Origin of the sequence: Desulfovibrio subterraneus, from assembly GCF_013340285.1 — a bacterium.
Classification (GTDB): Bacteria; Desulfobacterota; Desulfovibrionia; order Desulfovibrionales; family Desulfovibrionaceae; genus Halodesulfovibrio; species Halodesulfovibrio subterraneus.
Genome location: NZ_BLVO01000013.1, coordinates 115,012 through 230,354 on the forward strand (window position 1 = coordinate 115,012; position 115,343 = coordinate 230,354).

96 protein-coding genes and 1 riboswitch (1 of these 97 running past the window's edge) are annotated in these 115,343 nt (G+C 55.4%); of the genes, 53 read left to right on the forward strand and 43 right to left on the reverse strand.

The annotated features are described in order from the left end of the window. The 8 genes in view from HUV30_RS07420 to HUV30_RS07455 are tightly spaced (at most 15 nt apart) and all read left to right on the forward strand, a layout consistent with a single transcriptional unit that may run on beyond the window. Window positions 1–460: the 3' portion of a 4Fe-4S dicluster domain-containing protein gene (locus HUV30_RS07420; protein WP_174404808.1), read on the forward strand. It extends 125 nt beyond the left edge of the window; 460 of the gene's 585 nt are visible here — the last part of the coding sequence; its start codon lies beyond the left edge, outside the window; its stop codon occupies window positions 458–460. Further along, window positions 457–1,332, forward strand: a complete 876-nt coding sequence (locus HUV30_RS07425) for a CoB--CoM heterodisulfide reductase iron-sulfur subunit B family protein (protein ID WP_174404809.1) — start codon at window positions 457–459, stop codon at window positions 1,330–1,332. The genes HUV30_RS07420 and HUV30_RS07425 overlap by 4 nt, the downstream gene beginning before the upstream one ends. 15 nt (window positions 1,333–1,347) lie before the next feature. Then, window positions 1,348–3,321, forward strand: coding sequence for a CoB--CoM heterodisulfide reductase iron-sulfur subunit A family protein (locus tag HUV30_RS07430; protein ID WP_174404810.1), 1,974 nt, complete (start codon window positions 1,348–1,350; stop codon window positions 3,319–3,321). Next, window positions 3,297–3,824 (forward strand): hydrogenase iron-sulfur subunit, encoded by a 528-nt coding sequence (locus HUV30_RS07435; RefSeq protein ID WP_174404811.1) that lies wholly within the window; start codon window positions 3,297–3,299, stop codon window positions 3,822–3,824. Before HUV30_RS07430 ends, HUV30_RS07435 begins: the two co-directional genes overlap by 25 nt. Beyond that, window positions 3,821–4,801 carry a 4Fe-4S dicluster domain-containing protein gene (locus tag HUV30_RS07440; RefSeq protein ID WP_174404812.1) on the forward strand — a complete coding sequence of 327 codons (981 nt, stop codon included), beginning with the start codon at window positions 3,821–3,823 and terminating at the stop codon, window positions 4,799–4,801. Before HUV30_RS07435 ends, HUV30_RS07440 begins: the two co-directional genes overlap by 4 nt. After that, window positions 4,801–5,868: a 4Fe-4S dicluster domain-containing protein gene (locus HUV30_RS07445; RefSeq protein WP_174404813.1), complete on the forward strand. Its 1,068-nt coding sequence runs from the start codon at window positions 4,801–4,803 to the stop codon at window positions 5,866–5,868. The genes HUV30_RS07440 and HUV30_RS07445 overlap by 1 nt, the downstream gene beginning before the upstream one ends. Next, window positions 5,858–6,703: an FAD/NAD(P)-binding protein gene (locus HUV30_RS07450; RefSeq protein WP_174404814.1), complete on the forward strand. Its 846-nt coding sequence runs from the start codon at window positions 5,858–5,860 to the stop codon at window positions 6,701–6,703. Before HUV30_RS07445 ends, HUV30_RS07450 begins: the two co-directional genes overlap by 11 nt. A 14-nt stretch (window positions 6,704–6,717) precedes the next feature. Then, window positions 6,718–7,191, forward strand: coding sequence for a ferritin-like domain-containing protein (locus HUV30_RS07455; protein ID WP_174404815.1), 474 nt, complete (start codon window positions 6,718–6,720; stop codon window positions 7,189–7,191). Window positions 7,192–7,278: 87 nt separating this feature from the next. Here the strand turns inward: HUV30_RS07455 and HUV30_RS07460 are convergent, their stop codons facing one another. After that, the gene (locus tag HUV30_RS07460) at window positions 7,279–7,566 is read right to left on the reverse strand and encodes a YciI family protein (protein WP_174404816.1); all 288 of its coding nucleotides are present in this window, start codon (window positions 7,564–7,566) and stop codon (window positions 7,279–7,281) included. A 204-nt stretch (window positions 7,567–7,770) separates the two neighbouring features. Between HUV30_RS07460 and HUV30_RS07465 the strand changes: the two genes are divergently transcribed. Next, window positions 7,771–8,466, forward strand: a complete 696-nt coding sequence (locus HUV30_RS07465) for a DUF6901 family protein (RefSeq protein WP_174404817.1) — start codon at window positions 7,771–7,773, stop codon at window positions 8,464–8,466. A 105-nt stretch (window positions 8,467–8,571) separates the two neighbouring features. Here the strand turns inward: HUV30_RS07465 and HUV30_RS07470 are convergent, their stop codons facing one another. The 4 genes from HUV30_RS07470 to coaE all read right to left on the reverse strand — a co-directional run bounded on the left by HUV30_RS07470 (window position 8,572) and on the right by coaE (window position 13,094). Beyond that, on the reverse strand, window positions 8,572–9,732 hold the full coding sequence (locus HUV30_RS07470; RefSeq protein ID WP_174404818.1) for a SufB/SufD family protein: 1,161 nt from the start codon (window positions 9,730–9,732) through the stop codon (window positions 8,572–8,574). Window position 9,733: 1 nt separating this feature from the next. Further along, a complete protein-coding gene (locus tag HUV30_RS07475) occupies window positions 9,734–10,534 on the reverse strand; it encodes an ABC transporter ATP-binding protein (protein WP_174404819.1) in 801 nt (266 codons plus the stop codon). A gap of 131 nt (window positions 10,535–10,665) precedes the next feature. Then, window positions 10,666–11,448, reverse strand: a complete 783-nt coding sequence (locus tag HUV30_RS07480) for a rhomboid family intramembrane serine protease (RefSeq protein WP_174404820.1) — start codon at window positions 11,446–11,448, stop codon at window positions 10,666–10,668. A 29-nt stretch (window positions 11,449–11,477) separates the two neighbouring features. Continuing rightward, complete coding sequence (gene coaE, locus HUV30_RS07485) at window positions 11,478–13,094, reverse strand: dephospho-CoA kinase (protein WP_174404821.1); 1,617 nt, start codon at window positions 13,092–13,094, stop codon at window positions 11,478–11,480. 113 nt (window positions 13,095–13,207) lie between these two features. Between coaE and upp the strand changes: the two genes are divergently transcribed. Next, window positions 13,208–13,834, forward strand: coding sequence for a uracil phosphoribosyltransferase (upp, locus tag HUV30_RS07490; protein WP_174404822.1), 627 nt, complete (start codon window positions 13,208–13,210; stop codon window positions 13,832–13,834). A gap of 330 nt (window positions 13,835–14,164) precedes the next feature. Next, window positions 14,165–15,415 carry a uracil-xanthine permease family protein gene (locus HUV30_RS07495; protein WP_174404823.1) on the forward strand — a complete coding sequence of 417 codons (1,251 nt, stop codon included), beginning with the start codon at window positions 14,165–14,167 and terminating at the stop codon, window positions 15,413–15,415. Between the two features lie 154 nt (window positions 15,416–15,569). Here HUV30_RS07495 and cmk read toward each other — a convergent pair whose 3' ends face one another. The 3 genes from cmk to HUV30_RS07510 form a co-directional block, all read right to left on the reverse strand. Then, window positions 15,570–16,238 (reverse strand): (d)CMP kinase, encoded by a 669-nt coding sequence (cmk, locus tag HUV30_RS07500; protein WP_174404824.1) that lies wholly within the window; start codon window positions 16,236–16,238, stop codon window positions 15,570–15,572. After that, window positions 16,228–17,352 carry a histidinol-phosphate transaminase gene (gene hisC, locus HUV30_RS07505; protein WP_174404825.1) on the reverse strand — a complete coding sequence of 375 codons (1,125 nt, stop codon included), beginning with the start codon at window positions 17,350–17,352 and terminating at the stop codon, window positions 16,228–16,230. Before hisC ends, cmk begins: the two co-directional genes overlap by 11 nt. 266 nt (window positions 17,353–17,618) lie before the next feature. Continuing rightward, window positions 17,619–18,065, reverse strand: a complete 447-nt coding sequence (locus tag HUV30_RS07510; RefSeq protein ID WP_174404826.1) for a universal stress protein — start codon at window positions 18,063–18,065, stop codon at window positions 17,619–17,621. Window positions 18,066–18,337: 272 nt separating this feature from the next. On the opposite strand from HUV30_RS07510, the gene HUV30_RS07515 reads away from it, so the two are divergent. Further along, window positions 18,338–18,835, forward strand: a complete 498-nt coding sequence (locus HUV30_RS07515) for a hypothetical protein (protein WP_174404827.1) — start codon at window positions 18,338–18,340, stop codon at window positions 18,833–18,835. Between the two features lie 319 nt (window positions 18,836–19,154). Here HUV30_RS07515 and HUV30_RS07520 read toward each other — a convergent pair whose 3' ends face one another. After that, a complete protein-coding gene (locus tag HUV30_RS07520; protein ID WP_174404828.1) occupies window positions 19,155–19,640 on the reverse strand; it encodes a CinA family protein in 486 nt (161 codons plus the stop codon). A gap of 186 nt (window positions 19,641–19,826) precedes the next feature. Between HUV30_RS07520 and HUV30_RS07525 the strand changes: the two genes are divergently transcribed. The 3 genes from HUV30_RS07525 to HUV30_RS07535 all read left to right on the forward strand — a co-directional run bounded on the left by HUV30_RS07525 (window position 19,827) and on the right by HUV30_RS07535 (window position 22,512). Further along, window positions 19,827–20,726, forward strand: a complete 900-nt coding sequence (locus HUV30_RS07525; protein ID WP_174404829.1) for a hypothetical protein — start codon at window positions 19,827–19,829, stop codon at window positions 20,724–20,726. 127 nt (window positions 20,727–20,853) lie between these two features. Next, complete coding sequence (locus tag HUV30_RS07530) at window positions 20,854–22,032, forward strand: cytidine deaminase (protein ID WP_174404830.1); 1,179 nt, start codon at window positions 20,854–20,856, stop codon at window positions 22,030–22,032. A gap of 129 nt (window positions 22,033–22,161) precedes the next feature. Continuing rightward, window positions 22,162–22,512, forward strand: a complete 351-nt coding sequence (locus tag HUV30_RS07535; protein ID WP_174404831.1) for a PilZ domain-containing protein — start codon at window positions 22,162–22,164, stop codon at window positions 22,510–22,512. Window positions 22,513–22,643: 131 nt separating this feature from the next. Here the strand turns inward: HUV30_RS07535 and HUV30_RS07540 are convergent, their stop codons facing one another. Further along, window positions 22,644–25,736 (reverse strand): efflux RND transporter permease subunit, encoded by a 3,093-nt coding sequence (locus tag HUV30_RS07540; protein WP_174404832.1) that lies wholly within the window; start codon window positions 25,734–25,736, stop codon window positions 22,644–22,646. A 3-nt stretch (window positions 25,737–25,739) separates the two neighbouring features. Further along, the gene (locus tag HUV30_RS07545; protein WP_174404833.1) at window positions 25,740–26,963 is read right to left on the reverse strand and encodes an efflux RND transporter periplasmic adaptor subunit; all 1,224 of its coding nucleotides are present in this window, start codon (window positions 26,961–26,963) and stop codon (window positions 25,740–25,742) included. Between the two features lie 330 nt (window positions 26,964–27,293). On the opposite strand from HUV30_RS07545, the gene HUV30_RS07550 reads away from it, so the two are divergent. Then, on the forward strand, window positions 27,294–27,770 hold the full coding sequence (locus tag HUV30_RS07550; protein WP_174404834.1) for a NanQ anomerase/TabA/YiaL family protein: 477 nt from the start codon (window positions 27,294–27,296) through the stop codon (window positions 27,768–27,770). 189 nt (window positions 27,771–27,959) lie between these two features. On the opposite strand, the gene HUV30_RS07555 is transcribed toward HUV30_RS07550, so the two are convergent. The 8 genes from HUV30_RS07555 to HUV30_RS07590 all read right to left on the reverse strand — a co-directional run bounded on the left by HUV30_RS07555 (window position 27,960) and on the right by HUV30_RS07590 (window position 35,860). After that, on the reverse strand, window positions 27,960–29,921 hold the full coding sequence (locus tag HUV30_RS07555) for a PAS domain-containing sensor histidine kinase (RefSeq protein ID WP_174404835.1): 1,962 nt from the start codon (window positions 29,919–29,921) through the stop codon (window positions 27,960–27,962). A gap of 96 nt (window positions 29,922–30,017) precedes the next feature. Then, a complete protein-coding gene (locus HUV30_RS07560) occupies window positions 30,018–30,371 on the reverse strand; it encodes a response regulator (RefSeq protein WP_174404836.1) in 354 nt (117 codons plus the stop codon). Window positions 30,372–30,503: 132 nt separating this feature from the next. Continuing rightward, window positions 30,504–31,109 (reverse strand): DUF1641 domain-containing protein, encoded by a 606-nt coding sequence (locus HUV30_RS07565; RefSeq protein ID WP_174404837.1) that lies wholly within the window; start codon window positions 31,107–31,109, stop codon window positions 30,504–30,506. A 10-nt stretch (window positions 31,110–31,119) separates the two neighbouring features. Next, the gene (sqr, locus tag HUV30_RS07570; protein ID WP_174404838.1) at window positions 31,120–32,364 is read right to left on the reverse strand and encodes a type III sulfide quinone reductase, selenoprotein subtype; all 1,245 of its coding nucleotides are present in this window, start codon (window positions 32,362–32,364) and stop codon (window positions 31,120–31,122) included. Between the two features lie 293 nt (window positions 32,365–32,657). After that, on the reverse strand, window positions 32,658–33,077 hold the full coding sequence (locus HUV30_RS07575; protein ID WP_174404839.1) for an RrF2 family transcriptional regulator: 420 nt from the start codon (window positions 33,075–33,077) through the stop codon (window positions 32,658–32,660). 372 nt (window positions 33,078–33,449) lie between these two features. Further along, entirely contained in the window at window positions 33,450–33,878 is a 429-nt protein-coding gene (locus HUV30_RS07580) for an RrF2 family transcriptional regulator (RefSeq protein ID WP_174404840.1), read from the reverse strand. 450 nt (window positions 33,879–34,328) lie between these two features. Continuing rightward, window positions 34,329–34,532, reverse strand: coding sequence for a hypothetical protein (locus HUV30_RS07585; RefSeq protein ID WP_174404841.1), 204 nt, complete (start codon window positions 34,530–34,532; stop codon window positions 34,329–34,331). 413 nt (window positions 34,533–34,945) lie between these two features. After that, window positions 34,946–35,860, reverse strand: a complete 915-nt coding sequence (locus HUV30_RS07590) for a radical SAM/SPASM domain-containing protein (protein WP_174404842.1) — start codon at window positions 35,858–35,860, stop codon at window positions 34,946–34,948. 131 nt (window positions 35,861–35,991) lie between these two features. Between HUV30_RS07590 and HUV30_RS07595 the strand changes: the two genes are divergently transcribed. Together HUV30_RS07595 and HUV30_RS07600 are read left to right on the forward strand one after the other, a co-directional pair. Continuing rightward, complete coding sequence (locus tag HUV30_RS07595; protein WP_174404843.1) at window positions 35,992–36,834, forward strand: sulfotransferase family 2 domain-containing protein; 843 nt, start codon at window positions 35,992–35,994, stop codon at window positions 36,832–36,834. A 204-nt stretch (window positions 36,835–37,038) separates the two neighbouring features. Then, on the forward strand, window positions 37,039–37,503 hold the full coding sequence (locus tag HUV30_RS07600) for a hypothetical protein (protein ID WP_174404844.1): 465 nt from the start codon (window positions 37,039–37,041) through the stop codon (window positions 37,501–37,503). Window positions 37,504–37,736: 233 nt separating this feature from the next. Here the strand turns inward: HUV30_RS07600 and HUV30_RS07605 are convergent, their stop codons facing one another. Both HUV30_RS07605 and HUV30_RS07610 read right to left on the reverse strand, forming a co-directional pair. Continuing rightward, complete coding sequence (locus HUV30_RS07605; protein WP_243452108.1) at window positions 37,737–41,102, reverse strand: efflux RND transporter permease subunit; 3,366 nt, start codon at window positions 41,100–41,102, stop codon at window positions 37,737–37,739. Then, window positions 41,092–42,204 (reverse strand): efflux RND transporter periplasmic adaptor subunit, encoded by a 1,113-nt coding sequence (locus HUV30_RS07610; RefSeq protein WP_174404845.1) that lies wholly within the window; start codon window positions 42,202–42,204, stop codon window positions 41,092–41,094. The genes HUV30_RS07605 and HUV30_RS07610 overlap by 11 nt, the downstream gene beginning before the upstream one ends. Before the next feature lie 279 nt (window positions 42,205–42,483). Here HUV30_RS07610 and HUV30_RS07615 point away from each other — a divergent pair, with 279 nt between their 5' ends. Beyond that, entirely contained in the window at window positions 42,484–43,464 is a 981-nt protein-coding gene (locus HUV30_RS07615; protein ID WP_243452185.1) for a tetratricopeptide repeat protein, read from the forward strand. 148 nt (window positions 43,465–43,612) lie between these two features. Here HUV30_RS07615 and HUV30_RS07620 read toward each other — a convergent pair whose 3' ends face one another. From HUV30_RS07620 to HUV30_RS07640, 5 genes are read right to left on the reverse strand one after another with little or no spacing between them, the layout of a single operon-like run. Further along, complete coding sequence (locus HUV30_RS07620; RefSeq protein WP_174404847.1) at window positions 43,613–44,104, reverse strand: HAD family hydrolase; 492 nt, start codon at window positions 44,102–44,104, stop codon at window positions 43,613–43,615. Then, on the reverse strand, window positions 44,092–44,979 hold the full coding sequence (locus tag HUV30_RS07625) for a phosphate ABC transporter ATP-binding protein (RefSeq protein ID WP_243452109.1): 888 nt from the start codon (window positions 44,977–44,979) through the stop codon (window positions 44,092–44,094). The genes HUV30_RS07620 and HUV30_RS07625 overlap by 13 nt, the downstream gene beginning before the upstream one ends. Continuing rightward, window positions 44,969–45,859, reverse strand: a complete 891-nt coding sequence (locus HUV30_RS07630; protein WP_174404848.1) for an ABC transporter permease subunit — start codon at window positions 45,857–45,859, stop codon at window positions 44,969–44,971. The genes HUV30_RS07625 and HUV30_RS07630 overlap by 11 nt, the downstream gene beginning before the upstream one ends. Then, a complete protein-coding gene (locus HUV30_RS07635) occupies window positions 45,856–46,713 on the reverse strand; it encodes a PstC family ABC transporter permease (protein ID WP_174404849.1) in 858 nt (285 codons plus the stop codon). The genes HUV30_RS07630 and HUV30_RS07635 overlap by 4 nt, the downstream gene beginning before the upstream one ends. 1 nt (window position 46,714) lies before the next feature. Continuing rightward, window positions 46,715–47,554 (reverse strand): phosphate ABC transporter substrate-binding protein, encoded by an 840-nt coding sequence (locus HUV30_RS07640; RefSeq protein WP_174404850.1) that lies wholly within the window; start codon window positions 47,552–47,554, stop codon window positions 46,715–46,717. A gap of 343 nt (window positions 47,555–47,897) precedes the next feature. Between HUV30_RS07640 and HUV30_RS07645 the strand changes: the two genes are divergently transcribed. Then, window positions 47,898–48,344: an META domain-containing protein gene (locus HUV30_RS07645; protein WP_174404851.1), complete on the forward strand. Its 447-nt coding sequence runs from the start codon at window positions 47,898–47,900 to the stop codon at window positions 48,342–48,344. Between the two features lie 130 nt (window positions 48,345–48,474). Here the strand turns inward: HUV30_RS07645 and HUV30_RS07650 are convergent, their stop codons facing one another. From HUV30_RS07650 to HUV30_RS07670, 5 genes are all read right to left on the reverse strand, one after another. Next, entirely contained in the window at window positions 48,475–49,296 is an 822-nt protein-coding gene (locus HUV30_RS07650; protein ID WP_174404852.1) for a glycerophosphodiester phosphodiesterase, read from the reverse strand. 111 nt (window positions 49,297–49,407) lie between these two features. Further along, window positions 49,408–50,184: an amino acid ABC transporter ATP-binding protein gene (locus tag HUV30_RS07655; protein ID WP_174404853.1), complete on the reverse strand. Its 777-nt coding sequence runs from the start codon at window positions 50,182–50,184 to the stop codon at window positions 49,408–49,410. A 9-nt stretch (window positions 50,185–50,193) separates the two neighbouring features. Next, a complete protein-coding gene (locus tag HUV30_RS07660; RefSeq protein ID WP_174404854.1) occupies window positions 50,194–51,282 on the reverse strand; it encodes an amino acid ABC transporter permease in 1,089 nt (362 codons plus the stop codon). Between the two features lie 2 nt (window positions 51,283–51,284). Then, window positions 51,285–52,661 carry an amino acid ABC transporter permease gene (locus HUV30_RS07665; protein WP_174404855.1) on the reverse strand — a complete coding sequence of 459 codons (1,377 nt, stop codon included), beginning with the start codon at window positions 52,659–52,661 and terminating at the stop codon, window positions 51,285–51,287. Window positions 52,662–52,803: 142 nt separating this feature from the next. Continuing rightward, the gene (locus tag HUV30_RS07670) at window positions 52,804–53,814 is read right to left on the reverse strand and encodes an amino acid ABC transporter substrate-binding protein (RefSeq protein WP_174404856.1); all 1,011 of its coding nucleotides are present in this window, start codon (window positions 53,812–53,814) and stop codon (window positions 52,804–52,806) included. A 321-nt stretch (window positions 53,815–54,135) separates the two neighbouring features. On the opposite strand from HUV30_RS07670, the gene HUV30_RS07675 reads away from it, so the two are divergent. The 3 genes from HUV30_RS07675 (at window position 54,136) to HUV30_RS07685 (ending at window position 57,919) form a co-directional block, all read left to right on the forward strand. After that, on the forward strand, window positions 54,136–54,843 hold the full coding sequence (locus HUV30_RS07675; RefSeq protein ID WP_174404857.1) for a UTRA domain-containing protein: 708 nt from the start codon (window positions 54,136–54,138) through the stop codon (window positions 54,841–54,843). Window positions 54,844–55,124: 281 nt separating this feature from the next. After that, on the forward strand, window positions 55,125–56,561 hold the full coding sequence (locus tag HUV30_RS07680; RefSeq protein WP_174404858.1) for a mannose-1-phosphate guanylyltransferase/mannose-6-phosphate isomerase: 1,437 nt from the start codon (window positions 55,125–55,127) through the stop codon (window positions 56,559–56,561). Further along, a complete protein-coding gene (locus HUV30_RS07685; protein ID WP_174404859.1) occupies window positions 56,561–57,919 on the forward strand; it encodes a phosphohexomutase domain-containing protein in 1,359 nt (452 codons plus the stop codon). Before HUV30_RS07680 ends, HUV30_RS07685 begins: the two co-directional genes overlap by 1 nt. Before the next feature lie 74 nt (window positions 57,920–57,993). Here the strand turns inward: HUV30_RS07685 and HUV30_RS07690 are convergent, their stop codons facing one another. Together HUV30_RS07690 and HUV30_RS07695 are read right to left on the reverse strand one after the other, a co-directional pair. Continuing rightward, window positions 57,994–59,067, reverse strand: coding sequence for a glycosyltransferase family 4 protein (locus HUV30_RS07690; protein WP_174404860.1), 1,074 nt, complete (start codon window positions 59,065–59,067; stop codon window positions 57,994–57,996). Between the two features lie 97 nt (window positions 59,068–59,164). Further along, the gene (locus tag HUV30_RS07695; protein ID WP_174404861.1) at window positions 59,165–59,725 is read right to left on the reverse strand and encodes a PilZ domain-containing protein; all 561 of its coding nucleotides are present in this window, start codon (window positions 59,723–59,725) and stop codon (window positions 59,165–59,167) included. 441 nt (window positions 59,726–60,166) lie between these two features. Next, window positions 60,167–60,244, forward strand: a riboswitch (cyclic di-GMP riboswitch). 24 nt (window positions 60,245–60,268) lie between these two features. Here HUV30_RS07695 and HUV30_RS07700 point away from each other — a divergent pair. Next, window positions 60,269–61,792, forward strand: a complete 1,524-nt coding sequence (locus HUV30_RS07700; protein ID WP_243452110.1) for a sigma-54-dependent transcriptional regulator — start codon at window positions 60,269–60,271, stop codon at window positions 61,790–61,792. A 51-nt stretch (window positions 61,793–61,843) separates the two neighbouring features. On the opposite strand, the gene HUV30_RS07705 is transcribed toward HUV30_RS07700, so the two are convergent. The 6 genes from HUV30_RS07705 to HUV30_RS07730 form a co-directional block, all read right to left on the reverse strand. Continuing rightward, on the reverse strand, window positions 61,844–63,112 hold the full coding sequence (locus tag HUV30_RS07705) for a glycosyltransferase (protein ID WP_174404862.1): 1,269 nt from the start codon (window positions 63,110–63,112) through the stop codon (window positions 61,844–61,846). Between the two features lie 214 nt (window positions 63,113–63,326). Beyond that, entirely contained in the window at window positions 63,327–64,280 is a 954-nt protein-coding gene (locus HUV30_RS07710; RefSeq protein WP_174404863.1) for a PEP-CTERM sorting domain-containing protein, read from the reverse strand. Between the two features lie 317 nt (window positions 64,281–64,597). Further along, window positions 64,598–65,287: a CAAX prenyl protease-related protein gene (locus HUV30_RS07715; protein WP_174404864.1), complete on the reverse strand. Its 690-nt coding sequence runs from the start codon at window positions 65,285–65,287 to the stop codon at window positions 64,598–64,600. Between the two features lie 24 nt (window positions 65,288–65,311). Then, complete coding sequence (locus tag HUV30_RS07720; RefSeq protein ID WP_174404865.1) at window positions 65,312–66,361, reverse strand: HlyD family secretion protein; 1,050 nt, start codon at window positions 66,359–66,361, stop codon at window positions 65,312–65,314. Continuing rightward, window positions 66,358–67,107 carry an ABC transporter ATP-binding protein gene (locus HUV30_RS07725; RefSeq protein ID WP_174404866.1) on the reverse strand — a complete coding sequence of 250 codons (750 nt, stop codon included), beginning with the start codon at window positions 67,105–67,107 and terminating at the stop codon, window positions 66,358–66,360. The genes HUV30_RS07720 and HUV30_RS07725 overlap by 4 nt, the downstream gene beginning before the upstream one ends. 2 nt (window positions 67,108–67,109) lie before the next feature. Beyond that, window positions 67,110–68,240 (reverse strand): ABC transporter permease, encoded by a 1,131-nt coding sequence (locus HUV30_RS07730; protein WP_174404867.1) that lies wholly within the window; start codon window positions 68,238–68,240, stop codon window positions 67,110–67,112. 501 nt (window positions 68,241–68,741) lie between these two features. Here HUV30_RS07730 and HUV30_RS07735 point away from each other — a divergent pair. The 25 genes from HUV30_RS07735 to HUV30_RS07855 all read left to right on the forward strand — a co-directional run bounded on the left by HUV30_RS07735 (window position 68,742) and on the right by HUV30_RS07855 (window position 104,352). Further along, a complete protein-coding gene (locus HUV30_RS07735; protein WP_174404868.1) occupies window positions 68,742–71,522 on the forward strand; it encodes a tetratricopeptide repeat protein in 2,781 nt (926 codons plus the stop codon). 31 nt (window positions 71,523–71,553) lie between these two features. Then, window positions 71,554–72,909, forward strand: a complete 1,356-nt coding sequence (locus tag HUV30_RS07740; RefSeq protein WP_243452111.1) for a TIGR03013 family XrtA/PEP-CTERM system glycosyltransferase — start codon at window positions 71,554–71,556, stop codon at window positions 72,907–72,909. Window position 72,910: 1 nt separating this feature from the next. Next, a complete protein-coding gene (locus HUV30_RS07745; protein ID WP_174404869.1) occupies window positions 72,911–73,720 on the forward strand; it encodes a polysaccharide biosynthesis/export family protein in 810 nt (269 codons plus the stop codon). A gap of 16 nt (window positions 73,721–73,736) precedes the next feature. Then, complete coding sequence (locus tag HUV30_RS07750) at window positions 73,737–75,233, forward strand: XrtA system polysaccharide chain length determinant (protein ID WP_174404870.1); 1,497 nt, start codon at window positions 73,737–73,739, stop codon at window positions 75,231–75,233. Window positions 75,234–75,248: 15 nt separating this feature from the next. Next, window positions 75,249–76,205, forward strand: a complete 957-nt coding sequence (locus tag HUV30_RS07755; protein WP_174404871.1) for an XrtA-associated tyrosine autokinase — start codon at window positions 75,249–75,251, stop codon at window positions 76,203–76,205. A gap of 13 nt (window positions 76,206–76,218) precedes the next feature. Then, window positions 76,219–77,451 (forward strand): XrtA/PEP-CTERM system-associated ATPase, encoded by a 1,233-nt coding sequence (locus tag HUV30_RS07760; RefSeq protein WP_174404872.1) that lies wholly within the window; start codon window positions 76,219–76,221, stop codon window positions 77,449–77,451. A 117-nt stretch (window positions 77,452–77,568) separates the two neighbouring features. Continuing rightward, window positions 77,569–78,822 (forward strand): TIGR03016 family PEP-CTERM system-associated outer membrane protein, encoded by a 1,254-nt coding sequence (locus HUV30_RS07765; protein WP_174404873.1) that lies wholly within the window; start codon window positions 77,569–77,571, stop codon window positions 78,820–78,822. A 41-nt stretch (window positions 78,823–78,863) separates the two neighbouring features. Then, window positions 78,864–79,889, forward strand: coding sequence for an XrtA system polysaccharide deacetylase (locus tag HUV30_RS07770; protein WP_174404874.1), 1,026 nt, complete (start codon window positions 78,864–78,866; stop codon window positions 79,887–79,889). A gap of 17 nt (window positions 79,890–79,906) precedes the next feature. After that, on the forward strand, window positions 79,907–80,746 hold the full coding sequence (xrtA, locus tag HUV30_RS07775) for an exosortase A (protein WP_243452112.1): 840 nt from the start codon (window positions 79,907–79,909) through the stop codon (window positions 80,744–80,746). Next, entirely contained in the window at window positions 80,736–81,365 is a 630-nt protein-coding gene (locus HUV30_RS07780) for an exosortase C-terminal domain/associated protein EpsI (RefSeq protein ID WP_174404876.1), read from the forward strand. The genes xrtA and HUV30_RS07780 overlap by 11 nt, the downstream gene beginning before the upstream one ends. Window positions 81,366–81,379: 14 nt before the next feature. Beyond that, the gene (prsK, locus tag HUV30_RS07785) at window positions 81,380–83,422 is read left to right on the forward strand and encodes an XrtA/PEP-CTERM system histidine kinase PrsK (protein WP_174404877.1); all 2,043 of its coding nucleotides are present in this window, start codon (window positions 81,380–81,382) and stop codon (window positions 83,420–83,422) included. Window positions 83,423–83,462: 40 nt separating this feature from the next. Continuing rightward, window positions 83,463–84,836 carry a PEP-CTERM-box response regulator transcription factor gene (gene prsR / locus HUV30_RS07790; RefSeq protein ID WP_174404878.1) on the forward strand — a complete coding sequence of 458 codons (1,374 nt, stop codon included), beginning with the start codon at window positions 83,463–83,465 and terminating at the stop codon, window positions 84,834–84,836. Between the two features lie 67 nt (window positions 84,837–84,903). Then, window positions 84,904–85,992, forward strand: a complete 1,089-nt coding sequence (locus HUV30_RS07795) for an acyltransferase family protein (protein ID WP_174404879.1) — start codon at window positions 84,904–84,906, stop codon at window positions 85,990–85,992. A 215-nt stretch (window positions 85,993–86,207) separates the two neighbouring features. Next, window positions 86,208–87,164: a glycosyltransferase gene (locus HUV30_RS07800; RefSeq protein ID WP_174404880.1), complete on the forward strand. Its 957-nt coding sequence runs from the start codon at window positions 86,208–86,210 to the stop codon at window positions 87,162–87,164. A 1-nt stretch (window position 87,165) separates the two neighbouring features. After that, window positions 87,166–88,515 (forward strand): TIGR03087 family PEP-CTERM/XrtA system glycosyltransferase, encoded by a 1,350-nt coding sequence (locus HUV30_RS07805; RefSeq protein ID WP_174404881.1) that lies wholly within the window; start codon window positions 87,166–87,168, stop codon window positions 88,513–88,515. After that, a complete protein-coding gene (locus tag HUV30_RS07810) occupies window positions 88,505–89,605 on the forward strand; it encodes a GNAT family N-acetyltransferase (RefSeq protein ID WP_174404882.1) in 1,101 nt (366 codons plus the stop codon). Before HUV30_RS07805 ends, HUV30_RS07810 begins: the two co-directional genes overlap by 11 nt. Next, window positions 89,553–91,199: an oligosaccharide flippase family protein gene (locus HUV30_RS07815; RefSeq protein ID WP_174404883.1), complete on the forward strand. Its 1,647-nt coding sequence runs from the start codon at window positions 89,553–89,555 to the stop codon at window positions 91,197–91,199. The genes HUV30_RS07810 and HUV30_RS07815 overlap by 53 nt, the downstream gene beginning before the upstream one ends. A 9-nt stretch (window positions 91,200–91,208) precedes the next feature. Next, window positions 91,209–92,480, forward strand: coding sequence for a glycosyltransferase (locus tag HUV30_RS07820; protein ID WP_174404884.1), 1,272 nt, complete (start codon window positions 91,209–91,211; stop codon window positions 92,478–92,480). After that, window positions 92,480–93,937: a glycosyltransferase family 4 protein gene (locus HUV30_RS07825; RefSeq protein ID WP_174404885.1), complete on the forward strand. Its 1,458-nt coding sequence runs from the start codon at window positions 92,480–92,482 to the stop codon at window positions 93,935–93,937. The genes HUV30_RS07820 and HUV30_RS07825 overlap by 1 nt, the downstream gene beginning before the upstream one ends. Before the next feature lie 317 nt (window positions 93,938–94,254). Then, on the forward strand, window positions 94,255–95,784 hold the full coding sequence (locus HUV30_RS07830) for a glycoside hydrolase family protein (RefSeq protein WP_174404886.1): 1,530 nt from the start codon (window positions 94,255–94,257) through the stop codon (window positions 95,782–95,784). Continuing rightward, window positions 95,781–96,929, forward strand: coding sequence for a glycosyltransferase family 4 protein (locus HUV30_RS07835; protein WP_174404887.1), 1,149 nt, complete (start codon window positions 95,781–95,783; stop codon window positions 96,927–96,929). Before HUV30_RS07830 ends, HUV30_RS07835 begins: the two co-directional genes overlap by 4 nt. Before the next feature lie 517 nt (window positions 96,930–97,446). After that, a complete protein-coding gene (locus HUV30_RS07840; RefSeq protein WP_174404888.1) occupies window positions 97,447–98,715 on the forward strand; it encodes a glycoside hydrolase domain-containing protein in 1,269 nt (422 codons plus the stop codon). A gap of 4 nt (window positions 98,716–98,719) precedes the next feature. After that, complete coding sequence (locus HUV30_RS07845) at window positions 98,720–101,836, forward strand: glycosyltransferase (protein ID WP_174404889.1); 3,117 nt, start codon at window positions 98,720–98,722, stop codon at window positions 101,834–101,836. Beyond that, window positions 101,827–102,984: a glycosyltransferase family 4 protein gene (locus HUV30_RS07850; RefSeq protein WP_174404890.1), complete on the forward strand. Its 1,158-nt coding sequence runs from the start codon at window positions 101,827–101,829 to the stop codon at window positions 102,982–102,984. The genes HUV30_RS07845 and HUV30_RS07850 overlap by 10 nt, the downstream gene beginning before the upstream one ends. A gap of 156 nt (window positions 102,985–103,140) precedes the next feature. Continuing rightward, window positions 103,141–104,352, forward strand: coding sequence for a glycosyltransferase family 4 protein (locus tag HUV30_RS07855; protein WP_174404891.1), 1,212 nt, complete (start codon window positions 103,141–103,143; stop codon window positions 104,350–104,352). Between the two features lie 9 nt (window positions 104,353–104,361). Here the strand turns inward: HUV30_RS07855 and HUV30_RS07860 are convergent, their stop codons facing one another. After that, window positions 104,362–105,519: a glycosyltransferase family 4 protein gene (locus HUV30_RS07860; protein ID WP_174404892.1), complete on the reverse strand. Its 1,158-nt coding sequence runs from the start codon at window positions 105,517–105,519 to the stop codon at window positions 104,362–104,364. 170 nt (window positions 105,520–105,689) lie between these two features. On the opposite strand from HUV30_RS07860, the gene HUV30_RS07865 reads away from it, so the two are divergent. From HUV30_RS07865 to HUV30_RS07875, 4 genes are all read left to right on the forward strand, one after another. Further along, a complete protein-coding gene (locus tag HUV30_RS07865; RefSeq protein ID WP_174404893.1) occupies window positions 105,690–107,207 on the forward strand; it encodes an O-antigen ligase family protein in 1,518 nt (505 codons plus the stop codon). A gap of 14 nt (window positions 107,208–107,221) precedes the next feature. After that, window positions 107,222–108,493 carry a right-handed parallel beta-helix repeat-containing protein gene (locus HUV30_RS07870; RefSeq protein WP_174404894.1) on the forward strand — a complete coding sequence of 424 codons (1,272 nt, stop codon included), beginning with the start codon at window positions 107,222–107,224 and terminating at the stop codon, window positions 108,491–108,493. 295 nt (window positions 108,494–108,788) lie between these two features. Next, entirely contained in the window at window positions 108,789–109,676 is an 888-nt protein-coding gene (locus HUV30_RS18390) for an N-acyl amino acid synthase FeeM domain-containing protein (RefSeq protein ID WP_243452113.1), read from the forward strand. 73 nt (window positions 109,677–109,749) lie between these two features. Further along, a complete protein-coding gene (locus HUV30_RS07875) occupies window positions 109,750–111,744 on the forward strand; it encodes a ThiF family adenylyltransferase (RefSeq protein WP_243452114.1) in 1,995 nt (664 codons plus the stop codon). Window positions 111,745–111,876: 132 nt separating this feature from the next. Here HUV30_RS07875 and HUV30_RS07880 read toward each other — a convergent pair whose 3' ends face one another. From HUV30_RS07880 to HUV30_RS07890, 3 genes are all read right to left on the reverse strand, one after another. Beyond that, window positions 111,877–112,641 carry a PEP-CTERM sorting domain-containing protein gene (locus HUV30_RS07880; protein WP_174404895.1) on the reverse strand — a complete coding sequence of 255 codons (765 nt, stop codon included), beginning with the start codon at window positions 112,639–112,641 and terminating at the stop codon, window positions 111,877–111,879. A gap of 149 nt (window positions 112,642–112,790) precedes the next feature. Beyond that, window positions 112,791–113,531, reverse strand: a complete 741-nt coding sequence (locus HUV30_RS07885; RefSeq protein ID WP_174404896.1) for a diguanylate cyclase domain-containing protein — start codon at window positions 113,529–113,531, stop codon at window positions 112,791–112,793. Window positions 113,532–113,579: 48 nt separating this feature from the next. Then, on the reverse strand, window positions 113,580–115,241 hold the full coding sequence (locus tag HUV30_RS07890) for a diguanylate cyclase domain-containing protein (protein WP_174404897.1): 1,662 nt from the start codon (window positions 115,239–115,241) through the stop codon (window positions 113,580–113,582). Between the last annotated feature and the right edge of the window lie 102 nt (window positions 115,242–115,343).

Consider the following 115,343-nt stretch of genomic DNA (forward strand, 5'->3'; position numbering starts at 1 on the left):
CGCATATGACATTCCGGTGAGCAGGATCATGCGTCTTCTGCAACTCGGAAGACGTGAGGAAGTACTGCAAAGCAAGTCGTTGTGGCTGTGTGCCACCTGTCAGTCCTGCACCACCCGTTGCCCCAACCAGATCGATGTTGCCCGCGTCATGGACGTGTTGCGCCACATGGCGCGTGAGGCCGGTTACGCCACCGAGCGTAATGTGAAGGCTTTCGGCGATGCGTTTCTGGAGTCCGTGGAAAAGCACGGCCGCGTGTACGAGGTGGGTATTCTTGCCAGCTATGTGCTGAAGACCGGACGGTTCTGGACCGATGTGGAGCTTGCTCCCGCCATGCTGCCCAAGGGCAAGCTCGGTCTGCGGCCCCACACCATTCAGGGGGCGGAGCATATCGCCCGCATCTTCCGTCGTTACCGCGGCGAACCTGAACCCGCTGAGAAAAACGGAGGCGAGAAGAAATGAGCCAGCGCATAGGCTACTATCCCGGTTGTTCCGGTTCCGGAACGTCCGTTGAATACGATGCTTCCACCCGCGCGGTATGTGATCGCCTCGGCCTGAGCCTGCAGGATGTTCCGGACTGGAGCTGCTGCGGTTCCACCCCCGCCCATACCGTGGACCACGTGCTTTCTGCGGCGCTTTCTGCCCGCAACCTTGAGCTGGCCGCACAGGCCGGTCTTGACACCGTTACCACTCCCTGTCCCAGCTGCCTCGCCAACCTGCGCGTTGCCGGACACAAGATGGAGAAGGAAGGCTTCCGCAAGCAGGTGAAGAACCTGCTGGATACCGAGTGCGAATCCCTTGCTGAAGTGAAGTCCACCCTGCAGGTGCTGCTGGAAGACGTGGGCCCCGAAGCCGTGCAGGCCAAGGTTGTGCGTCCGCTCTCCAAGCTGCGCGTTGTCTGCTACTACGGCTGCATCATGAACCGCCCGCCGGAAGTCATGCAGTTTGACGATCCTGAGCACCCCATGGCCATGGATACGCTCATGGAAGCCTGCGGAGCAGAGGTGCTTCCCTTCCCCCTCAAGGTGGAATGCTGCGGCGCTGCCGCAGGCATGCCCCGCAAGGACATTGTGACCGAGCTTTCCGGCAGACTGCTGGATGTTGCCGCAGGCATGGGCGCGGACGCCATTGTCACCGCCTGCCCCCTCTGCCAGATGAACCTTGACCTGCGTCAGGGACAGGTGAACTCGGCGCGTGGCAGCAAGCACGCCATTCCGGTGTTCTATTTCACGCAACTTATGGGACTCGCCATGGGCCTTTCTGCCTCCGAGATGGGCATAGCCAAGCTGGCCGTGAACCCCAAGCCCTGCCTTGAACAGGCAGGCGTGCTCTAGCAAGGAGATGAAATCATGCGCATAGGCGTTTTCGTCTGCCACTGCGGGAGCAACATCGCCGCCACCGTGGACTGTCCCAGCGTGGCACAGGCGGCCAAAATGTTCCCCGACGTGGTTTTCGCCACCGATACCATGTACGCCTGTTCGGAACCCGGACAGGATGCCATCATACAGGCCATCAAGGAACACAGGCTGGACGGCGTTGTCGTTGCTTCCTGTTCCCCCCGCATGCATGAGCCCACCTTCCGCCGGGCTCTTGAGCGTGCCGGTCTGAACCGCTACATGCTGGAAATGGCCAACATCCGTGAACATGTTTCGTGGATCGGCAAGAACAAGGAGCTCAACACGGTCAAGGCCGCCGATCTGGTGCGCATTGCCGCTGCCAAGCTGCAGCTGAACAACCCACTCTTTGCCAACAAGTTCGATGTGACCAAGCGCGTGCTGGTTATCGGCGGCGGTGTTGCGGGCATTCAGGCTGCGCTGGACTGTGCGGATGCGGGCATTCAGGTCATCATGGTGGAGCGAGAAACCACCATCGGCGGCAAGATGGCCAAGCTGGACAAGACCTTCCCCACCGTGGACTGTTCTTCCTGCATTCTCGGTCCCAAGATGGTGGACGTGGCCCAGCATCCCAACATCACGCTGTATGCAGCGTCCGAGGTTGAGGAAATCAGCGGTTACGTCGGCAACTTCGACGTGAAAGTGCGCCGCCGTGCCACCTACGTGAACTGGGATGCCTGCACCGGCTGCGGTCTGTGCATGGAAAAGTGTCCCAGCAAGAAGAGCCATGACGCCTTCAACGAAGGTGTGGCCACCACCACGGCCATCGGCATTCCTTTCCCGCAGGCCATTCCCAAGAAGGCTGCCATCAAGCCCGAATTCTGCCTCAAGCTGCAGAAGGGCAAGTGCGGCGTGTGTGCCAAGGTGTGTCCCACCAAGTGCATCGACTTTGAACAGCAGGATACGATTGTCTCCGAAAAGGTGGGCGCCATTGTCGCCGCCACCGGATACGATCTCTTCGACTGGACCGTTTACGGCCAGTACGGCGGCGGTCGCTATCCCGACGTGGTTACCTCGCTGCAGTACGAACGCATGATGAACGCTTCCGGTCCCACCGCAGGCCACATCAAGCGCCCGTCTGACGGAAAGGAACCCAAGCGCGTGGTCTTCATCCAGTGCGTGGGCTCCCGCGACAAGTCGGTGGACCGTCCCTACTGTTCCGGTTTCTGCTGCATGTATACCGCCAAGCAGGCCGTGCTGACTAAGGACCACATTCCGGATTCCGATTCCTACGTGTTCTACATGGACATCCGTTCCCCCGGTAAAGGCTACGACGAGTTCACCCGCCGTGCGCAGGAACAGTATGGCGTGCAGTACGTGCGCGGCCGTGTTTCCATGATCTACCCCAAGGGCGACACGCTCGTGGTTCGCGGTGCGGATACCCTCGCCGGAACACAGGTGGAAGTGGAAGCCGATCTCGTGGTGCTTGCCGTGGGTATAGAATCCTCCAAGGGCGCTCCGCACCTCGCGGAAAAGCTGCGTATTTCCTACGACCATTACGGTTTCTTCATGGAAGCGCACCCCAAGCTCAAGCCCGTGGAAACCAACACCGCCGGTGTGTACCTCGCCGGTTGCTGTCAGGGCCCCAAGGACATTCCCACCTCCGTCGGGCAGGGCAGTGCGACTGCGGCCAAGGTGCTTACCCTGTTCGCCAAGGACAAGCTGGAAAGCGACCCGCAGGTTTCCCGCGTGAACCAGAACCGTTGCGTGGGCTGCCTCAAGTGCACCATGACCTGCCCCTTCGGCGCGGTGAAGGACGTGAAGGACCGCGCAGGCAACACCAAGGCAGAAGTTGTGGAAACCGTCTGTCAGGGCTGCGGTATCTGTACCGTTACCTGCCCGCATGGTGCCATCCAGCTGCAGCACTTTACCGATAACCAGATTCTTGCGGAGGTGAATGCCTTATGTCAGCCCGAAATGGAGTTTTAAGCGATACGCGCGAACTGCGCGTGGTCGGCTTCCTCTGCAACTGGTGCTCGTACGGCGGTGCGGATACGGCAGGCGTGGCGCGCTTTGAGCAGCCTACCGACCTGCGCATCATCCGCGTTCCCTGCTCGGGTCGTATCGACCCGCTGTTCATCATGCGCGCGCTGGTCAGCGGTGCGGACGGCGTGCTGGTTTCCGGCTGCCACCCCCGCGACTGCCACTACGCAGAAGGCAACTACTATGCCCGCCGCCGGCTCGAACTGCTCAAGCAGTTCCTGCCCATTACGGGCATTGATCCGCAACGCTTTGAATATACGTGGGTTTCCGCCTCTGAAGGCGCTCGCTGGCAGGACGTGGTGACCAAGTTCACCAACCGTATCCACGAGCTTGGCCCCGCGCCGCGCATGCAGGGCGGCAGCGGATATGACGAACTCTGCCTCAAGCAGATAGAGGAAGGCGTGAAACAGGGGCCCTCCTGCCCCTGCCACAAGGAGAGGGCGTTATGAGTACGCTTGAGCAACTGAAAGACCAGATCCGCAAGGCCCTGCCGGACCTTGACGTGGTCATAGGCTGGGAGCAGGGCTACGACGCCATGCACGCCACGCCGCTGTATATCCGCAAGGAAGAGGACATTGACCGCCTCATCTGGAGCCCGCTGTGCGTGCACAGCCTCGGCACCTACCTTACCGGTCTGACCCGGACTCCGGGCGCCGGCAAGATCGGTCTTGTGGTCAAGGGCTGCGATTCCCGCGCCATTGTCCAGCTTACGCAGGAACGCATGATCCCGCGCGAGAACATTGTTCTGTTCGGCGTGGGTTGCACCGGCTGTCTGAGCCATGCCCGCCTTGAATACAAGGTGGAGCAGGGCGGTCACTACGTGGAAGACATGCACTCCATCACCTTCAAGGGTGACAAGGTGGAAGTGGCCGTGAACGGCGATGTGGAGACCTTCGACTTCGACACCGTGTGTCTTGAGAAGTGTCTCACCTGCCGCTTCCCCAACGCCATTGCCACCGAGCACTTTGCCGGTGAAGAGGTGCCCGTGGCGCCCAAGTGCGACAAGGCTCCTTCTCTGGAAGCCTTTGAAAAGCTCTCGCTGGATGAGCGTTTCACCTTCTGGCAGGACCAGATGCGCCGCTGCGTGCGTTGTTACGCCTGCCGCAACACCTGCCCCATGTGCGTATGCCGCGACCACTGCATCTCCACCTCGCGTAACCCGCACTGGGTATCGCAGGAGACCAGCTCGGCAGAGAACTTCATGTTCCAGATGATCCACACCATGCACCTTGCAGGCCGCTGCATCGAATGCGGCGAATGCCAGCGTGCATGTCCGGTCGATCTGCCCATCATGCTGTTCCGCCGCACCATGGTGCACGCGGTGAAGAATACCTTCGACTACGTCAGCGGTGCGGACCCCGAAGCCACGCCGCCCCTGCTCACCTTCAAGGTGGAAGAAGACAACATCAAGGAGAGGGGCTGGTAATGGAAGCGAAATTCATCAGCCAAGACGATACCACGCTCTGGCTTGACGAGCTGGCCGAGCGCCATGTTGTGCTGGCCCCCATGTGGGACAACACGGTGGTTACCTTCCGTCCGCATGTGAAGGGCCGTACCCCCGTTCTGGATCGTATGCCCGTTCTTCCGCCCAAGGAAGGCGTGTTCCCCCAGAACGAAGTGCTGCTCAAGTACAAGCATGACAAGGACCCCGAAAACCTTGACCGCACCCGTGTGCAGGTGAAGGAAACCCTGCCGCAGGAAACTGCGGTGGTTGTGGGTGCCCGCCCCTGCGGCACGCGCGGCATGCTGGTTTTCGACCGCGTGTACAACTGTGAGAAGATCCGCGATCCGTACTACGTGTCGCGCCGCGAGAACACCCTGTTTGTGACCGTGGCCTGCACCCGTATCGAATCCACCTGCTTCTGCCATGACGTGGGCAGCCATCCGGCCGATACGGAAGGCTCCGACGTGCTGCTGGTGCCCGTGAAGGGCGGCTATGTGGCCGAAGCTGTGACCGCGCGCGGCGAAGAACTGCTCAAGGCATCCTTCTTCAAGAGTGCCGCGGAAAAGGCGCAGGAAGCAGAAGGCGTGAAGCAGGCCAACCGTGCAAAGCTGCCCGAGCCGCATGATTATGTAGGCTGCGGCGAAAAGCTCATGGCCCGTTTTGACGATATGGAATTCTGGACCGAACAGTCCGCCAAGTGTATCAGCTGCGGCGCATGCACCTACCTGTGCCCCACCTGTTACTGCTTCAACATCACGGACGATTCGGTCGGTCTTTCCGGCAAGCGTCTGCGCACGTGGGACAACTGCATGTCCTTCCAGTTCACGCTGGAAGGCAGCGGCCACAACCCGCGTCCCACCAAGGCACACCGTCTGCGTAACCGCGTGAACCACAAGTTCGCCTACTATCCGGAGCTGCACGGCGTTATCGCCTGCTGCGGCTGCGGCCGGTGCATCAAGAGCTGTCCCGCTTCCGTGGACATTCGCGCCATCGTGAAGGCGGCACAGAACCATACTCCCAAGCAAGAAGAGGGCAGCGATGAGCGCTAACAATCCCATCCTTCCCGATATGGCGACCATCATCGAAGTGGTGGACGAAACGCCTAATATCCGTACCTTCCGCGTCCGTTTCAACGATGAAAAGGTAATGCAGGACTTCTCGTTCATGCCCGGTCAGGTGGGGCAGCTTTCCGCCTTCGGGTTCGGTGAATCCACCTTTGTTATCAACTCTTCCCCCACCCGTATGGACTATCTGCAGTTCAGCGTCATGAAGGTGGGGGAGGTGACCAGCCGCCTGCACACCCTGAAGGAAGGCGATTCCCTCGGCGTGCGCGCTCCCCTTGGCAACTGGTTCCCCGTGGACGAGATGAAGGGCAAGGACATCGTCTTTGTGGCAGGCGGCATCGGCATGGCGCCGCTGCGTACCCTGCTGGTCTACCTGCTGGACAACCGCAAGGATTACGGCAAGATCACTCTGCTGTACGGTGCACGTTCGCCCCGCGACATGGCCTACCAGGAAGACGTGCGCGAATGGCGCGGCCGTGACGATCTTGACGTGGTGCTCACCGTGGACTCCGCAGCCGAAGGCTGGGGCGATGCTCCCGAAGAGCGCGTGGGCCTTATCCCCCACGTGCTGACGGACATCAATCCTTCGCCCGAGAACACCTTTGCGGTTACCTGCGGCCCGCCCATCATGATCAAGTTCACCCTGCAGGCCCTGAAGAAGCTGGGCTTTGCCGATGAGCAGATCATCACCACGCTGGAAAAGCGCATGAAGTGCGGCGTAGGCCTGTGCGGCCGCTGCAACATAGGCACCAAGTACGTGTGTGTGGATGGCCCCGTATTCAAGTACTCTGAACTGAAAGACCTGCCCGACGAACTGTAGGGCGAGGAGGCATTATGGCCGGAATATTCAAGGCTGGCGATATCATCCGTGCGGCAGAGGAAATCGAAACGCGCGGTGAGGCGTTCTATCAGCGGCTTGTTGATGCCATCGGATTCGACGGCGATTCTTCCACCCGCGAGGTGTTTGAATACCTGCGCGACGAGGAAGCAAAGCACCGCGAAGTGTTCCGGGCCATGGGGGAGCGCCTTGCTCCCGTGACTCTGCCTGCATGGGCGACCGAAGACGAGTATGTGGCCTACATGAGCGCCATGCTCGACAACCACGCCCTGTTCAGGGATGGCGAAACCGCCGGAGCCGGTCTGGTCCGCGAAGAAGCCATCCGCATGGCCATGCAGTTCGAGAAGGACACCATGTTCTTCTTCCGCGAAATGCGTGAGCTGGTGCCGAATTCCGAAAAGGCGGCGGTTGACCGCTGTGTTGACGAAGAACGCACGCACCTGATCAGGCTGGTGGCCCTGCTGGCCTAAATGCCTTTGGCGCACGTGGTGCGACAGAAAAAAGATAAAGCCCGGAACCGTATGGTTCCGGGCTTTTTGCGTGGGGCTGGCGGCAGGCTAGTCTTTCAGCGCTTCAAAGCCCGCTGCGGTCATGGTGGGCGAAAATTCCGTAATCTCGTAGGTGGCAGCCTGTTCGCGGTGGAAGGGGTCTTCCGCAAGGTGCGCACGCAGGGTTTCCAGATCACAGCCTCTGGCCATGATCACGCCGCCTGTTCTGGGTACCTTTCTGCCTGAAGCGATGAATATTCCGGCTTCGTATTTGGCGTGCAGAAACTGCACGTGTTCCTCCAGCAGGTTGTCTATCTTCTCAAGCGGGGCCGTGTAGTTAAGTGATACTATATACATGTCGTTTACCTCGTGTCTGTGCTATACGCTTTTGGGAAGGGAAGGCAAGACGTCGCAGGCGTTCATGGCATGGTCTGCTGCGCACGTTTGGCGGATACGCGAATTATCATTTTTCACAGTTGGTGTATTGTTGCAGAATATATTACAATCCGAACATTCCTTATAACAGGCTCGGGTTTGGGTCCGAACACACCAGAGGTCGTTGTGGAAATAACCTACCGCTTTACGCTGGATACGGGGCAGACCGAGCTCTTTGGCCTGCGCTTTACGTCCGATACGCTGGAAGCGGACTGGCCTTTGCCTCCGGAGCTGCCCGACTGGACACGTCTCTCGTATTTCACATGCAGTCACTGTCCCTTTGATGTGGAAACAACGGAGTTCTGCCCGCTTGCGGCGCGCCTTGTGGATGTGATCGACAAGCTTGGGCATCTCATTTCCTACACCCCTTTGCTGGTGGAGGTGGAGACGCCGGAGCGTACCATCAATCAGCGCACAACGGCTCAGCGGGGGGTGAGTTCGCTGCTCGGGCTCATCATTCCCACATCGGGCTGCCCCTATACCGCGTTTTTCAAGCCCATGGCCCGGTTCCACCTGCCGTTTGCATCGTCCGACGAGACTTTTTACCGGGCCGCATCCATGTTCATGCTGGCGCAGTATTTCATGCATGATACGCCGGAGCGCGTGGACCTGCACATGATGGGACTGTCGCGTATCTATGCTGATATGGAGATAGTGAACCTGCAGCTGGTGCAGCGGCTCAAGGCGGCAACACAGGCGGATTCATCCGTCAATGCGGTGATCATTCTCGACCTGTTCGCCAAATCGATGCCCTTTGTGCTGGAGGACAGGCTTGAGGACTTCCGGCATCTGTTTCTGCCGTTTATCAATTTGAAGACGTAGAGGACCCGCTACAGCCCTTTACTGCCTGTAGCGGGCAGCACGCAAAAAAAGCCCGCCGGATTGTTCCGGCGGGCTTTGCATTCATGGGTACTTACTGCAGGCCGGCTACATGGCGTCGCTTGCATCCAGTTCGTTGATCTGCTTGTTGATGGCTTCCTGCAGTTCCTGGGGCAGGCCTTCCATCTCCACGTTCAGGAAGCCGCGCACGATGGTGGCGGTTGCTTCGTCTTCATCAAGGCCGCGGGCCATGAGATATTCGATTTCTTCCTGTGCGATCTTGCCCACTGCGGCTTCGTGCGAGAGTTCCACGCCGTCGATGGTGGCATCCAGTTCAGGAATGGCATGGATGCGGCCGCCGCCGAGGATGAGGCCCTTGCATTCCAGGTGGCCGCGTGCGGGTACGCTGCTTGCGCCGATGAAACCACGGTTGATGATGGTTCCGCCGGTGGTCAGCGTGCGGGCGATGATTTCTGCGCGGGTGTTGGGCGCATTCAGCTCGATGCGGTTGCCGCAGTCCACGTAGGAGCCTTCCGGTGCCACGATAACGGAGTTGAAACGGGCAACGGCACCGGCGCCGTTCAGCGCGATGGAAGGATACATCTGCAGGTCCTTGACCGGCTTGAGCAGCACGTAGTTGCTCAGGAACACGGCGTCTTCTTCCAGCACACCGGCAGAGCGCGGACGCACGGCAGTGTCATCACCCCAGTTGTGAATCATGGTGAAGGTGAGCTTGCCGCCCTTTTTCACGTAGAATTCGGATATGCCCATGTGGGCGCTTTCCTTGGCACCGTGGGCGGTGGCACAGCCGGTGATGATGTGCATTTCTGCACCTTCTTCAACCACCACAACGTTATGCACGTTCTGGGCGAGGCCGGAATCCTTGATGAACAGGCAGGACTGCACGGGATCTTTTACCTTCACACCGGCCTTGGCGCGGATGAAGTAGCCGCCGTGCAGATTCTCATAGGCAGCTCTGGTGAATTCGTCCTTGTCCTTGTCCACCAGCTTCCACCAGTATTCGGGCAGGCCGTCGAACTTTTCCAGTGCGGCCTTGATGTCCATGATCTCAAGGCCTTCCTGCTTGGTCTTGCAGTGCACGCCCGAGTGGTTCATGTGCATGAAGGAACCGGCGCGGTCCTGACGGTCCACGTCTATGCCCGCGTAAAGCAGGCGTTCCTTGTCTTCGGGCGACAGGGAGGAAAGATCTTCGATGGGAGCGGCGGAACCGCCGTCAATTCTGTATTTCTTAAGGTCTATTTTCTGCATGTTAGTATGCCTCACGGAAGTCGGCGAGGTCGATCGTTTCCCCGGATTCGGCGCTCAGGCAGCGCAGGCATTCCTTGTAGCCGTGGCGGGAGATGTGGTCGAGAATGTCGCGGGGACGGGCTTCGCAGCACAGCTTGCCGTTATACATGACCTGACCGCGGTCGGCGTTCACGTATTCGAGAATGTAGCCGGTGTGGGTGATGATGAGGCCGGCGGTCTTGCAGGACTGCTTGGCCTTTTTCATGGTGCACGATGCGGGCTGCATGCCGTCCAGCAGTTCGCGCGCGGTCTTGCCGATCAGCGACATGTTTTCAAGGTCAACGCCGGATTCGGGCTCGTCGAAGAGCACAAGGTCGGGGCGCTGGGCCATGAGCTGCAGCAGTTCGGAACGCTTTATTTCGCCGCCGGAGAAACCGGCGTTGATGTCACGGCCGAGGAAGCGGGTGAAGTTGACCTTCTTTGCCAGCGCGGGAACATCCACATCGCGGCCCTGACCGCACATCTTCACGAGGTCTGCAGTCTTGAGGCCGTGAATGGTGGGGGGGCGCTGGAAGGACATGCCGATACCGAGACGGGCGCGTTCGTACATGGGCGCATGGGTGATGTCCACGCCCTTGAAGAGAATCTGGCCCTCGGTCACGGTGTAGTTACCAAAGCCCATGAGGCTCATGAGCAATGTGGTCTTGCCGGACCCGTTGGGGCCGAACAGAATAAACGTTTCACCTTCGGAGATCGTCAGATCGATGCCCTTGAGCACCTCCACGTCCCCGATGTTCACGTGTAGATTCTTTATTTCAAGCATGAGAAGTCCCCGTCTTACGGTATGGAATTACAGGCGCCTTTGCGTCTGGACGCACCGTTATGCGGCATGAATCCGGCTAAGTCAATGCAGGCACCGCGAGGTGACCGGATTTCCGGAAACGGGCGGATGAATCAGCCGTCATCGCGCCCTGAAGAAGGTGGAACCACGGGATGATGCGGTCTGGTGATGACAGCCCTGTGCGGTGGAGTACCCTCTGGAATGCGGCAGTAGTAGCAACGGCCTTTTTGCCGGAATACCGGCAGGAGCAGTATGCCCGCCATGAATCCGCCTGCGTGCGCCCACCATGCTATGCTTGCGCCGCCGCCCGGTTGCACCATGGAGCCGAGGCCGGAAAGCACCTGCATGGCGAACCATATGCCCAGATACACCACCGCAGGCAGGTCGAAGAACAGCGGAATGATGATTATGGGGATAAGGGTTACGACCTTGGCGTGGGGGTAGAGCAGAAAGTAAGCCCCCATGACGCCTGCAATGGCACCGGACGCGCCGACAATGGGCATTGTGGCGGCGGCGTCCGAGAGCATATGCGTGAGCACGGCCGCAAGGCCGCAGCACAGATAGAAGAGCATGAAGCGCACAGGCCCCATGACATCTTCTATGTTGTCGCCGAATATCCACAGCGTCCACATGTTCAGCAGCAGATGCATCCACCCGCCATGCATGAACTGGTGGGTGATGAGGGCGAACTGGCCGTAGGCGGGATAGCCTACCTGTGTTGCCCAGTCCGGAAAGGCGAAGCGCGCCGGAACCACCCCGTAGGTATGCAGCATGGTGAAGAGTTCGCCGCCGGAAAGACTCTGCTGATACAGGAATACCAGCACGTTGAGCACGATGATGGTATACACCGCGTAGGGCGTGTGCACTCTGGGTATGCTGTCTCGAATGGGAAACATGCGCGCCTCTGTCCTGTCCGGAACGGGGATTATCCCTGAAAGATCGTGGTAAGACGATCCTGCAGGGCCTTGCGTTTGTCTTCGCGTCGCCGCGTCAGTGATTCCAGAAGCTTGTCCGCATTGGCGGACAGTGCTTCGCGTGTGCCGCTGTTGTCCACCACGATGTCGCAGGCACCCATCTTATCCTTTTCCGACCACTGCCATGATTCCATCACGGCCAGCATGTCATCATTCCAGTTGCGGTGCTCGGCAAGACGGGCCGCCCGTATTTCGCGCGGGCAGTTTACGCCCACAAGCAGGTCGGCATCTTCCTGCCAGCCTGCTTCCAGAATGAGCGGAACCTCGGCGGCAGCCACGGGCTTGTCCGCGTGGGTTTTCCAGAATGCCAGCAGGTCGTGGCGGACTATGGGATGGATGCAGGCTTCCACTTCTCTGCGGATGGACACTGATTCGCACATGCCTTCAAAGAGGGCGCTTCTGTCCACGGGGCCGTCAACCGGGGCGAATCTGTCGCCGTAGCGCCCGCGCAGGAAATGCCAGCCGTCGCCGCCCATGGCGTAGAGGCTGTGCACTATGCCGTCGGCAGTCCAGACGGGTATGCCGCGTTCCTCAAGTGTGCTCAGCAGGGCAGATTTACCGCACCCGGGCATGCCGGTGAGCACCACGCGCTGGGTGCGGGCGGAAAGCGCCGTTGCCAGCTGCATGAAGTCGTCCGGCGGGGGGCAGGTGAACTGCATTTCTTCGCCGGTGACCGGATGAGTGAACGCAATCTTCCATGCATGCAGCATCTGGCGGGCTGCCAGCGGAGCGAAGGGAGAGCTTTCGGAAACCCCGCCGCCATAGGTGGAGTCGCCCCACAGGGGATGCCCTATATGGCTCATGTGCACACGGATCTGGTGTGTTCTTCCCGTGTGGATGCGCACAGCCACCAGCGCGTAGTTGGCTGCGCTGTCCGCATGCAGCACGCGGTAGTCGGAATGGGCAGGGCGGCCGCCCTGTTCCGGCTTCACCGGAGCCATCTTTACCTTGATGGAGGGGTGGCGGCCGATGGGTACCTCTATGGTATCGGTTTCGTGCTCCGGAACGCCCATGGTGAGGGCAAGGTATTCCTTGTGCATGGTGCGCAGGGCAAATGCCTCGGAAAGCGCAAGCCTTGCGGTCTCGGTAAGCGCAATCACGATGATGCCGGAGGTATCCTTGTCCAGCCTGTGCACTATGCCGGGGCGGAAGCCTTCCATGGATGCGAGTTCCGGAAAATGGTGGAGCACACGGTGCACCAGCGTTCCCGTGGGGCAGCTGGGGCAGGGGTGTACGGTCAACCCGGGCTGCTTGTTGAGCACCACAAGGTGCTGGTCTTTGTACAGCACCGTGATGGGGGCATCTTCGGGTACCAGCGACGAAGTATCGAAATCTATGTCCACCTCGATCTGCATACCCGTGCTGACCCTGGTGTTAGGCTTGGTGCAGCGGCCTTTGTTTACAAGGACGTTGCCTTCTTTGATGGCCTTCTTGATGCGCTCGCGGCTTATGGAGTGCTCCGTCAGCGCGTCAGAGAGGTACTGGTCAAGGCGGGTGCCGTGCGCATCGCGTGAAACGGTAAGTGTAATGGTGTTTCCGTTTTCAGGATCATCAATATAATTAGTCATTTTGAAAAATTTTTCCTTGCGCTTGACCATCGTGACTGGTTCGGGCTAAATACTCAAAGTTTTGGGCGGCCAAAAGGGCCGTTTTTTTTCAAGCTCTCTTCAAGGAGGCCAGAGTGGCTGTTTACGTGGTTGACCATCCGTTGGTCAAACATAAACTCGGGCGTCTGCGTGAAGTCGACGTCACTGTGTCTGAGTTCCGCGCCCTGTCTAATGAAATCTGCCGTCTTCTCACTTATGAGGCAACCAAAAGCCTCGCAACCGAGAAGAAGACCATACAGGGTTGGGCAGGACCTGTCACTGTTGACCAGATCAAGGGTAAGAAGGCTACCGTTGTCCCGATTCTGCGCGCCGGTCTCGGCATGCTGGATGGTCTGCTGGACATGATTCCCGGTGCCAAGGTCAGCGTTGTGGGCATGTTCCGCAACGAAGAGACCCTCGAACCTGTTGAGTATTACGTAAAGCTCGCCAAGAACATCGACGAGCGTACCGCCATCATTATTGACCCCATGCTCGCCACCGGCGGCACGCTGGTCGCTACCATCGATCTGCTGAAGAAGGCAGGCTGCAAGCACATTGTGGGCCTGTTCCTCGTGGCGGCACCCGAAGGTATCGAACGTGTCACCAAGGCGCACCCCGACGTGGATATTTATACCGCATCCGTTGACGAGCGGCTGAACGAACATGGGTATATTCTTCCCGGCCTGGGCGATGCAGGCGACAAGATTTTCGGGACCAAGTAAGGTTTCGAACCGTTTTCGAACGGACAGGGCATTTGCCTTTGGTTTTTTTGCCTCCGTTTTTCGGAGGCAATAACCAAGGGGCGGATGCTCTTTTTTTGGGCTCGCTGCTGCCGGTTTGCCACCTGCGGCGGCGGGGTTCCGCCCCTTCCCGGGTGTCCGGCTGCCGAGGCAGCAGGTGGGCAGGGCAGCGGATGCATGTGTTAACGAGCATTGAAGAGGGGCTCGTTCTGTCTGGAGCACCGGCCTTTGGTTTCCCGTGAGGGAGTAAGCCGACCGCGATAGGGGGGCGGAAGGCGTAGGGATAATTTGTAACCGTTATTTGAGGAGGGCATGGTGTCCATATCCAACACCGAGTATTCCTTCAGACTGAAAGACAGTCTTGTAGGTGCACAGATGTTGTTTGTCGCGTTCGGCGCACTGGTACTCGTACCGCTGCTGACCGGGCTGAACCCCAACGTGGCACTGTTTACCGCAGGTGCCGGGACCCTGCTGTTCCAGCTGGTGACCAAGCGTAGCGTTCCCGTATTTCTGGCTTCTTCGTTCGCATTTATTGCGCCCATTATTCACGGTGTGCAGACCTGGGGCATTCCCGGCACCATGTGCGGTCTTGCCGCCGCCGGTCTGCTTTACGCGCTGCTCGCACTGCTCATCAAGCTGCAGGGACCGCAGATTCTCGAACGCGTTTTGCCCTCCATCGTGACCGGCCCGGTCATCATGGTCATCGGCCTCATTCTTGCCCCTGTTGCCGTGTTCATGGCACTGGGAAAAACTGGCGACGGTTCCATCCAGCTGATTCCGCAGGGACCGGCCATGTTCATTTCCATGATTTCTCTGGGCACCACCATCTTTGCTTCCCTGATGGGACGCGGCATCGTAAAGCTCATTCCCATTCTGCTGGGTATCGCGGTCGGCTATGTCACCTCGATTCTGTTCGGGTATGTTGATTTTTCGCCCGTTCTGAACGCCCCGTGGATTGCCGTTCCCGCCTTTACCTTCCCCGAGTGGAACCTTGAGGCCATTCTCTTCATCGTTCCCGTGGCCATTGCTCCCGCCATCGAACATGTGGGCGACGTTCTTGCCATAGGCTCCGTTACCAACAAGAACTATCTGGACAAGCCCGGCGTGCACCGCACCCTGCTTGGCGATGGTCTTGCCACCTCGTTTGCCTCCATGCTTGGCGGACCGCCCAACACCACCTACTCTGAAGTAACCGGTGCTGTGGCACTGACCAAGGCCTTCAACCCCGGCATCATGACCTGGGCTGCCATAACCGCCATGGCACTTGCCTTTGTGGGCAAACTGGGTGCTCTGCTGCAGACCATTCCCGTGCCTGTCATGGGCGGCATCATGATTCTGCTCTTCGGCGCCATTGTGGTTGTGGGCATGAACTCTCTGGTTCGTGCCGGCAAGGACCTGATGGACCCCCGCAACATGGCCATTGTCGCCATTATTCTGGTGTTCGGCATCGGCGGCATGGCCTTCCATGCCGGTGAGTTCACCATCAAGGGTATCGGCCTTGCCGGTATCATAGGCGTGGTGCTGAACCTTGTTCTGCCCAAGAGCAAGCCGCATAAGCAGTAGCCCCCGCCGCTCTTTCGTATCCAAAGGCTCCTGACGTATAGTCAGGGGCCTTTTTTGTCAGGATTCGTTGTCTGGCGCGCCGGCAAGAGGACAAAGAAAAGCCCCGGTGGCAACCAGATGGTCGGCACCGGGGCTTTGTTGTCGGAATGGCGTATTACGCGGTGCGCACGTGGCGCATGATCTCTTCGAACACGCCGTCGATATCGAGAGACGTGGTATCCACGATAACGGCATCGTCGGCAGGGCGGAGGGGAGCAATAGCCCTGTTGCGGTCCTGCTCGTCGCGCTGGCGTATCTGTTCGGTCAGTGCTTCAAGGTCGGGAGAATCTCCCATGGAAACGAGCTGGTCAAAGCGTCTGCGGGCGCGTTCCTGCGGGGTGGCATCAAGAAAGATCTTGCAGCGGGCTTCGGGGAAGACCACCGTACCCATGTCGCGACCTTCCGCCACCAGCGGGGTGGCCTCGCCCATTGCCTGCTGCGCCTTTTTCAGCGCGTCGCGCACGGCGGGCAGCTTTGCCACGATGGAGGCGAGCATGCCCACCTCTTCCGTGCGGATTTCATTCCCCACGGGAACGCCGTTAACGGCGAGCACGGTGGCTGCGCCGCTGCCGGAAAGCGAAAAAGTGCACGCGGCAAGGCGCTCGGCAAGAACCGCCTCGTCAAGCGATGCAGCCTGCGCGCCGAGCTTCCAGCCCAGCGTGCGGTACATGGCGCCGGTGTCCATGTAGGCTATGCCCATGGCCTCGGCAACGCGCTTTGCCAGCGTGGTTTTGCCCACACCGGCAGGGCCGTCCAGCGTAACGATGTTCCGCTTAGCGGACATTGAGAATCTCCTTGAAGGCGTTGATGAAAACCTTGTTCTCATGAGCATTGCCCACGGTTACCCGCATGTGGCGGGGCAGCCCGTAGCCTTTGTTCAGCGGGCGCAGGATAATGCCGCGGCGGAGCAGCTGCTCATGCAGTTCCGCACCGTCTATGGGGGCTTCGAACATGATGAAGTTGGCTTTGGATGGGTAGACCGTGCAGCCGAGGGCGGCAAGCTCCCTGTTCAGATAGTCGCGTCCTTCGGCGGTGACCCGCAGTGTTTCGTTGAAGAACACCGTATCGTCCATGGCGGCCATGCCTGCGTGTTCAGCAAGAATGTTCACGCTGAAGGGCGGGCGGATGCGCTTGAGGTAGCCCGCCAGCTCAGGCTGCATGGCACCGAACCCGAGGCGCAGTCCTGCAAGGCCGAAGCTCTTGGAGAAGGTGCGCAGTACACACACATTGGGGAAATCTGCAAGGCGGGGCATCATGGAGTGAGCGTCCCTGTTGCCGGTGAAGTCCATGTAGGCTTCGTCCACCACCAGCAGGCATTGTTCGGGCAGCCGCTTTGCAAGGGCCATGATCTCTTCCACGGGCGGAGTGTAACCGGAAGGGTTATCCGGCGTGGTCACGAAGACAATGGCGGTATTGTCGTCCGTGAGGGAGACAAGGGCATCCCAGTTGAAGGAAAAATCGTCGTTAAGGGGCGTCTGGCGCAGTTCCACACCGCACAGGCGGGCCAGCACGGTGTACATGGAAAAGCAGGGGTTGAACGCCACAATGTTATCTATGCCCGGGCGCGCCTTGGCGCGGATGAGCAGGTCTATCACTTCGTCTGAACCGTTGCCCGTGACGACGCATTCTGTCTGCAGACCGAAGAAGGCGGCAATTTTCTGCGCCAGACGGGGGTTGCCGGACTGGGCGTAACGGAAAACGTGATCGGCATGGGAGCGGATGACCTGCTGAACCAGAGGAGAGGTGCCAAGCGGATTTTCGTTGCTGGCAAGCTTTACGACCGTATCGAGGCCGTAGCGTTCCTTGATTTCCTGAATGGAAAGTCCCGCCGAGTAGGGGGAAAAATCCATCACTTCGGGCCGCACCTGCAATGTTGCGCGGCTACGTGGAGAGGTCATGCGATGCTCCTTTCACTGAAGGTGATATATCGCCGAAGAAAAGGGCGATCCTTTCGGACCGCCCATGAATAGACTACGAGGGGGGCTGAGTGCAAGCGGACAATGGAACTGTACAGCAGAACTGTACATGGGAGCTGGCCGTGAATCGTCCGGTGTTTGATCTGAATGTTTTCAGACCATGCCCACACCTTATCCGGATTGTGTCCGGACCATGATCAGAAAACGGTCTTGCTCCGGAATCCGCATGCTCTCTGTATCGCCCCGGCTTACAGTGCCGGAGGACGAACGGTCAGTACGGGGATATTCGCACCCTTGACCACCTTTTCGGCAACAGAACCGAAGAGGATGCGGTCAATGCCCTTGCGTCCGTGGGTACCCATGACGATCATGTCGGCATTTTCCTGCTCGGCAGTGGCCAGAATTTCTTCTGCCGCGTAGCCGGTGACAACCTTGCCGGTTGTCTGCAGGCCGCTGAAGTTCTCGGCAAGGTAGGTATCCATAGACTTTTCGGCTCCGGATACGATCTCACCCACAAAGCTTTCGATGGAGTTCGGAGGAACGTGGAATCCAACATACTGGCTCAGGGAAGGCGCTGCGTACACAACAACCAGCGCGGCGTCCAGCTTGGTGGCAAGAAGCTTCGCGTAGTCGGCGATGTACTTGCTGTGATCCGAGAAGTCTACGGCGACGAGAATCTTGTTTATGGCAGTCATATTGGCCTCCTGTGGCTATATTGCATGCACAGTCCGCGTTGTGCGGAATGAATCCTAATGTCATTTAATGTATACACATTTTGTCACACATAGACAAGGAAAAGGTTGTGCATTAGTCTCTGGTGGAAGACGGGCAGCTTTTTCCCGATGCGGCAGAAAATGCCTTGTTGATTTTTGTTAATTATGATTGTTATCAATATGTTGCATGTTTTATATAGGGTTGGCAGGCTTCTTGCTCAATCCGGTCAAAACCCTAAAGAAGGGGTGCGCCGATGAAGATTCGTTCAGAACAGGTTGATGCTCTGCAACAGCAGGAAGAAGTCCGCAAGCGGTCCAAAACGGGCGGCGAGGGCTTCGGAGATCTGTTTGCACAGGAGCTGGGGCGTCAGGATGAGGCCTCGAAAACACAGGCAACCGTGCCTCCTGTGGGAGCACGGGCCATGGTTCTGGATCCGTTGCTGATGGCGAACCCGGTGGAAGAGGCCGGAGCGGTTGAAGGTACGGGAACGGAGGCTGCCGGACTTGTCGGGCAGCTCGATGGCATGCTGGACAAGTGGGAATTGTATTCCCGCCAGATAGGTGCCGCCGAATCTCCTGACCTGAAGGGCGCGTATGGAACGCTGGAGAGTATTTCCGGTGATCTTTCGCAGCTCAAGGAGCAGAACCCGGAACTTTCCGCACGCTATCCCGATCTGGGATCCGTGGTTAATGAACTTGAGGTGATGTCGTTCACCGAACGGTTCAAGATCAACAGGGGCGACTACGTGTAGCTGCCCTGCTGTCGGCAGGCTTGTCCTGTCCGGAATGAAAAGGGACGGAAGCAATTCCGTCCCTTTTTTATTTGGCTAATTCCCGAACCCGGTTCACAAACGTGATAGCCTGGCCATATTGCCCAATCATATTGTCCAATCATACTGCCAGACCAGATGGCCAGACCAGATGGCCAGACCAGATGGCCAGACCAGATGGCCAGATCAGATAGCCAGACCAGATAGCCAGGTTGATTCATCGGGCCCAATTATAGGGCTGGCGGATGAGGCCGGCGGATGGGGCAATGTGCGGGATCGGTTTATCAGGGCGCATTGCAGATCAGGCTTCAAGCAGGGCTGTAAGCTCCTGAATGGCGGCCTGAACCGTCTGCAGGCGCACGGCCTCGCGGCTGCCCGTAAAGTGGAAACACCGGACTGAAAGAGCCTCGCCCACGCAGGCGGCAAGCCACACGGTGCCGACAGGCTTTTCCTGCGAGCCGCCCGTGGGGCCCGCAATGCCGGAAACAGCCACGGCGCAGTGTACACCGAGCACGCGGGCGGCACCGCGCACCATTGCCTCAACGGTTTCGCCGCTTACGGCACCGTGGGCCACAAGCGTTTCATGCGGAACGCCGAGCACCTGTTCCTTGATCTCGTTGGCATAGGCCACCACACCGCCGGAGAACCAGGCCGAAGAGCCGGAAACATCGGTGCAGGCGGCGGCAATGAGTCCGCCGGTGCAGGATTCTGCCGTGCCGAGCTGCATGCCCTTGTCCGTGAGCAGGGCTCCCAGCCGGAGGATGGAAGGGTGTAAATCTGCAAACATGCGTATTCTCCTTTCGTGGGGCTACCATCCTTTGTTGAGTCCCGCAAGGCGGTCACGCTGCATGGCCTGTCGCTCCCGCATTCCTGCCTCCTTCTTGCCATGGCCACGGGGGACGTATACTCTCTCTGAATGATGAAACAGTGCAAACAGAACTGCCCCTCAAAGGGGCTTGCGGTGCGATGAGGCATGACGAAACAGACGAATCTTACTTCCCTGCTGCAGGATGAGGTTATGTCGGAAATGGCGGACAGCTTTTTCGGCGCCCGCAGAGCCATTGACGACGAAATAGACCTCTTCGAAGCGAAGGAAGCTGATGTAGCTTTGGCCGGGCAGCGGGCCCTGTGTTGTTGCGCGCTGTTGTATACCCTGTTGCAGGGAGAGAAGGGGGCGCAGGCGTTTTTTGATATGCTGCCGGTTGGTGTTGCTCCGTCCGGTCTGCACGATAAGGTACGCGGAGTGCGCCCCTGCCTGTTTGTGCGCCTGCCCTGGGGACTTACGCGCAAGAGGCGGTTTGCGGGGCTGCTTTGTCAGGTGTACGGACATGTTCAGGATGCTTTTGACAGGTATCTGAACGGAAGTGGCTATACCCGCCGCTACCCCGTGCAGGCGTATGCACCTTCTTCTGAAAACAAGGGAAAGGAGCCCGAGGGGGCATCCTCGTCCAACGCCATGATCGGCACCATGGGGACGATTCAGAGCAGAACCGTGGGCTGGAAACGCTATACCGCGTGGTGCGACGAGATCAACGCGCGCATAGAAGAGGTAAACCGCAACCAGTCTCCTTCACAGGTGCTGGGTATGGCGCGGTCCATGGATGTTGCGATGCTGTCGCAGGAACGGGTTTCCGGCACGGGGGTGGACGGTCTTGTCCCGTCCATGGACAGAAGCCTGTGCCTTAAGCCCGTTGCCTGTCATCTTGCAGGAGTGGGACCCTTGCCCGCGCTGCCTCCCCTTGGCGAAGTGGAGCCAGCTATAAGGGAGTTTGCCAAGCGTTTTTACGAGCGGGAAAAAGACGCCGTGGACAAGACCATTGTCCGGCTTGAGCAGCGGCTGGATTGCACCCTGAATGAACAGACCTGCGCATAACTTGATTATGCCGAGCACGTTTGCTCATAATCCTGTTGTGATGTGCAACCCCGCCCATAACCCTACAGTTATTTGCTTCGCTGCCGATATGTTACGGCAGAACGCCTAATAATTCAGGAGACGGTACATGCATTTTCGCAACGCTCTGCGCAATCCACTCACAGCCGTGTTGCTGTTTTCCGCCGTGCTGGTGCTCTGTGCGGCTGTCCGGCCCGCAGTGGCCGAACCGCCCATGAAGGTTATTTACGGGTTTGACCGTGAATACCCTCCCTACAGCTTTGAAGAGGCGGCGGGAAAGCCTGCCGGGTTTGACGTGGACCTCATTCAGGCCATTCTGCAGGAAGACAACGTGCGGCTCATCATGCGCCCGCTGACGTGGGATCAGGTGCAGGTTGAACTTTCTGCAGGCAATATTCAGGTTTCCTCAGGCCTGGCCGTAACCAAGCAGCGCCAGTTGCTCTACAAATTTGCCGACAAGCCTACCATGCCCATGCAGATAAAACTGTTCACCAAACCTGCCGCGCGGGTGGGTAACGTGACGCTTCTGCGCGGGCAGACCGTTGCGGTTGAAAAGGGTTCGTATCAGCAACGGGTGCTGGAAGAGTTCGGCGGGCTGAACATCAAGCTCTACAGAAGCAAGACAGAGGCGCTCAAGGCGCTGTATAATGACGAAGTGGTTGCCTACGGTGGCCCGACCCAGACCGCATACTACCTGATTGATAAACTGAAGCTGGGTACCATAACGGCAGTGGGGACCCCGCTGGTTGTATCGGATACCTATTTTGCCGTGAACCGTGATCAGGACAAGTTGCTGGCCATGATCAACAGGGGCATGCTGCGTATTATCCAGAACGGTGAGTATGACCGCATCTATCGCAAATGGTTCGTGCCGGACCTGCATCCGGAAGAATACACCGCCCTGTATACCGCGGCGCGCAATGCGGCCATCAATGCCTACGCGCCGTATTCCCGCGTGCCCGTGGGGGCTGCCGTGCTGACTCGTTCGGGCAGGATAGTGACAGGCTGCAATGTCGAGAATTCGCTCATCAGCGAATCACAGACCGCCCTGCGCACTGCCGTGCTGAAGGCAGTGTCGGAAGGGGAATATGAATTCCGCGCCGTGGTATCCGTTGCTCCCGACGGCAGCGTAATGGCTCCCTCTGCCGGAGACAGGCAGTTCCTGTACGAGTTCGGGCGGGGTATTCTGTGCGTTGTACAACCGCAGGCGGGCAAGGTTGAACTGAAGATGGTATCGGAGCTGTTGCCGTATCCCCACGACAGCCGTCCGCAGTCCTACCAGTATTGATTTTTGATTTTACGGTAAGGAAGGGAAACCACCGGTTGCACGCCGGTGGTTTTCTGCGTTATAATTCCCGTGTGGGAAGTCTCGGGCTGTCGGCATTGTCTCCGGCGGACCAGTAGTAAAGGAGTTTTCATGCCGAACAGACGCAAGCGCAGCAGGGTGCGCGGCAGTTATGAAGGTATTCTTGTGCTCCGGGGCAAGGAGTGGCCTGTGCAGACGCGGGACATTTCTCTCAAGGGAGCGCTGATATCCGCTGCCGTGCTGCCGCCGCTCAGAGAGGAGTGCATGCTGCGGATTCCGCTATCCGAAGATATTGAGCTGGAAATGGAAGGGCTCATTGTACGGGTTGGTTCAGACGATGCCGCCATGGATTTTACCGGCATGGACGAAGAAACCTATGCACATCTCTCCACAATGGTGCGCCTGCGCATGGCAAATGCCGATCTTGTGGACCGCGAGGAGCTTGAAGAACCGTTTGACTAGCCGGCTGGTGTGCGGCGGGCTGATCGTCAAAGCTCTCTGCGCCACCTGCCCCCCATGCTCTGAATGAAATACATTAAGCCGCCGGATACGCGTATCCGGCGGCTTTTTTGTGATTCTGGTAGCGTGCCAGCTTAGGCCGATTGCTCGGTCTTGCCGAACAAGGCGCGCAGTTTGCGCTGCGCCGCGTCAAGATACATGTAGTAGACGGGCGTGAAGTACAGGGTGAGCAGCTGGGAAAGCATGAGGCCGCCCACAACGGCAAGGCCGAGCGGTCTGCGGGCCTCTGCACCGGCACCGAAGCCGAGGGCGATGGGCAGCGTACCCATGAGCGCGGCCAGCGTGGTCATCATGATGGGGCGGAAGCGGACAAGCGCGCCTTCGCATATGGCGGTGCGGGCGTCCAGTCCCTGCTTGCGCTGCGCCTCAAGCGCGAAGTCGATCATCATGATGGCGTTTTTCTTCACGATGCCGATGAGCATGATAATACCCACGAACCCGTACAGGTTCAGGTCCGCCTTGAAGATCATGAGGGTGAGCAGGGCGCCCACACCGGCAGAGGGCAGGCCGGAGAGAATGGTCAGCGGGTGGATGAAGCTCTCATACAGAATGCCCAGCACGATGTAGATGACCAGCACCGAGAGAACAAGCAGCACGGCAAGGCCCTTCATGGAATCCTGAAACGCCTGTGCCTCGCCCTGGAAACTGGTGGAAACGCTGGAAGGTACCACCTCCATCGCCGCGCTCTGCACCTTGGCCATGGCGGTTCCCAGCGAAACACCGGGCCGCAGGTTGAAGGATACGGTGGCAGAGGGCAACTGGCCGGAATGGTTGATATACAGCGGGCCGACGCCCATCTTGCGCTCTATGAGGGTGTCTATGGGAACGAGCTTGCCGTCCTTGGAGCGCACATGCAGGAACGAGAGCGAATCAGGATTGGCCTGATACTCCGGCGCAAGTTCCATCAGCACCTTGTAGGTGTCGTTTGCGGCATAAATGCTGGAAACACGGCGCTCGCTGAACGATGCCGCCAGTGCGTCCTCGATCTGGTAGGCGCTTATGCCGAGAGCTGAAGACTTGTCGCGGTTGATGGCAATCTGCAGTTCTGGGCTTTTCAGTTCCATGTCCGAGCTCACGTCCTGCAGGTCGGTGATAGTGGAAAGCCGCTCTTCCATCTCCGCTGCCACACGGTAGAGTTCATCTGTGTTGGGGCTTTGCAGGGTGTACTGATACTGCCCCTTGGAGGAACGCGCACCAATGCGTATGGCGGGCGGGTTCTGCAGGAATATCTTTACGCCCGGAACCTGCGAGAGTTTGCCACGCAGTCTCTGGAGTACTTCGTCGGCCGTTTCCGTACGCTCCGCGTGCGCCTTGAGAGTAATCATCAGGCGACCGGCGTTGTTGGCCGAGTTGGGACCGCCGGAACCGGCAACGGACATGTAGCCTTCCACAGCCTTGTCCTTGCCCAGAATGTCCATCACAGCCTTCTGGCGGCGCACAAGGGTGTCAAAGCTGATGCCTTCTTCATACACAAGCGAGGCCTGCAGGCGGCCCGTGTCTTCCTTGGGCAGAAAGCCCTTGGGAATAATGGTGAACATCCATGCGGTGAGCCCGAGCAGCAGGATGGAAACGCCCATGGTCAGCGCATGGTGGCGTACGCACCAGTGCAGGGTTACGTCGTAGAGACGGTGCCACGCGTTGAACATGCGCTCCATCAGGTTGTAGAACCGTCCGTGGCGCTCGGTCGTATGGGGGCGCAGGATGAGGTTGCAGAGCATGGGCGTGAGCGTGAGCGATACCACGCCGGAAAGCAGAATGGCTGCTGAAATGGTGACGGCAAATTCGTGGAAAAGCCTGCCCACCACGCCGCCCATGAAGAGCACGGGAATGAACACGGCCGCAAGGGAGATGGTCATGGAAATGATGGTGAAGGCGATTTCTTTTGAACCGTCCATAACCGCAGCGCGCACCGTCTTGCCCATTTCCTGATGCCGGACGATGTTTTCGAGCATGACGATGGCGTCGTCCACGACGAAGCCCACCGAAAGTGTGAGCGCCATGAGCGAGATGTTGTCGAGACTGAAGTCCATGAGGTGCATCACGGCAAAGGTGCCGACGATGGACATGGGCAGCGCAAGGCTGGGGATGAGCGTGGCCGAGAATTTGCGCAGGAACAGGAATATGACCATGATGACGAGGCAGATGGTCAGCACGAGGGTGAATTTGACGTCCTCTACTGAATCGCGGATGGACTCTGACCTGTCGTACAGCACCTCAAGGTTGGCAGAGGCGGGCAGCATGGCGCGGAATTCCGGCAGCAGGGCGCGGATGGAGTCTGCCACGGCCACGGTGTTTGTTCCGGGCTGGCGCTGAATGGCCAGCACCATGCCGGGGGTGCCGCTGTACCAGTTGAGCCTGCGGGTGCGTTCCACGCTGTCGAGCACGGTGGCCACTTCGCCAAGGCGAACAGGCGCGCCGTTGCGCCACGCGATGATGAGCGGGCGGTAGCTGGCGGCATCCATGAGCTGGCCGGAAGAGCGCACGGTGTATTCACGGGCAGACCCGCTGATGGTGCCCACCGGCAGGTTCACGTTGCCGTTGCGGATGGCGTTTGCCACTTCGTCAACGCCTATTTCCTTGGCGGCCAGCGTTTCAGGGTCAAGTTGAATGCGCACCGCATATTTCTTGGAGCCGTATACCTGCACCTGCGCAACCCCGTTGATCATGGAGATGCGCTGCGCCATCATGCCTTCTGCGTATTCGTTTACGTCCGAAAGCCGCATGGTGGGGGATGATATGGCCAGATACAGGATGGGGAAGTCCGCAGGGTTCACCTTGCGGAAGGTGGGCGGGGAGTCCATGTCTTCCGGCAGGTTGCGCATGGCCGCTGTAATGGCGGACTGCACATCAAGTGCGGCTGCGTCGATATTCTTGTTCAGATTGAACTGCAGGGTCACACGCGAGGTGCCCATGCCGTTGACCGAGCTCATGGAGTCCAGACCGGCGATGGTGGAAAACTGCTTTTCCAGCGGAGTTGCCACCGAGGATGCCATGGTCTCCGGGCTGGCACCGGAAAGGTTGGCCGTTACCTCAATGGTGGGAAAGTCCACGCTGGGCAGGTCGCTGACAGGCAGCCCCTTGTAGGCCATGATGCCGAAAATGAGCATGGCCAGCATGACCAGCGTGGTCATGACCGGGCGGTTGATGAACAGTGCTGACGGGTTCATGCGCTACTGGGCCTTTGCCGGAGTCTCGCCGGCGGACTTGGACTGTTCCGGAGCGGCGGCCTTGCTTCCGGCTCCCTCGCGCACTTCCACTGCCAGGCCGGGGGCAAGCCGCACCTGTCCGTCAAGGGCGACGCGTTCTCCGGCCTTCAGGCCCGTTGTGATGACGGACCTGTCACCCGCAAGAAAATCCACGGTGACAAGACGGTCTTCCGCCTTGTTCTCAGGCGTGATGACATAGACATAAGAGCCGTTTATGCCGTCCATGATGGCAGCGGTGGGAATGAGCACCGCATCGGGCTTTTCACGCAGCACCAGTCCGGCTCTGACAAACTGGCCGGGCCACAGCTTTTTGTCGGTATTGGCATACTGTGCGCGCAGCTTGATGGTGCCGGTGGTCGTGTCCACGGTGTTGTCCATGGCGGTCAGCGTTGCCTTGATGGGGGGGAATGTATCGGCTCCGTCTTGTTTGGCGCTGTCGGTTCTTCCGGCGGCGGGTGTGACATAAACGGCTACTTCACCGGTCTGCCGCATGGCCATGACATCGGGCAGATATTTTTCCGGCAGGGAGAAGGAGATGGAAATGGGTTCAAGCTGGTTGATGACGCACAGGGTGCGGTCGTCGTTGGCCTTGATCACGTTGCCCTCGTTTACCTGCACAATGCCCACGTTGCCGGATATGGGCGCACGGATGACCGTATAGCTGAGGTCGAGCTGGGCTCGCTCAAGCGTTGCCACGTTCAGCTGTATGTCGCTTTCAAGCGATTTGGCGTCGGCATAGGTTTTATCGTACTGCTCCTGTGCAACAGCGTTGATCTTGTTCAGCTGCGCATAGCGCTTGAGGTCCTTGTTGGCCTTTTCCAGAAGAATGCGGTTGCGGCTGAGCCTTGCCTGCGCTTCACGGATGGTCAGCTCGAAGGGGCGCGGATCTATGCGGAAGAGCAGGTCGCCTTCGCGGACGCTCTGACCGTCACGAACCTTTTGCTCCACGATGGTGCCGCCTACCTGCGTCTTGATTTCCACCGAGGCTTGCGGCTGCACGTTGCCCACGGCAGTAACAATATATTGTGCCGGTTCCTGCACTGCGGTGGCGACAAGAACAGGTACGGCGCGTTTGCCCTTGGCATTTTCCGGCGCATCGCCGGAACAGGCGCCCAGAAGGAGTGAGACGCAGAGCAGCAGGGGCAGCGTGAGAGCAGGGGGAAATACGTGACTTGAGCGATGAACCATGAACATGTCTCCGTGGTGGGGGCGTGGGCGTTGGCGGAACGCCGGCAGGCGTTCCCGTGTGGGAAGGATGTTTGTCAGAACGCGGCTTGCAGTCAATAAGAATTTTAGTCTGTTAATTGAACGGTTGCGCTGATTTTTGAATGGGTTGGCAAAAGAGGTCTGACCAATCAGGATGTTATGATCAAGTCTTCATAATGCCGTTTACAGGGGGAAATAAAAAATCCATAACAGCGGCACGGTCCAATGCGTCTTTTACGTTCCGGCATCATATAGGCACGTTCCGGAGTGTTTTTCCGCTCAGGCCGGATACAGCTCACACGAGGTTAGGCCATGATAGTGGATACCATTGGCAACTGGCGGAATTATCCCCTTGGTCCCGCATGGGAAAAGGCGTTTTGTTTTCTGGAGAGCCTGTCTTCCGATGTGGCCACCGGCAGGCACACCATAGACGGAACCGACATATTTGCCGAGGTGGCGGAATACGAAACCGTTCCGGAAGAGCGCAAGCCCTATGAATCGCACAGGGAATATGCCGATGTGCAGTTCCTTCTGCGCGGCAGCGAGTGGCTGGATTATGCCCCGCTGGGTACGCTTGCCGTGTTGCAGGACTACGACCCCGCACGCGGTGACTACATGTTGCATACCCGTGCGGGAGCACCGGCAACACGCATCACGCTGGGAAACGGCGTGTTCTCGGTGTTGTACCCTGAAGACGCGCATGCACCGGGAGTGGCCAGAGATGGTGTGCCTGAGGCTGTGAAAAAAGTGGTGGTGAAGATTCGCCTGTCTCTGCTGAAGGGGCGCTAGCCCTCTGCACCGGACGTTCGTTTCACTATCCGGAATATAATACGGCGGCATGTCAAAAGGCATGCCGCCGTATTGTTTGTATCGCTTGTCCTGTCAAGATGCAGTAGGTCAAGATGCAGTAGGTCAAGATGCAGTAGGTCAAGATGCAGTAGGTCAGGATGCAGTAGGTCAGGATGCAGTCGGGCTGAATCAACAGGGGCAGGTTGCGGAGGGCGGGGCACCCGTAACAGGCTGGCGCAGCGGCAGGCGCACATGAAAGCATGACCCCCTGCCCAGTTCCGACTCCACCATTATCTGCCCGTGATGGCGGGTAATCACATCATGCGCGTAGAACAGGCCTATGCCGGTTCCCACATGTCCCTTGGAGGAGAAGAACAGGGTGAACATGTTTTCGCGCACCTGTCTGTCCATGCCCACGCCATTGTCTTCAACAACCATATGCAGTTCCGTTTCGTTGCACCATACGCGGAAAAGCACAGAATGACCGGTCTTGCTTCTGTCAAACAGGCAGGCATCAACAGCGTTATCCAGAATGTTGGTCAGGGCGGAGGAAAGGGGCAGGGTGTCGGCCTCGAATGTGCCGTGCGCCAGATTCATTTCCAGCGTCAGGGCTATGTTGTTGGATTCCGCCTTGTGGCGCACGGTATCCATGAGCTTTGCGGCAAAGGTTTTGATGTCTGTCTGCACCGGAACCAGTTCACGGTTCTTGGCATAGTCCAGAATGTCCAGCGACATTTTGCGCAGGCTGCCCAGCTTCTCGCGGATCTGCGTCCAGCCGGATGCGATGCGTTCAATATCCTCGCGCTTCAGTCCGGCCTCCAGCCTGTAGGCCCCGCCGTCAATGGCCATGAGCAGGCCCTTCATGCCGTGCGACATGGAACCGAGCATGATGCCGAGCGATGCCAGATGGCTCTGCAGCTGCCGGATCATGGTGATGTCCGTGGACAGCTCGATGACACGGGAAAGTTCGCCGTTCTCATCATAGATGGGAGCTGTCTGGACAAGAATATTGCAGGGAGTGCCCTCATTGTTGGTTACCTGCATCTCTGCCTGATGAGACTGACCGTCTTCAAAGGTACGCAGGATGGGACAATCCGTACAGGGCTCGGAACAATGCTTGTACAGCTCATGGCAGCGTGCGCCGGGCGTGAAGCTGAACTGCTCCTTGAAGCGCCTGTTGGCGTCCACCACACGCAGGTCCCTGTCCTGCACGGTGATGAAGCAGGGCGCTTCGTCAAAGAGTTTGCGATACTGCTTCTGCACGGTGAGCAGCTTCTGCTGCTGGGCTTCCACTTCGGATACGTCCACGGCAATTTCCAGCACAAGGTCGTATTCGCGTTCCGGCCCCCGGATGGGAAAGGTATATATGAGTGCGGGCAGTTCTTCGCCATGGGCGGTGAAAATGGGTTCGCAGCGCTTGCAGGACGTGCCGGTGGTAAAGGTTTCTTCCACCGGATGTATCCAGCCTTCGTTGCCTGCTGACTGGTAGATGATGCCTCTGTCCGCATCAGGGCCGAACCGGCCGCGGAAGGCATTGTTGGCCGCCACAATGCTGCCGCCGCGCTCGTGCAGGGCTGCATGGGTGGGGAGCTGCGCCACATACTGGGCGCATTTTGCATCTTCCACCGCTTCGAGCATGGCGCGGGAAAGGCCTTCCACAATCATGCCTGCCGCGGCAATGCGTTCATCCTGCAGCATGGCGGCGGCCTGTTCGTGGGCCACCTTGCGGCTGTCATCCTGATAGCGGCGCAGTTCATGGCGCATGGTGGCGTCGTCCCATGCCTTGCGGATGGTGGCGAGCAGCAGTGCGGGATTGTACGGCTCCGGCACCATGGCAGATGCGCCCTCGTCCAGCAGAGTGGCAGCATCGGAAAATTCTTCGGGATAGGCCAGTATGACCACCTCGGAATCGAGGAAATCGGGAACGGTATGCGGGCGGGCCAGAATGACGGTGGGCGCCGCCATGCCGGCGGGTGCAGCCGCAGACAGTGACGGAATGCAGCACAGGCCGCCCAGCGGTCCCTGACTTGTCAGAACGCGGAATCCGGCCCTGTCGAGCAGGGCCACCACATCCGGCGCGTCAAAGGTCACAAGAACGGAAGGAGTGTCGGAAGTGCCGTTGTAGGAATTGGCGGATGGAAATGGGAGCATGAACATCTCTTCCGGCTTTTGTGCGGGCCGTCCCGGTTTAAGGATATGACAAGGCCGTGAGGCGTATTGCGCCGCACGGCCTTGTTACTGGAAATCCTAGGCAATACGCTCTGCAACCGTGGTGAGCAGCAGGGAAACGTCAACAGGCTTGGATATGGTGGGAACACCCTTGCGCAACGCCGGAGGACGGGGGCCCACGCCGCTGACAACCACAACAGGCGTATCCCTGATTTCCGTTTCCTTGCGCATGTTCGCATAGAACATGGTGCCGCCCTTGTCGGGCATTTCCATATCCAGGAGCACAAGGTCAGGCTTTTCCTGACGAGCTTTTTCAAGACCTTCCGCACAGCTGTGAGCGGCGCAGGTAGAGTAGTCGTGATCGCGCAGCAGGTCTTCGAGGAATGCAACAATGGTCGGGTCATCATCAACGATGAGGATCTTCTTGGCCATACGGGCCTCCCTGTTCAGTTTTCCGGACAGTTCGTTCGGGTATCTCCCATCGTCCCGTGCCGCTCCTTGACGGATTGCCTGCGCGCAGCGTGCGCGGCAGGGGCGGCACGGGACCATGAGGGGATATCTTGGTTAGGCCTTGTTCTTTCCGAGGGCGGAAAGCAGTTCGACCATTATCCCGAGAGCCTGTTTGGATTCCTTGCTGTGCAGCTGACCGACCATGCCGAGGGGGCTTACGCTCCTGGCATTCTCGATGTCCGCATCGGCAAGGCGCTCAAGCAGACCGGCCATGTTCACAAGGGCGCTGCCCATGCGGCCGAACTCTTCGGGGGTGTACTTCTGGGTAATGTCGCCCATGGATTCGCCCAGTGCGCCAAGCGCTCTGAACACGCCCTTCTGGTCCAGTTCATCGAACTTCTGGATGGAAGCGATGAAGGTGGGCTTGATCATGGGTTCGCAGGTGCGCCACAGCTCGATGATGTTCTCAAGAGATTCCAGCATCCAGGTGAGGTCGCGAACGCTCATCATGAAGCGCTTGGACAGTGCGCCAAGGTCTTCAAGGGTGCAGCGTTCCTGCACGTCGCTGAAGCTTTTCAGCATCACGTTATTCATCACGTCCCGTACTATGGGAGTGACGGTCTCCTGAAGATCCTGCATGGTTTCTGCACGGCTGTGCATCATGCTGATCTTCTCCTCGAGAGACTCGAGGCGTTCGAGAATGCGTTCTTCGTTGGTCATTGCACCGCCCCTAGTCTTTCTTGGCTTTGCGGACGTCGAGCTTGCCGGCCATGTACATGTCAGGTTCGAACGGCAGTTCGTGGCCCTTCATCATCAGGTTGAAGTAGATCCAGCGGAACATCAGCTTGCCGTAGTAGTTCATGCGGCTTTCGCCGAGCAGGTCGAAGGGACCGACGCCGGGCAGGGGGAACTTACCGGGCAGGGGTTCCACAGTGTAGTTGAAGTCGATGAGGGAAGCCTTGTCGAAACCGGTTACGATGAAGCAGTTGGAGTGCCCGTCGAAGTGGTGGTGAGGCTCGTGGCCTTCGATTTCGGCAAACAGGTTGGCGCACACGATGTCGCACTCGAAGTGAGCCACGGAACCGGCCTTGGAAGTGGGCACGTTGGTGGTGTCACCAAGCACGTACACGTTTTCCATCTGCTCGGCCTTCAGGGTGGCGTTGTCGGTGGGGATGTACATCATGGCATCGCCCAGACCGGAATCTTCGATGACCTGCTGACCGAAGTTCGGGGGAATGGAAACGAGCATGTCGTAATCAAGTTCGTTGCCCATGACGTCGGAGATGACCTTGTTTTCGGCATCAACGCTGTCGAGAACGAAGTTGGGAACAACCTTGATGTTCTTTTCGTCGCACAGCTTGCCGAGCACTTCGGCGGCAACGGCCTTGGTGAAGGCGCCGGTGAGGGGGGTCACCAGTTCGATTTCGATGTCCTTGCGAACACCCATCTTGGTGAAGAACCAGTCAGCCATGTATACGAATTCGAGAGGAGCAACCGGGCACTTGATGGGCATTTCGGCGATGTTGAACACCATGCGGCCCTTCTTGAAGTTGTGCATCTGGGGGCACAGGGCCTGAGCGCCGTCAGGGGTGTAGAAGTCGAAGATGTTCTTGCGCCAGCCGTCAGACATGCCTTCGATTTCGTCGGGCATGATGCGACAGCCGGTGGAGATCACCATGTAGTCGTATTCATACTTGCCCTGCTTGGTGGTGACCACCTTGGCGGCGGGGTCGATGTTCACGATGGTATCGAGAACAAAGTTCACGCCCTTGGGTATGAAGTCGGACTTGGGCTTGACGCAATCCTTCATGGTGTAGATGCCGAAAGGCACGAACAGCCAGCCGGGCTGATAGTGGTGGATGGGATCGCGATCAATGATGGTGATGTCCCATTCGGACTCCGCCAGCAGTTTGCGCATCTTTGCTGCAACCATGGTACCGCCGGAACCGGAACCGAGAATGAGCAGTTTTTTCATGCCAGGTCTCCTTTATCGAATGCTATGTTCTAAGTGCGTTATTGTTTTCCCCCGCCGCGGCGGAAGATGTATTCGTTGTGTGTCCGGCTCTGTGACCGGCCTGCCCCTTACGGGAAAGGGGTATGCGTATGTGCTCGGGAGCACCGCCCCCCTCTTGCGGGGCACAAGAAATCCTGTTCCTGCCCGGGGCAGGGCACAAAGTTGCTTATCTGCTCCTGATTCCGATTGCGTTTGCGAAGGTGAGCCTGGCCTGCGTAAAACAGTGGCAGGCATGTATGCCCGCAACGTGCTTGCTACTGGCAGGTATAGGAGTTGATGTTTTCCTTCATCAGATCCGCAAGGGTGATGGATTCGAGAGTCTGTTCCAGCGCTCTGGTCACGCTGTTCCACGCGGTGCGTGCTGCGCAGTCGTGCTCGCCGCACTGGTCGTCGGGGCAGCATTGGGGAGGCTGTACGCCGCCTTCCATGACACGGAGCACTTGGCCGAGAGTCACATCTTCCGGACGGATGCAGAGCATGTGGCCGCCGGAGGCCCCGCGGACGCTGCGGACAAAGCCGGCAGTCTTGAGGGGCCGGATGATCTTTTCGATGAACTTAACGGAGATTCCCGTGCTGCCGGACAGCGCTGCAGCCGGAACGGGCTTGTCGGCATCATGCATGGCAAGCTGGGCCAGAAGGCGGGAAGCGTAATGCGCGGTGGTGGAAATTCTCATGGGCTTCTCCAGGAAGAGGTTCATTGTGGGCTTGCGGACCTTGCCGTGGGTGGAAGGTTCGTGCTGCCCTTGTTAATCCCGATCACTCAGTTCTGTATTAATCTAATCTGGGAATGATTTAATTCCGATTAAAATGATCTGGATTGTTGAAGTCAGGATTAATGCAAAGTGAAATATGTGTCAAGCGGGTCCCTCTGGAAAAAAGACACGCTATTTCGGATAATTGTGGGTTGTGTATAAATAATGAGCTATGATTGATCGCTCAAACTGTGGCGGCGACAAGAGTGCACACGCATAGATTCGGCACAGCGGCTGGGCCGGACTGTGACGATGGGAAGGGGGGACAAAGGCTGCCCCTTGGGGAAAGGCGGATTATTCGGAGAGGGTGACGACGCCGTCTATGAGATCCTTGAGGGAAATGGAATCCAGTTCCTTCTCAAGGGCGCGCGAGGCGCGGAGCCAGACAACCCGGGTAAGGCAGCGTTCCGTACGCGGGCATTCCTTGGCTATGTCGTCCTGACAGCAGTGGGTGAGTTCCACCCCGCCTTCCATGATGCGGATGACGTCGCCTATGCTTATTTCTTCCGGACTACGAGTAAGCATGTGGCCGCCTGTTGCACCACGGACGCTGGAAACGAGACCGGCCTTTTTTAAAGGCTTCAGGATCTGTTCAATGAATTGCACCGATATGCCGGATACTTCGGAAAGAGTCGTGGTAGTGACTGGGTTCTCACTATTGCCGTGCTGGGCAAGGTCCAGGAGAAGTCGGGCGGCGTAGCGTGTGCGTGCGGATAATTTCATGTATGCGTGTTTGCGGTGAGACGTTGACGTGCCATAGGCGGCACAGAATTCACACGTATGACGCTATCCCTACATGACGGCCAGCGAAGCGTCAAGGAACGAACCCCTTGCATGCCCCGTAAGGGTACTTTGAGCCTGGTGCGTCTCTGCGGGAGCTGAACCGGGCCGATGAAACGGGATGCCCTTGTGAAGGAAGATATGCATCCCGTTTCACCCGCTCGATACAATCTGAAAAGATCCTCTGCCTTGCTTGCCGTGCCTTCATGCCATGGCACAGCGGGAGAAGGTAGATACGTTCAAATGCGTGGTTGTTGCAGCAGCGTGCCAGCGCCAGCTGCGTGTCCGGCCAAAGAGGTCCGCACGCTTGCCAGATTCGTCGCGCGACCGGCGCAGGGTCGGGAACCGTCGTGCCACGCGCCGTGGTGCGGAATCAGAGCCGGACGAAATACATCAATGCTTCTTGCGGAAGGGCTTCCACATGTCCCAATCCATGGGACGGTTGCTTTCTTCCTGTGCTTCGGACTCTGCGGGCTTGGGTGCTGCCGCACGTTCCTTGGCGCGCTGTTCCCAGCGCTTCTTGTTGAAACATGTCCACATATCCCAGTTCATAGGCTTGTTGGACTCGTCCTGTGTCTTGTGCCCCAGCGCTGTCATGGCCAGCCTCCTTCACTAAAGGTTTTGAAACCGCTCACTATACATCTCCTACCAATCAGGTAGGAATTAACGGTGCACGTTTCCCCGCTGCACATGCACATCTGCATCGTGTCATACTTCTACCCCGTAGGGGTTTTCAGCAATAGACGCAGCACATTGTTTTGCGGGCAGAGAAGCGGCGGTTTCCGGAAGACCTTTATGTGTACCCGTCTTGCACAGAGTATAAGACAGATTCGCAAGGTTGGCTTCAGTGGTGGCTTTTTTTTCAGAAATGCCGCAGCGTTTCCCTGTGGCTAATTCATACTGTTTTTGTATGCTTTAGGCAAGATAATCCTACAAAAAAGGTATGAATTTAGAAAATAATTGAGCTTTCTAGTTTCGCAGTGTGGATGTTGATTAATTATAACAGTGTATTATGAGTTTTTCTTGGTCGGGCTCGGGCGATAGAATCCGGTGCAATTGCGGCACAATGGAATGTCTTTCCGCCTGCCTTGCAGCATGGCTTCTCGCATTTCCCGGCGGATATGGGAAAGGGCAATTTCGCGGATGGTGTGTTCGTGGATGCTGCCGATCACTCCGCGCGCATTCAGGTCGTTGCAGCACACGGTTACCTGTCCGTCTGGCAGCACCACCATGTTGCGTTCCAGAAGAAAGCAGCATTCGCCCGTATGTTCTTCTGCAATTCTGCGATAACTGCTGTCGTCCACGTTGAGTTCGGCGCTGCCGTCCCAGTTGTGCGGATGCCGTAATGATATCTTGTCGAACAGGGCAAGAAGCTCGGTGAAAGAGGGGGAGAAGGGAATGTCGTGTCCCTCCGCAACCATGCAGATTGCCTCGGTCCGGATGGGGTGGTCGCTGTTGCGGTTATGTTCCGTGAACTTGAGCACGTTTCGTTGCAGCGTGTGCCATTTGGCACCGCGCCGGATGAGTTCGTATTGCTCGGGCGACCCTCCGTCAACGCTGAAGCGGAGACAGTCCACAGCGCGGCTGTCAATTATCTGCCGTGCTTTGCGTTCAGTCAGCAGCATGCCGTTGGTGAGCAGGCGGATGCGCAAGCCGGGATTGGCCCGCAGCAGGGATGGTTTCCATGTGCTCAGCGTGCTGAGCATGCCCGGCAGATCAGGATGAAGCAGTGTTTCTCCTCCGTTATGCAGGTCCAGGCAGGTGAGAGAAGGCAGGGCGCCCTCTGAGAGCTGAGCAAGAAGAGTCTCCAGCGTTGCCGAAGTCATGACGCCGCGCGGTCTGGTATGGTCAAGCGCGCACCACCTGCAGCGTAAATTGCAGGAGGAGTTGAACTCTACATTGAGTATGGAAATATGGTCCGGCATGTATTTCCCGTTGCTAAATCGGTAGTGCTTGCGCGATGTTGTCGGAGCAAGTACATATAACTATGTTTAATATTTGACGTGCAGGCCCCTCGGCAGGATGCTAGCACGTACCATGCCGGAGCGCATCTGCCATGACAGCCAACCCCTATTTTTTCCTCCACCTGCCACGAACGGCCGGAACCACTCTCAATGCCATTCTGCGCGATACTTTCGGCAGGGATGAGATACTCACCGTCTATTCGGAACAGGAGTATCGCGAATTCCGCGAGATAGAGGCCGCGCGACTTGATGCCGTCCGGCTCATTCAGGGACACCTGTTTCTGGAGCAGTATGACCCGCCCCGCATCTATTCGCGTGCTGTGTCCGTCTTCACCTTTCTGCGGGAGCCTGTGGCGCGTCTGGTGTCGGAATATCAGTTCCTCAAGTCGTGGCCGGACAATCATATGTATGTCTTTCTCAACAGTGGCAACGTTACCTTCCGCGAGTATCTGACCGGCATGGACCCGCGCCTCAAATACCGGGGCAAAAATTTCATGACCCGTTTCTATACGGGTATGGATTTCGATCTTGCGGCTTTTCCTGATGAGGCGTTTGAAAAAGCCAGATATAATCTGGAGCATGTGTTCGGTTTTGTGGGGATTCAGGAACGCTTTGACGAGAGCCTTCTGCTGCTCGGGGATTTTCTCGGCCTGAAATCACTGTGCTATGAAAAGCGCAATGTGCTTGCTCCGCAAAGCCGTGAGACGGTGAGCGAAGACGATTTGGAGCTGGCCCGCGAATTGAACGCGGCAGATGTACAGCTCTATGCCTTTGCCCGTGATCTGTTTGAAAGGCGGGTGACCGCGCTGGGACGTCTTTTCTCGCTCAAGGTTCGGGAATTCGAGCTGATCAACGCCAAATACCAGAAGATGTGCAGTGCCATTTCCGCCGAACTGGTGGGTGAGCAGAAAGGGCCGGTCATTCTGCCTAAATAGGGCTGCACTGATGGGACGTGATTGCCGGGGGGCAACGACTGTATTTTCTTTCTGAATGTGTACGAGCTTGTGTGCTGATCGTATTTCAGACCGTATGTTCGGGGAGTATGTTTGGAGTGTGTGGGCAGAGGTATCTTACAAGGATGCAGGGATTGTACGCAGTCTGACAATGTAACAGCTGTTTGATATTCCGCGGGGGGCAACGTGGGAATAGTATCGGAACTGGGCAATGCGTATGCCACGGTGGAACAGGCGGATGCCGTGCTGAAAGGCTGGGCCGTGGCACACCGTGTCTGGAAAACGCTGGATGCAGGCCTCAAGGCCCGTCTGCTGGCTGCGGCCACCAGTCAGATAGATACCTTGCCGTTCCGTTTTCCACGCGCCGTGGCCGGACAGGACAGGGCGCTGCCGGTGCTGTGCAACGGAACGGTCACGGGGCAGGCCGAGGCTGAACTGGCCTGCATTCTACAGGCGGCACACCTAGTTATGGAATATGGCACAGAGCAGGCCGCGCAACAGGATGCGGAGCAGGGTGGCCCACCTTTTACGGGAGACAGTTCCACTGTCTGTTTTGCCGAGTCCGCAGACTGCATACCCTATTCGCTCGGAGCCTTGCTGGTTCTTGAGGGATTGTTGGATCTCACGACAGTCAGTGTGGATGAAGAATGAAAACGGGTCCCTTTGGGCCCGTTTTTTATGTGCTGTTATCAGGGTAATGACAAACCCTCGTTTTCAGTAAACCCATAATTCCGTTAAGCCGGAACTGCAGTCTCAAAATGGATTCTCATCGCGTATACGAGGTGCAGGAACGTTAGGTTCCTGCCCGGCGGAGCCAAAAAATACCAGAAATAACGTTGTCAGCAGTCTGAAAACGGGCCCTCGGGCCCGTTTTGTATGTGCTGTTATGATGCGCTGTCGCGTGCGGTGAGCTGATGATAGGCCACCGGTATGATGAGCAGTGTGAACAGGGTGGATGCAAACAGCCCGAAGATGAGCGCATAGGCTAGTCCTGAGAATATGGGGTCCAGCGTTATGGGCCACGCGCCCAGTGCCGTGGTTGCCGCCGTGAGCAGAATGGGGCGCAGCCTTGTGGCCCCGCTTTGCAGCACGGCATCGCGCAGGGGCATGCCCTGCTTCATGGCTTCCTGAATGAATTCTATGAGCACCAGTGAATTGCGTATGACAATGCCGCCCAGTGCGATCATGCCGATCATGCTGGTTGCCGTGAAGAAGACCGGATCATCATAGTTGCCCACGGTATTGCTGAACAGCAGGTTGAGCAGCCAGAAGCCAGGCATGATGCCGATAAGGGTGAGCGGAATGGCCGCCATGATCAGCAGCGGCAGGCCGAAGGAATCCGTCTGTACCACCAGCAGCAGATAAATGCCCAGCAGTGCGACGCCAAAGGCAATGCCCAGATCGCGGAAAACATCCAGCGTGATCTTCCATTCCCCTTCACCGGCCCAGTCCACGGACGTTGACGGTGGCAGCGGGTTGTCCCGCAACGCGGACGACATGTCCAATATGGCCTCGGCAGGGGCGCGTCCGGCCATTTCTCCGTACACATAGACCACCCGTTTCAGGTTCTTGTGATAGATGGGCTGGTCTTCATCCACAAACCGGAAGGTGCCGAGTTCTCCCAGCGGCACCATGTGGCCGGATGAGGATTTGAGTGGAATCTCTTCCAGCATGGCAGCGGAAGAACGCTGGTCCCGAGGCAGCATCACATGAATGGGCAGGGGCTGGCGTTCGTCCGGCAGGTGCAGCGTGGCGGGGCGTATGCCGCCCACGGCCATAAGCAGCGTATCAGTAATATCGCGGGCGGAGATGTCGTGCAGGGCGGCCTTTTCACGGTCCACCGTGAAATTGAGCCGTTGCCGCGGCGCTTCAAAGGAGGCGTCTATGTCCGTGAGTCCCGGTTCCGTGCGCATGATGCCCTGCACGTGCCTGGCTGCTGCGATCAGCTGTTCCGTTGTGCGGTCGGGCGAGCCGTATATCTCTGCGGTGATGGTGGAAATGACAGGGGGGCCGGGGGGCGTTTCCACCAGCTTGAGCCGTGCGCCGTGCCTGTCTGCAATGGCCTGCAGGTCGTCGCGCATGCCAAGGGCAAGGGCGTGGCTCTGCACATCGCGCCCGGATTTGTCTGTCAGATTGATGCGTATGTCCGCCTGATTGGGATTGCCGCGCAGGTAGTAGTGGCGCACCATGCCGTTGAAATCCATGGGCGAGGCCGTGCCCGCGTAGGTGGTGAAGTCCGTTATGTCGGGCAAGGTGCGCAGATAGGCTTCCATCTCCCGTATGGCGCGGTCTGTAGCTTCCACACTGGAGCCTTCCGGCAGGTCGAGCACAATCTGCAGTTCGTTGCGGTTGTCAAAGGGCAGCATCTTCAGCGGCACATAGCGGCCTGCCGCAAGCGCGATGCTGAAAACAAACAGCAGTCCGGTCGCGCCCATGAGCCACAGGCGGGCAGGGCGGGAATCGAGGAATGGTTCAATGCAGCGCTTGTAGCCGTTGGTGACCCATGCGGGCGTTACATCGCCCTGCACAGCTTCTCCGGCTCTTTTTCTGAGCAGAAGGTAACTGAGCCATGGCACCACGGTGAGCGCGCAGACCGTGGAGAATATGACAGTCAGCGGCACATTGATGGCCATGGGGGCCATGTAGGGACCCATCATGCCCGTGATGAAGAACATGGGCGTGAAGCATACGATAATGGCGAGCGTAGACATGATGACCGGCGGCAGCACCTCGCGCACGCCGCGCAGGGTGGCGGGCAGGGGCGGCAGTTTTCCGGCTCGGATGTGGCGCTGGATGTTGTCCACGTTGGTGATGGGGTCATCCACCACAAGGCCGAGAGAGAGGATGAGCGCGAACAGTGTGACGCGGTTTATGGTGTACCCTGCGAACCAGTTGACGGCCAGCGCCAGCGCAAAGCTGACAGGTACGGCCACGGCCACCACCAGCGCTTCGCGCCTGCCCAGCGTGAAGGCGAGCAGAACCACCACCGTGACAATGGCAAAGCCGAGCGACGAGAGCAGGTCATCCACCTTGGCCTGTGCTGTTGCGCCATAGTTGCGCGTCACCCGTATGTGCACGCCGTCCGGCAGAATGGTCTTCTGCAGCCGGTCTGCCGTGGCGATCACGTCTTCCGCCACGGTAACGGCGTTGGTGCCTTTTTTCTTGGATATGCCCAGCGTTACCGCCGGAACGGATTCCTGCCCCATGGCGGCGGGCAGACCTGCCTCTTTCGTATAACTTTCGGAAAAGCCCATTCGCACGTAATCGCGCGGTTCCTGTGCGGTGTCAGAAACTTCGGCCACATCGCCAAGGTAGACGGGGCGTCCCTGATATGCGCCCACCACCAGCGAGCGCACTTCTTCCGTATTGCGGAGGAAGGAATCGGAGGTAATGGTGAAGGTGCGGTTCAGGCTGTCCATGCTCCCTGCTGTGACCGAGGCATCGGCACCGGAAAGGGCGGTTCGCACATCCAGCGAGGAAACGTGGTACGCGCCAAGCGCCTCGGTGGAGAGGGAAACACGAATCTCTCTGGGCATGCCGCCGGTCAGCGTGCAGCGGGAAACATTCTCCACTTCCGCCAGCCGGTGGAACATCTCCTCTCCCATGCGGCGCAGATCCTGCGGCCCGTAGCCCTTGGCAGCATCGGCGTAGATGGTCAGAGTAACGATGGGTACGTCGTCAATTTCCACCGGTTTGACAAGCCAGCTCGTCACCACCGAGGGAACGAGGTCCTGATTTTTCATGATGGTGTTATGCAGCCGCACCAGCGCGTTTTCCCTGTCTTCGCCCACGCGGAAGCGCACCGTGGCGAGGCAGGAATCCCTGCGGGACATGGAATAGACGTATTCAACCCCGTCTATCTGCCAGAGCAGTCGTTCCAGCGGTGTGGATACGAGTTTTTCCACTTCCTGCGCAGAGGCACCAGGCACCTGCACCATGATGTCGGCCATGGGAACGATGATCTGTGGTTCTTCCTCCCTCGGGGTGGCAAGAATGGCCCCCACGCCGAGAGCCAGCGCAAAGATAAGAAAGAGAATGGAGTTCTTGTTCTTCAGAAACTGCCCGACAATGCTGATGATAAAGCCGGAGTCGGTTTCATCCGTCTTTGGCTGTTCGGTATGTCCTGCCTGTCCGGTATGTCCTGTCTGTCCGGGCTGGTCCGCCTGTCTGGTTTGTCCCGAAGGCGTGGGCTCCCCGTTCTTCATCGGGGTTGCATTGTCTGCGTTGTGCAGGCCGGAATCATTGTGCATTGCCAAGCTCCAGCATCAGCGTTTCGCCGCCGTTCAGGCCGGAGAGCACCTCCACTTCGTCACCGTGCCGCAGGCCGGTTTTGACATAGACGGAGGTGGCCTCGTCTCCCTTCAGTATCGTGACTGACTCAAGCTGGCCCACGCGGGTTACGGCCCGTGCGGGAACAAGCACGGTCTTGCGTTCCCCGACGGGGATGAACGCACGGCCGAACATGCCGGGATAGAAGGTGGCATAGGCTCCGGTTTCGGCGGGCAGGCCGATGCGCACTTCAAATGTGCGCGACAGCGGGTCGGCAGCGGGAACAACTTCCTCCACAACCCCCTCAAGGGTAATATCTCCTATGGCTACCTGCAGTCTTGTACCAATGCGTACCTGCCGGATGAGGCCTTCGCGCACCTGCGCCTCCAATCTCAATGAGCCGCCGGTTTGCAGCACGAGGAGCGGTTTGCCGGGAAAGGCCAGATCGCCGGGTTCGGCCTCGCGGCGGACAACCTCGCCATCGTCGATGGCGCGGATTATGCCGTAATCAAGGGCAATGCCCGCTTCTTCCAGCATGTTGCGCGAGCGGCTTTCTGCGGCCATGGCGCCGGAAATTCCTTCCGAAGCCTGCCTGAGGTTGGCTTCTGCCTGCGCGTAGGCGGCTTCTGCCTGATCCATTTCGCTCTTGGCTACGGCATTGGTGTCATATAGCGCCCGTATGCGCTTGTACTGCGCTTCCACCTTGGTAAACGCCGCCTGTGCAGATGCCTTGGCCTGCCGCGCCTGCTGCGTTGCCGCATTGGCGGAGCTTATGGCCTGCTGTGCCTGCTGCCTGCGCGATTCCAGCTCGCGGGTATCCAGAATGACGAGCACCTCACCCTTTTTTACCCTGTTGCCGGTGCGCACGCGCATTTCAAGAATGCGGGCGGTTATCTGCGCCTCTATGCGGGTTTCCGTGCGGGGCCGGATGGTGCCCACCGCCTGCTGGGTTTCCGTAACCGTGGTCACGCGGGCCACGGCTGTTTCCGGTCCGGCCTGCGCCGTAAAGGGAATACAGAGGTGAATGCCTGCGGCAAGCGCCATGCCTGTGATGCTTTTTCTGAATATGGAAAGAGGGAACATGTGTGCTCCGGAATGCGGGTGTTGCGGTGTTACTGCTTTAACCCTGTATAGCGTATCCCCATTTTTTTGAGAAGGGCGAATAGCCCGCGCGTGGCGCGATTGCTTCCGTATGCGGGAGCCGAAACGGAACGATGCTCGCGATCAGACGTAAAGGGTAAATTTCTAGCGGGGTTGCAGAGTGATGACCGTTGCGCTATGCGTTGCCCATATGGTGAACGCGGGGGGAATATGAGTACCAGGCAGAAATGTGTACCGTACCGGAATGAAAGTGTTCTCGTGATGTCGGGGAATGAGCGGCATGTTTCCGTGGACCGCAAGATGCTCAAGACTCTGGGATACACCAATGTTACTCACCTGACCTCGCATGAGCTCGGCCACGAACATCTGGGCAGGAACACGCCTGATCTGCTCATTGTGGGCAGCTCGCTGACGGACGGTTCGGGGCATGATTTCATCCGCGCGTCACGCAAGATGTTTCCGGAGACGGTCGTCCCCAGCGTCATGGTCACGCTGTGCAACCGCAAGAATGATGTGCTGGAGGCCATCGGCGCCGGTTGCGCGGGCTATGTGCTCCGTCCCTATTCCATGGATACCATCTCGCGCCATATCTCCGTGGCGCTTGATTCCTTCCGCATCAATCCTCTGGATAATGAACAGCTGACAATGGCCCGCGAACTGGTTTCCGCAGCCTGTTTTGATGAGGCCATAAGCGAGTTTGCCGAGCTTGTGCCTCATGAAAACGAGGCGGACAGGTATTTTTCCATGGGAACGCGGGCGCTGATGGAAGGCAAGTTCGGCAAGGCCATAATCGCCTTCAACAAGGCGCTGGCGTTGAATGCTCTGTATGCGGAGGCCTACCGGGGAATGGCAGATGCCTACAAGGGCAAGGGGGATATGGAGAAGTACGGGGAGTACCTGAAGAGTGCCGCAGACATATTTGCGCAGCAGAACAGGCATCAGGAGGTGAAGGACCTCTTCATCGAGATTCTCCGTCTGGACCCCAACGCGGTCAATCCTTACAACAAGGTGGGCATGCGTCTTCGCAAGGACGGAGATTATCAGTCCGCACTGCAGATGTATTTTCAGGCACAGGAGCTGTCACCCGATGACGAGAACCTGTGCTTCAATATTGCCAAGGCCTACATGTACCTTGAGGATTTTGAAAGCTCCTGCCGCTATCTCAGGGAATCGCTGAAGATTAATCCGGAATTCGAGCAGGCAGGCACGCTGCTGACAAAGTTGCAGCGCAAAAAGGGCTGATTTCCGTTTATTCCGACCTACCTGTGTAAATCGTACTACCCGCATCGCCGGTTAGTCTGCTTACCTTGCTTATTCTATTCTGCCTGCACTATTGATTCAGGCTTTTTTCTACTCAGGCAGCCTTGGCAAGAGCGGCTTTTCTGGCCGGTCAGAACCGCAGGGTGGCCCGCAGCCTGTCCGTTTTCAGCAGAAGATCCAATCCGTCGCGGATATCCTTCACAACAACCTGCGCCGCGCCCAGTGCTGCCGTGGAAAGGCCCTCGTCTCCGAGCACAGCCACAGAGAGCGCAGCCTTGCCCAGCATGAGGTTGTCGTTCCTGCCGTTACCGAAGGCGGCGCATGTATCGCACCCTTGGCCTGTCAGCACGCGCAGCTTGGCTTCATCTTCGTTTTCCTTCACGGAATCGGGCTTTGCTGCGCCGATAACCACCACCTCAACGGGCAGCCCCTGCACATTGCGGGCAACGGTGCCGTGGGTATCTGCCGTGAGCACAATGATGTGCAGCAATGGCCCGAGTGCCTGCAGGCGTTCGGCAACGCCTTCCAGCAGTGCACCGTCTTTTGCCAGCGTGCCGTTGTAGTCCAGTATGAGGGTGGAGAGGGTGAGCGGGCCTCTTCCCGGAATATCTATTCGCAGCATGCGGTTTCCTCCAGCATGAGTTCCAGTGTTTCCATGTCGGGCAGGCCGTTCTGTCTGTCCCAGCAGCGGAGAATGCGGCCGCTCCCCATAAGGACAAGCCTGTCCGCAAGACGCAGTGCCTGTCCGAGGCTGTGGGAAACCATGATGACGGGATATCTGTCTTTCAGTTGCCCCAGCAGAGCTTCTATGGTTCTGGACGAGACGTTGTCCAGCGATGCCGTTGGCTCGTCGAGCAGCAGCATGGCGGGGCGCATGGCCAGAGACCGCGCAAGGCAGAGGCGTTGTTGCTGGCCGCCGGAGAGTGTTTCCGCCGGGGCATCCAGCCTGTCGTACACCTCGTCCCACAGGCCCGCATCACGCAGCGCCCGTTCCACGCGCACGGCAACGACAGGCGGCGTGAGGCTGAGAGCATGCTGCAGGGGCAGGGTCATGTTGCGGCGGATGGAAACGGGCAGTACGTCCGGCGTCTGGAATACCATGCCCACACGGGTGCGCAGTGTGGCAGGTTCGGGGAAGCTGGTATGGATGTCGGTAAGCGTACCTTCAAGCAGTACCTGTGCATGTCCGGATGTTCTGCATCCTGCAAAGCATTCGTTCAGCCGGTTGAAGGTGCGCAGCAGGGTGGATTTGCCTGACCCCGAGCGGCCTATGAGCACGGTCACGGCATGGTTGTGCGCTTCAAAAGAGATGCCGTTCAGCACCTGCCGTTTGCCGAAAAATACGTTCAGGTCGCAGAGGCGGGCGGCCACGGACTGCGGCAGCGCGCTGTCACCGGAAAGAGAGCCGCACTCTGCGCTGCATGCGGTGCCTGATGTCATATCGGGTGAGGCCGTTGCCACGCTGTCGTGTTTTGTGTGCATTGTATCAGTCATCATCACGGATTCCCTGCCAGCGTTGTTCCAGAGTCCGCTGCAGCTTTGAGGCTCCCGCAAGCAGGGAAAGCGAGAGCACGAGCAGTACCAGCGTGGTGGCGAAGCCCTGTTCAAGCTCCAGCGCATCACGGTACTGCGAGGAGCGGTAGAAGATGGTGAAGGGGAGTGCCTCGAACCGCGAGAAAATGCCTGCGGGCAGGCCTGCGTTTGCCACCGCACCGGTCAGCATGATGACGGCGGTGTCCTCTGCGGCGCGGCCTGCGGCGAGCAATATGCCGCCGAGTATGCCCCGTGCAGAGGATGGGAGCAAGATATGTCGCAGGGTCTGCCATTTGCCGAGCCCCATGGCAGCACCGGTAAGATGAAGCTGTCGGGGCAGTGATTCCAGCGCCGCCCGGGTGGTGGAAACAAGAACAGGCAGCACCAGCAGGGCAAGACAGCAGGCGGCCAGCAGCAGTGATGCCCCCGCGTTCGGGGCTATAGTGCGGCGCAGCATGAGCAGCATGGTAAAGCCGAAAAGCCCCATGACGATGGAAGGAATGCCTGCCAGAAGGTCCACGGCGAATCCCAGCACGGCTTTGGTGCGCGATGCAGTGCTGGTGGCAAGGTAGATGCCGCAACCGATGCCCGGCCCCAGCGCAAGCAGCATGGTGAGGCCGAGAAGCGACAGGGTTCCGGCGCATGCGGGCCATATGCCGTCCCATACGGGAATGCGGCCGGTCATGGCCTGCAGGGCAGGAACGCCGCCGAAGAAAAGATTTGCATCAAGTGCTCCGGCACCACGGGTGACCAGCACGCCGGTCAGCGCGGCCAGAGCAAGGGGGACTATGAGTGCGGCTCCCCATACTGCCGTGCGTACGAAATAGGTTGCAGGTCTGCTCATGCTGTTTCTCCGGTACGCAGAAGGGAGCGCAGGCACAGTTGCACCGTCACGTTGACGAGCAGCAGCAGGCAGCCGGCAACGAAGACCGAACCGTATGCCGCGCTGTTGCTGTCTGTGGCGAGCACGAGGCCGATGTGGGCCGTAAGGGTGCGGATGCTGTCCCATGCGGCGGAAGGCCACTGGGGGGCGTTGCCCGCAAGCATAAGCGGGATGAGCGTGTCGCCGATGGCCCGCCCGAATCCCAGTGCCGCAGCGGCAAGCAGGTTCTTGCGGCAGGCGGGCAGCACGAGGTGCGTGAGCGTCTGCTCGCGGGTAAAGCCGAGAGCGGCTCCGGTCAGCCGCAGGCGGCGCTCCGTCTGCCGCATGCCCGCATCCATGACAAGCGCCATGGTGGGCAGAATGACAAGGGAGAGTACAAGACCGGCCGTTGCCCAGCTGAGTCCCGAGCCGCGCCCGAGCCCTTCGCGCATGATAGGCACCAGCAGGAATATGGCTGCAAAGCCGTATACCACGGTGGGAAAGGCGGTCATGCCGCGCAGCAGCATGAGCAGCAAGCGGCCCACGGGGCGGGGCAGAAAGCCGCGTATGCCGCAGCACAGGCCCAGTGCCAGCGGCCAGCCCAGCGCAAGGGCGGAAAGCGCCACGCACAGCGAGGCCGCCAGCATGGGCAGAATGCCGAACTGCCCGCGGCCGGGGTTCCACACGCCGCTGAGAATGGAAAGACCCTGCCCGCCTGTGAAGACGGGCAGGGCAAAAAGGAACAGAAAACCGAATATGGCCGCCACGGCAAGCCCTGTCACAAGGGCGCTGGCACCAAACGTTACATCCGCTATCCGGTTTCTGTCGAATCGCATGTTACTTCGCTACGGGAATATAGCCGCTGGCGCGGATGATCTCTGCACCTTCGGGGGTGAACACGTAGTCGATGAAGTCTTTCACTACACCGGCAGGCTCGCCCTTGGTGTTCATGTAAAGCTTGCGGGTGATGGTGTAGGTGCCGTTGGCGGCGTTTTCCTGCGAGGGAGTCATGCCGTCCATGGTGGGCGCCTTCACGGTGCTGTCGATATGGCCGATGCCCACGTAGCCGATGGCACCGGGGTCCTGCGCCACGGCAGTCTTCATGGCACCGTTGGAGGGCACCACGTTGGCGGAAGGAGCAACGTCACCCTTGGCGAGCAGCTTCTTGGCGAACACTTCGCGGGTGCCGCTGGCTTCGTCGCGGGTGTACAGGCTGATGGCACGGTCTTCGCCGCCCAGTTCCTTCCAGTTGGTGATCTTGCCTGCGTAAATGTCCTTCACCTGTGCGGCGGTCAGGGCGTTGACGCCGTTGGCGGGGTTGATGACCACGGCCACGCCGTCAATGGCAAAGGCAAAGCTCACAAGGCCGTACTTGGCAACTTCGTCGGAAGAAAGAGCACGACCGGTGTTGCCGATCTGCACCAGACCTTCGCCCACCTGCTGCACGCCCACACCGGAACCGCCGCCCGCAATGCTGATGCGGATGTCTGGGTTAACGGTCATGATGCGCTTTGCAGCTTCTTTCATTACCGGAATGTGGGCGGTGCCGCCTGCAATATCAACGGTTCCCTGCTTGCCCTTGAAGGCGTCGAGCGGTGCCGCTGAGGCAAGGGAGACGGAAAGGGTCATGGCCATAGTCAGGCACACAATCATAAGGACGCGCAAACCACGAAACATATGCATTCTCCTTGGGATGTTGAACTGCGGACGGCGTGTTCGATCTGTCCGGCATTGTTACAGTTTGGTGACAATAGGCAGTGGAGGGGTATGCGGCAAATCGAATGATCAAATCGAAATAGTCATTATCTATTTATATAATCAATAGTTGGTGTGCCGTTACGTTTGCGAGGAACCCCCGTTTCTTCAGAGAGAGGAGGTCAGGCAGCGTCGGAGTTACTTGTGTTTGCGAAAGTGCCGTGGGGTTGGCTTTGTGCCGTGTTCAGGGTAATGAATGGCCCACACTGGCGGACGCAACGGGGAGGCGTCTGCCGTCACCCCCCCCAATCCGGAGGATGCATAGATGAAACATCTGCCCCTTATTCTGCCCCTTACTCTGCTTCTGTTCTGCGCGAGTATCCTGCCCGTAACGGGTGCGCATGCAAAAAGCCCTGCGCGTCAGACCTCTGCCAAGGCCATTATGGGAACGACATGGATGTGGTCTTCAACCACCACGCCCATGGAAACCATCGAGGCGGAAGTGCCTGCGCGATACACCATAGCGTTGGAAGACGGACGTGTTTCCGCCCGTTTCGACTGCAACCGAGGTGGCGGAACCTACAAACTTTCGGACGGCACACTGTCGTTCGGCATGATGATGTCGACCATGATGATGTGCGCGCCGGATTCGCAGGATTTGGTTTTCAAGCGCGATCTGCAGTTTGTCACGACCTTCTATGTGGAGGATGGCGTTCTGTACCTGGGCCTTGATGACGGCGCCGGAACCATGGAGTTTCGACCCGCCCCGTAAGTGAGCTGATATTTTTTACGGCATTTGAAAAGCCCCCGATTCCAAGGAGTCGGGGGCTTTTTTGTATCGTTCTTCGTGATCGCGAAGGATGGCATTGCAGTCCGTGCGGTTGCTGCAACTTGTAGAGCCGTCATTCGCTCTGCGGCACATCCTGCGGATTGTCGGTAACAATGCCCGTAACACCCCATTCCATGAGCTGCCGCATGCGGGCAGGCTCATTGACCGTGTACGGATTAACCGCAAGTCCGGCATTGCGGACGGCAGCGATGGCTGCCTGTGTCAGGCGTTTGTGCCCGGGGTGCCATGCATCGGCACCAAGGGCCCGCACGGCTTCAACCGCATTGCCCGTAAAGGCGTGCGGGGTGAGCAGGCCGGTGAGTACCTGCTCGGCGTGCCGCTTGCTCTCTGCAACGTAGTCGGGATTGAAGGAAGAGATGATGACCGCTTCCTCCATCTTCAGTTCAAAAACCACTTCCAGCGTTTTGCGGACAATGGTGTTTGCAAGCTGCTCGGGCATGGCTTTGGAGACATCCTTGATCTCAATGTTCACCAGCATGCCAAGCTCTGCGGAACGCTGCAGAGCCTGTTTCAGTGTAGGAACGGGCTGCACCCCGAACGAGGTGTCCGTTCCGGAATCCTTGCGGCCACAGCGGCGGCGCGGGAAAATGCCCGCATTCAGCACGCTCAGTTCCTCAAGGGTGAACCGCCACGGCAGCGCGGGCGGATTGTTGCGGAAGAACGCGTGGCCCGCCGCATCGGTGGTGCGCAGCAGGTTCAGGTCGTGCAGCAGCACGGGAATGCCGTCCTTGGTGAGCACAACATCCAGCTCCCAGCCGTCTGCGCCCTTGGCATGTGCCGTTTCCAGCGAAACAATGGTGTTTTCGGGAGCCAGCGAGCGGCAGCCGCGGTGTCCCCAAATCAACGGTTTGTCGGTATCCAGAGAAAGACGCACGGTTCATGCTCCGTCAGGGACTGCCGTAGCGGCGGCCCCGGTCTGATATATGTTGCACGCCGGTGACTGTGTCAGCCGGTCGAAGACTGGTCGCCACACAGGCCGCCGGTATTAATGATTCAGAATCTGGTCGAGGAACATGCGGCAGCGTTCTTCCCTCGGAGCGGTGAAGAATTCTTCTGCCGTGGCGTATTCCACGATCTGTCCCTTGTCCATGAAGACCATGGTGTCCGCCACTTCACGGGCAAAGCCCATTTCATGCGTCACACAGATCATGGTCATGCCCTGATCGGCAAGTTCGCGCATGACATCCAGCACTTCCTTGATCATTTCGGGGTCAAGGGCCGAGGTGGGCTCGTCAAAAAGCATTACCTTGGGCTGCATGGCCAGGGCGCGGGCAATGGCCACACGCTGCTGCTGCCCCCCGGAAAGCTGCCCCGGGAACTTGCGTGCCTGCTCGCCTATGCCCACGCGTTCAAGGTAGGTGTAGGCAATGGCCTCCGCCTCTTTTCTCGGCATCTTGCGGACATGGATGGGGCCTGCGGTCACGTTTTCCAGAATGGTCAGGTGCGGGAACAGATTGAACTGCTGGAACACCATGCCCACTTCGCGGCGGATGCGCTCGATGTGGCGCACGTCGTTGGTGAGCGGGGTGCCTTCAACGGTGATCACGCCTTCCTGATGTTCCTCAAGCCGGTTGATGGTGCGGATGAGCGTGGATTTGCCCGAGCCCGAAGGACCGCAGATAACCACCTTTTCCTGCTTACGGACCTGCATGTTGATGTCCTTGAGCACGTGGAACTGCCCGTACCACTTGTTCAGGCCCTTTATGTCTATGACCACGGGAGCATCCCCGAGGTGGGTGGCCGTATATGTCTGGGTGTGCATGTGAGTCCTCTATTTTCCGGCGGAGGGAATCTTGCGTTCAAGGTGCTGGCTGTAGCTGGAGAGCCCGAAGCAGAGCACCCAGTACCAGAAGGCGATAAAGACATACGCCTCTTCCAGCCTGCCGAACCACTTGGGGTTGGAGGTAGTGGCAAAGGCGATCTGCAGCAGGTCCACAAGACCCACTATGCCCACGAGCGAGGTATCCTTCAGAATGCCGATGAAGTTGTTCACCATGGGCGGAATGACGATGCGCAGCGCCTGCGGCAGAATGACCACGCGGATCTTCTGCCAGTAGCTCATGCCCAGCGCGTCTGCCGCTTCATACTGCCCGCGAGAAAGGCCCTGCAGGCCGCCGCGTATGTTCTCTGCAAGGTAGGCAGAGAAGAACATGGTGATGCCCACCATGGCGCGCAGCAGCTTGTCGAGTTCCATGTTGGAAGGCAGGAACAGCGGCAGCACCACCGAGGCCATGAACAGGATGGTGATCAGCGGCACCCCGCGGATAAGCTCTATGTAAGCCACGCAGAAGGGGCGGGCGATGGGCATGTTCGATGTGCGGCCCAGCGCCAGCAGAATGCTGATGGGAAAGGCGGCAATCATGGCGACCGAGGCCAGCAGAATGGTGAGCATCAGGCCGCCCCAGTAATGGGTACCCACCGCAGGCAGGCCGGTGAACCCGCCGCCCCTGATGACGGCGAATACGAGAAGGGGTGTTGCCAGCCATGCGGCCCGCAGCCATGTGGCGCGTCTGAGCGGGCGCAGCAGGGTAAGCCCGACCATGACAAGGACGAGACACAGGGCCAGTAGAGGCCGCCAGCGTTCTTCCGCCGGATAGATGCCGGTTATGAACACGGGCCACATCTCGCGCAGAAAGCCCCATGCCGCACCGGAGTGCTGCTTGGCGACCGCAGGATCAAGCGAGATGCTGGCATTGACCACAGCCCAGTTCCAGAAGGGGACCACTGCCCGCCAAATCAGATAGAGCGAACCTGCCGTGAGCAGGGCGTTGTACCACGGGCAGAGCAGGTTGGCCCGAACCCATCCCCACACGCCCACGGTTGCCGCAGGCGGAAGTCTGTCAGGAATATCGTGTACCATGGCTACCTCTCCACCAGCGCTATGCGGGCATTGTACATGTTCATGGCAAACGAAATGCACAGGGAAATGCACAGGTAAACACCCATCCATATCCCGACGATTTCCACCGCCTGACCGGACTGGTTGAGAATGGTGCCGCCCACGCTCACGAATTCCGGATAGCCTATGGCAACGGCAAGCGAACTGTTCTTGGCGATGGCAAGGTATTCACTTGTCATGGGGGGCACGATAACGCGCATGGCCTGCGGCAGAATGACAATGCGCATGACCTGCCGCTCGTTCATGGCAAGGGCGCGTGCGGCTTCCCGCTGGCCGCGGGATACGGCCTCTATGCCGGAGCGGATGATCTCGGCGTTGAAGGCGGAAACGTAGACGGTAAGTCCCACCACCAGCGCCGTGAATTCAGGGGTGAGCCCCATGCCGCCAGAGTAGTTGAAGCCCTTGAGCACAGGGAAATCCAGAAGAAAGGGCGTTCCGCCTGCCAGCCATGCCAGCGAGGGCAGGCCGAGCATGAGCAGCAGGCAGGGTACAAGGCGTTTGCCGGGTTCGCCCGTTTCATCGCGCATGCGCTTTGCGCGCCGCAGCACCAGCCAGCATCCGCACAGGGCGGTGATGAGGGCGGCGACGAAGAGCCATGCTCCCTGCTGGGGCACAAGGCCGGGTAGAAACAGGCCGCGCTTGTTCAGAATGATCCACCCGCCAAGATCAATGGACTGCTTGACCCCGGGCAGCTCCTGAAACACCACGAAATACCAGAAGAACAGCTGCATCAGCACGGGCAGGTTGCGGTTGAGTTCCACATACCAGCGGCAGAGGCGGCTGAGCAGCCAGTTGGGTGACAGTCTGCCAAGGGCGATGAAAAGCCCCAGAAAGGTGGAAGCCACACAGCCTATCACGGCCACCTTCAGCGTGTTGGCAAGGCCGGTTGCCAGCGCCATGATGTAGCTGGAAGATTCCGTGTAGTGAGCGATTTCCACACTGTCGCGGAAGATATAGAGCGTTGCGGCGGGCAGGCCGATGCTCAGCAGCAGGCACAGGCCGAACCATCCGGTGTCCAGCGGTGCCTCGTTGCGGGCCTTCAGGTGGCGGGCAAGTATGCGCGAAAGAAACAGGCCGACAGCGAGGCTTATGAGAAAATACAGAAAGCCGCCTTGGGGCAGGGGAATGCCTGTTGCCTCACCTATGCGGAATCCGGCTTCGGAATGCAGAAAGCCGAAGCCCGAACCTATGCCGCGCGTTTTGAGGTTTTCCAGTGTGTTCCGGTACATGCTGACGGCAAGCCAGAGAAAACTGCCGAGCATGACCGCCTGAAAAGCCCATGCTCTGCCTGTGGGACTGCGCCAGAATGGTACGCGCGGGGGGGCGGAGTGTTCAGTCATGTCATTTCCTGAAAAATGTGGCGGTCGCGGGGGCGAACCGTAACCGTGAAGGATACGCAATGCCCCTTCAGAAACGATGTTCCTGAAGGGGGAAGGTATGAAAGGCGCCGCCCGTTATGGTAACGGGCGGCGCATATGACGGCTAGCGGAAAGGAGGAACGTAGATCAGGCCGCCCTTGTTCCACTGTTCGTTGGGGCCGCGTTCAAGGCGCAGAGGAGTGTTGGCGCCGAGGTTGCGGTCGAAGATCTGGCCGTAGTTGCCCACGGTCTTCAGCACGCGGACGGGAGCGCCCTGATCAAGGCCGAGGTCCTGCCACAGTGTGCCGGTCTTGCCGAGCATACGCTGCACTTCGGGGTCGGTGCTCTCTGCGTATATCTTTTCCACGTTGTCGGCGGTGATGCCGAATTCTTCGGCAGCCATGGTCAGCCACACGGTCCAGCGGACAACGTCTGCCCACTGATTGTCGCCGTGGCGCACAACGGGGCCAAGGGGTTCCTTGGAGATGAGTTCGGGCAGAATGACATGGTCATCAGGGTTCTGCATGAGCGAGCGCTGTGCGGCAAGGCCGGAAACGTCGGTGGTGTGTACGTCGCAGCGGCCTGCATCATAGGCAGCGCGAACGTCGGGCTGCTTGTCGAACACCACGGGGGTGAAGGACATGCCATTCTTGCGGAAGTAGTCGGAAATGTTCAGTTCGGTGGTGGAGCCGGTCTGCAGGCAGATGGTGGCGCCGTCCAGTTCCTTGGCGCTCTTGATGCCGGAGGACTTGCGGACCATCATGCCCTGTCCGTCATAGAGGGTGATGTTGGTGAAATCGAGGCCGAGGTTGGCATCGCGGCTCATGGTGTAGGTGGTGGTGCGGGAAAGCAGGTCGATCTCGCCGGACTGCAGCGCGGGCAGACGCTCCTTGGAGGTGAGCGGGGTATATTTGATTTCCGGCGTGTTCACTGCAGCGCCTACTGCGCGACAGAAGTCTACGTCAAAACCGAAGCGCTGTCCGTTGCTGTCCAGCGCGGAGAACCCGGGGTTCTCGATGTGGGTTCCGCATTTCAGAAAGCCGTTCGCCTGCACGTCCTGCAGCGTACCGGCCTGCGCTGCGGAAGAGGCGAACAGAACGCCAGCCGCAGCAAGGGCAACCAGAATAGAACGCATTTCAAGCTCCTCACACCCCCGAAGACCTGCGCGGCGCAATCGCGGGAGATTCGATTCCTGCACGGATGCAGGTTTGCGCCGGTTCTAACAGCATGGGCCGCATCTTACGATACCCGCCCGCAGGTCGCATCCGGCAACTGGTCCGGCCCGCAGGCGTGGTTTCTTCGTGAATACACTGATGGCACATGTTGCGCAACTGGATTAACCCAGATGAAAGAGTGTTTGTCAATTTGTATGAAGGTGCGTACATAAACCCCTTCGGGCCCGCGCAGGAGCAGGCTCGTTTTTCTGCCTGCAATATATCAACTTTCGGACGGGCTCATGGCGGTATTCCGGTATTATCAGATAGTCAGGGAACACGTGTTGCAACTCATCCAGTCCGGTGCGCTGGCTCCGGGCAGCCAGCTGCCTTCGGAGCGTACCCTGTGCAATGAGCTGGATCTCAACCGCAATACCGTGCGCCATGCCCTGCAGCTGCTCCAGCGGGAAGGCCGGATTTTCAGGCTCGAACGCAGGGGGTGGTATGTGAGCACCAGAAGGCTGGTGTACAACCCCGCGCGGCACGTGAACTTTGCCCGGCTGGCGGCGACACAGGGATTTGAGGCCCGCTGGACCACAACGGACAACGGAGTGGTCGAAATCACGCCCGACATGCCGGAAGACGGCGGCTTTGTGCAGGGAGCCATGGTCTATGAGATGGAAAACGAGTTCTATCTCGACAACCAGAAGGTAGCCTATGTTGTCTCTCACCTGCATGCGGGACGACTGAAGGACATTGTTCCCAAGACCGTTTCGCGCGCACTCACGCAGGTGGTGCAGGAAGAATACGGCATCTCCCTTCTGCAGCGCCGCCTGCTCATCCGTCCCGTGCTGCTGCACAAGCAGGTGACGGACATGCTCGGCCTTTCCCACGGCACGCCCGGGTTGTATGTGCGCCGTGTGAAGACGGATGAGGATGGAGCCGTGCTGTCGTTAGAGCAGGAATACTGGCGTTACGACGCCATTGAGCTGCGCGTGGATGCGGAATAGCGGGCTCGTTTGTGCCAGATGCACTCCCGCCTCGGGCGTGCGCCCATTTTCTTTCTGTTTCTGTCGGGTGAAGGGCAGGTTTGTTCCGCAAAGGGATTGAACGGCAATATATTTGCATGTATTATTCCGAAGTGTTGCCTGTCCCGGCGGGAAGAGTTCGTTCCGGCCCGGTAGTATCTTTCTGAAATGAAACATGGCGGCGACTGCTGTGTCTGCTGCCGTAGCCGTTTCGGCACCGTCCGGTACATGGGTGGGGGTGTCGATGACCAAGGAGACGTTTCGTGCTGATCCCCGTAATCCTGTCCGGAGGTTCCGGTACCAGACTGTGGCCGCTTTCCCGCAAGCTGTTCCCCAAGCAGCTTATGCCCATGCTGGGCGGAAAGACATCTCTGCTGCAGGCCACCGCGCTGCGCACGGCAAAGCAGGCGGACATTTCCGCACCCATTCTGGTGGTCAACGAGGAGCACCGTTTCATGGTCGCAGCCCAGATGCAGGAAGTGGACATCACTCCTGCGGGCATCATCCTTGAACCGGCAGCCCGTAATACGGCTCCCGCCGTTGCCGTTGCCGCACTGACGGCCATGCTGCAGGGCGAAGACCCTGTACTGCTTGTGCTGCCCGCAGACCATTTCATCAAGGATACCGACGCATTTCTCGCCGCTGTTGCCGTAGGTGTTTCCAGCGCCGAGCAGGGCAATCTGGTGACTTTCGGCATTGTGCCGGACAAGCCGGAAACGGGCTATGGCTACATCAAGCGGCCTGCCGGAGCTGCCGATGCCGTCCCTGTTGAGTGCTTTGTAGAAAAGCCCGACCGCCCGACTGCGGAAGAGTATCTCGCTTCCGGCGAATATTTGTGGAACAGCGGCATGTTCATGTTCAAGGCATCGGTTTTTCTCAGCGAGCTGGAGCGTTTCAACCAGCCCATGCTGGCGGCGTGTCAGGCTGCTAGTGCCGGTTCCCGTCATGACCTTGATTTCATCAGGCTGGATAAGTCTGCTTTTTCCGGATGCCCGTCCGACTCCATTGACTATGCCGTTCTGGAAAAAACGGACAAGGCAGTAGTCATTCCTCTTTCCTGCGGCTGGAGCGATGTGGGATCGTGGTCTGCGCTGCAGGAAGTGCGCGACAAGGACGAAAACAACAACGTGTGCATCGGCGACGTGGTCGCAGAAGATACCAAGGGCTGTTATCTCCATTCCACCAACCGGCTCATCGCCACGCTGGGACTTGAAAATGTGGCCCTTGTGGAAACCAAGGACGCCGTGCTCGCCGCCCCGCTGGATAGGGTGCAGGATGTGAAGAACATCGTGGCCACCCTGAGCCGCGACAACAGGGAAGAGGTTATCAGCCACTGCCGCGTGTTCCGCCCGTGGGGCAACTACGAGGGCATTGACCTTGGCGAACGGTATCAGGTGAAGCGCATCACGGTGTATCCCGGCCAGATTCTTTCTTTGCAGAAGCATTTTCACCGCGCAGAGCACTGGGTAGTGGTCAAGGGCACCGCCATTGTTACCAGAGGGGAAGAGCAGGTGCTGCTTGGCGAGGACCAGTCCACGTATATTTCGCTGGGTACCGTGCACCGGCTGGAAAATCCGGGTAAGGTGAATCTGGAACTTATTGAAGTGCAGACCGGGAGCTATCTCGGTGAGGACGACATAGTGCGTCTGGACGATGTGTACGGCCGCAGCGCCGATACAGGGAGCGGGGGAGAGAAGTAATGGCCGACAGCCTTTCGTGCTTCAAGGCGTATGACGTGCGTGGCCGTGTGCCCGACGAACTGAACGAGGACATCGCCTACCGCATAGGCAGGGCGTATGCCGCCTTTCTGCAGCCCGCCAGAGTTGCGGTGGGGCACGATATCAGGCTTTCCAGCCCTTCCATGGCGGATGCCCTTATCAGGGGCCTGACCGAGGGCGGGGCGGATGTCTATCATATCGGCCAGTGCGGAACCGAAGAGGTGTACCACGCGGCGTTTGATATGAACGTCGATGGCGGCATCATGGTGACCGCAAGTCACAATCCCAAGGATTATAATGGGATGAAGTTTGTCCGCGAAGGGGCGCGCCCCATCAGCGGCGACACCGGTCTTGACGAGATTGGACGCATGGCGGCCCGTAACGAATTTGCTCCGGCTGCCACAACGGGCACGGTGTCCTATCACGACAATTCCGGTCGTTATGTGGAGCATCTGCTGGGCTACATTGCGCCGGAAACGCTCAGACCGCTCAAGATAGTGGTCGATCCCGGCAACGGCGGCGCGGGCAAGATCATCTCCCTGCTGGAAAAGCACCTGCCCTTCACCTTCATCAAGGTGCACTTCGAGCCGGACGGCAACTTCCCCAATGGTGTTCCCAACCCTCTGCTGCCGGAGAACCGCGCTGTCACGGCGGCTGCGGTCCGCGAGCACGGTGCGGATATGGGGCTCGCGTGGGACGGCGATTTCGATCGTTGCTTCTTTTTTGACGAGCAGGGCAACTTTATCGAAGGCTACTATCTGGTCGGCCTGCTTGCGCAGGCATTTCTCGCGAAGGAACAGGGAGCCAAGATCATCCACGATCCGCGTCTGACGTGGAACACGGTGGATGTGGTGGAACGTTCCGGCGGTATTGCCGTGCAGTCCAAGACCGGTCATGCTTTCATCAAGGAACGCATGCGTCTCGAAGACGCGGTGTACGGCGGCGAAATGAGCGCCCATCATTACTTCCGCGACTTTGCCTACTGTGATTCCGGCATGATTCCGTGGCTCATGGTGGCCCAGCTTGTCTGCACTACGGGCAAATCCCTTTCCGAGCACGTGGCGCAGGCCATGCGAGCGTATCCTGCCAGCGGCGAGATCAACCGCAGGGTGCGCGATGCCGCAGCCTGCATACGGGCGGTGCGTGATGCGTTTGAAGCGCAGGCCCTGCGTGTGGACGAAACCGACGGCATAAGCCTTGAGTTTGCAGATTGGCGCTTCAACCTGCGCAGCTCGAATACTGAACCGGTGCTCAGGCTGAACGTGGAATCGCGCGGTGATCAGGCACTCATGGAAGAGATAACGCGTACCCTGCTGGATATAGTGGATTCAGTGCAGTAAGCGCACCAATGATTTTCACAGCGAAAGGCCGCTGTCCCAGAGGACAGCGGCCTTTTTTGTTTTGATAGGGCAGGTTACCTGCACAAAGAGTCGTATAGCGCTTCGTACTCATTGAACATGACAGACTGGGCATATTGGCGTTGAACGATTTCAGGGGCCTGTTTCGCAATAGTGTTCCGCAGGGTGTTGTCCTTGATAACAGAGAGTAGTGTTTTCGAAAGTTCATCGGGGGATTCTGGTTGCACCAGGCAGCCATTCTGACCATGCTTCAATATGTCCGGAATATGACCCACACTGGTCGAAATGACGGGTTTTCCTGCTGCCATGGCTTCCAGTAGGGCAAAGGGCAGCCCCTCGGAGCGGGAGGGCATGACAAAACAGTCCAGTGCGGCAAGTATTTCTGGAATATCGCTTCGGGCACCGGCGAGTATAACCCGATTACTTAAACCCAATGCTGCGGCTCTTTCGCGTAAGTGAGGTTCCATGCTGCCAGAGCCCGTATATACAAGCCTCGCTTCGTGCGCACTAACCGCCATTGCGGCAAAGGCATCCAGCAGAATGTCTGGTCCTTTGATGTGCTCAAGTCTGCCCACCGAGCCGATGAGAAAATGGTTTTCTGAAGCCGCAATCTCTTTTCTGAAGCCGCTTCCGTCAGCCTGTTGCAGGGTGGCTATGTCCACTCCGTTCAGGATGGTTTGTATTTTACTGCGTGAAACGCCGTCTTTTACGGCAGAGGCTTCCATCAGTTGCGGAGACACCTCAACAAGGGCGTCCAATCCGTAAGCAAAAAAACGTTTTTCCCAGCGCCTTCGGGCTCGTACATCCAGGTAATGTCTACTGTGTTCGGTCATGATGACCGGGATGCGGCACAGGGTTCCTGCTGCAGAGGCGTAAGCCATGCTGGAGAGGTCATGGGCGTGGAGTAACTGTACTGCGTTCTCTTTCACAAAGCGACAAAGGCCATGTAGCACCTTCCAGTCGAAAAATATGGGGCGCCGCGGGATGTGGTGGATGCTTATGGCGTGTGCATCCAGTGTGGAGGTGTCATAATTCTCGCCATCAAAGCAGACTATGGATGCGCGTGCGCCGCGTCGCGCGTGTTCAACCGCGAGGTCATGGACAAGTTTTTCTGCACCGCCAAGCCGCATGGCAAGAATGGTGTGCGCAACGTGGAGTCCGGATGATGAGGATGATAGCATGAGCAATACTGTGTGGTGGATCAGTGTGAGTAGCCCTGAGAGCTGGCTAAGGCTGGTCGTTCTGTTCAGGTGTGTTAAGCAGCATTGCTTCTACCGGTCCGCCTTTTTCGAGCAGGGAGCGAAGCCTCTCTTTGCTGTCCAGATCTGTCATTTCAAATATGGCCCCGACGTGCAGTTCGTCGCCAAGGGCGTCGATACGTTTGGCTTTGCAGTTGAACCGGAGCGGTAATCTGTCTTCGCCAATGGAGAAAAATACCTCAAAGTCCAGTGTGTCTGAGTTGCTATTTCTGAGAGTTCCGCCAAAAGCGGTATCCTTGCAGGATAGGCCTAATCCTATATGAGAAATATCTCTGATAGTCGCAGCCTGATATTTTCCATGGGTGCCGTTTGTATCCTTCATATAAATCATGGCCGGGAGCGAAAGATGCATGCGGTTGAAAGCTCTTTGATCTGATCCATGCGTTTTGGACAGTTCACGGTAATAGAGGAATTGGTCGACAATGCCATCCAGCAGTTCCTGCGAGGCAATCCCCATTTCCTCGGCAGCGCATTCCAGGCGTCTGCCTATTTCGTTACTGATTTTGTATGTATAGTTTATGGTTTTCACACGAACTCCGTTGTGAAAGAACAAGGAATAATGTGTTTGATAAATATATGAAAGAACTGTGCCATGACTGTTTTTAGCTTGTGTATTAATGTGTAATTATTCAAAATTGTTGCATGTATTGTTCTTGTGTTTATGTTTGAACAGGCTGGCTTGTCAAATCAATGAATCGGTTGCACCTCAAAGACAGGTAGTTTTCAGGAGGCAGCTATAAAACTGTAAGGTTTGCATGCGCTTACTTTTTCTGAGAAATATGGACAAATCAAGTGTAAGTCTTCTTTTTCCAGATTATTGCAGTAAAGCTATGGGGATGGTTCGAAACTCAATGTTCTATTTAACAGCTGGTAATGCTCTTATGCCGGATTTATATAGTTTTTAATTCACAACCCAATTGTTCTCTGGCATATTGGTTTGATATTGTCATAGGATCTGACAATCCTGTGTTCTCTGAAAGGCCAAACCAATTGTGAGGTTGGGACGGAAAGTCAACGGATCTCTGGGGGAGATGGCCGGACTGCCAGAGGGGCGCCAGACGCTCCTAACTTCATGAGCGAATCTGGTCGCGACAGTCTTTTTTGCACTAGCGGGGGGTATGTCCTGAATGGATATGCCAAAGGCAAATCAAGCAAGTCGTGGACTAAGATGGAAAAAATTCACATCATAGATGATCGTAAGGATTTTTGCGTAGCTTTTTCATCCATGATCAAGCGGATGGGCTATCCTTGCGAAACCTCCAATTCCATTAGTGAAGGTATGCAGAGACTCTGGGAGAACCCGAGCGATATTATCTTCATGGATGTCAATTTACCGGAAGGTAATTCCCTTGAACATATAGGGGAGTTGTCGCTTTCTCCGGGAACTCCGGATGTTGTAGTCATCACCGCTAACGGCAATAGTGATAATGCTGAATCCGCTATACGCGCCGGTGCTTGGGATTATCTCGTAAAGCCTATTACGTTTGCGAAGCTGGAAGAGACTGTTACTCGTTGTTTAACACACCGGGCTGCGCGCCGTGAATATGAGCTTAAAGCCGAATTTGAGCGTGGAGATATTCTTGGAAATAGTCCCCGGTTTGAACAAGTGCTTCAGCGGCTTGCCATCGTTTCCCGTTCTATCGGTAATGTGCTTCTTATAGGAGAAACGGGGACAGGTAAGGAACTGCTGGCCAAGGCTATCCACAAGAACAGTGACCGGCGTGATAACGCCTTTATTGTTGTGGACTGTACCAATCTGCCTACGACCCTTGCCGAGAGTATTCTGCTTGGCCACGCCAAAGGAGCTTTTACCGATGCTAAAGAGGCAAGCGATGGCCTGTTCAAGCAAGCGGATGGCGGAACAATTTTTCTGGATGAGATAGGAGACCTGGATCTTTCTATTCAGAAATCGTTGCTGCGCGTACTGCAGGAACGTTCATTCAGGCCTTTGAAATCACTTAAGGAAGTGCAAAGTGATTTTCGTGTGGTGGCAGCCACCAACAAGAATCTTACGGAAATGGTGGAGAAGGGCGAGTTTCGCAGAGACCTTTATTACCGTCTGCGTACCAATGTACTTGAGGTGCCACCTCTAAGGGAGCGCAGGGAGGATATAGCCTCTCTGGTCAGGTACTTTGCGGATTATATTTGCGATCAGCTCAAGATGCCCAAAAAGAAGATATCAAAGGATTTCATTGCAGCGATGGAAGCCTACGATTTTCCGGGCAACGTGCGTGACGTGATTAACATTATGCATACAGCGGTGAGTAATTCCTTTGATGTAGGTACGCTGTATGTGCACCACCTGCCGAGGGAAGTGCGGGCTTTTCTCATGAAGCACTCCATGGCTGGAGGAGATGGTTCCTGCACCAGGGTGGAGGAAGTGGATGTGCCGCTTACGGTAGTCTTTCAAGGGGATGAATTTCCAACAATAAAGGATGTGCGGCGGCAGGTGGTTGATCAGATGGAGCAGGATTATCTGAACAGACTCATTGAACGATTTGGTTTTGAAGTTGTCATGCTTTGCAAAATATCTGGTATGTCGCGCGCAAGATTATATGAGTTGCTGAATAAACACGGTATTTCGCTCAAGAAATAATCCTTCTTTGCTGCTATTACAATAAATAAGCCCCGCTTAAGCGGGGCTTATTTATTGTCCGTTCTTAAAAGATGCAGCCAGCTGTTCAATGCGTTCTGCGCAAAGCAGGGGGGCATTGTATCCTGCAATGATGTGCTGCATGGAATGGGCGTTGTCAGCAAAGCGAGGGGTAGAAAGTATCGTCTGAACGGCAGTATGCAATGTTGCGGTGGACTTCTCAAATTGCTTTGGAGTGATTGTCAGCCCGACTCCCAGAGATTCGACACGGCGCATGTTGAACTGTTGGTCGGGAATGGTGGGAATGCCGATAACAGGGACGCCTTTCCCCAGCGCTTGATAGATGGTGCCGTTTCCGCCATGGCAGATGACCGTAGCGCTTGTTTCAAGCACGTGATTGCCGTCAATGAACGGGGTGACTTTTATATCCGGATGATCTTGCGGAAGGCCATCCGTCTGACCGCCAGTTGCAATTACTCCGCGCATGCCATGGGTGTCCAGCATGCTGAACACTGTCTCAAAAAGAGCAGGAATGGCTGTGGACCCCATGCTGACAAAGATGAGGGGGCGAGCGTCCTTTTGCGCTTTCATCTCTTGCCACCAGTCGGGTGCGGGGGAGTTGCCGTTCCATACAATAGGGCCCACATAGTGATAGTCGGGCGGAAGCCGCCGCGTCGGGAAATACTCGGGTGTATCAGCCAGAAGCGTCAAGTTGCCGCCTGCAAGACAGTTTGTAGCGGTGGCGGTCCTAGGCAGGCCATATTGCTTTGAGCGTTTCGAAAAGACAGGCACGGCCGTATTGAAGATGGTCATCTCCAGCCAGAGGTTCAGGGCATCCAACCATCTGCTCCAGCCTTTGGATTCCATGGCGCATAGTGGCGAGTTGTGGCCGCAGCTGGCCTGGATTGATGGAAACAACGGCATATAGGGATTAGCCCTATATGCCGTGGATGAGACATTGACTATGGCGGCATGGGCGATGCGGGCTATGTGGGTTGATATTCTTGCAGAGAAGCGTCCGTCCGTGAGCACTACATCCGGGCGGACAGATTTGAAGAGTTCCACGTCTTCATCAATCATTCTGTCCAGCGTTGTATCATCAACGAAGCGTAATTTACCGTCGCGGATATTATCAAAAAGTTGCTTCGGATCTGGCTCGAACAGTGGGTGGATTGCGAACCCTTCCTGTTCCAGAATGCGCATCTTTGGGCTCTCTCCTGCAAACTCTACAAGGTGTCCCCGTTGCCTGAGTTCCTTGCCTACCTCAAGAACCCTGCTCAAATGTGAATAGGTGTGAGAGTAGGGGATGCAGAGAATGCGCATGGCTGCCTCCTGGGGTTTATGCTGTTTGGGGAAAGTGGTTGTATGGTTGTGTCGGGATAGTTTTCATTTTGCAAGTATAGTTTATGTTGTCAGCTCATTATGTCGCAAGGGGCATTTGGTGCTCCCCTTGTGCAGGGGCGTGGCTGGCTGGAGAATGAAAAAGAGGCGCAGACCATGCGGTCTGCGCCTTCATTATTTGTCACCAGAAGAGGAGTTAGGCTACCTGGTTCTTGCGGCAGAAGAAGCCGAGTACCAGCAGGCCAAGACCGCTCAGCAGGATGGTTGCGGGTTCCGGTACGGTGCCAAACTTGCTGGATCCATCAATCTGGAAGACGAAGTCGCCAGGAGATCCGTCTCCATTGGGTGCTCCGACTATATGGTCGTAATCACCAAAACCCGCCAGTCCTTCGTAGTCGATTTCAATAACGTTACCATCCTTTGTGTCAATGGACTCGGTGGGGGGCAGGGCTTCTTCAAAGGGAAGAGACTGACCGGCCTTGAAAGTGAGGGTGAAGTACAGGCTGCCAGCATCAAGAGCATCCTGGGTGGCCTGATCAAGCAGGAAGAAGAAGGGGTTAAGATAGTTGAGCGTAATGGTTGCAATAGTGTTGCCGCTACCTTCCATGGCACCGTAACCGGGCATGGTGTCTGCTCCGCTGCTGTCAAAATCAACCAGATTTCCGGTTAATTCAAAGTCGGACTTCTGTACATCAGTGAATATCCCATCCAGAATCTTGGTCCCGTCATTGTACCCGGTGTTTACATTAGCGTCTGAATCCGCATCCCAGAATGCCTGGAAATAGCTGTTGTCGGGGTTCTTCAGGGCAAAGTTAACTTCATTAGCAGTGTAGGTCCCAACTTCCTCGAAGCCTGCAATAGCGGTAACTTCATACCCGTTTACAGCCTGTACTCCTCCGCCAGCAAGATTGAAAACGGACAGCAACGACTGCATGTATACATATGAATTGTGGGTCCAGGTTGATCCGTCAGCGGGAATGACCGAGTCTACCGCAACGCCCGCGCCAACATTCCAGTCTAATCCAGAGATTTCAAACGCGCCGTCCATAGAACCGGTTCCGGTTGGGTCAAAGAAAATTGACGCATGGGCTGACACGCTCCCAGCGATGACCATTAACGCAACTGCAAGTGTAGCGATAAGCTTTTTCATTTTTCAACCTTCCTTAAGATTTTCTGGAGGGGAAAAACGCCCCCTAGTAAATTCTGACACGATTGTATTCGTTTAATGCATGAGGTGTGCCATGTGCATAGTGTGCCTATTTTATTATTTTTATGTCGTCTTTATCTACGTGTGAGATGGTTTGCTTGCTTACATATGTGACAGGTTGTCCGACAGTTATCGATAGAACTTACACGGGGGTGAACTTGAGCAAGATCTTAATAACAAAAGCGGCCCGCTCAATGGTTTATCAAGCAGGTCGCTTTGGCGTTTCTTGTGGTTTTTAGTATGAATATAAGGTTGTTATGTTACCAGAACCACCAGCGTTCATACCAGATGACATAGAGCCCCAACAGCAGGTTGGTCACGGCGTGAGAGAGTATGCACTGGGCAATGCTGCCTGTGCGCCAGTAAATGAAGTTGTATGCGAGACCGGCAAGAAAACCTGCTGCAACGGATTGGTGTTCCAGCGCAAAAATAATCGCAGTCCCGAAGAAAGCCAGTGGCGATATGCTACCCACGGGCAGAGAGGTAAAATCTGTTTTTTGCAGATACCGGATGAGAAAGGAGCGCCAGAATAGTTCTTCAATGATAGGCACAACCAGTGCAGCTCCGGTAAGGCGCACAGCTATAAGAGCCATTCTGGGGAGTCCATCAGCTGCAGCCTGAGGTGTGAAGGTGCCCTGGGGCATGTTCATAACTGCCCATGGCTGTGTCAGATAAATCCAGGCCCCGAAAACCATTATGCCGATGAAAATGCTCAGGACCGATGAGCTCAGTCGCCAAAGATCTTTCCACTGTATTTCACTGTAATATCTGTAGAAAAATATCATGGAAACAGCGGTGAAGCATATCTTTACAGGATAAAGGAGAGTCTGGTTTTCCGGAGACAACAACGATGACGTGCCGGGAAGCAGGACCAGAATCTCGTTTATGGCCACAAAGAGCATGTATATGGCAAAGGGGGCAACACGCGGAAGATAGGCTGGAAATTGCATTGGGTTCGAGCTCTCCGGTACTGATTATTTCTTGGTAGAGATGAATACGTCTGTGCGGAGACCGCTTACCAGCGGTCCGGGGGCGTCAAGCGTAATGATGACTTCCAGAACCTTTCTATCCATAGTTTCGGCAGGATCTCCGGAACTGATTTTTTTTCTGCCCATAATCTGGCTGATGCGGGTGATACGGCCGGGAAAGCGCTGCTCTCCGAAAGCAGTGGCTGTGGCATAGGCCGGTTGGCCAAGGCTCAGATGCCCGATATCCTTTTCATCGACCTCTGTCCTGATGTTCAGGACGCTTATGTCTCCCAGTGCCAATACCGGACTGTCGAAAAGAACGGAAACTGCCTCACCGCCTTTGCGGATGAGGCGTAGAACTGTTCCGGAAATTGGAGCGGTTAATCTGGTTTTGGCCAGTTCCGCTTCGGCTTCATGGAGCCTTGCCTGGCTGGCATTGACCGAGAATGCCGCTTTATTAATGTCTTCAGACCGGAATGGACGGTCTGCAAGTTCAAATCGTAGTAGCGCTTCCTTATGTGCTTCTTTGGCTACATAATATTCCTTCCAGGCTCTGTCTGTCTCTTCAGCGGCGATATGATTCTTCTTGAGCAGAGCATCTCTGCTTTTGGCTTCTCGCAGATTTTGTTCCATGACCATTTTCGCTTGCCTGGCCGCAGCCCAGGCTTCATCTCTTTCCTGTGGACGCCCTCCTGAAGCCAGCTTGCGATATTCGGCTTCGGCAATATTGACTTCAGCCCGGGCTATCTCAACTTTGGCGATGTAAGAGTCCTGACGGAGGCTGGCCAGCAACTGTCCCGATTGAACGGCTGCGCCCTCCGCTACAAGCACTTCTTCAATCAGGCCGCTCTGTTCAAATGAGAGTTCCAGCTCTTCGGAAACCGGTTCAACAATGCCGGAGGCGACAATGAACTTATTTCCGGCCTCAGCAATATGTTGCGCCGCAGGAGTAACCGGTAAAACCACTTCGGATTGGGCAGCCATATGTTTATCCAGATATACATATCCGGCCCCCGCTGCCAAAAAGGATATAAAAATGATGAGTAAGACTTTCATGCTTTATCTCCTCCGGACGGACTACGCGCTCCCTGCGAGGGGCGGGCTAACGGATTCATGGTGCTGTCGCTGGGGCCGATGAGGTGTCCGTCTTCGATGCGTAATATCCTGTCAGCAAAATCTATGATGCGATTGTCATGCGTTACAATGACAACCGCACGATTGTGTTCTCGGGCAAGTTTTTTCAGCAAATTCATAATGATGGTTCCATTTTCGGAATCCAGTGCGGCCGTAGGTTCATCAGCCAGCATGAGAGTTGGGTTGCCCGCAAGCGCCCTGGCAATAGCCAGACGCTGCTTTTGTCCGCCGCTGAGCTTGGACGGATGGTTGTCCAGTTTGTCTCCGAGCCCTACACTTTGTAAATGTGTGGCTGCTTCATCTCGTGCCCTTTTGCCGCTCTCACCTCGCAGTGCGAGTGCGACCTGCACATTCTGCAAGGCGGAAAGGCTCGGGAACAGGTTGTACTCCTGAAAGATGAAACCAATATGCTGCAAGCGCAACTGGCCTTTCTTAGTGGAGGAAACTCCGGTCATGGACTGTCCTGCAATGGATATTTCTCCTGAACTGGGGCTCAGGATGCCACCCATGATGGAGAGCAGAGTGGTTTTTCCGCTTCCCGAGGGGCCCATGAGCATGACGATTTCTCCCTTGTTCACGGAGAGACAGACGTTCTTAAGTGCATGGTGCACAGTGGTGCCGGTTGTGAAGCTCTTGCTTATATTGTCTGCGACGAGAACCTGCTGCATGGTTAGCGCCCCTTGAAAACAATTGCAGGATCAATGGTCGTGACCTTGCGAATGGAAATGAACGATGCGGTCACACACATGATGATGGTCAAACCGAGCATGCCGAGGGCGACGTTTTGTGGCAGTAGAATGGCTGCATCTCCGCCAGTGTTGAGTTTGACGATATACATACAGATGATCATGCCGCACCCATAGCCCAGAGAGGCGCTGATAATGGCCTGCAGGATGAGTATCTTATATATGAAGCTGTTAGGAGCGCCCATGGCTTTGAGCGTGGCAAATTCCGCCATGTGATCCAGCGTTGTGGCATACAGCGTCTGCGCAACGACCACCATGCCGACAATAAAGCCTAGCAGGGCGGCCAGCAGAAGAGATACGCCTGCACCGGTGCTGAACATCCAATAATGCTCTGTTTTTTGGGCGAACTCTGCGGATGTAAACACGTCCACGTGTGGCACCTGTCGTCGTATTCTGTCCCGTAGAGTTTCGGGGGGGATGCCACTTTCTGCTTTTACCAGAACGTAGGTCAGCTGCTCCGGTTTGACAGCACTGTACTTGGGAGCATTCTTAAAAGCAGTGAAGACGTAGGGAGATGTTGTGAACGAGCGGATACCGGAGGTCAGGCCGATCACGCGCGCCCGCTTTCCTTCAATTTCCACTTCCTGACCAAGGCTCTCCACTCCGAGACGATCAAGATACAGCTGGTCCAGAAAAACCGTATCGGCGGCATCAAGCATTTCTGTTTTGCCCTGTGTCAGGTTCCACGGGCCCCCAAGTCCCGTCGCCATGTCAAATCCGACTACCTCTATGGATTCTTGCCCGCCCCCTTTTTTCTTCCATAAGGAAAAATGGACAACCATTGGGCTGGCCTTGGCAACACCAGAGACGGATCGGACTTCATACAGTTTTCCCTCGTTCATGGGCATGGCGATGTCGAAATTTTTCACCCCTTTGGAGGCAACCCATACATCGGCCCCACTGTGTCTGATGACGCCGGAGATGGTGTCCACGAATCCAAGAAATAGTCCTACCTGCACGGTGATGAGAACAACAGCAAACACGATGCCTATCAAGGTGACAGACAGTCTTATCTTATCGTGGAAGAGGTTTTGCCATGCTATTGTGGAAATCATGCCAGTTCCGACTGTGTTGCTATTTATTTGCGTTGTATGACTATTTCAGACGATTGTGCCGCGTGTGGTCGTTGGCTATTGTTGGTGCTTTTATTCTGTTAAGTTTGGTGGTTAGTACGGATGGTTGCTGTGGGGTGTCTCAATGTTATCCGGAAATATCAGACAGATTAAGTAGGGGATGTATCAGATTGTTCATAGGTACTGCATAAAACAAGCCGCATGAAAACTGTGAAATGAAAGCCGACTATGCCAGCGTAGAAGATTCCAATATTCAGATTAACATATGAGAATCAAATATGAAACTGTCGACTATTCTTTCATTTTTTAGAAAAAGGCTGTTTTTACCAGTCTGGAAAATGTGGACAAATAGCAGGTGTTGGGTGGTTGTAGTGTAAGAAACCATGACAGTATGGTTTCGGATGTAAATAAAAAAGGGCAACGATTCCGGCTTATCCACCACTTCAATGAATGTGTCGGATTTTTTGGCATGCCTTTGGCAATGTGGCTATTGCGACTAAGCAGGCTGAACATGGTGGGTATGACTTTGTATGGGGCGAAGTCGACCGTAAGAATCATGTTGAGCAATTAATCACTATCATTATGGGGGGAACCATGGCTTTCTGCCGTAATATCCTTTGTCTTTTGTTTCTTTTGATTATGTCCGGCTCTGGTTGTGCCGGAGATAATAGCAGTGATTTTTTTAAGGAAGGGGAGCAGCTGCTAAAGGATGGTAATCCCGGGGGGGCTATTGTTCTGTTCAAAAGTGCTCTTGAGCAGGATCCTGGTTTCTACGATGCCCGTGTGAAGCTGGGCATTGCCTATATGTACAGCGGGAAACCGGAGCCGGCTGAAAAGGAATTACAAAAGGCCTTTCATCAGAAGCAGGATGATCCTGCTCTGCTGATTGCTATGGCTCGTTTGTATGCAGCATGGAATAAGGGAGAAGAGGCGCTGAAGCCTCTGGCGCGTCTAGAAAGTCTATCTATGATGAATGCCGAGAGCGAAGAATTGCTCGGCCTTGCCAAAGCCATTCAGCGCGATAAGCCTGCTGCAATCGCCGCATTCAAGCGTTCTCTCGAGCTTGAACCCAAACGCCACTCTGCGCGCCTTGCGCTTGCTCGCTACTATTTTTTCCAGCAGATGTATGACGACGCGCGTTCCGAACTTGCTACCCTGGTTGTGGATACGCCTGATGATTTTTCGGCACTCCGCCTGGCAGTTGATCTTGAGATGAAGTCTGGCAGTGCTGAGTCCCAGAAAAAGGCATTACACAATGTGTTGAGGGTAAGACCTTCGGATACCTACAGCCGTTACTGGCTTGCAGTTATGATGTTGCGTGATGGTGATGTGACCGGGGCTCAGGTAATGCTGGCTTCCATGAAAAAGGATGCGGCTGAAGATTATTATACGAGAATGCTTGAAGGCGTTCTCGCATTCAGAGCGGCAGACTATACCACTGCTTTGAATCAGTTTCAGAAGAGCGTGTCCTTAAAGCCTACTTACGATGCCTATTTTAAGCTCGGCGTTGCGGCTGAAGCAAAGGGCGATCTTGAAACAGCTCTAAGTCATTTTCAGGTTCTAGTTGATCGATGGCCCAACGATGAGGCTTCTCGCCGCATGATTGCGACGATATTGTTGAAGCAGGGCCGTACCGAGGAGGCCGCACTGGTTGCCGAGAAAATGGTAGAGATCAATCCCGAGAATGTCTGGGCCAACTTCATGCTTGGTAACAGCCTGATGGCCAAAGGTGAGCTGGATAAGGCAGAACAAGCCTTTGATGCTGCCATTGCCAAGGAACCAGGTATGGTTCTTGCCCATCTGCGCAAGGGCGCAATTCATAAGGCAAAGGGCGAAACAAAAGAAGTGCAGACATCTTTAGAGTCTGCTGTGGAAGGAGCACCTGATAACTTGCTTGCCCGGACGGCATTGGCAAATTTTCATTCCCAACGCGGGAACATTGCTGAAGCGCGCAAGGTTCTGACTGGGGGCTTGGGCTCCGGTAGTACGGGTGATGCTCAGGTCCACAACCAGCTTGCAGCACTGGACGTTGCCGAAGGGAAAAAGGCAGATGCTATTGCTCATTATGACGCAGCGATCAAAGCTGATCCGGTCTTTGAGCCCTCCTATCTTGGCAAGGCTAACCTTCTTCTTGCAGAAGGTAGTCAGGAGAAGGCGTTAGCAGAACTTGATGCTCTTTTGGAAGTAACTCCGGAGTCTGTCAGAGGTCTGATTGCTTCTGCCGCTATTTTGGATGTCCTCGGACGCGAGGCTGATGCTGATGCCCGCCTGCTTCGGGCGCGGTCTGTATCCCAACACCCAGCGGTACTTGAATTGATCGCTGTGCGCTATTTGCGCAAGGGGCGTACGGACGAGGCACTGGCGACTCTGGCCTCTGGGGGGGGCGGCGTCGGTTCCGAACCGCTCATTAATCTGCGGGCCAGCATTCTTATGAATAACAAACGCCCGGATGAAGCGCTACAGATCTATGATTCAGTTATCGGAACCATGCCCATGCTCGCCCGAACCGGAAAGTATAGAATTTACAACCAGACGAAGCAGTATGGCAAAGCCTTTGATGTTGCCCGTGAGATTGAAACATTTGCTACTGCACCTGCTGAAACGCAGTTGGGCACCATTTATGCCAGCCGTGCCCTGGAAAAACAGGGTAAGAGCAAAGAAGCCTTTGATGCGATTGAAGTCGCCTATAGATCCTCTCCGTCCCCGGAACTGCTCCTTGAGCAGGCGTCCATGAGTGCCCGCCAGCAGAATCTGGAAAAAGCGGAAGCCTATCTTACTGCCTGCATCAAGCAATATGAGAACTACGCGCCCGCGAAGAGCGCCTTGGGTAACCTGTATTTGCTGAAAGGTAACCGTAAGGAGGCTATGCAGATTTATGAAGGTCTGGTGCAGGATGGAGGGGCGGACATTACCGTTCTGAATAACCTTGCCATGATCTATATCGACTCCAACACAAATAAAGAACAGGCTCTCAGAATCGCCTATGCGGCCTATTTGAAAGATCCCGCCAACCCTGCCGTTCTGGATACGCTGGGCGTAGTGTTGCTCGGGAACGAGAGAGCTGCGGACGCAGTCCGGGTTTTCCAGCGTGCAGTTGTTCTCATGCCGGATCGCCCGTCTTTAAGATACCAGCTTGGACGTGCTCTTGTTGGTGCCGGAAAACGCGCTGAGGCTAAGAAAGAACTCAAATCCGCTCTTGAAATGGGGAGTTTTCCAGAAGCGGACAAGGCTCGGGCGTTAATGGGATCGTTAGAAAAAAGCTAACAGCCCTATATGGGGAGAAGGGGGGGCTTATATGGCTATCTCGTTGATAATGTGGGACGGCTTGTGGCTTGTAGCTGGAGCGTTAATCGGCGGAATACCGATGTTGAATGCGCTTGGAACGGATGCTGATCACGCCCGGCTGGTTACGGAATTCTCAGTGTTCTGTGGGGTGGTGCTCTTCGCCTCCGTGCTTGCCAACGCCTTTGTGTCCAAAAGGAAGAACTCCGAGAAGGAGTACGATATCTTTTTCTCCACTGGCTTGCTTATGCTGATAGCAACAAGCATTTTGCTGATGCTGAATCAGACGGTTGGAATGTTCGGGCGTAATGCCCATCAGATGCTTGTGGTACTCTGCTGTTTCGGTTTGTTCCGCTGCGGAGTGGAGGTGTTGAGTCAGTATTGGCTGTATCTGCCTTTTCTCGCTCCTATGGTGCTCGTCATCGGTAACGGCGCCCAGCTGAGTCAGGCCGAAGATTTGGTGCTGAGGAGCAATGGCCGTTTTCGCTTGAAGAAGGTGGTCGATTGTTCAGATCTTACCTGCGACCAGAACGGATTATATGCCATTACTAATGGCAAGCAATTGCATGAGTATCTTCGCAGGGAGCGTATCAACAAGGTTATCGTTTCCTTTTCGGAACGACGTGGTGCTTTTCCCGTAGATGAAATTCTTCAGTGCCGAATGAGTGGTATTGAGGTGATTGATGCGGTTACATTCTATGAAAGCATGAACAAAAAGCTGTTCATAGAAAATATCACGCCAAGCTGGTTCATTTTCTCTTCGGGATTCAGAATTTCCACGATGCTCAGGTTCTTTAAGCGTTTGCTGGATATCGGCGGGGCTTTGTTCGGTCTTGTGGTTTGCCTGCCGCTGTTTCCCCTTGTTGCGCTACTCATTAAACTTGACTCATCGGGTCCTATCTTCTTCCGGCAGGTTCGTGTGGGCGAGGGTGACAGGTTGTTCACGATCTTCAAACTCCGTTCCATGCGACAGGATGCGGAAGTCGGCACGGGCGCGGTGTGGGCCAGCAAGGACGATCCGCGCATTACCAAGCTGGGTGCTTTTTTGCGCAAATCCCGTCTTGATGAATTGCCGCAGCTTATCAATGTGCTACGGGGCGAGATGAGTCTGGTCGGTCCGCGACCGGAACGTCCGGAGTTCGTAAAGGATCTCAAGCAGGAAATACCGTTCTATTCCGAACGCCATTACATGAAGCCCGGTGTCACGGGTTGGGCGCAGGTTAGGTATCCCTATGGTGCATCGTTACAGGATGCCGTTGAGAAACTGCGATACGATCTATATTATATCAAGAATTACAGTTTGTTGTTCGATGTGTGGGTGATATTGTTGACGATTGGCGTCGTGGTATTCCGAAAGGGGGCGAGATAATATGAAAAATGCCTTTGTTACCATCATGTTCATTGTGGCAATGGCGGTGATTACTGCTTCGGCCTATGCGGGCGAGTATAGACTTGGCTCGGGCGATTCACTTGCAATCAATGTGTGGGGAGAGCCTGATCTTACCGTGCAGGCAGCCATCCGGCCCGATGGTGTGATTACCATGCCCGGTGTGGGGGAAGTGAATGCGGCTGAAAAGACCCCCTCCGAATTGCAGAAAGTGCTTGTGGATAAGCTCAAGGCATTGGTCCGCAACCCCATAGTCACAGTGACGGTTCTTACATTCCGTAATAATTCCGTAGTGGTTCACGGTCAGGGGGTGGAGCCCAAAGTGGTACCACTTGATGGTCGTACAACCCTGCTCCAGCTTCTTTCATCCATTGCTCCAGGCAACACAGCAGACTTGAAGAATGCTTATGTTATGCGCAAGGACAAGAAGATTGTGGAAGGTTTCGAGCAGCTTTTCCTGCGTGGTGACACTTCCGGCGACATAGTGCTGGAGCCTGGCGACAGAGTATTCATTCCCTATCGCGAAGACCGTTTTGTATTTGTTCTTGGAGCGGTACAGGCTCCTCAGGCAATTCCCTTCTATGAGGGCGCAACCATCCTTGAGGTGATTTTGCAGGCAGGCGGTTTTGGGAAATATGCTGATGAGAATGATACTGTAATTGTCCGCAAGGTGGGAGGCAAAGTGTCTACCATCAAGGTTAAAGGTGAAGATCTGATAAAACGCGGTGACCTTGAACAGAACGTGGGTCTGGTTGCTGGTGATTATGTAATTGTTCGTGAAGGTCTGTTCTAGGAGTTGGTGAATCGCAATGCAGGGGCTTGACCACAGTCGGCTGGTAGCTAAGCGCATCGCTAAGCTGTTCATGGACAGGATTGTTCTTATTTCGGTGATCCTTTTTGTCTCTGTCTTGGGTGCGGCCATTCTCAGTTATTCGCTGCCCAAACGCTATGAGGCCAAAGGTACGGTGTATATAGAGCAAAGTGTTATCAATGATCTGGTTCGAGGCATTGCCATTACGCCATCCATGTCTGCGAAGATCAAGGTGCTCAAGGTGACCATGCTAAGCAGAGCCATGCTCCTTGCTGTCATCCGTGAACTGGATATGGATCTGGACGCCAGTTCCGAGCCTGCCGTGGACGCACTGATTGATATAGTGCGGAATAAGGTGGATATATCTCTCAATGAAAGCAAGGGGCTTTTCTTCATTTCATATGAAGATGAGAATCCGGCCCGAGCACGAGACTTCGTAAATACGTTGATCCGGCGCTATATTGAGGAAAGTACGACCTCCAAGCGTGAAGAAGCCTTTGAGGCAACGCGTTTTCTGGCTGATCAGATTGAGCTGTTCCGCAAGCGTATAGAGCAGGCGCAGGTTGATATTGACGACTATCTTTCCCGAAATGGCAAGGCTCTCAATACTAACGAGCAGATTCTCCGCCAAGAAATAGAAATGGCGGAGGCCAAGCTGCAGGGATTGCGTATTCGCAAGAACGAACTGATGGCTAAACGTAGTCTGCTGTTGCGGAATACACCGCTCAGGAAGCGTCTTGAAGATCTTGAAACGGCTCGGGCTTCCCTGCTGGTGAGCTACACTGAGAATCATCCCAATGTGCGCCGTGTTCAGGAAGAGATTTCAGCGGTTAAGCATGAAATATCGCGAAGCGGCGAAAGTGAGAAACGGGCAGTATATGGCACGTCGGAATATCAGGAAGCCAAGGTTGAGCTGGAAGCCATTGCGCAGATGGAACACGAGCGTGAGGAACAGATAGAAGATAGCACCGACCAGCTCAGGCGTATTCCTGCCATGCGCTCGGAATTACAGGAGTTGGAGCGCAAGAAGAAGAAGGAAAGCATTATCTACGAGCAACTTGTGGCGCGCTATGGTCAGTCGGAAGTTTCCAAACAGATGGAGCTTCAAGACAAGGCTGTGAGCTTCAGGGTGATCGATCCGGCAACCTTGCCGGCGCATCCTGTCAGTCCCAACAGGGTGCTGATACTTCTCGCCGGGTTCTTTCTGGGTATCGGTGGCGGATTGGGACTGGTGTTGCTGCTCGACTTCTTTGACGGAAGAGTCAAAGCCTATCATGAGTTGGAGCGTTTTGGCATCCCTATCATGGTAGTGGTCCCTGACATAGACAGTCTTCAGAACGACACAGGCTTATTTAGAGGGCACTGGCGCATGCTCGCCACCCTTGGTGTATTTACCCTCCTGTTTCTGGGAATGGTGACTATTGAGGCGCGCAGGCTTTCATACATTGAAGATGCGTTAAACACGCTTGTTCAAGCTGTTTCGAGCATTGTCTAGCGGAGGGGGTCTATCATGAGTAGGATTGAGCGAGCCCTTGAAAGGGCGCAGAGTCTGCAAGCTTCTGGAAAGTCTGCAATGGAAGAAGGCTCCAAGCCTTCCATTTTGGAACGGGCAGCAGGTGTTGCTTCGGAGCGGAGCAGGCAAAACGAGGTGGTACAGAACAATGCACCGGTGGTGTCTCCTGCTGCAGTATCAGACATTCAGCCCGGCAAGGGGGCAAAGCATGTTGCGCCCCCCCCGAATATGTTCGGCACCTCTACGTTGGTGCGCCAAACTCCGATCACGGATTCTTCCAAGATTGTTGCTGCACAGGGGTTGTACTCTCCTGCTAGTGAAGAATACCGCAAGCTCAAGGAGCAGCTGGTTAAGCTGACCAGTACAAAAGGGTATAAAAACACAATACTGGTTACGAGTTCCACCGTGGGTGAAGGAAAGAGTATTACCTCGGTGAACCTTGCTGTCAGTCTTGCCATGGAGTTTGACCATACAGTGTTGCTGATAGACGCCGATATCCGGCGTCCCACCTGTCATACCTATTTCAATTGCGGTGTCACTCCCGGTCTTGCAGAGTGTCTGTTGGACGGCGTGGAAATGAAGGATGCGCTGGTACCCACGGGTATTGGGCGCCTGAGCTTTCTTCCTGCTGGAAGGCCCGTGGATAATCCGGTGGAAGTCTTGAGTTCTTCACTCATGCGTGATTTTATTGCTGAAATCAGGCATAGATATCCTGACCGCTATGTCATTATCGACACTGCACCGGTTCTTCCCTTTGCCGAGGCACGGACATTGAGCCGTTTTGTGGATGGGACCCTTCTTGTGGTTCGTGAAAGGGCGGTATCCGTGAACGATGTGCAGGAAACGCTTCAGGCGCTCAATGGTTCAAAAATATTGGGTATCGTCTACAACGGTGCTGCCAAGACCAGCTCGCATGGCTCCTACTATGCTTATAGTTACGGTCACCAGATGTAGAAGGGGTTAGAGCGTGTATTCTCAATACTTCGGACTGCGCGAAAAGCCTTTTGAGCTGCTACCTAATCCCGGCTTTCTGTATCCCAGCAAGGTGCACAGAAAAGCGTTGGCGTATCTGGAGTACGGACTGCGGGAGCGTTCCGGTTTTATTTTGCTGACCGGTGAGGTCGGGTCGGGCAAGACGACGATAATCCGTAATCTGCTTAAGCGGGACCTGCGTAAAACTGTTCTTTCCAAAGTGTTTAATACGCGGGTGGATTCCAGACAGCTTATTGCCATGATAAATGACGATTTCGGTCTTGAGGTGGACGGAAGAGATAAAGTGACAATGCTGCGTGAATTAAACGAGTTTTTGATTGATCAGTTTGCAGCGGGCAACAAGGCGGTGCTGATCATTGACGAAGCGCAGAATCTTACTTCCGAATTGCTTGAAGAAGTGCGTATGCTCTCCAATCTGGAGACGGATAACGCTAAATTGCTCCAGATTATACTAGTGGGCCAGCCGGAGTTGAAGCAAACGCTTAGTTCTCCTTCGTTGCGGCAGTTGAGACAGCGCATTTTGGTGCAGACTCATCTTGCGCCACTGACCGAGGACGAGGTGGCTGAGTACGTTCTCTATAGACTTGAACGCGCGGGCAACCGTTCTGCGGTGCAGTGGGGCGAGGGGGCTCTGCAAGAAGTGCATGCAACTTCTCAGGGGATTCCGCGGCTTATCAATATTCTTTGTGACTATCTGTTGCTGGATGCCTTCTCTGACGAGCGCATGAGTATAGGGTTGGAGAATGTCCGCAGTGTGGTGGATGAAATTGATTTCCGGCAGCTGTATTTTCCGGGTCCGGAAGAAGATCGGGCTGTTGTTTCCGCAGATGGCGCAGGGCAGGGCGGCGGTGTGAGTAATCCTGAACGTACTTTGTCCGAGAATTGGAATAGTAACGGCGGTGACAAAACCGCGAACGGGCGCTCTCGCGAAGTGGTTCATAGAATGATGAAAATGCTGCGTGACATGCAGCAGCGGCTGGATGCGCTCGAGACCAATACTCCTCATGTGGATGAAGGAGATATTCTGGAAATGAGCGAACGTTTGCAGAAGCTCGAGCAGTACTGCGAAGAATCCGCTATGCAGCTCGGCCGTCTCAGCCTGGCACTTCCGCGGCTGGAAGCCCGAATGAGTGAAAAAGTGCCAGTGCTGCCTGAGAAAGAGAAAGTAGAACAGCGCGGTTGGTTCAGAAAAATGTGGGGGGCGTGACGACTCTGTCAGTATCTTGCGTTTGACCTGAACTTTACAATGGTTTAATGTCCCGTGTAATTTGGGAAGGATTGTATTGTAAAGAAATGTTACACGTCGAACTCTTTGGATACTGATATGTTGTTACCGAGATTACTCATACTTTTTTGCACGTTGTGCCTGCTGGTTTCTCAGGCTTTTGCCGGAGAGTTGTCTGTTAAGCCGGGCATTGGTGTTTCTGAGGAATACACAGATAACGTGGATGAAACTCCAGATGGCAAGACGGATTTTATTTCTCATATTAATCCGTCCATGGAATTGGAGTACGACGGGCCTCGTTTGCAGACATCACTTTCTTATGACGGCGATTATCAGGTGTTTGCATCCGGTAAGAATACCGACCTGATTCATAACCTCGGCATGGAATCGCTTGCCACGCTCGTGCAGGACAGATTGTTCATCGAGGTTACCGAGGATTACGAGTCGGTATATCTGGACAGTACCCGCGGCGAGGTTGTGGAAGACGAAACAGGGAACAGCCGTGTTGACAGAAACACCTTTGGTATTTCTCCCTATGCTGTATTTGACGTCTCCGATCAGGGCTTACTGACTCTCGGCTACAAGTTTTTGGATACCCGGTATCTTTCGGGTGACGAAGGCTCTGATAAGATGGAGCACAAGGGGTATACCTCCTTTGATTACAACTTGACGGAGCGTCTTGGACTGCTTTCCGGCTATAGCCTGACAACGCAGGAAGAGGAAAACAAGACCGGGTTGATGCGTCACAACACCTATGTTGGTGCCCGTTACGCTTTTTCCGAGACTTTTGATGTGAGCGCCCGCGTGGGAGCAGACTATACAGAGTTTAATAGCGGCGGCGATGCCGTGGACCCTTTCTGGCAGGTTGAAGCAAGTAAACGTTTTTCCAGACTGACCCTAACGCTGGCGTCTGAAACTGCCTTTACTTCGGACCCGGATACGGAAGGGGATCTGAGAACCATCAGTTACTCCGCCAAAGCGGACTGGGATCTTGATCGTACTAAACTACGCGGTGGGTTGAGATACTCGGAGTCTGATCAAGGGGGAGGGGCACGGTCCAGAGAGAGCAAGGATTCTTCCGGCGAGGAAAGCACCTCCTTCTCTCCCAGCATCGGTGCTAGTCATGAACTGACGGACAGGCTGACCCTTGATGCGGATGCCCGTATGGTTTTTCAGGATAAGAATGGTGACTACATTCAGCGCATGTACGCCAGCACAGGGCTCTCATATCTGTTTACCGAGGATGTAAGTTCTTTTCTGAAATACAAGTTCAAGGATTCTTACTCAGGCACGAGTGAGGATAGCAACTACAGCGTGAACCGCGTTGAGGTGGGAGTGGAGGTCAAGTTCTAAACCTTCTGTCTCCTGCGCGGTTTCGCAGGAGGATGGGGGGCATGGAACAGGAGAACTTCTCAAGAACGGGACGGGACCGTTCTCACTTAGCATCGCAGCACATAGCCTTTGCTGCGCAGGCCGGTTCTGCAGGTCTTGTTAACGCGCTCACCGTTGATGTGGAAGACTACTTTCATGTCAGCGCATTCGAGGGCGTCATTTCTCCATCAGACTGGGACTCCATGCCGCACCGCGTGGTGGGTAACACCATGCGGGTTCTTGAACTTTTTGCTGAATATCGAGTTCGAGGAACATTTTTTGTGCTCGGCTGGGTGGCCGAAAAGTATCCCTTCCTTGTCCGTCATATTGCGGATGCCGGCCACGAGATAGCCAGCCATGGCTGCTCACACCGCAGACTCCATCATCTTAATCGTAACGAAGTGCGCGAAGAGTTGTATCGATCCCGCGTTATGCTGGAAGATATGACCGGAACGCCTGTCGAAGGGTATCGCGCTCCAAGTTGGTCAATCTGTTCCTCAACCCTGTGGGTACTCGATGAGCTGATTGAACAGGGCTACCGTTACGATTCCAGCATTTTCCCTATCTATCACGATTTATACGGTATTCCTGATGCTCCTCGGCTGCCGTATGTCATCCGTCGCGAAGGCGGGACGCTGCTTGAGTTTCCGCCCACCACTTATCGGTTTTCCATTGCGGGATGTCGATGGAACTTTCCCATTGCTGGTGGCGGCTATCTGCGGCTTTTGCATCCGCAGATGGTGCAGCGTGGCATTCGTCACGTCAACTTGCGTGAAGGCACGCCTGCTGTGTTGTATTTTCATCCTTGGGAGATTGATCCGAAGCAGCCGCGGGTGGGGGTACGGGGCAAGTCACGGTTCCGGCACTATCTCAATCTGGACAAGATGGAGGGCCGTCTGCGCTATCTATTGGTTCGTAACCGTTTCTCGAGCATGTGTGATGTCCTGCAACAGACAGATAGGGATATAGTTGTCGATGATCCACCTTCCGGATTGGAAGCAACACTCCATGGCACATCAGATGCAACGTTGCAACAGGGGGAGAAGTAGCGATGAGAGGAATAAGTGTGGCTGCACGGCATGAGTATTCTTGGGTGCTGCTTCCGTTGCTGGCTATGGTCTTTATGTATTTTGGCATAGTCGGCGGTATGGTTGATGACTGGATCAACGACGAGAATTACTCGCACGGATTCATGATTCCCGGAATAGCGGCTTTTTTCCTTTGGCGTTCGCGCAATGAGTTGGCAGCCTGCCCTTCGGCACCATCGTATTGGGGGCTGCTTCCCCTCCTGCTTGGCGGAACCATGTATCTGGCAGGTACCGTGGTGCAGGAGTATTTTCTCATGCGATCTTCACTTATCGTTATTCTTACCGGGACTATCTGGCTTCTGCTCGGTTTTCGCATGTTGAGACTAATGGCTTTGCCTGTGGGGTATTTAATCTTCATGGTGCCTTTGCCTTACACTGTTTATAACTCTATGGCATTTCCCCTCAAACTGTTCGTCACCCGTGTGTCGGTTTATCTGCTAAAACTGACCGGGTTACCTGTGATGCGTGAGGGCAATGTGATCATTTTTCCCAACATTACGCTTGAAGTGGTTGAAGCGTGCAGTGGTATGCGGTCTCTCGTCAGTCTTGTGGCCATGGGCGTGGCCTATGCCTTTATTGCCTTGAAGCACCCTTGGCAAAGGGTGTTGTTAGTGCTGGGGACTGTTCCTATTGCCGTGGCGAGCAATGTGCTGCGTGTGTACGGAACCGGGGTGTTGTCCAGATACTATGGTGCGGCTGCGGCAGAGGGCTTTTTCCATGAATTTGCCGGAATAGCCGTTTTTCTTGTGGCGTTGGCCGGACTTATTCTCTTCGGTACCCTTCTGAATGTTGTGGGGAGGCGTATTCATGCGAAATAGATGCATTGTTCTTGCCTTGCTTCTGGCTCTGTTCGGCGTGGTCGGCAGCATGCGTTCCGCAGTGACCACGCCTTCCTATGTTCCGTTCAACACCTTTCCAATCAAAATTGGCGATTGGATGATGCAAACAAGTTTCAGCATGACGGATCGTGAACTGAGCCTTTTGCAACTCTCGGACTACATGCTGCGTCGCTATGCCTCGCCTGCCGGATCCAGTCTCGACCTCTACGTGGGATACCACGGAGGAGGCAAGGAGACCGGCCCTATCCATTCTCCCAAGCACTGCCTGCCGGGAAGTGGTTGGCTGGCGGAGCGTACGGATATTGTGTCCCTTTCTTTGGATAATGGTGAGCAGATCAAGGCGGTGCGGGCTGTCTATGGCAAGGATGGCGACACCGTTGCTTTTTATTATTGGTTTGATGTGCTTGGAAAAACATATGTTGATGAATATGCGTTAAAGTTCGCTGAAATCATGGGAGTTCTTCTGCGCAATCGTCGAGATGCACTGCTGGTGAGGGTATCCGTTCCGACGAGCGGGGATGTGCAGAGGGATAATGAAATTGTACAGAGTTTTATTAGGGTATTTTACCCCACGTTGAGACATTTTATTCCGGTTTAACGGGCGGGAAAGCTATGTTCGGGAGCATTATTGCAGGAACAGCGGCAATGTTGTTGGTTGCGTTGGGCGGTGCAAGGTTGCGCAGAGGGGGCAGCGCCATCTGGTCCGTGCCTGCATTTCTTGTCAGTGGTGTGCTCATTGGCATGGAGCAGGCGATGATATCCATGCCGGATTTGGCTGGACGCTTATTGCATCCGGTCATCATTCTGCATGCCCTTCTCTGCCCGGCATGGCTGTTGTTCAGCTACAGTTACATTCGGGAATTCTCCTTTGCTTCTTTAAAGGGTAGAAGTGGGGTCTTTTTCTATGGCTCTTTCATTCCCTGCATTGTGGCAGTGCTGAACAAGCCTGATGCCTTTTTCTATTCACCAGATTTCAGATTCGATCAGGCTTTGTTTCTTGAGCCGCTTTCATTTTTCTTTTATCTGCAGATTCTTTTGTTCTTTTTTATAGCTGTAGGAAATATTGAAGTATCACTGATGTCTGCAGAACATGGTGTGCGTTGGAAGGTGAAATATGCGCTGCTTGGGGCTGGAACAATCATTGCGGTGCATGTGCTGTTTTACAGTCAGGCACTTATAACTCGTATGATCAATATGGATTACCTTGTGCTCAAGTCCTTCGGGGTAATCATAGGTAGTATGCTGTTTTATTATAGTGAGGCTGTCAGAAACGGCTCTGGTGTCATGCTTTCGGGAAGAAAGATGGCCCGGTCAGCTATGAGCATTCTTGCAGGTGTCTACCTACTCGGACTTGGTATAGTGCTTGAAGGATACCGTTACTTTGGCTCAAGTTTTTCAAAGTATGCATTGATATCTTTGTTTTTCTGTGTGGCACTTGGCAGTGTCATCATGTTGTTTTCTGACAGAATTCGCAGGAAATTGCGATTGCAGATGCACTCTTTGTTTTTCAAGGAGAAATATGACTACAGGAAGCAATGGATGGAACTGACAAAAAATATGTCAGAGGCGAAAAGAACATCTGATCTTTTGCATATTGTTCTGGTGCATATGTGCGAGACGTTCGGATTTGCTGGTGGTGGTTTCCTTCCTGCCGACCGGGCAGACCCATGTACCTTGCGTACAGGCGTGTTTCATGAACTGCCTCTGTTCGCAGATATTCCCCGGGAAGACTGTAAAGCCCTTTTTGCCATGGGCGGCGAGGCATTACCTCTTGAATCCATCGAGGGGAGGATTACCCCGGAAACGTATGAACGCTTCGTTTTAGCGGAAATTTCCATGGTTCTTCCTGTGCATGCGGGAACTGAGCCGGAAGGCCTTCTTCTCTTCGGGCGTGGAATAGATAGTAATGAAGAGCACGGGCCTGAAGATTTTCAGTTGCTGGCTGTGGAAGCGCAGCAGGTAGGCCTTACTGTGCGTAGTTTTCGTCACGGAGAGGAGCTTGCGGTGGCCAGAGAAATGGAAGCTATGGGCCGCGTTGCAGCGCTTATTCTCCATGATCTCAAAAATCAGGTTTATCCCTTGTCCCTTATGCTCGGTAACGCGCAAGAATTCATGGATAATAAGGAGTTTCAGGAGGATTTGCTCCGGACGCTTCGTAATATCGTGAATAATATGATGAAGCTTATTCGCCAACTGACTGAAGTTCCTGATAAAACAACACTGTCCAAGGAGTCGGTCGAGTTGACGAAGCTGGCTGAGAGTGTCGCCGCAATGGTACCTCAGGCGACAGTTGTCGTCAGGGGGGGGCCCGAAGAGGTGCAGGGCGATAAGGAGCAGCTTGAAAAAGTGATCCTCAACCTGTTCACGAATGCCATAGAGGCTGGAGGTGAACCGCATATTGAGGTGGAAGTGGGGAGGGACGGAGTATCGCCGTTCATCAGAGTTTCGGACAAAGGCGGTGGCATTGATGAAACTATTCTGCGTGAAGGGCTGTTCACTCCCTTCCGCACCTCCAAAAAACGGGGGATGGGAATAGGGCTGTATCATTGTCGTAAGATCATGGATGCACATAACGGCAAGGTACTCGTGGAGAACAGGGCTGGAGTGGGGGCTACATTTACCCTCTCTTTTGGTTCTGTCCCGGGCCAGAACTAGAGCTTCGCGTTGAAACCGATGAAAGTGAAGGGGGATGAATATGCATTCTCTACTGATAGTTGATGATAACGAGGACGTTCGCAGCCAGTTGCGATGGGGGCTTTCCAAGGAAGGCTATGACTTGCATCTGGCAGGAGACGGCGAAGAGGCCATGGCGTTATTCCGGAAACATGCCCCAGGTGTCGTGACGCTGGACCTCGGGTTGCCTCCTGATCCGGAAGGGACCAGTGAAGGATTCCGTCTGCTAAGTGAGATGCTCAAGGAATGTCCTGAGACGCAAGTGATTGTAATAACAGGACATCATGATAAGAAGAATGCACTTAAGGCTATAAATTCAGGTGCGTACGACTTTTGTCGTAAGCCGGTGGATCTTTCCGAGATCAAGGTGCTCATTAATCGTGGGTTTTATCTGCACAGCCTGCGAAGTGAAAATGCAAAAGTCCTTCCGGTAGCTGCCGAAGGCAGGACTGAGGATTTCATGGAGGGCTTTATCGGTACGTGCTCCGCCATGAAGGAAGTTTACTACTCCATCCGTAAAGTTGCTGCGACGGATGTTCCCGTGTTGGTGACAGGAGAATCCGGCACAGGCAAGGAGCTTGTTGCCCGTGCTATTCATGCCAGAGGATTGCGAAAGGCCGCGTCAATGGTCACCATCAACTGTGGTGCCATTCCTGAAAACCTGCTTGAAGCCGAGTTCTTTGGTCATGAAAAGGGAGCTTTCACGGGGGCGATCAGTAGGGTGCAGGGTAAGGTGGAATATGCAGATAAAGGTACTCTGTTTCTTGATGAAATAGGAGATCTTCCTTTCAATATGCAGGTAAAACTGCTGCGTTTTCTTCAGGAAATGGTGTTTCAGCGGGTGGGCGGCAGGGCTGATATTTTAGTGAATACCCGTATTATCGCCGCTACCAATGTTGATCTTGAAGAGGCGATGAATGCCGGCAGATTCCGCGAGGATTTGTATTACCGTATAGGAGTTGTGAGTATTCATCTGCCCCCTCTGCGTGAACGCGAAGATGATGTGCTCTTGCTGGCGGATATGTTTCTTGAACAGATGTCGCGTGAAAATAATGTTGCCGTAAACGGATTTACGGCGTCAGCCCGTAAGGCAATGCTGCATTATAGCTGGCCTGGCAACGTTCGTGAGCTCGAAAATAAGGTGCGCCGTGCCGTGATCATGGCAGGCGGACAGCGCATCTCTGCCGAGGATCTCAATCTGGATGAAAGGGCTCCGCAAAGCAGCGGCCAACCGGCCAATGTTACTCTGAAAGAAGCCCGCAATGCAGTGGAAAAAGAAATGGTGGATGCTGCGTTGAAACGGTTTTCCGGCAACATCGTGCAGGCCGCCAAGTCAATCGGCGTCAGCAGACCCACCTTCTATGACCTGCTCAAAAAGCACGATATCTCGGTGTAGTACGTTTGGGGATACCGGTCTGGGTACCCCCAGGTCGTATGGTTTTATCTGACGTTGAGGAGGGGGGATGGATATAACCAAGGCGAGTCTGGCGCTCCCGATAGTATGGGGAACTTTGTTGTTCCTGCTGCTTTCAACACGGCGCAAGAGTGCGCGACTGCTTGGTGGAGAGTTGGTTCCGGATAGGAACTTTTCGAATAGCTTCAAGGGGATTGCTACCTTCCTCGTGCTGTACCATCATTCATATCTCTATCATCCCGAGTCATATTGGTATCTCTTCGGTGGTGGTGAATTTTTCACCGGCGTTTCCTTGTTTTTCTTTATTTCGGGGGTGGGGTTGAGCCTGTCTCAGGGAGCCCGCCCAAGTACCTTTTCAAGGTTTATAGGGCGACGGTTCTGGGTTCTGGCCCCGCTTGTTTTTCTTTGTATGGAAGCAAGAGCCATACTGGGGCCGCTAATGGGGCGGGAACTGGCCCTTGAAACCTCCGTTGTTACTCTGCTCGGAATGCGAGAATGGTATCTCGTTGCTATCTGGTGCTGGTATCTGCTCTTTATTGTTGTTCATTCCACTATAGCATCCAGAACTATCCGGAATATTCTCTTCCTATGTATCGGAGGGGCTCTTTGGGGTGGATTGCAGTGGGCCGCCCAAGATAATTATATGGCCGCCATGTGGTTGCGTTTTCCTCTTTCATTCATGCTCGGGGTGATGCTGGCGGATAGGATGACGTTTATTACAAGCTGGTTGCAGAAGGGGAAAGGCCTTGCGGCACTGACCGTCATGCTGCTTTGCGGGGCAGGCTACCTTGCATTTGCAGGCGTGGGCCATTGGCAGACTCCTTGGGGGTATGCAATTCTGGAATTGTTAATCATCCCCACTGCATGGTCCATGTGCGTTCTGTTTCTTCTGTATGTCGGTGTGTCACGTTTTCTGCTTGTGCTCGGGATCTATTCATTGCCCATCTATCTATTGCAGGTGCCTCTTATCCGATATGGTGTCTGGTTCTCGCCGCAAAGCGGACCACTGACACTCCTGGGGACATGGGGTGGGATTATTTTGGGTTCCATTTTATTGCAGGAAATGGCTGGCACTCTGAAAAAAGTGGTTTCTTCCATTTTCCCCGCGCATGTCCCAGTTGTTGGTAGGTTGAGATAATGATGCAGGAACAGGGACATTTTCAAGGGGCGGTATTGTTTTACGCCTCTCTTTATCCGGGGACATGGAACCCGGTGCATGGCTTGTTCGTGTATGAACTGCGCAAGGCCCTTTGCCGCATTTGTCCTGTTCCGGCCATTGTGCCGGAGAACGGATGGCGCAGACTCTTTGCTTCTCCGGCTCCATTTTCTTTTTCGGCAGAGGGTGAGGAGGATGTGTCTCGCCCCACGTTCTGGACTGTTCCCAGAATTGGAGCGCAGTGGGCAGGGCTGTTGATGGCGTTATTTACCCGTAGCAGCTTCAGGCGCTCGCTCGCGGCCAAACCGTGCATTGTACATGCCCATTATGCCTTTCCGGAAGCGGAGGCGGCAGCCAAACTTGCGGCTGAAACAGGCCTGCCGCTTGTCGTGACGGTACACGGCTCGGATATCAACTTGTTGGGGACCTGTCCCGCACGGCGTAAGCGAATTGTCAGGACACTTGAACGTGCTGATGCTGTTGTCGGTGTCTCCAAGGCCCTGTGCGAGAGAGTCTGCGCCATGGGTATTGACCGGGCAAAGGTTTCACATGTGCCCAACGGGGTGGACCTTGGGTGTTTCCAGCCGGTGCCGGAAGAAAGGGATACACAGCGAGTCGAATCGGAACAGATAGGCTCCAGAAAGGTGCTGCTGGCTGTAGGCCGGCTCGAATCCGTAAAAGCCTATGACAGGCTCTTGCAGGCTTTTGCCATGCTGGATGACGATTGCGCGCTGGTTTTTGCCGGAGATGGGAGTCTGCGAAGCAGCCTGCAGCAGCAGGCCGGGCTGCTGGGAGTAAAGGAAAGGGTACTCTTTTTAGGGGCGCTTTCCCGGGATGATCTTGCCGCGTGGTATCGCAAGGCATCTTTGCTGGTTATTTCAAGCCATAGTGAAGGCTGGCCCACCATCATTTATGAAGCTCTGGCCTGCAACACCCCTGTGGTTGCGCCTGATGTCGGCGGGATACGGGAAATTCTGCATAGCCCGGAACTTGGTGTGCTGTTGACGGATAACGCCCCGCTCAAGCTCGCGGAAGGGATTCGCGGAGCATTGGCAACCTGTTGGCGTATGGATGTGCTGCGGAATGAGGCGGAACGCAACTCGTGGGACTCCATTGCCCGTCAGTATGTGGAAATATACCGGAAGGTAGTCTGATATGACGTTTCCCGAAATCACGACCGCTGGATCAGATGCAGATCAGGGGCAACGCGGCGACATTCTTATGTTGTGCCATCGCATCCCTTATCCTCCTGATAAGGGAGACAAGATCCGCTCCTACAACTTTCTCATGCACCTGCTTCATTCTGGCTGGAGGGTGCACCTTGGCGCTCTGGTGGATGAGCCTGGCGACTTGGAACATGCCAAGGTGTTGCAGAGGCTTTGCGCTTCCGTGAAGCTGGTGTCTGTTTCACCGTTATTGAAGAAAATAATCGGTGTTACAGGTGTGTTTCGTGGGCGCGCCATGAGCGTGGAATATTTCCGCAATACCTCGTTGCAAAAATGGGTGGATGAACGCTGCAAGGCTCTGCAACTGCATGCCGTGCTGTGCGTCTGCGCACCTATGGCCGAGTATGTGTTCCGTAATGCTCGCTTGTCGCAAGCGGAAAGTTTTGCAGATAGAAGTGAAGATCGTATGCCTCTTCTTTTGATGGATTTCATGGATGTAGATTCAGAGAAATGGCGTGATTATGCTGCATCATCGACTTTTCCCATGAGCAACGTCTACGGTCTGGAAGCATGGTTGCTGCGCCGGTATGAGCAGAAAATTGCAGAGCGCTTTCATCATGTTCTACTTGTTTCAGACGAAGAAGCAACGCTGTTTCGTGAGCGGGTGTCAGTCAAGGGGCATGTTTCGGGTTTGTCAAATGGGGTGGATCTGGAGACTTTTGCGGCGATGCCCCCTGTCCGGAACCGAAGGATGTTCTTTTGTGGAGCCATGGACTACCTGCCGAACATTGATGCGGTGGAATGGTTTGTCCAATCCGTGTTTCCGCGTATTCGCAAGGAAATACCGGATGCTGAATTTGTGATTGTGGGCAGCAAACCGTCTTCCAGAGTTCGGCAGCTTGGTGATGTAGAAGGGGTCACCGTCACCGGCAAGGTGCCGGATGTGCGTCCTTATGCCCGCGAGGCGGCCTTGTGTGTTGTCCCTTTACGTATTGCGCGCGGATTGCAGAATAAGGTGCTTGAAGCCATGGCCATGGGGCGAGCCGTGGTTGCTACTCCGGAGGCCGTGACAGGTATTGCCGGAAAGGCGACTAGAGATTTTGTAGTGGCAAGAGCAGATGCCGGTGCCTTTGCCGATGCGGCGCTGACCCTGCTTCGGAATCCCGGTCATGCGGAGGCCATTGCAGAGCATGGGCGCAGGCTCGTTGAAGACAAGTATCGTTGGGCAGCCTGCCTGAAACAATTGGATATATTGTTGCAGCAGCAGTCAGCAGATTCTCCCGTAGTGTCCCCGGTACATTCGTTACCGGCGGGTGAGATAGGAAATAATGATGCGTGATGGTGTAAGAGAATTGCTGCCGGAAGAGCTGGTGATGTGGGATGACTACGTCACTATGCATCCCGATGCCGGGCCGTATCACCGGACAGCTTGGCTGGAGGCGGTGCGCAGGGCCTATGGTTTTTCTTCGCTTGCGTTGGGATACTGGAGAGATGGGGGACTCATCGGGGTGCTTCCTTTGGTGCGTCATGTTGTACCCACCCGCAAAGCGGTGTTGACTTCATTGCCTTTTTGCGACTTTGGAGATGCCTTGGGCGATTCCCCGGAGGATGTCGCCCTGCTTAGAGAGTATGCGCTTGCGTCCGCCCGTTGCGCAGGAGAGAGGCTGGACCTGCGTCGTCCTGTTCACTCCGTGTCTGGTGGGAAGGAGAGGCACAAGGGAGATTGGGAAGGCCATTCAGATAAAGCAAGGCAGACATATCAAGGGGGGGGGAAAGTGCTCATGCGCCTTCCTCTTCCGGAATCGGCAGAGGCGCTTTGGCAGTCTTTTCGTTCAAAGTTACGTAGTCAGGTGAACCGCCCTGTAAAAAGTGGCATGGTCTGCCAATCAGGTGGTAAGGAACTGCTGGATGCTTTTTATCGGGTATATGTCCACAATATGCGAGATCTCGGCTCTCCTCCCCATGCAAGAGGGTGGTTTGACCAGGTACTCTGCTGTTTTGGGGCGGATGCGAGAGTGTTTGTGGTGCATGAAGCATCGGGACAGCCTGTGGCAGCGTCTTTATTGTTGCTGAATGGTAAGACGGCGACAGTTCCGTGGGCCTCGTCCTTGCGGAAGTGGAATTCGCAAAGTCCCAATATGCTTCTGTATTGGACGATGCTGGAATACGCTGCGCAGAAAGGGTGTGGAATGTTTGATTTCGGACGTTCAACGCCCGGCGAAGGGACATATCATTTCAAAGCTCAATGGGGAGCGCGCCCTGTAGAGTTGCACTGGGAACGATATCAGCCGGATGGAAGCGTGGAGATAATCTCCACCTCCAATAGGATTTCCCGCTCGCGGGAATTAGCGGAGATGTGTTGGCAGCGACTGCCTGTTGCAGTTTCAACTTTGGCGGGCACTGCACTGCGCCGCTATATTTCCTTGTAGGTCGGATAGCATAGTGAGCTTGCTGCATAAAATATGGGACGGTGTCTGGACGGGTACGGTTGCCTCCATCTATGAGGCTTTGATGAAAATTCCCCGTATGATGGTCATGACGCGTTTCCTAGGGCCGGAATGGTACGGTTTGCTGGGACTTTTCGGCATGGCACGGGATGTGGTGGGGACGTTCGCTCAGCTGGGGACGGGGGACGCCATCATCCATCATCTTTCCGCCGCCAAAGCGGCGAATAAGACAGAAAAGATGGGAGCAACGCTCGGGGCTGCGGGAATTATCCGCTTCTGCACACTTTTTATTCTGATAGCAGGAGTGGTGCTGTTTAGACCTGAGCTGGTGGCGCAGGCGCAGAGTTTGCCTGCACTTGCTGCAGTGCCTGTGGATACGCTTGAATTGATTCTGATTTTGCTGATGGTAGGAATTGCCGTCCAGATAATTGAGGGACCCTTTGGGAATGCCTTGCAGGGAGCGCAGGCGTGGCGGGCTCTGCTCGTTGTCCGAATCATCAGTATCACTGCTTCAACCGCTCTCGCCATCGGGGCTGCCTTGCTTGGTCTGCATCTTATAGGCATCGTGGCAGCTCAGCAGATAGGGTTTATTGTTACTGCCATTGTCGTTTTCTGGTTTTATTTGCGTTATGTCCGTTCCACGCTGAAAAATCCGACTTTCAGACAAAGCCTTGCAGAGGTCCGTCCGCTATTGCTGTTCGGGCTTCCTTTGGTATTGGGGCAGTTGTTCCGGTATGTTTATATTTACACCGATCAACTAATGCTGGCCGCCATAGGTAGTTCCGTGGCGGAACTTAGTAACTATGAAGTTGCTCGTAATGCTGCGGGACTGCTGTCTTTTGTCCCGACTCTGTTGCGGAGCGTAATGTTTCCTGCGGCTTCAGAATTCAGGGTGGGGCGCGGCAGGCAGGAACTTGAAGCACTTTTTGCCTTCATGTCCAAACATCTTTGCTGGATCATGGCTCCTCTTGCATTATGGATGACGGCGGTATCTCCACTGGCAATCAGGGTTGTCGCGGGTGAACAATACGCTGTTGCCGCCCCGGCTCTGGCATGGCTCGCCGCACTTATGGTCATTAACGGTTTTGGCGTATCCCTGTTTACCTGCCTCGTGGGGGCGCTCGGAAGAACCCGCGAACAGTTTGCCATTGAATGCTTCGGCGGCGGTTTGAACGTGGTGTTGAACTTCATGCTGATTCCGGAATACGGTTTTATGGGGGCCGTGTATGCTACGGTGGTAGTAAAAGCGCTGGGGCTTATGCTCGGTTCCTTCTTTCTTTCACGCCAGATGCGGTTGCTGTTTCCGCTTCGTCCGGCTTTCATTTCCCTGATTATGGCTGGGGGTCTGGGTTGCATCCTATGGGGAGCCATGCAGATATCCGACTGGCTGGTTTTTCTGCTGCTGCCGGTTGTGGCTCTGACCTATCTGTGGAGTACCATCAGATTTGGTGTGCTTGATACTCAGGATATTGCGTATGTGGATCGTCTTGCGGGTAAGGTTTTTGCCCGTTTTCCGGTTCTGCAGCGCTTTGTTATTCGCTGCGCCGTGCCTGTTCCGGATGTCTATAAACTGTAGGAGAGCGTTTTGACGGATCTCACTGTTCAGGCTTCCTCCTTGCGGGTGGGGTATCTGCTCCGTACATTTCCAATTTTATCGGAAACTTTTGTTACGGGAGAAATCCGGGGAATTGGTGAGCGTACGGGAGTGATGCCATATGTATGCTCCCTGTATCGCCCGGCGCCTGAGAATGCAGGTGGATGGGATGTTGAGTCGGATGGTCCCGTCACCTGGTTTCGAGATCTTGATAAATCAGGAATTCCGAAGATGCTCGGCTACCATACAGGAAAATTCTTCAGACAACCGTTCCGGCAATGGCGCTATTGGCAGGGATGTGAGTCCGGCTTGTCCAAATCCGATAAATGCAAGCTGGCCGTGATTGCCATGGAAGTCCAGCGGGCAGGCATACAGCATATGCACACTCATTTTGCTTGGGAGCATGTGGATTATTTATATGCCTTGAAGTTGCTGACAGGTATTCCTTTTAGTGTGACAGTGCATGCTGCTGATATCTTTATCGATCCTGAAGCGGCATGCCGCAGGTTGCAGGCTGCGGCGTTTGTCACCACCATCAGTGAATATAATCGGAAGCTATTGATAGAACGTTTTTCTCTACCGCAGGACCGTGTTCACGTAGTGCGCTGCGGGATTGATATGCCGGACATTGTATCTGGAGATAGCTCGGAATCCGCCGTCACCGATGGCGTTGTCCATGCGATGAAGTCGGACAATCTCCCTCTGAAGATACTCAGCGTTGGACGCATGGTAGAGAAAAAGGGTTTCGACAGCCTGCTGGAAGCCTTGCGACGGTTGCGGGAGCAGGGGATTGCCTTTGAGGCAGAGATTGTGGGGAACGGGCCTTTGCAGTCGGAGTTGGAGCGCCAGGCGGACGAAGCTGGTTTACAGGATTGTGTCCGTTTCGCCGGAGCCTTGCCTTCAGAGCGTGTGCTGGAGCGTGTGCGCGCCTGTGACGTCTTTGCCCTGTGCTGCAGAGAGGCTGCCAACGGTGATATGGACGGCATCCCCGTGGTGCTCATGGAGGCCATGGCCTGCGGCAAACCAGTAGTCAGCAGTCGCATCAGCGGTATTCCCGAGTTGGTGGACGGGCAGTGTGGCTTTCTCGCAGACCCCGAGGATGCGGCCACGGTGGCAGCATATTTTTCCAGACTGACCGATGACAGGGAACTTGGCAGGAGAATGGGTAGGGCGGGGCAGGACAAGATCAGAAAGCAGTACCTGCGAAGCAGGCAGATAGACGATCTGTTGCGTCTGATAGTCGGAATGCAGGAGGACTGCTGATGCGGATTCTTATGCTATGCGCCGACTGGGGAATTCCTGTAGGGGGCAATGCGGGGTCGTCCGTACATTTTCGCTCCCTTGCCAAGGCCTTTGTCGATCTTGGGCATGAGGTGCGGGCTGTGGTGACTAATGGGGGGGGGACTGCCTCATTACCGGTGCCGGTTGTCACTGTGCCACATGGCACGGCATGGCCAAGGATTCGTGGTGCTGTAGAGCGGGTGCGGGGAAGGTCAACTCCTAATGTATGTGCATCGGGCATTACCCCTCTTCAGGGGCTTCCCGCGAGCAGTATTACAGCCGAAACTGCCGCAGATTTTGTCATTGGATCTGCAAACGATCCTGGCCATCGAGCTATCGGCAAAACTTCAGCGCTGAAATTTTCAGGAGGGGAGGTTGTAGCCCAAAGCAAGGGAAACTCTTTTTTAAGTGATCTCTACTACCGTAGACTTCCTGCCATAGTGCACCTTGCTGAGGAACTTCTCTGGCACCGCAGGCGTTTCGAGGAGACTGTTGGCGGGCTGTGTAGTCATTGGCGACCGGATATTATCTATGAGCGCTATGCCTTATGTCAGACCGGTGGCTTGAGTGCAGCTCAATCAGCAGGGATTCCTTTGTTTCTTGAAGTGAATTCGCCGTTGCATGACGAGCGGTGCAGGCGCGGACTATCCGCTAGTTTCAGTGCGCTTGCCCGCAGGGATGAGCGTCGTTTGTGGTCGCAGGCGGACAGGGTCTTTTGTGTCTCTGAAGTGCTCAAGGCCCGCATTACTCCACTGCGGGGGCATGTGTCGCAGCAGAACGGAGGAGTCTTCGTTACCCCGAACGGCGTGGATACTGAACTTTTCAGCCCAGATCGAAGGAGCGGGGCATTACGGCAGCTTTTGGGACTTGGCAAAGAGACTCTGGTTGGTTGGCTTGGGGCCTTGTCGCATGAAAGAGGGGCGGAAGAGTTTGTTTCCATTATGTCGGGAGTGTTGTCGTTCCGGCCGGATGTGCATGCTGTGCTTATAGGTGGCGGCCCTCTGGAGGCAGAACTGAAACACCGTGCTGCTGAAGCAGGTTTTGCAGGCAGGATACACTTCACGGGAGGAGTGGTTCATGAAGCCGTTCCGGCTTTGCTGGCAGATCTTGATATTGCAGTGGCTTCTTATCCCAAACTGGAGAATTTCTATTTTTCACCAATGAAGCTCTATGAATATATGGCAAGCGGTCTGCCTGTGGTTGCCGGAAACATGGGGCAGATGGCTGATGTGGTTGTGCATGGCACATCTGGCTTGCTTATGACGTCTCAGGAGCAGGAGGAATGGGTGCGAGCCATTGCCGAGCTGTGTGACGCTCCGGAACGAAGAGCCGAGTTGGGCAACGGTGCCCGTGAACGCGCACTGGCCTTCGGTTCGTGGAAGGGTAACGCAACGCTCATTCTTGAACAGGTCGAGGCACTTTGCGGGAGGGGGGTATAATGCTGCCACTCAATGCCTCGGAACTTGTTCTAGTTCCCGCAGAGGGCAGTTCCATCCGGCTGGCGGGAGGACGCCGCGACAGGCTGCGGAAGGTGCTGACAGAAAGTGCGGAATTGGCCTTTCCTATGCTTCGGGTACAACCTGAAGCATGTTCCGGCATCTTGCTTTGTTGTGCCAAGGGGCAACATTATCTGTATTGCAACGGAATGCCTGTCGGTGTCCCGGCCAAAGCAAAAAGCTCTCTTGTAAATACCCTGCGGGCGCTTGCGGGTTCTTCGAGAAATGTCCAGCCAGTCTCTTTTTCCGAAGATGGTGCATTGAAATTGTACAATATGCAGGTATTTCGCCTGTCCTCTGCGGTAGTTGCCGGATGGGAGAACGTGCTCAAGCTGCGGGTTCAGGATACTTGCCCCATGTTGCTGCCTGTGTTTTCCGATATGGCTGCTTTGAGGAAAGCAGTTGAGGCACGGCATCCGTATCTCGCGCAAGACAACTCGCTGATCTTGAATGCGCAGGGGCGGATTGTGGCAAGGCTTCAGGATGTCCTGAAATCTCTCGAGAATCATGCCGAGAATTTTTGCGCCGGAGAACAATCAAGTGGATCGCGGGACAGAGTGCATGCCCTTGGTCAGGCGCTCGCGCATTTTGTCGTTACGGGTGAGAGTGCTTTGGATTCGCCAACGCCCTGCCATCCCCGTGCCGGAGAAGTGTGGTCTTTTTATGACCCGCAGGATTGTGGATTCAGATTGTGGGGTTGGCGTTGGGATAGCGGTATAGTGCTGGAAGCGCTCGCTGTGGCAGCCCGCGTTACCGGAGATGCAACTATTCTCGATGCGGCTGTTGCTGCGGGCGATCGTATGCTTGCGTGTCAGTTGGCGGAAGGAGAGTGTGCCGGAGGATTTCCCGAGTGGGTCGATTTTCGTTACTCCGAGCGTGAGGGGCTGGTGACCGAATGGGTGGCACCCTTTAATGCAGCCTTTATTGCCGCCGGTCTGGATGAGCTTGCCCGTGCGGTCGGCGAGGTAGACCAAGAGCGGTATGCCGCTTCAGCTACGGCGGGATATGCCTGTCTCGCAAAGAAGGGCCTGACGAAGCAGGGGGGACTCTCCGGGTATTATTTTACTACCTCCGGCACATGGCAGTATCTGGGGCAGATCAACGATTCGTTCATTGCAGGGCGCGGCCTTTCCCGATGTAGCGAGACGCAACGGAATGAATATGCAGCCATTGCAACCCGTATGGCGCTGTACATGACGGATAAGGCGCAGCAGGCAGACGGGCATGTCCGCCGTGCATGGCACGATCCTGCCGGAGCAGCCCCTGCGGGTGTTCCCCTGTTTCCGGAGTGGAATGTCCACCCTGACAGGGTGGTGGAAAAGATATTCATGCGTGGGCAGGCTTGGGCCTTGTTTGGGCTTGCCGGGACGTGCCGTCTGCTGCAGGGGCAGTATTCTGCGCAGGCAATGCAAATCCGTGAAAGAACTGCAGGGCTGGCCGGTTACATCATGCGAGTGCAGCGTGCGAACGGTTCATGGCTTTACAGCCAGAAGCAGGAAGGGCTTGGCGAATGCGTGAAGGGAACTGCGGCTTTGGCACTGGCCTTGGCCGAATATGCGGCGGTATCCGGTGATTGCAGCGTTGTACCTGGTATCAGCAAGGCGCTTGGCTATCTCGAACAGTGCAGCGCGGGGAGCATTGTACCGCCATCGCTGGCAACACTACCGATGGACAGGTCGGAAGAAGGGGGCATCATCTACTACCGAAATCGTCCCATGGTTTGTGCCTATGCAGGGGCTTTGGAATTACTGGCCCGCGTTCGGTTGCAGGAGCTGGAAGGTACAGCATGAACATAGTGCAGGTCTGTAAATATTTCTACCCGAAGGTAACAGGCGTAACATCTTATGTGCACAGCCTTTCTGCTGCTCTGGCGCGCAGGGGACACAGGGTGACCGTGCTCACATGGGGCGACGCTGATGAAGAACAGCAGATGGACGGTTTCCGGCTCATCCGTGTGGGAGGACGCAGCAGAGAAGGCCTTGCAGCGGCACTGGCACAGCTTTCCGGAGAAGGCGTTGCAGACGTGGTGAACACGCACGGCATATGGGAGCATGTTCCTGTGGTGTCCGGTTGGTGCAGAAAGAATATGGTGCCACATGTGGTGACGATGCATGGCACATGGATGTTTCTCCACACTACGGATGCATACGCAACTCTTCGTGGGAGGCTGTGGTACGGGCTGTTGTATAAGAAAATCCTATGGCCGCGTATCATGCGCAGGGCAGCCGCTGCTATTGTGCTTAATGCTCAGGAAGAAGACATGGCCCGTCACTGGGCCTTGGTGCAGAATTGTATCCACCGCATCCCCAATGCCGTAGATACAGCGATGTTTACCCCTGCGCTACTGTCTCCCGAGATAACGGGAGAGGCCTCTTCCGTATCGGAGAATAAGAGGTTGCAAGTGGTTTTTGCCGGAGCTTTGCAGAGTCAGAAAGGGCTATTCACGGTGCTCCGGGCAGCAGAACGGCTGAACGCCGCTGGGACTCCCGTGCATTGGACTATATGTGGAGGAGGTCCGGAAGAAGCACGGGCCCGACAGATTATTGCAGACTGTGGGCTTGAAAACTGTGTGCTTCTGGCTGGTGCCGTCCCCAGAGAATGTATGCCGCAAACGTATAGGGATGCAGGCGTTGTTGTCCTGCCTTCGTATGGCGAGCCTTTCGGTACTGTCTATCTGGAGGCCATGGCTTCGGGAGTTCCTTGCATTGGTTGCCGAAGCGGTGGCACGCCGGAGATCATCTGCGACGGTGAAACAGGCTATCTTATTGAATACGATGATGACCAAGCCTTGGCGGAACGGGTCAGCGCGCTTGCAGCAGACGTAGCTTTACGCAGACGTATGGGCGAGGCTGGACGGAAGCGGGCCGAAGCTCTTTTTGCATGGGAGACGGTAACCTCACACCTTGAGGATGTGTATGCGCAGGTTTCCCGTTGATATAAAGCGTTACGCGGGGGTGTGCTTCCTGCTCGCTCTGTGTCTTGGATGGATGGAAGCGGCGCAGGGGGCAGTAACGGTACGCGTTATTCAGGATATGACGCCATCTTCCGGAATGGCGGGGTATGGGCAGGATGACACAGGCTCCTTCATTGCTTTGCGCGGCGGGGGTGGTGAGCATGTTGTGGTGCAGCTGCTTGTCCGCACCGATGTTCCACCACTTAAAGACATTTCCTTCGTGTTTGATGTAGTCGGCCTTGATAATCTGAAGGCATGGCGGAGCTGGTCCATCTGGAATGTGCCGGAAGTTGGTGTGCCTGTTCTCATAAAGGGGCCTATGCAACCCGCTTTGCAGACCACTGAGGCAGGACGCTTTCCCCGGTTTGATCTGCCGGATGCCAATGCTTTGGGTGGCAGGCCCCTGACCGAAGCGCTCCCGTCCGTTGCTTCCTGCTCCGTCTATATCGAATGCGAACTGCCGCGGGGCAAGGCCGGAACCTATGCCGGAAGATTGAGCATGCTTTCGGAAGGCATGACCGTTGCGCAGATACCTGTGCAGGTTGATGTGCTTCCCTATGACTTGCCCGAGACGCCGGACTTTATTGTAGAGATGAACTCTTACGGTGATTGGACGCGTCTGCTGGCACCAACAGTGGCAAACTATCACGCGATTCATAGGCTGTTCAGGCATTTCAGAAGCACGTTCACTTTGGTTCCGTACAGGCAGGACGGTTCAGCGGTGCTGCCGTTTCTTGAGCCTGTCGTGAAAGGCTATACTGGCGGTATTGCCATGGATTGGCAGGATTTTCTGAAGGCCAACGGACCACTCTTTGATGGCACAGCCTTTGCGGATGGACACCCGCTTTCGCATTTTCTATTGCCCTTCCGGTATGGTTGGCCCGTGCACGGGGCTCGGGATGGTGATCCGAGGTTGGCAGAACTCAGGAGAAATGCCGGATTGCGACAGGCCATGAGGGCGTTCTTTGCAGAGAAAGGGTGGGTAACTGAAAAGGAAAGACCACATACACGGTTTCAGGAGTTCCATAATGAGAATCCTGAACATGGTTCCAACGGCCCATGGTTTATGGATGAACCGCGAACTCAGCAGGATATGGAGGGACATGCCCTGTATACCAGCTTCAAAGTTGATGGATTCCCTGCGTACAGGGTGGATATCTCCGATTGGCGGCGTGTTCGCAATGGGCTGGAGCGTATGGGCAGTTATGTGGACGATTGGTATATTTCAGTAAATCCGGCCTATCTGGATGGGGAAGCCCTTGCCATATTTCGTGATCTTCAAGGGCAGCGAGGTTCGGATGCTGCAAATCAGGAGGGCTGGCTGTTTGGCTATGGTGAGCTGGCCGGATTTGTCAGGGACGGCAAAGCCGTTTCACATGCGGCGCTGGTTGCAGCGTTGTGCCGATATTGGAGCATGGATCTGGACGGCTATGCCCAATGGATAACTGACCTGTGGAAGCCTGCCAACGAGCCCGAATTGCCGCCGGAGGCACGGCCTCTGTATTTTGCCAACGCGGGTGGGGCCCGCACACTTTTTTGGCCCGGAACGTATCTGGGCGTAGATGGTCCATTGCCCTCCTTACGGCTGTTCTCTGTCAGGCAGGCCGTGCAGATGATTGATACGGCATCGTTGGTATGCAGACGACATCCTGAACGATGCAAGGCTGTGCGGGAGCGGTTGGCTTCACTTTCGTCTGAAGATGAGCGTGAGAATCGAATGTATATGCAGGGATTGCAGACGATACTTACGGAACATGGGGAGCAATAACCGCATGAAAGAAGAACGGACGGAAAAACGCCGGGGCGAGGCAATGCAGATGCGGTGTACCCGTCTGGCACAGGGCATAACAGGGTGGCTGTCCTCGCTGCAGGTTACCGATGACGGTTACGATACCGGTGGTATCCGTGATCCGCTGTCAGGCGTTGTGGCCGGAGAACATTATTCCGCCAGCCATTTTGCGTGGGTACAGCTCCTGATGCGGAATCAGCCAGACGGTCTTCTGCGGGTGCAGGCGGCAAAGCGGGCTCTGGATTTTCATGTGCGCACAGCACCGGATGAATATGCGCCTCGCAGTTGGGATTATCATTGGGACTTCAATAATCTGGCCTTTGCCGCATCGTTTGGCCTGCTGCGAGAGAAGCTGGGCGCAGACGAACGGGACCGTTACACCGTTGCCATGATGACATGGCGAACGAATCCGCATCATGCGGTCAACTGGGTTGCGATGCGTAGCCTCGCCGCTGCTTTTCGCTACGCCCTTTTGGGCTTGCAGGAAGATGCCTTGCAGGCCGTGCATTGGTTGGAATTTGTACTGAGCGCACAGTTGGCTGATGGTGGCATAGAGGACGTGAAAGGACAAAGTTTGCCCAGCCAGTACCATGCCTACAGTGCCTGTCTGCTGCATATGCTGCTGGAGCCAGCGCCCGCACGTCCGGAAGCTGGAGAGAGTGCTGTGGATGCGGCAACATCTAGTTCGGTATCTTTGGCCGGATTGCTGGAAAAGGCCTCTTTCACTGCTGTGGAAGCAAGGGTACGCAAGGCTGTGATTGCCGCAGCCCGCTGGCTGCTTGCCATATGCGGTCCGGATGGCGAAATGAATGCCCTCGGCCGTGGGCAGGGTCAAATATTCGGGTACGCATGTGCCGTATATTTGTTTAGAGCTGCCATGCAACTGGATACTGCCAAGGCCGGAGAATACCTGTGGGCTGCAGAATCGGTACTGAGCCGGATGGAGCGTTTTGTGCGGCGGGACGGTAGCTTGCCTCTTGTGCTGCATACGTTGCCGGATGCTGAGCGTGCCGGTTGGTACGATTATCACCATGGCTCGGTGTACAACGCGTTTGCGGCTCTGTGGCTGCAAAAGGCAGCCATGTTGCCGGACGGAGAGAGATTTTTGGCAGAACAGCGGGCAGAACAACCCGCCACCGGAGTGACGCATCTGCCGGAATCCGGCCTGCTGGTTATTCGCGGCAGATCATATTTTGCCTTGTTCAGCAGAGGACATGCCGGAGCCGGTTATGCCACCGAGGCGGGGATTACTCCGCATCTGCTGATGGTGGGGGAACAGGTGCTGTTCAGGTATCCGCAGGGGCCGGCAGCAGGAAAATACGGGGAACGTTGTCTTCACAAGGGGCAGACCGCCAACATATGGGCTCCTGTCTGGACTGTCCCCTATACGGAAGAGGGGACTCTGAAAGTAGCCTCTGCTGACCGTTATCAGGGGGCTGTTTCAAAGGGAGTTGACATTTTGTGGAATGCGCCTGCCGGTGCGCACGGCAGTCTCTCCAAACTCTCGGAACAATGCTGGCTGTTGAGGTTGGAAGCGCATGGAGCAGTGTGGGAGCGTCGCCTGACCGTGGGGGCAGATCATCTGGAAGCGGATGATACGTTCACCCTTTCCGGTACGCTCGGCAAGTCCGGTATCTCTGGGGGCATGGAGGGCAATGGTGCGGTGCAGGTGCGTCGTGTTAATGTCAGTCTGCCGGAAGCTATCGGGTCGGGCAGCGCCGGGAGTACGTTCCGTCTGTCCTTCTTCTCCGGTAATAGGGAATATCCTGAAATGCGGGAGCAGGTTGTGGCCGCAGGTGGAGTGATGCGGGTGTATGCAACGGAACAGCTTGTTTCCCGTGCGGGCAAGACCAAAACTATTCACGACGGTTGGCGGTTGAGAATGCGCTCCGGGGCGGAAACCGGCAAAATTCCCCCCGTTGTCACGCTCAGCTGGGACCCCTGGAGCCGTTTGTGGAAGCGCAAGCAACGACTCATGCATTCTCTCTGGCAGCGGCACGGACAGCGGGTCTCCTATGTGGAGCCGGCCGTGCGGATGACGGATGTTATTGCCCATGGAAGAGAGCTCACGGGGAGTGACGAATACAGCAGGCGACTCAGACGCGGGTTGCGGCCTTTCGGCACAAGCATGGGAGATGGTCTTACAGTGCACTCACCGCTTCTGCCTTTACCTTTTGCCCGTACATTCCCGAAGATTGCAGAGGTCAATGCCCGTTTCTGGCTGAGCCAGATCGGCAAGGTGGTGAAGAACACTGCTACAAAAGAGGGGTATATCCTCTGGGTGTACCATCCCTCACAACTGGAAGCCGTGGAAGCCTATGGCGCAGGTGCGTCCCTTGTCGTCTACGACTGGACGGACGACTGGGTCGCGGCCTTGCCGGATTCTTTTTCCGATGCGTACAGGACAGAGCTGGCAAGCAGACAGCAAGCCCTGCTGCGCCGAGCGGATGTGATCTTTGCCGTTTCGGAGGAACTGGCCCGTCGTGCTTCAGAGCATTGTCCGTGGGTGCACTATCTGCCTAACGGTACTGATACGGCTACCTTTGCTCCGGTGGAGCGGGGGACGAGGGAAGGGCGGCCTGAGATCGTGTATCTCTCCCAGATTACCGAGCGGCTGGATGTTGCCCTGTTCAGGGAGTTGGCGCAGGCCTCTCCCCAGTGGGATTTCCGTCTTATTGGCCCTGTCGTATGTGATCCGGCTATTGTGACCCCCCTGCATGAGCTGCCCAATGTCATTCTCACCGGTGCTATGCCGTATGCCGAGGCAGCCAGCGCCACGGCACGGGCGGATGTATGTATCCTGCCCCACGTAGTAGACTCGCTGACCGCCACCCTCGATCCCATTAAGCTCTATGATTATCTGGCAACGGGGAATCCAGTGGTATCCACGGCTGTGGCCATGCATCCCGCCCTCAGGGAATACGTGCACATTGCCTCCGATGCGGAAAGCTTCAGGCGAGCCATCGCAGCTGCCCTGACAGAGGATGGAGCGGCTCGCAGCATTCGCAGGCAGGCAGTCATGGCGCATTCATGGGAGGCAAGAGCGGATGAACTTCATCATATTCTGGGCAGTTATTTCGGGGGCGAGCCGTGCGCATAGTCGTGGATGCAAGAGTGCTGAGCCTGCCCGAAGTTCGGGGTATTGCCAGCTATCTCATGGAGATTTTGCGGGCCTGGCCCGATGTGCATGCAGGTGCACAGCGTGACGAGTTTGTGCTCTTCACTGAAGACCCAATTCCCGATGATCGTTGCTGCTCTTCGGCGGATGTGCGAGTGGTGCAGGTGCCTTCCATCCGCGGGAGCCGTTTCAGGGTATGGGATTGGTACTGCCTGCCCGCTGCACTGAACACCCGGGGCTATGATTTGCTGTGGACGCCGGCCAATACATCTTTGCCCGTTGGCGGCCTTGCACAGGTATGTACCATCCATGACACCATCGTACAGGAATGCCTGTCGCCCCGATCCCTGTTTGAAAGGTTTGTTCAACGCGTCGTATTCCCATATTGGGCAAGGCGTTATGCGGACAGGGTCATCACCGTCAGCAATTTTTCTGCGGGACGTATTGCTAAGGTCTTCGGATACAAGGCGGAACAGATTACCGTTGTGCCTAACGGTGCCACCTTTGCGGAATTATGCTTCGATAGTCCCGAAGTGGCTCGCGTTTTTCTCCGCGAGAAGTTGGGCATTACGCTTCGTTACATTCTTGCCTTTGGTGCTGAAAGCCCATGGAAAAACACGCAGGGAGTTTTGGATGCTTTCAGGCTTGTGGCTGCAGTGAATCCGGATATCGGACTGATCATCGCGGGGCTGCAGCCCAGGGCGCTGCCCGAGTTTTCCGGATTGGTGGAGGCCTTGGGATTGCAGGAGCGTGTGACACTGTTACCTTTCACGGACAGGACAACGAGAGATGCTCTGTATCAGGGGGCTGAGGTGTTCCTGTATCCCTCGCTGTTTGAAGGCTTCGGGCTTCCTCCGCTGGAAGCCATGGCTGCTGGCACTCCGGTTGTTGCCTCCAACGCGGCGAGCATACCGGAGGTGGTAGGCGACGCGGCTGTGTTGGTAAATGCTCGCGAGGCGGATGAAATCGCAGACGCTCTCTTGCGTGTTCTGGAGAGTGTGGAAATCAGAGCGGCATTGGTGGATGCCGGACGGCGGAATATCCGACGTTTTACATGGGGTGAGTGTGCTCAGCGGCACAGAGCGGTATTTGCGGAGATGGTCGATAAGCGAGGACCCCGAAAGGGATGAAATGGCCCGGGATTGCTTGATGGATTTGGCACGGGCTCGGTCGGATTGGGGCAGAAACAGACAGGCAAGCTAGACCAGAAAGTCCATGATGAGTTGGATTGGATCAAGCCGGTTTACGGACCTGCATCGGGAGTTACGATGCCAAAGGGAGACAGGATGAAGGGCAGGATTCTCGTGGTGGAAAACGGTGCCGGTTTCGGCGGGGCGTTGACCAGCCTTGCAACGCTGGTGGAAGCCCTGCCTGCTGATTGTTGGGAGGTGCACCTTCTTACCTCGTATCCGCAAAAAAATATTGTTGCAGGGGGGGCCGTGTGCAGCGTTGCGGAATTACCACGCCAACGTCGATATGGTGCAGACTCCACAGCTCAGCAGACCTTGCAGAAGTTTTTGGGAAGACGTGCGGGTAATGCTGCCTTTGTGTACGACTTTCTTACAACGGGACGGCTCTTTGCTTCACGCATTGCACAATACATCCACAGCAACGGCATACACCTTGTGCATTGCAATAACGGCGTGCTGATCAATGATGCTGCCGTACTGGGGGCCCGCAAAGCGCAGGTACCCTGTGTTGTACACTCTAGAGGGCCGGAATATGCCGGGCGTGTGTCTGCGTGGCTGGCCGGTTATGTTGATATGTTCATGCCGGTATCGGAGTTTATTGCAGGGACCGTGCGGAAGATAGGGGTTCCGCAAGAACGCGTTGTTGTTGTTCCTGAAGGTATTGATGCGCAGCACTTCATGGCTGGAGCAGATGCCGCCGCTTTCCGGCAGGCCCATGGTATTTCCGGAGATGTGCCTTTGGTTGGTATGGTGGGGTGTCTTGTTGGCTGGAAGGGGCACGACGTGTTTTTGGACGCCTGCGCTTCGTTTCTTGCGAACAGCAATGCCAAGGCTGTTATCGTTGGCGGGGAACCCTCCGGCGGACAGAGCGGAGGAACACTTGTGCGTCTGAAGGAAAGAGCGCAGGCATTGGGATTGGCTGACCGGATTATTTTTACCGGACACTGTACACAGGTTGCCTCTGCGATAGCGGCCTGTAGTGTGTTGGTGCATGCGTCCGTCATTCCTGAGCCATTCGGAAGGGTCATGCTTGAAGGCATGGCGGCCGGTACAGCCGTGGTCTGTACACGGGCCGGGGGACCGGCGGAAGTTGTCAGAGACGGTGAGAACGGACTTCTGGTTGCGCCTGCCGATGCACAGGAAATGGCGCAGGCTGTTATGCGGTTGTTGGAAGATGGCGAGCTGCGTGCAGCTTTGGCGGCACAAGGCCGTAAAACCTGTGAAGACTACTCCATGCAGCGTCACGTAGAACTTGTGGAGCAGGTGTACGAGGGCGTGCTAGCGGGCAAGGCCAAGAAGGACAGATAGGCTGGGGTCTTACTTGTTCAACAGTGCGACAACACGTTTAGCGTTTCCAAGCCATGTTCTGTCGTTTTGCTCAATGTCCTTGCTGGCTGCATCGCCAATGCGGCGTATCTTGGCAGGCTCGGCTATAAGTTCCATGACACGGCTGACCATGTGCCGCCAATCTCCGGGCGTAAAGAGCAGGCCGTTTTCGCCGTCACGCAGAATTTCCCGGATGTTGGCCTGTGCCGGTGCCACTATGGCCTTTCCCGCGGCCATGTACTCAAAGAGCTTCATGGGGGAAGCATAGGATGTTGCTGCAGGCTGCAGGGCGATGTCCAGTTCCGGCAGCGTGCGGAGCAGGTCGCATCTGCTGAGTGCTCCTGTTATGGTTACATGCTCCGAGAGGCCGCGCTCGGCAATGAGCGCTTCAAGGCGGGGACGCAGGGGGCCGTCGCCTATGAGCTGGAGGTGTACGTTGCCGTGAAAGGCTCCCAGCTCATCAAGAGTGATGAGCATTTCGCTCAGGCCGTGCCAGTCTCTGAACCACCCCACAAAGCCGAGGGTTATCCGGTTTTGGGTGACAGATTCAGTCGGGTGTGAGTTGGTTTGATATTCTTCGGGGTTCACGCCGTTGTGCATTACGGTAATTCTATCGGCATTGCCTCCTTCGGCAACCAGCATGCCGCGCAGTACCTCCGAAACGGCAATTGTGGAATGTGCACTGTTTACCGCGAATGTTTCGCAGCGCTGGGCAAGGCGTTTGCAGTAGAGTGTGCCGTATTTGGCCTTTTCATAGGCAAGCGGGGAGTTGACTTCCAGAATGAGGGGGATTCCCGTCAGGCGGGAGACGAAGGCTCCCGCAAGGTTGTACAGGGAATAGCGTTCATAGATGAAACGGGGGCGGAGCTTGCGAACTGCCAGATACAGACGCAAGGTACCCGGAATATTGTAACCCAGTTCCAGCAGTTCATATACGGGACCGGGCAGGGTCGCCACAATACGGCTGAGCAGGCCGGATCGGGATTCGCTTCCCACTGCCTCGTCGTCATATATGGAGACCTTGTGTACTATATAGCCGAGTTTTTTGAATGCCTTGTTCATTTCATGGATGTGAATGCCCTGAGCATCAACCCCTTGTGTACGGTGATGATAGATCATGACATGTTCATTGTGGTGTGGGGTGGTCATGGCATTCTCTTTGGGTTTGTGAAGGGCTGAAATGTGTGGGGGCTATGCAGTTTATGTGACCTAGATTATGGAAAGAAAACCGACATGTCAGTTTTGGCATTTTTGTTTGTATATAACCTGTTTGTGTGTAATGCAAAAGAAACTTTTTGCAGGTCTTCCGGAGTGTGGTGATGATCAAGTTGCTGTTGTATGCCATAGGTTCCGTCACCTTCAATATCCCGATTGTGATGACCGTGCTGTTCATGGTCTTCTATATAGCTATTGGTGTGATGTCTTTCAAGCGCCCCGCATTAGCGCTGATATTGTACTATGGCACTGCGATAATGAATCCGCAGTTTCATTATCCGCTTTTCACCATGCTCCCCATGGCTAAAATTTCTGCGGGTATATGTCTGCTGGCCTGTATGGCTAACGCCCGCTCCCTGAGTTTTTCGTTACCCAAGTCGCTACTACTCCCTTTGACCTTCGTCTTGTTTTCCGTTCTCTGCACTATTTCTGCCATTGATCCTTCGCTTGCGGAGCGTCGGTTCGGTGAGTTTATCAACATAGGCATCATGCTTTTCATGGTTGTGTGGGCTGTGGAAACGCGGGATGATCTGGATTGCCTGTTCTGGGGAGTGCTCGGTAGTTTCTGGTTTGGTGTGCTCAAAAATCTGGTGGAAACTCAGACCATGGGCCGATGGTACGCCGTGCGCGGTACCGGCGGGTGGTTGTCCGATTCCAACGACTGGGCGCTGGCAGTGGCCATGTCTGTGCCCCTGTTCTATGCATCCTGCTTTCATCCCCGCATCAAGGCTACGTGGCTCAGAGTATTCATGGGTTGTACCCTCATGGCAGCCCTGCTGGTTGTGACTATCACCTCATCCCGCGGAGCGTTCCTCGCCACGGGGGCCGCTTTTGGTGCGCTCATGATTACCGAGAGCAAAAAACTCAGGGCGGTGGCCGGAATGGGTGTTATTTTGCTCGTGGTTATTGCCTATATGCCGGAAAGCTACATGGATCAGATAAATAGCATTTTTGACGTTGGCGAAACTGCATCCGAAGTCTGGCAGGGTGAGCAGCAATCCGACAAGTATACTGGAGCAGAACGTGTATATTTTTGGAGAGTTGCCCTGCAAATCATGCGTGAAAACCCGATTACGGGCATTGGTTGGGGTAATTTTGTCGAGCAGTTCGCGCTGCGGGAAGGGCTGGAGGAAGGGGCTGTTGCACACAGCACATGGTTTCAGGTTGCCGCAGAGGCGGGCGCAGTGGCTTTGGCGGCATACGTAGGTATGATAATCACCGCCCTTATCTCACTACTTCAGTCGCTGAAAAGGGCACGGGAGCAAAATGATCAACTGCTTGCTCTCCTTGCCCGCGCTTTTGGGGCTGGCATTGTGGCATTTATTGTGGGGGGGAGTTTTATCAGCCGTGAGAACTCTGAGTTAATTTTTTTGTATGTGATCATGGCGGCTATGCTCCCGCAGGTACTGACAAAACATGCTGCGAAGATGACTTCTGTGCAGAAACCGGCAGCGGTAGGTTGTGAACTGTCGGAACCTGCCTCAATAGAGTCTGAACCGACCGCAAGTTGGGCAATGCAGGGAGAAGGGGGAGGACCTGTGGCGGATAGGCCGCCGCGTTACGTTACTCGTGCGCGGAAGAGTGCGCGTTATGTGCTGAAGAACAATCAGAAGGGAAAGTAATATTGGGAGTCGTAATGAATAGGCATTCAAGTTTTACTCGTGGAGCAGTTCATCACTTGTTGAGACTGTCGTTCATAACCGGGGTCGCTCTTCTGGTCAGCTTGCTCTGTGTTGGCACACAAACCGCCGTGGCGCGAATGCTTTCCATCTATCCGGATTGTACGAGCATGCCTGCAGGGCTTGAGGATGCCTACTGCTCAATTGACGAAGCAGCCAAGGTTATGAAAGCGGGAGACGTTATGCTGTTCAAGGCAGGAGAGCACCGGCTGGATAAAGTGTATACTTTGAAGCCTGCCGGAACCAAGGACGCCCCTTGCATTTTAAGAGGCGAGGACGGTGCTGTTCTGAAAGGGACCTTCGATAAGGCGACTAATATAAAAGAATTTGGCCCGGATGAGTATAGCGGCCTGAAACTGTTCGGTAGCTGGTTCCGGCTGGAACATCTTACCATTACTAACATCGGGGGAGGCATCAATCTTGTGGGCTCCAACGTGGTTGTGAAGGATGTGACAGTTCGTGATTATAGTAATTATGCGTTTATTTTGAATAAATCGTACAATGTGGTATTTGACGGACTTGTAGCCAGTGGTTCGCGCTTTGAGCATGGCGTGTATCTCACCAGCGAAGGCAGTGAAATAACTTTCAGGAATTGCTTATTCGAGGATACCGCCGTCAATGGCGTGCATATCAACGGCAAAAATATTCGAAATGTACTGATAGAACGGTGTGTATTTCGCAATAACAGCCGTGAATGGGGTGCCTGTATCACGCAGATGAACGGAGCATCTGGTATACGAATCTATAATAATTTGTTTTATAACAACAAAGGGCACATTTTTACTATGGGCGGAAGGGATGTGCGCATTTACGGAAACACCGTCTATCAGGAGCCTCGTGGTAGAGAAGGGCAGGTGTTCGTGGTCACTGCTCCCCTTGTGGATTGGTCGGTAAAGCAGAACGTGTTCGCAACAAACACCCATGCCTTTGACGTGAAGTCTCCGGCATTTCTTGAGGGGGCGGAATTTGACTGGAACGTATATGGCCAAGATGCCTCGGAGCCGGATTCATTCTACAGCGGATACGGTATAGAAAAGAACGGAATGATTGATGCGAACGTTGAGTTTGTTCATGCTCCGTCAGGGACAGGCGAGGCAGACTTGCGTTTGCGGTTCGGTTCGGACGGTGCAAGCGGAGCTCCCTTGCTTCCGGAACTTCGGGAGGATTGCGTCGGAGCAATGAGAAAGGATGGCGGGGTAATTGGTGCGTATGCTGAACCCGGTCATTAGCTGAGGGTGTATCCGGCTTCAAGTGCAAGGAGAGCGCATCGCACTGGAGTCTGTAAGTTAATCCGACACATGTCTTGTATTCCGACAGTCTCATGTGGTGAAAAGGGCTTTCGATAAGGCGAAGAAGTTACTTTCTTCGCCTTTCTTTATGCCATTTCCGCGCCCTTTTGCCGCCTGCGGTGAAAATCATGTGCATCGGAGTGTGGAACTGGCTTACTGGCATGGAAATAGCTGGCACATACCGTTGGACCTTCGGGACTAACCCTGTGCACCTTTTACTTACGTGAGGTAGCTTATGCTTACCGGGCAAGACAGACGCCGTACAATCCGCATCCGCCGATCTTCCCTGCTGCAATGCAAGTTGGGGGATATTGACCGTCCGGCCATAAAGATTGCGGAAGAGCCGGATGAATACAAACAGGCGTTCGGCATCATATACGAAGAGTATTTGAAAGAAACCTACGCCAAGCCCCATGACAGTAAGTTGCTATACAGCGCGTATAGCATGCTGCCGAAAAGTGTGACTTTTATCTTCAAATCATATCTCGAAGTGCTCTCTACAGTCACGCTGGTGCAGGACACCAAGATTTTCGGACTGCCTATGGATTGCCTCTATAAGAGTGAAATTCAGGCATTGCGTGATTCTGGGCGAAAGGTGGCGGAAGTTGCCAACCTAGCCACTCGAAGGGTTAACAGGTGGTCCAATCTGATGATCTATCTGGCAAAAGCTCTGTATAGATATGCTATATTCTGCAAGGTCAATGACGTAGTAATTATGGTGAACCCCAAGCATGTCAGATTTTACAAGGAGATTTTGCTTTTCGAAGAATTTGGTGAAGAGAAGTACTACGAGTCAGTGGGTGCACCTGCCATTGCATTGCGGGCCAATATGGATTCGTTCAGCAAAAGTCTGGAAGGGGCATATTCAGAAACGGACTTTGAGACAGATCTCTACAGCTTTTTCGTTAAGGTAAACAACGACATAATTGAGCCCGAGATGCAGTACTCCGTAGAAAAAAACAGACTGCTCGACATGCAGCTGGCACGAGAACTATTCAAGGCCCGTCCAGAGCTATTGCAAAATCTTGATCCGAAGCAACGGGAATATTTGGAGGTGGCCTACCATCAGGCCTTGTTTTGCGGGGGGCTCTTTGGCGAAGGGGAGTTGAGAGGCCATGCCTGATACTGGAACGGATGCGGGAGCGGGGGCAAAGAGTAAGCTCGCGGCTCTTGGGCTGGACTGCCACGGCAGCTACGTGGACGAGGCTTTTTGCCGTAATCTGGGGCTGGTTGATTATGCGGGACAGCAGAAGCTGCATAATACCCGTGTTGCTATCGCAGGGATGGGCGGAGTAGGGGGCGTGCATCTCATGACGCTTGCCCGCACGGGTATCGGTGCGTTCAATGTGGCGGACATGGATTCTTTTGCAGTGGCGAATGTCAACCGGCAGTTCGGAGCAACGCTGGACTCCTTTGGTAGGCCCAAACTGGATGTCATGGTGGAACTGGCCAGTTCCGTGAATCCGTGCATATGCTTCAAGACATTTCCTGAAGGCATTTCCGATGCTAACCTAGATACCTTCCTGCAAGGTGTTGATATCGTAGTGGACGGCATTGACTTCTTTGCCTTCGAGATTCGCAGGCGTTTGTTCAAGCGGGCGCATGAGCTGGGAATTCCCGTAATCACGGCCGGTCCGTTGGGGTTCAGTACTGCTGTACTTGTGTTCATGCCTGACGGTATGGGCTTTGATGAGTATTTTGATATACACGATGAGTTGCCGGAAAAACACAGATATCTACATTTTGCCATGGGTCTGGCTCCGCGCGCTACGCATCTGGCTTATCTGGACAGACGGTTTGTGGATATCCATGAAAAGCGTGGGCCGTCATTACACATTGCCTGTCAACTTTGTGCTGCCATGACCGCTACAGAGGTGGTGCGCATAGTGCTTGGCAAGGGGCGGGTGCGTGCCGTGCCTTGCTTTACTCAGTTTGATCCTTATGTAGGGAAGTTCAGGAAAGGCCGGCTACCTATGGGGAACCGCAATCCATTGCAAAGAATTAAGATCGCGGTTGCCAAGAAGCTGTTCCTGGGTGGTGGTGGGCGCGAAGGGCTTGTTGTCCCCTCTAAGCCCCAGCTTGTCCGTCGTGGAGAGGCCGCTTTGGTAGAGGCGACTGAATACGTCATCCGTGCAGGGATGCAGGCTCCTTCGGGAGATAATGTTCAGCCGTGGCGGTTTTCACCCTTTGATGGGGGAGTCGATGTGATTTTGCGGTCGGAGGCCGACCATTCATTTTTTAATTATCGTCAGATAGCGTCCTTGGTGGCCTGCGGTGCTGCCGTGGAGAATATGCGGATTGCCGCTGCAGCTATTGGCCTTGGACCACGTGTCACGCTGGTGCCAGATCCTGTGGAGCAGGCGGTGTCTCCTGTCGTGGCGCGTCTGGAGTTTGTGCCCGACGGGCTGGAGCGTGAGGGAGTGCTGCATGCTGCACTATGGCGGCGGTGCACCAATCGCAATATGTTCTCTGCCAAGCCTATACCACATGAAGTGTGTGAACGACTTTCACGTATGGTATCCAGCGGTCACAGCGGTCTGGAAGATGTGAAGTTGCATTGGGTAACCGGCAAGTCGGAACGCAAATCACTGGCCAGAGCCCTGTTTCTTGCTGATCGTATCCGGGTGGAACGTCAGGATTTGCATGAATACTTCATGTCCATGGTGCGGTTTGATGCGCCGCGTGAGAGTGTATCTGGTGACGGTTTGCCCTTGAAGAATTTGTGTGCCGGTGTGGCCGGAGAGCAGTTCCTGAAGCTTATACGTCCGTGGAAGGCCATGAGGTTGGCAAACCTGACAGGTGTGGGCAGGCTTATGCCCATGCATTCAGCCTTGGGAATGATGCGTTCCGGCGGTGCTGGCCTGCTGACCGTAGGAAAGGCTGATATGCAGTCCGTCCTGCATGGAGGTCTGGCTGTAGAGCGTGTCTGGATCATGCTGGAGCATATGGGCTTCGCGTTCCAGCCCATGACAGCTATTACATTGTTCCGTCTGCGGGAAATGCTGGAAGGGGGAGAGGCCTTTTCTGACACGCATAACGGTTTTATGAGAGAGGCTTGGAGTATTGTCAGCGAGTTGTTCCCAGAGGTCAAAGGGCGTATACCGCTTATGTTGTTTCGCGCCGGAATGGGGCCGAGGCTCAAGTACGGCACCTACCGTAGAGAACTGCATTCTTTTATACCCGCTTCGTAAAAGAGACCTAGCCGTTTGCATTCAATATTATGCTTTGGCCTTATCAGCGTGAAGGCAGCAGGCGTGGTAGACAAGAAAAGCCCGTTTCCGAAAGGAAACGGGCTTCATGTTTCGTAGGGGGAGAATAGTTGGTTAGGCTTTGTTCTTTCTGCGTGCCATATACATCAAGCCTGAAAGGCCGATGCCGAACAAGAGCCATGTGGCCGGTTCCGGGGTTGGCACGTTGATTTCCTCAAAGAGAACGTCGTTGGCACATGGAGCTATGGCGAGGCCGAGAGTAAATGTTGGCTCATCAAACCCCCATGACAGACCGGGAAACAGCGAGAAAGCCCACGTTGAGGACACGGGAGTCTGATAGCCGTTACCGTCGGGTATTTCCCAACCGCTGTAAGTTGCTGTGCCGATAATGTCATCTGAGTCAATGCCATAATACCAGAAGTTGGCTGCAATAGGATGATTCTTGCGGGGGGTGCCGAGGCTATTGTTACTTTTGATATATATCCCGTCGAGCGGGATATCTACTTTATAGATGTTCCAGATGCTGTTGGAAGATGCCCTGACAACATAGTCCCAATTGTTGTCCGTTTCAGGGTTGGCGTTGATGAAGATATCGCCGAACCCCAGCTTGCTCCACAAACGACCGTTGTCGGTGAGCCTGCCTTTGTTATTCCGGAGTGTGTAGTCCGATTGATAGTTGATGGTCAGGCTGTCCAGGCCCAGGTGGCCGGATACGGAGCCTCCAAGAATATCCGGTATCCCATTCACATCCTTGACAGCGGCGTTGTTATATCCGGGCCATTCCTCAGCGGAATCTCCGAAATTGACAATGCTTGCGAAGGCGGACGAACTGAAGAGCAGCATGCAGATTGCTGCGTAAAGAAGGTATGCGGGTTTCATTGTGTGTCTCCTGAAGCAAATTGAGTGAGCATCCAGAACTATAGCACAATATATGCCAACGCTCTGAAGCCCGCATCACTGCAAGAGAGCTAATTTATGGAAATGTAAAACTGTCCGACGGTAGTTGGTGGACATTGTCGGAAAAGGTATCAGTGGGTAGTTTCATTCCGATAGCAGTCTCCGTCTGTGCAGCTCATGATGCGGTTCCGTTCGGAATCCCGTGCTGCATCAAGCGCCTTGGTAGCGTTGTCAAATACTTCAATGGCAGATGTGCATTTTTCAAAAGCGGTACTGCACATGCCGAAGGCTATGGCATCCGGAATTGTAGACTTGAGCTTGCGGAATACAGACATTACCTGAGCCTCCAAGCGTCTTGCCAATACTTGCGCGCCCGTTTCGTCTGTGTTTGCAAGCAGAAGTGTGTAATTGTTCTGGTCTATACGTGAAAAAGTATCCGTGTTGCGGATGGCTGTCGCTACAGTTTCGGAGAATGTTCTGTGAATATAGTCCGGCGTTTTGCCCAATTCTTTGGCCAGAGAACGTGCGTTCAGGATTGTGAAGTGGACAACTGAGAGAGGTTGGTCGTTTCGTTTGCTCTTGGCAAATTCAACGTCCAGCGCTTTGAAGAAGAAGCGGTTATTGTAGGTCTTAGTTAGCGGGTCAACAAGAATCATGTCTTGAAGTTTATGTTGGGAATATACGAACAGGCACACAAAAATGCCGATGTAGGTAGCAGCATAGAGGAATAGGGGGGTGACATTGCAGGCTCCAGCCTCAGACACGACGGTATAACGAATGGCAAGCCAGCCTGCAGGAAACAACAACAGAGAGGCCCCCAGCACCTTGGCATTGCGGGAGAAGTGTGGCGTGTTCAGTAATGTCTTGATCATGCGTGCGGCCTCCGTTTTTTGAAGAAGCGTATCTGTGACCACCTTCAGCTAGCATGCCCGTTTGTTGTGATACATGCGTGCATCGGCCTTTTTTAACAGATCTTCATAGCTGTCTCCATCATCAGGATATATGGCATAGCCCAGCGAACCATTAATGGAGGTTTTCTGCTCATCAATGATATAGGGCTCTCCCGTAATTTCCCGAATTTTGATTATGAACGTCTGAGCTGCAGCGGCGGTGCCGATATCCGGCAGCAGGAAGATGAATTCATCTCCACCGAATCTAGCAACTGTGTCCGAGGCTCTCACTGTCCGTTCCAGCCGGTTGCCCACTGCTCTTAACAGCAGATCTCCAATATGGTGGCCTAGCGTGTCATTAATTTGCTTGAATCCGTCTAGGTCCATAATCATGAAGGTGAACTGTGCGTTCGTTCGCTTACAGCGCTTGATTTCCTGCTGGATGCGCTCCTCAAACAGCAGGCGGTTGGGCAGCTGGGTGAGTTTGTCATAATAGGCCAGCTTGCGGATGTTGGCTTCCGCGTGTCTCTGCGATGTCGTGTCCTGTATGGATATGACATAGCCTGCAAGACCGTCGTTGCTGGGTACCATGCTGATTCGGTATTGTACGAAATGCTTTTCCTCGTTGATGTTAAGCCATGAATTGATGACCTGCTCTGCGCCAGTTTTTGCATTTTTGAGGGCTTCGAGCATTTCATGTCGTGATATGTTGCAAGCATCGGAGATGATCCAGATCGGATTTCCCAGCCGCAGTATCTCCGGTTTGTCCAGAAACTCTCCTGCCGCCGAGTTGAAATAGATAATGCCAAGGTGTTCATCGGTGCCGATGATGCCCGTTTTGAAGGTGTGGGTAAGTACCTTCTCAAGAAAGGTTGCGCTGCTTGTGTTTCCTTCCTGATGAGAGTCTGGAGAGTGTGTCAGTGCCGTTGACTGGCGTATCGGGCATTCACAGCGACCGGTGAGAAAATCCTCACGGGAGATGGTGCCCGCGGGTTTGCCTTCATCATCAACTACTACAGCGATATCTATGGATTTGAGCAGGAAGGTGGAAAGAAAGAGGTGCAGACAGTCTTCATTGGGAATGATCAAGGTTCCAAGGGCTACTTCAGAAGCTTTGGTGTTCCATATGTCACATCCGCGTTCGATAAGGGAGCTGACCAGCTTGTCCGTAATAATACCTTCCGGATGGCCATTTTCATTAACGACTATGGCAAGGCGGCTGTGCGCAGTGAAGAGGGTTTTGTGGACTGTATAGATGCTATCAGAGTTGTTGACTATCTCATATTTTTCCGGTGAGAGCAGGCGTTCTGTATAGCAATTTTCGTTTGAGAATAGCTGTGATATTATTTCAGTAGTGTTTGTGTATCCAATTGGTGCTTTTTCATCTGTAACAACGAACAATGTTCCCATTCGTATGTTTGAACATGTTAAGTGCGTGAGTATGTTGTCTGTGTGGGATACCGTTATGATGTTATCTTTGTGAAGGTGCTGATTCTTCTGGTCGTTGGTTAAAATTATTTTAAGGCATTGCAGTGCCGAAGCGGTGGTGAAGTCGCCGTTATTTGTTTCTATAGGAATAGTTGATGCGTTGTTTTCTACTAGTTCTTTGGCAATGTCGTGAGGTGATGCATCGTACGGTACGAACGGCATTGGAAAGAGTCGCAGTTTATTAAAAGTTGTCAGGCCTATCATGGCGTGCCTCAGGTTGTTATCTCTTGCCAAAAGTTAGGGCAGAAGTTGGCACAATAATAGCAACTAGCAATGTACTCACGTGGCGACATCGTTTGCGATGTC

Excerpts from the sequence above, each read along its gene's own strand:
- HUV30_RS07610 (WP_174404845.1), bottom strand. The coding sequence starts at position 42,204 with ATGTTCCCTCTTTCCATATTCAGAAAAAGCATCACAGGCATGGCGCTT.
- HUV30_RS07625 (WP_243452109.1), bottom strand. The coding sequence starts at position 44,979 with ATGATGACTGATACAATGCACACAAAACACGACAGCGTGGCAACGGCC.
- HUV30_RS07675 (WP_174404857.1), top strand. The coding sequence starts at position 54,136 with ATGGCGGTATTCCGGTATTATCAGATAGTCAGGGAACACGTGTTGCAA.
- sqr (WP_174404838.1), bottom strand. The coding sequence starts at position 32,364 with ATGAAAAAACTGCTCATTCTCGGTTCCGGTTCCGGCGGTACCATGGTT.
- HUV30_RS07455 (WP_174404815.1), top strand. The coding sequence starts at position 6,718 with ATGGCCGGAATATTCAAGGCTGGCGATATCATCCGTGCGGCAGAGGAA.
- HUV30_RS07565 (WP_174404837.1), bottom strand. The coding sequence starts at position 31,109 with ATGACCAACGAAGAACGCATTCTCGAACGCCTCGAGTCTCTCGAGGAG.
- HUV30_RS18390 (WP_243452113.1), top strand. The coding sequence starts at position 108,789 with ATGCTTACCGGGCAAGACAGACGCCGTACAATCCGCATCCGCCGATCT.
- HUV30_RS07595 (WP_174404843.1), top strand. The coding sequence starts at position 35,992 with ATGACAGCCAACCCCTATTTTTTCCTCCACCTGCCACGAACGGCCGGA.
- HUV30_RS07730 (WP_174404867.1), bottom strand. The coding sequence starts at position 68,240 with ATGATTTCCACAATAGCATGGCAAAACCTCTTCCACGATAAGATAAGA.
- HUV30_RS07630 (WP_174404848.1), bottom strand. The coding sequence starts at position 45,859 with ATGAGCAGACCTGCAACCTATTTCGTACGCACGGCAGTATGGGGAGCC.
- HUV30_RS07580 (WP_174404840.1), bottom strand. The coding sequence starts at position 33,878 with ATGAAATTATCCGCACGCACACGCTACGCCGCCCGACTTCTCCTGGAC.
- HUV30_RS07530 (WP_174404830.1), top strand. The coding sequence starts at position 20,854 with ATGCATTTTCGCAACGCTCTGCGCAATCCACTCACAGCCGTGTTGCTG.
- HUV30_RS07605 (WP_243452108.1), bottom strand. The coding sequence starts at position 41,102 with ATGCACAATGATTCCGGCCTGCACAACGCAGACAATGCAACCCCGATG.
- HUV30_RS07520 (WP_174404828.1), bottom strand. The coding sequence starts at position 19,640 with ATGTTTGCAGATTTACACCCTTCCATCCTCCGGCTGGGAGCCCTGCTC.
- HUV30_RS07545 (WP_174404833.1), bottom strand. The coding sequence starts at position 26,963 with ATGGTTCATCGCTCAAGTCACGTATTTCCCCCTGCTCTCACGCTGCCC.
- HUV30_RS07865 (WP_174404893.1), top strand. The coding sequence starts at position 105,690 with ATGATCAAGTTGCTGTTGTATGCCATAGGTTCCGTCACCTTCAATATC.
- HUV30_RS07645 (WP_174404851.1), top strand. The coding sequence starts at position 47,898 with ATGAAACATCTGCCCCTTATTCTGCCCCTTACTCTGCTTCTGTTCTGC.
- HUV30_RS07765 (WP_174404873.1), top strand. The coding sequence starts at position 77,569 with ATGTTGTTACCGAGATTACTCATACTTTTTTGCACGTTGTGCCTGCTG.
- HUV30_RS07795 (WP_174404879.1), top strand. The coding sequence starts at position 84,904 with ATGGATATAACCAAGGCGAGTCTGGCGCTCCCGATAGTATGGGGAACT.
- HUV30_RS07615 (WP_243452185.1), top strand. The coding sequence starts at position 42,484 with ATGTCGGGGAATGAGCGGCATGTTTCCGTGGACCGCAAGATGCTCAAG.
- HUV30_RS07860 (WP_174404892.1), bottom strand. The coding sequence starts at position 105,519 with ATGACCACCCCACACCACAATGAACATGTCATGATCTATCATCACCGT.
- HUV30_RS07805 (WP_174404881.1), top strand. The coding sequence starts at position 87,166 with ATGACGTTTCCCGAAATCACGACCGCTGGATCAGATGCAGATCAGGGG.
- HUV30_RS07890 (WP_174404897.1), bottom strand. The coding sequence starts at position 115,241 with ATGATAGGCCTGACAACTTTTAATAAACTGCGACTCTTTCCAATGCCG.
- HUV30_RS07640 (WP_174404850.1), bottom strand. The coding sequence starts at position 47,554 with ATGTTTCGTGGTTTGCGCGTCCTTATGATTGTGTGCCTGACTATGGCC.
- HUV30_RS07635 (WP_174404849.1), bottom strand. The coding sequence starts at position 46,713 with ATGCGATTCGACAGAAACCGGATAGCGGATGTAACGTTTGGTGCCAGC.
- prsR (WP_174404878.1), top strand. The coding sequence starts at position 83,463 with ATGCATTCTCTACTGATAGTTGATGATAACGAGGACGTTCGCAGCCAG.
- HUV30_RS07560 (WP_174404836.1), bottom strand. The coding sequence starts at position 30,371 with ATGGCCAAGAAGATCCTCATCGTTGATGATGACCCGACCATTGTTGCA.
- HUV30_RS07430 (WP_174404810.1), top strand. The coding sequence starts at position 1,348 with ATGCGCATAGGCGTTTTCGTCTGCCACTGCGGGAGCAACATCGCCGCC.
- HUV30_RS07495 (WP_174404823.1), top strand. The coding sequence starts at position 14,165 with ATGGTGTCCATATCCAACACCGAGTATTCCTTCAGACTGAAAGACAGT.
- HUV30_RS07460 (WP_174404816.1), bottom strand. The coding sequence starts at position 7,566 with ATGTATATAGTATCACTTAACTACACGGCCCCGCTTGAGAAGATAGAC.
- HUV30_RS07870 (WP_174404894.1), top strand. The coding sequence starts at position 107,222 with ATGAATAGGCATTCAAGTTTTACTCGTGGAGCAGTTCATCACTTGTTG.
- HUV30_RS07555 (WP_174404835.1), bottom strand. The coding sequence starts at position 29,921 with ATGCTCCCATTTCCATCCGCCAATTCCTACAACGGCACTTCCGACACT.
- HUV30_RS07750 (WP_174404870.1), top strand. The coding sequence starts at position 73,737 with ATGCAGGGGCTTGACCACAGTCGGCTGGTAGCTAAGCGCATCGCTAAG.
- HUV30_RS07745 (WP_174404869.1), top strand. The coding sequence starts at position 72,911 with ATGAAAAATGCCTTTGTTACCATCATGTTCATTGTGGCAATGGCGGTG.
- HUV30_RS07705 (WP_174404862.1), bottom strand. The coding sequence starts at position 63,112 with ATGCGCATTCTCTGCATCCCCTACTCTCACACCTATTCACATTTGAGC.
- HUV30_RS07670 (WP_174404856.1), bottom strand. The coding sequence starts at position 53,814 with ATGCGTTCTATTCTGGTTGCCCTTGCTGCGGCTGGCGTTCTGTTCGCC.
- HUV30_RS07665 (WP_174404855.1), bottom strand. The coding sequence starts at position 52,661 with ATGACTGAACACTCCGCCCCCCCGCGCGTACCATTCTGGCGCAGTCCC.
- HUV30_RS07710 (WP_174404863.1), bottom strand. The coding sequence starts at position 64,280 with ATGAAAAAGCTTATCGCTACACTTGCAGTTGCGTTAATGGTCATCGCT.
- hisC (WP_174404825.1), bottom strand. The coding sequence starts at position 17,352 with ATGACCTCTCCACGTAGCCGCGCAACATTGCAGGTGCGGCCCGAAGTG.
- HUV30_RS07880 (WP_174404895.1), bottom strand. The coding sequence starts at position 112,641 with ATGAAACCCGCATACCTTCTTTACGCAGCAATCTGCATGCTGCTCTTC.
- HUV30_RS07535 (WP_174404831.1), top strand. The coding sequence starts at position 22,162 with ATGCCGAACAGACGCAAGCGCAGCAGGGTGCGCGGCAGTTATGAAGGT.
- HUV30_RS07585 (WP_174404841.1), bottom strand. The coding sequence starts at position 34,532 with ATGACAGCGCTGGGGCACAAGACACAGGACGAGTCCAACAAGCCTATG.
- HUV30_RS07435 (WP_174404811.1), top strand. The coding sequence starts at position 3,297 with ATGTCAGCCCGAAATGGAGTTTTAAGCGATACGCGCGAACTGCGCGTG.
- HUV30_RS07510 (WP_174404826.1), bottom strand. The coding sequence starts at position 18,065 with ATGACTGCCATAAACAAGATTCTCGTCGCCGTAGACTTCTCGGATCAC.
- HUV30_RS07655 (WP_174404853.1), bottom strand. The coding sequence starts at position 50,184 with ATGCACACCCAGACATATACGGCCACCCACCTCGGGGATGCTCCCGTG.
- HUV30_RS07720 (WP_174404865.1), bottom strand. The coding sequence starts at position 66,361 with ATGAAAGTCTTACTCATCATTTTTATATCCTTTTTGGCAGCGGGGGCC.
- HUV30_RS07550 (WP_174404834.1), top strand. The coding sequence starts at position 27,294 with ATGATAGTGGATACCATTGGCAACTGGCGGAATTATCCCCTTGGTCCC.
- HUV30_RS07525 (WP_174404829.1), top strand. The coding sequence starts at position 19,827 with ATGACGAAACAGACGAATCTTACTTCCCTGCTGCAGGATGAGGTTATG.
- cmk (WP_174404824.1), bottom strand. The coding sequence starts at position 16,238 with ATGTCCGCTAAGCGGAACATCGTTACGCTGGACGGCCCTGCCGGTGTG.
- prsK (WP_174404877.1), top strand. The coding sequence starts at position 81,380 with ATGTTCGGGAGCATTATTGCAGGAACAGCGGCAATGTTGTTGGTTGCG.
- coaE (WP_174404821.1), bottom strand. The coding sequence starts at position 13,094 with ATGACTAATTATATTGATGATCCTGAAAACGGAAACACCATTACACTT.
- HUV30_RS07660 (WP_174404854.1), bottom strand. The coding sequence starts at position 51,282 with ATGGTACACGATATTCCTGACAGACTTCCGCCTGCGGCAACCGTGGGC.
- HUV30_RS07440 (WP_174404812.1), top strand. The coding sequence starts at position 3,821 with ATGAGTACGCTTGAGCAACTGAAAGACCAGATCCGCAAGGCCCTGCCG.
- HUV30_RS07470 (WP_174404818.1), bottom strand. The coding sequence starts at position 9,732 with ATGCAGAAAATAGACCTTAAGAAATACAGAATTGACGGCGGTTCCGCC.
- HUV30_RS07685 (WP_174404859.1), top strand. The coding sequence starts at position 56,561 with ATGGCCGACAGCCTTTCGTGCTTCAAGGCGTATGACGTGCGTGGCCGT.
- HUV30_RS07475 (WP_174404819.1), bottom strand. The coding sequence starts at position 10,534 with ATGCTTGAAATAAAGAATCTACACGTGAACATCGGGGACGTGGAGGTG.
- HUV30_RS07700 (WP_243452110.1), top strand. The coding sequence starts at position 60,269 with ATGAGCGAATCTGGTCGCGACAGTCTTTTTTGCACTAGCGGGGGGTAT.
- HUV30_RS07575 (WP_174404839.1), bottom strand. The coding sequence starts at position 33,077 with ATGAGAATTTCCACCACCGCGCATTACGCTTCCCGCCTTCTGGCCCAG.
- HUV30_RS07540 (WP_174404832.1), bottom strand. The coding sequence starts at position 25,736 with ATGAACCCGTCAGCACTGTTCATCAACCGCCCGGTCATGACCACGCTG.
- HUV30_RS07515 (WP_174404827.1), top strand. The coding sequence starts at position 18,338 with ATGAAGATTCGTTCAGAACAGGTTGATGCTCTGCAACAGCAGGAAGAA.
- HUV30_RS07810 (WP_174404882.1), top strand. The coding sequence starts at position 88,505 with ATGATGCGTGATGGTGTAAGAGAATTGCTGCCGGAAGAGCTGGTGATG.
- HUV30_RS07715 (WP_174404864.1), bottom strand. The coding sequence starts at position 65,287 with ATGCAATTTCCAGCCTATCTTCCGCGTGTTGCCCCCTTTGCCATATAC.
- HUV30_RS07450 (WP_174404814.1), top strand. The coding sequence starts at position 5,858 with ATGAGCGCTAACAATCCCATCCTTCCCGATATGGCGACCATCATCGAA.
- HUV30_RS07840 (WP_174404888.1), top strand. The coding sequence starts at position 97,447 with ATGCTTTCGGAAGGCATGACCGTTGCGCAGATACCTGTGCAGGTTGAT.
- HUV30_RS07770 (WP_174404874.1), top strand. The coding sequence starts at position 78,864 with ATGGAACAGGAGAACTTCTCAAGAACGGGACGGGACCGTTCTCACTTA.
- HUV30_RS07855 (WP_174404891.1), top strand. The coding sequence starts at position 103,141 with ATGAAGGGCAGGATTCTCGTGGTGGAAAACGGTGCCGGTTTCGGCGGG.
- HUV30_RS07885 (WP_174404896.1), bottom strand. The coding sequence starts at position 113,531 with ATGATCAAGACATTACTGAACACGCCACACTTCTCCCGCAATGCCAAG.
- HUV30_RS07825 (WP_174404885.1), top strand. The coding sequence starts at position 92,480 with ATGCGGATTCTTATGCTATGCGCCGACTGGGGAATTCCTGTAGGGGGC.
- HUV30_RS07780 (WP_174404876.1), top strand. The coding sequence starts at position 80,736 with ATGCGAAATAGATGCATTGTTCTTGCCTTGCTTCTGGCTCTGTTCGGC.
- HUV30_RS07690 (WP_174404860.1), bottom strand. The coding sequence starts at position 59,067 with ATGCGGCTTGGCGGTGCAGAAAAACTTGTCCATGACCTCGCGGTTGAA.
- HUV30_RS07445 (WP_174404813.1), top strand. The coding sequence starts at position 4,801 with ATGGAAGCGAAATTCATCAGCCAAGACGATACCACGCTCTGGCTTGAC.
- HUV30_RS07755 (WP_174404871.1), top strand. The coding sequence starts at position 75,249 with ATGAGTAGGATTGAGCGAGCCCTTGAAAGGGCGCAGAGTCTGCAAGCT.
- HUV30_RS07480 (WP_174404820.1), bottom strand. The coding sequence starts at position 11,448 with ATGTTTCCCATTCGAGACAGCATACCCAGAGTGCACACGCCCTACGCG.
- HUV30_RS07845 (WP_174404889.1), top strand. The coding sequence starts at position 98,720 with ATGAAAGAAGAACGGACGGAAAAACGCCGGGGCGAGGCAATGCAGATG.
- HUV30_RS07740 (WP_243452111.1), top strand. The coding sequence starts at position 71,554 with ATGGCTATCTCGTTGATAATGTGGGACGGCTTGTGGCTTGTAGCTGGA.
- HUV30_RS07620 (WP_174404847.1), bottom strand. The coding sequence starts at position 44,104 with ATGCTGCGAATAGATATTCCGGGAAGAGGCCCGCTCACCCTCTCCACC.
- HUV30_RS07835 (WP_174404887.1), top strand. The coding sequence starts at position 95,781 with ATGAACATAGTGCAGGTCTGTAAATATTTCTACCCGAAGGTAACAGGC.
- HUV30_RS07725 (WP_174404866.1), bottom strand. The coding sequence starts at position 67,107 with ATGCAGCAGGTTCTCGTCGCAGACAATATAAGCAAGAGCTTCACAACC.
- HUV30_RS07590 (WP_174404842.1), bottom strand. The coding sequence starts at position 35,860 with ATGCCGGACCATATTTCCATACTCAATGTAGAGTTCAACTCCTCCTGC.
- HUV30_RS07425 (WP_174404809.1), top strand. The coding sequence starts at position 457 with ATGAGCCAGCGCATAGGCTACTATCCCGGTTGTTCCGGTTCCGGAACG.